This is a genomic window from Mesorhizobium sp. M1295 (assembly GCF_040318135.1).
Classification (GTDB): Bacteria; Pseudomonadota; Alphaproteobacteria; order Rhizobiales; family Rhizobiaceae; genus Mesorhizobium.
Map to the genome: position 1 here is coordinate 1 of NZ_JAMYLU010000011.1, position 115343 is coordinate 115343.

98 protein-coding genes, 1 tRNA gene and 1 other RNA gene (1 of these 100 running past the window's edge) are annotated in these 115343 nt (G+C 63.6%); 54 read left to right on the forward strand and 46 right to left on the reverse strand.

The annotated features are described in order from the left end of the window. Positions 1 to 126 precede the first annotated feature (126 nt). Positions 127 to 2406, reverse strand: a complete 2280-nt coding sequence (locus tag NKH29_RS16695) for an NADP-dependent malic enzyme (RefSeq protein WP_023717919.1) — start codon at positions 2404 to 2406, stop codon at positions 127 to 129. A 203-nt stretch (positions 2407 to 2609) separates the two neighbouring features. On the opposite strand from NKH29_RS16695, the gene mutS reads away from it, so the two are divergent. After that, entirely contained in the window at positions 2610 to 5258 is a 2649-nt protein-coding gene (gene mutS / locus NKH29_RS16700) for a DNA mismatch repair protein MutS (RefSeq protein WP_353000191.1), read from the forward strand. 223 nt (positions 5259 to 5481) lie between these two features. On the opposite strand, the gene NKH29_RS16705 is transcribed toward mutS, so the two are convergent. The 3 genes from NKH29_RS16705 to NKH29_RS16715 all read right to left on the reverse strand — a co-directional run bounded on the left by NKH29_RS16705 (position 5482) and on the right by NKH29_RS16715 (position 9371). Continuing rightward, entirely contained in the window at positions 5482 to 6327 is an 846-nt protein-coding gene (locus tag NKH29_RS16705; RefSeq protein ID WP_352483314.1) for an aldo/keto reductase, read from the reverse strand. 109 nt (positions 6328 to 6436) lie between these two features. Next, on the reverse strand, positions 6437 to 6823 hold the full coding sequence (copM, locus tag NKH29_RS16710) for a CopM family metallochaperone (RefSeq protein ID WP_023676379.1): 387 nt from the start codon (positions 6821 to 6823) through the stop codon (positions 6437 to 6439). A gap of 43 nt (positions 6824 to 6866) precedes the next feature. Beyond that, positions 6867 to 9371: a heavy metal translocating P-type ATPase gene (locus NKH29_RS16715; protein WP_352548829.1), complete on the reverse strand. Its 2505-nt coding sequence runs from the start codon at positions 9369 to 9371 to the stop codon at positions 6867 to 6869. A 227-nt stretch (positions 9372 to 9598) separates the two neighbouring features. On the opposite strand from NKH29_RS16715, the gene NKH29_RS16720 reads away from it, so the two are divergent. The 5 genes from NKH29_RS16720 to NKH29_RS16740 all read left to right on the forward strand — a co-directional run bounded on the left by NKH29_RS16720 (position 9599) and on the right by NKH29_RS16740 (position 16951). Continuing rightward, positions 9599 to 12397: a [protein-PII] uridylyltransferase gene (locus NKH29_RS16720; RefSeq protein WP_352483311.1), complete on the forward strand. Its 2799-nt coding sequence runs from the start codon at positions 9599 to 9601 to the stop codon at positions 12395 to 12397. A gap of 46 nt (positions 12398 to 12443) precedes the next feature. Beyond that, positions 12444 to 14042, forward strand: a complete 1599-nt coding sequence (murJ, locus tag NKH29_RS16725; RefSeq protein WP_352791093.1) for a murein biosynthesis integral membrane protein MurJ — start codon at positions 12444 to 12446, stop codon at positions 14040 to 14042. 293 nt (positions 14043 to 14335) lie between these two features. Next, positions 14336 to 15418 (forward strand): tryptophan--tRNA ligase, encoded by a 1083-nt coding sequence (gene trpS, locus NKH29_RS16730; RefSeq protein ID WP_352493729.1) that lies wholly within the window; start codon positions 14336 to 14338, stop codon positions 15416 to 15418. Positions 15419 to 15611: 193 nt separating this feature from the next. Then, entirely contained in the window at positions 15612 to 16103 is a 492-nt protein-coding gene (locus NKH29_RS16735; protein ID WP_023717912.1) for a universal stress protein, read from the forward strand. A gap of 278 nt (positions 16104 to 16381) precedes the next feature. Further along, positions 16382 to 16951 carry a NifU family protein gene (locus NKH29_RS16740; protein WP_023676386.1) on the forward strand — a complete coding sequence of 190 codons (570 nt, stop codon included), beginning with the start codon at positions 16382 to 16384 and terminating at the stop codon, positions 16949 to 16951. 167 nt (positions 16952 to 17118) lie between these two features. On the opposite strand, the gene NKH29_RS16745 is transcribed toward NKH29_RS16740, so the two are convergent. From NKH29_RS16745 to NKH29_RS16760, 4 genes are all read right to left on the reverse strand, one after another. After that, complete coding sequence (locus NKH29_RS16745; protein WP_352857158.1) at positions 17119 to 17736, reverse strand: L,D-transpeptidase; 618 nt, start codon at positions 17734 to 17736, stop codon at positions 17119 to 17121. A 345-nt stretch (positions 17737 to 18081) separates the two neighbouring features. After that, positions 18082 to 18207 (reverse strand): hypothetical protein, encoded by a 126-nt coding sequence (locus NKH29_RS16750; RefSeq protein ID WP_352483308.1) that lies wholly within the window; start codon positions 18205 to 18207, stop codon positions 18082 to 18084. Next, positions 18208 to 18336, reverse strand: a complete 129-nt coding sequence (locus tag NKH29_RS16755; RefSeq protein WP_352857156.1) for a hypothetical protein — start codon at positions 18334 to 18336, stop codon at positions 18208 to 18210. A 163-nt stretch (positions 18337 to 18499) separates the two neighbouring features. After that, a complete protein-coding gene (locus NKH29_RS16760) occupies positions 18500 to 18826 on the reverse strand; it encodes a GYD domain-containing protein (RefSeq protein WP_352483306.1) in 327 nt (108 codons plus the stop codon). 152 nt (positions 18827 to 18978) lie between these two features. On the opposite strand from NKH29_RS16760, the gene NKH29_RS16765 reads away from it, so the two are divergent. From NKH29_RS16765 to NKH29_RS16775, 3 genes are all read left to right on the forward strand, one after another. Further along, positions 18979 to 19278, forward strand: coding sequence for a DUF1330 domain-containing protein (locus tag NKH29_RS16765; RefSeq protein ID WP_023717905.1), 300 nt, complete (start codon positions 18979 to 18981; stop codon positions 19276 to 19278). A gap of 826 nt (positions 19279 to 20104) precedes the next feature. Then, complete coding sequence (locus NKH29_RS16770) at positions 20105 to 20605, forward strand: MmcB family DNA repair protein (protein ID WP_353000156.1); 501 nt, start codon at positions 20105 to 20107, stop codon at positions 20603 to 20605. A gap of 72 nt (positions 20606 to 20677) precedes the next feature. Further along, entirely contained in the window at positions 20678 to 20938 is a 261-nt protein-coding gene (locus NKH29_RS16775; protein ID WP_198030469.1) for a hypothetical protein, read from the forward strand. Positions 20939 to 20964: 26 nt separating this feature from the next. Here the strand turns inward: NKH29_RS16775 and NKH29_RS16780 are convergent, their stop codons facing one another. From NKH29_RS16780 to NKH29_RS16805, 6 genes are all read right to left on the reverse strand, one after another. Then, positions 20965 to 21273, reverse strand: a complete 309-nt coding sequence (locus tag NKH29_RS16780; RefSeq protein ID WP_352483304.1) for a formate dehydrogenase subunit delta — start codon at positions 21271 to 21273, stop codon at positions 20965 to 20967. Continuing rightward, positions 21263 to 22090: a formate dehydrogenase accessory sulfurtransferase FdhD gene (gene fdhD / locus NKH29_RS16785; protein WP_023717901.1), complete on the reverse strand. Its 828-nt coding sequence runs from the start codon at positions 22088 to 22090 to the stop codon at positions 21263 to 21265. The genes NKH29_RS16780 and fdhD overlap by 11 nt, the downstream gene beginning before the upstream one ends. Before the next feature lie 183 nt (positions 22091 to 22273). Beyond that, on the reverse strand, positions 22274 to 25186 hold the full coding sequence (gene fdhF / locus NKH29_RS16790; RefSeq protein ID WP_352483303.1) for a formate dehydrogenase subunit alpha: 2913 nt from the start codon (positions 25184 to 25186) through the stop codon (positions 22274 to 22276). 12 nt (positions 25187 to 25198) lie between these two features. Continuing rightward, complete coding sequence (locus NKH29_RS16795; protein ID WP_352590771.1) at positions 25199 to 26755, reverse strand: formate dehydrogenase beta subunit; 1557 nt, start codon at positions 26753 to 26755, stop codon at positions 25199 to 25201. Next, a complete protein-coding gene (locus NKH29_RS16800; RefSeq protein WP_352590774.1) occupies positions 26752 to 27231 on the reverse strand; it encodes a formate dehydrogenase subunit gamma in 480 nt (159 codons plus the stop codon). Before NKH29_RS16800 ends, NKH29_RS16795 begins: the two co-directional genes overlap by 4 nt. 133 nt (positions 27232 to 27364) lie before the next feature. Continuing rightward, complete coding sequence (locus tag NKH29_RS16805) at positions 27365 to 28264, reverse strand: LysR family transcriptional regulator (protein ID WP_023717897.1); 900 nt, start codon at positions 28262 to 28264, stop codon at positions 27365 to 27367. Between the two features lie 194 nt (positions 28265 to 28458). Here NKH29_RS16805 and NKH29_RS16810 point away from each other — a divergent pair, with 194 nt between their 5' ends. Both NKH29_RS16810 and NKH29_RS16815 read left to right on the forward strand, forming a co-directional pair. Further along, positions 28459 to 29100 carry a DUF47 domain-containing protein gene (locus NKH29_RS16810; protein ID WP_023717896.1) on the forward strand — a complete coding sequence of 214 codons (642 nt, stop codon included), beginning with the start codon at positions 28459 to 28461 and terminating at the stop codon, positions 29098 to 29100. Continuing rightward, positions 29100 to 30104 carry an inorganic phosphate transporter gene (locus NKH29_RS16815; RefSeq protein ID WP_352483300.1) on the forward strand — a complete coding sequence of 335 codons (1005 nt, stop codon included), beginning with the start codon at positions 29100 to 29102 and terminating at the stop codon, positions 30102 to 30104. Before NKH29_RS16810 ends, NKH29_RS16815 begins: the two co-directional genes overlap by 1 nt. Positions 30105 to 30144: 40 nt before the next feature. On the opposite strand, the gene NKH29_RS16820 is transcribed toward NKH29_RS16815, so the two are convergent. Continuing rightward, positions 30145 to 30522, reverse strand: a complete 378-nt coding sequence (locus tag NKH29_RS16820; protein ID WP_352483299.1) for a VOC family protein — start codon at positions 30520 to 30522, stop codon at positions 30145 to 30147. Between the two features lie 195 nt (positions 30523 to 30717). On the opposite strand from NKH29_RS16820, the gene NKH29_RS16825 reads away from it, so the two are divergent. From NKH29_RS16825 to chrA, 4 genes are all read left to right on the forward strand, one after another. Continuing rightward, positions 30718 to 31890: an Mrp/NBP35 family ATP-binding protein gene (locus NKH29_RS16825; RefSeq protein WP_352483316.1), complete on the forward strand. Its 1173-nt coding sequence runs from the start codon at positions 30718 to 30720 to the stop codon at positions 31888 to 31890. Positions 31891 to 32117: 227 nt separating this feature from the next. Further along, the gene (locus tag NKH29_RS16830; RefSeq protein ID WP_352493736.1) at positions 32118 to 33923 is read left to right on the forward strand and encodes an IlvD/Edd family dehydratase; all 1806 of its coding nucleotides are present in this window, start codon (positions 32118 to 32120) and stop codon (positions 33921 to 33923) included. A gap of 264 nt (positions 33924 to 34187) precedes the next feature. Further along, complete coding sequence (locus NKH29_RS16835; protein ID WP_353000158.1) at positions 34188 to 35027, forward strand: chromate resistance protein ChrB domain-containing protein; 840 nt, start codon at positions 34188 to 34190, stop codon at positions 35025 to 35027. Continuing rightward, complete coding sequence (chrA, locus tag NKH29_RS16840; protein ID WP_352847071.1) at positions 35024 to 36412, forward strand: chromate efflux transporter; 1389 nt, start codon at positions 35024 to 35026, stop codon at positions 36410 to 36412. The genes NKH29_RS16835 and chrA overlap by 4 nt, the downstream gene beginning before the upstream one ends. A 3-nt stretch (positions 36413 to 36415) precedes the next feature. Here the strand turns inward: chrA and NKH29_RS16845 are convergent, their stop codons facing one another. After that, positions 36416 to 38005, reverse strand: coding sequence for a trimethylamine methyltransferase family protein (locus tag NKH29_RS16845; protein ID WP_352483296.1), 1590 nt, complete (start codon positions 38003 to 38005; stop codon positions 36416 to 36418). Positions 38006 to 38199: 194 nt separating this feature from the next. Next, positions 38200 to 39693 (reverse strand): MocR-like pyridoxine biosynthesis transcription factor PdxR, encoded by a 1494-nt coding sequence (gene pdxR / locus NKH29_RS16850; protein ID WP_352467513.1) that lies wholly within the window; start codon positions 39691 to 39693, stop codon positions 38200 to 38202. 255 nt (positions 39694 to 39948) lie between these two features. Between pdxR and pgi the strand changes: the two genes are divergently transcribed. Beyond that, entirely contained in the window at positions 39949 to 41592 is a 1644-nt protein-coding gene (gene pgi / locus NKH29_RS16855; protein WP_352640528.1) for a glucose-6-phosphate isomerase, read from the forward strand. 5 nt (positions 41593 to 41597) lie between these two features. Next, a complete protein-coding gene (locus NKH29_RS16860; protein ID WP_023717885.1) occupies positions 41598 to 42320 on the forward strand; it encodes an HAD family hydrolase in 723 nt (240 codons plus the stop codon). Here the strand turns inward: NKH29_RS16860 and NKH29_RS16865 are convergent. Both NKH29_RS16865 and NKH29_RS16870 read right to left on the reverse strand, forming a co-directional pair. Beyond that, positions 42304 to 42960, reverse strand: coding sequence for a class I SAM-dependent methyltransferase (locus tag NKH29_RS16865; RefSeq protein WP_084642516.1), 657 nt, complete (start codon positions 42958 to 42960; stop codon positions 42304 to 42306). The genes NKH29_RS16860 and NKH29_RS16865 overlap by 17 nt on opposite strands. Before the next feature lie 85 nt (positions 42961 to 43045). After that, positions 43046 to 45007, reverse strand: a complete 1962-nt coding sequence (locus NKH29_RS16870; RefSeq protein ID WP_353000159.1) for a long-chain fatty acid--CoA ligase — start codon at positions 45005 to 45007, stop codon at positions 43046 to 43048. Positions 45008 to 45485: 478 nt separating this feature from the next. Between NKH29_RS16870 and NKH29_RS16875 the strand changes: the two genes are divergently transcribed. The 5 genes from NKH29_RS16875 to NKH29_RS16895 are packed head-to-tail and all read left to right on the forward strand — an operon-like array spanning position 45486 to position 50770. Beyond that, positions 45486 to 47078 (forward strand): ABC transporter substrate-binding protein, encoded by a 1593-nt coding sequence (locus tag NKH29_RS16875; protein WP_023717882.1) that lies wholly within the window; start codon positions 45486 to 45488, stop codon positions 47076 to 47078. Positions 47079 to 47136: 58 nt separating this feature from the next. Continuing rightward, entirely contained in the window at positions 47137 to 48144 is a 1008-nt protein-coding gene (locus NKH29_RS16880) for an ABC transporter permease subunit (protein WP_023676822.1), read from the forward strand. Between the two features lies 1 nt (position 48145). Continuing rightward, positions 48146 to 49063, forward strand: a complete 918-nt coding sequence (locus NKH29_RS16885) for an ABC transporter permease subunit (protein WP_023717881.1) — start codon at positions 48146 to 48148, stop codon at positions 49061 to 49063. Positions 49064 to 49067: 4 nt separating this feature from the next. Beyond that, positions 49068 to 49943 carry an ABC transporter ATP-binding protein gene (locus NKH29_RS16890; protein ID WP_352493740.1) on the forward strand — a complete coding sequence of 292 codons (876 nt, stop codon included), beginning with the start codon at positions 49068 to 49070 and terminating at the stop codon, positions 49941 to 49943. Next, positions 49940 to 50770 (forward strand): dipeptide ABC transporter ATP-binding protein, encoded by an 831-nt coding sequence (locus NKH29_RS16895; RefSeq protein WP_352483289.1) that lies wholly within the window; start codon positions 49940 to 49942, stop codon positions 50768 to 50770. The genes NKH29_RS16890 and NKH29_RS16895 overlap by 4 nt, the downstream gene beginning before the upstream one ends. Positions 50771 to 50792: 22 nt before the next feature. On the opposite strand, the gene NKH29_RS16900 is transcribed toward NKH29_RS16895, so the two are convergent. Further along, positions 50793 to 51710, reverse strand: coding sequence for a LysR family transcriptional regulator (locus tag NKH29_RS16900; RefSeq protein ID WP_353000161.1), 918 nt, complete (start codon positions 51708 to 51710; stop codon positions 50793 to 50795). A gap of 81 nt (positions 51711 to 51791) precedes the next feature. Here NKH29_RS16900 and NKH29_RS16905 point away from each other — a divergent pair, with 81 nt between their 5' ends. Next, positions 51792 to 52664 (forward strand): NAD(P)H-dependent oxidoreductase, encoded by an 873-nt coding sequence (locus NKH29_RS16905; RefSeq protein ID WP_352483288.1) that lies wholly within the window; start codon positions 51792 to 51794, stop codon positions 52662 to 52664. On the opposite strand, the gene NKH29_RS16910 is transcribed toward NKH29_RS16905, so the two are convergent. The 16 genes from NKH29_RS16910 to NKH29_RS16985 form a co-directional block, all read right to left on the reverse strand. Then, positions 52595 to 53887, reverse strand: coding sequence for a cysteine desulfurase-like protein (locus NKH29_RS16910; protein WP_352548809.1), 1293 nt, complete (start codon positions 53885 to 53887; stop codon positions 52595 to 52597). The genes NKH29_RS16905 and NKH29_RS16910 overlap by 70 nt on opposite strands. Positions 53888 to 53917: 30 nt before the next feature. Continuing rightward, positions 53918 to 54592, reverse strand: a complete 675-nt coding sequence (locus tag NKH29_RS16915; RefSeq protein WP_023717875.1) for an amino acid ABC transporter permease — start codon at positions 54590 to 54592, stop codon at positions 53918 to 53920. A gap of 107 nt (positions 54593 to 54699) precedes the next feature. Then, positions 54700 to 55491, reverse strand: coding sequence for an ABC transporter substrate-binding protein (locus tag NKH29_RS16920; RefSeq protein ID WP_023717874.1), 792 nt, complete (start codon positions 55489 to 55491; stop codon positions 54700 to 54702). A gap of 177 nt (positions 55492 to 55668) precedes the next feature. Continuing rightward, complete coding sequence (locus NKH29_RS16925) at positions 55669 to 56064, reverse strand: RidA family protein (protein ID WP_352483286.1); 396 nt, start codon at positions 56062 to 56064, stop codon at positions 55669 to 55671. A 75-nt stretch (positions 56065 to 56139) separates the two neighbouring features. Continuing rightward, positions 56140 to 57288 carry an acyl-CoA dehydrogenase family protein gene (locus tag NKH29_RS16930; protein WP_353000163.1) on the reverse strand — a complete coding sequence of 383 codons (1149 nt, stop codon included), beginning with the start codon at positions 57286 to 57288 and terminating at the stop codon, positions 56140 to 56142. 231 nt (positions 57289 to 57519) lie between these two features. Then, complete coding sequence (locus tag NKH29_RS16935; protein WP_352483284.1) at positions 57520 to 58332, reverse strand: enoyl-CoA hydratase family protein; 813 nt, start codon at positions 58330 to 58332, stop codon at positions 57520 to 57522. Next, the gene (locus NKH29_RS16940) at positions 58320 to 58799 is read right to left on the reverse strand and encodes a MarR family winged helix-turn-helix transcriptional regulator (protein WP_023717870.1); all 480 of its coding nucleotides are present in this window, start codon (positions 58797 to 58799) and stop codon (positions 58320 to 58322) included. The genes NKH29_RS16935 and NKH29_RS16940 overlap by 13 nt, the downstream gene beginning before the upstream one ends. Next, the gene (locus tag NKH29_RS16945) at positions 58793 to 59566 is read right to left on the reverse strand and encodes an SDR family NAD(P)-dependent oxidoreductase (protein WP_023717869.1); all 774 of its coding nucleotides are present in this window, start codon (positions 59564 to 59566) and stop codon (positions 58793 to 58795) included. The genes NKH29_RS16940 and NKH29_RS16945 overlap by 7 nt, the downstream gene beginning before the upstream one ends. Further along, a complete protein-coding gene (locus tag NKH29_RS16950; protein ID WP_352483282.1) occupies positions 59563 to 61857 on the reverse strand; it encodes a bifunctional salicylyl-CoA 5-hydroxylase/oxidoreductase in 2295 nt (764 codons plus the stop codon). The genes NKH29_RS16945 and NKH29_RS16950 overlap by 4 nt, the downstream gene beginning before the upstream one ends. A 141-nt stretch (positions 61858 to 61998) precedes the next feature. Further along, positions 61999 to 62598 carry a VOC family protein gene (locus tag NKH29_RS16955; protein WP_352483281.1) on the reverse strand — a complete coding sequence of 200 codons (600 nt, stop codon included), beginning with the start codon at positions 62596 to 62598 and terminating at the stop codon, positions 61999 to 62001. 80 nt (positions 62599 to 62678) lie between these two features. Further along, positions 62679 to 63509, reverse strand: coding sequence for an ATP-binding cassette domain-containing protein (locus NKH29_RS16960; RefSeq protein WP_023717868.1), 831 nt, complete (start codon positions 63507 to 63509; stop codon positions 62679 to 62681). Continuing rightward, positions 63502 to 64392 (reverse strand): ABC transporter ATP-binding protein, encoded by an 891-nt coding sequence (locus tag NKH29_RS16965; RefSeq protein WP_031193635.1) that lies wholly within the window; start codon positions 64390 to 64392, stop codon positions 63502 to 63504. The genes NKH29_RS16960 and NKH29_RS16965 overlap by 8 nt, the downstream gene beginning before the upstream one ends. Beyond that, positions 64389 to 65237 (reverse strand): ABC transporter permease, encoded by an 849-nt coding sequence (locus tag NKH29_RS16970; RefSeq protein WP_023717866.1) that lies wholly within the window; start codon positions 65235 to 65237, stop codon positions 64389 to 64391. Before NKH29_RS16970 ends, NKH29_RS16965 begins: the two co-directional genes overlap by 4 nt. Continuing rightward, positions 65230 to 66237 (reverse strand): ABC transporter permease, encoded by a 1008-nt coding sequence (locus NKH29_RS16975; protein WP_023717865.1) that lies wholly within the window; start codon positions 66235 to 66237, stop codon positions 65230 to 65232. Before NKH29_RS16975 ends, NKH29_RS16970 begins: the two co-directional genes overlap by 8 nt. A gap of 70 nt (positions 66238 to 66307) precedes the next feature. Further along, positions 66308 to 67834 (reverse strand): ABC transporter substrate-binding protein, encoded by a 1527-nt coding sequence (locus NKH29_RS16980; RefSeq protein ID WP_353000165.1) that lies wholly within the window; start codon positions 67832 to 67834, stop codon positions 66308 to 66310. A gap of 108 nt (positions 67835 to 67942) precedes the next feature. After that, the gene (locus tag NKH29_RS16985; RefSeq protein ID WP_352483279.1) at positions 67943 to 69517 is read right to left on the reverse strand and encodes a phytoene desaturase family protein; all 1575 of its coding nucleotides are present in this window, start codon (positions 69515 to 69517) and stop codon (positions 67943 to 67945) included. Between the two features lie 122 nt (positions 69518 to 69639). Here NKH29_RS16985 and NKH29_RS16990 point away from each other — a divergent pair, with 122 nt between their 5' ends. The 5 genes from NKH29_RS16990 to NKH29_RS17010 all read left to right on the forward strand — a co-directional run bounded on the left by NKH29_RS16990 (position 69640) and on the right by NKH29_RS17010 (position 76573). After that, complete coding sequence (locus NKH29_RS16990; protein ID WP_352483278.1) at positions 69640 to 70431, forward strand: cyclase family protein; 792 nt, start codon at positions 69640 to 69642, stop codon at positions 70429 to 70431. A 310-nt stretch (positions 70432 to 70741) separates the two neighbouring features. Next, entirely contained in the window at positions 70742 to 72313 is a 1572-nt protein-coding gene (locus NKH29_RS16995; protein WP_352493743.1) for a phytoene desaturase family protein, read from the forward strand. Further along, positions 72313 to 72792, forward strand: a complete 480-nt coding sequence (locus NKH29_RS17000; protein WP_352493744.1) for a MarR family winged helix-turn-helix transcriptional regulator — start codon at positions 72313 to 72315, stop codon at positions 72790 to 72792. The genes NKH29_RS16995 and NKH29_RS17000 overlap by 1 nt, the downstream gene beginning before the upstream one ends. A gap of 45 nt (positions 72793 to 72837) precedes the next feature. Further along, a complete protein-coding gene (locus NKH29_RS17005; RefSeq protein ID WP_353000167.1) occupies positions 72838 to 74991 on the forward strand; it encodes a thiamine pyrophosphate-dependent enzyme in 2154 nt (717 codons plus the stop codon). Then, on the forward strand, positions 74984 to 76573 hold the full coding sequence (locus NKH29_RS17010; protein ID WP_352483274.1) for an indolepyruvate oxidoreductase subunit beta family protein: 1590 nt from the start codon (positions 74984 to 74986) through the stop codon (positions 76571 to 76573). The genes NKH29_RS17005 and NKH29_RS17010 overlap by 8 nt, the downstream gene beginning before the upstream one ends. Positions 76574 to 76599: 26 nt before the next feature. Here the strand turns inward: NKH29_RS17010 and NKH29_RS17015 are convergent, their stop codons facing one another. After that, positions 76600 to 76770, reverse strand: coding sequence for a hypothetical protein (locus NKH29_RS17015; RefSeq protein ID WP_352483273.1), 171 nt, complete (start codon positions 76768 to 76770; stop codon positions 76600 to 76602). Between the two features lie 333 nt (positions 76771 to 77103). Here NKH29_RS17015 and NKH29_RS17020 point away from each other — a divergent pair, with 333 nt between their 5' ends. Beyond that, positions 77104 to 79788, forward strand: a complete 2685-nt coding sequence (locus NKH29_RS17020) for an ATP-binding protein (protein ID WP_353000168.1) — start codon at positions 77104 to 77106, stop codon at positions 79786 to 79788. Positions 79789 to 80087: 299 nt separating this feature from the next. Next, positions 80088 to 80714 carry a LysE family translocator gene (locus tag NKH29_RS17025; protein WP_352963368.1) on the forward strand — a complete coding sequence of 209 codons (627 nt, stop codon included), beginning with the start codon at positions 80088 to 80090 and terminating at the stop codon, positions 80712 to 80714. 35 nt (positions 80715 to 80749) lie between these two features. Here NKH29_RS17025 and NKH29_RS17030 read toward each other — a convergent pair. Next, positions 80750 to 80825: transfer RNA gene (locus tag NKH29_RS17030), tRNA-Thr, on the reverse strand. A 383-nt stretch (positions 80826 to 81208) separates the two neighbouring features. On the opposite strand from NKH29_RS17030, the gene NKH29_RS17035 reads away from it, so the two are divergent. Further along, a complete protein-coding gene (locus tag NKH29_RS17035; RefSeq protein WP_353000170.1) occupies positions 81209 to 82372 on the forward strand; it encodes a hypothetical protein in 1164 nt (387 codons plus the stop codon). A 1-nt stretch (position 82373) separates the two neighbouring features. Here the strand turns inward: NKH29_RS17035 and NKH29_RS17040 are convergent, their stop codons facing one another. Further along, positions 82374 to 83975: a cisplatin damage response ATP-dependent DNA ligase gene (locus tag NKH29_RS17040; RefSeq protein ID WP_352548794.1), complete on the reverse strand. Its 1602-nt coding sequence runs from the start codon at positions 83973 to 83975 to the stop codon at positions 82374 to 82376. Positions 83976 to 84201: 226 nt separating this feature from the next. Further along, positions 84202 to 85212 carry a ligase-associated DNA damage response exonuclease gene (locus tag NKH29_RS17045; protein WP_352857398.1) on the reverse strand — a complete coding sequence of 337 codons (1011 nt, stop codon included), beginning with the start codon at positions 85210 to 85212 and terminating at the stop codon, positions 84202 to 84204. A 108-nt stretch (positions 85213 to 85320) separates the two neighbouring features. Between NKH29_RS17045 and NKH29_RS17050 the strand changes: the two genes are divergently transcribed. Beyond that, on the forward strand, positions 85321 to 86265 hold the full coding sequence (locus NKH29_RS17050; RefSeq protein WP_353000172.1) for a class I SAM-dependent methyltransferase: 945 nt from the start codon (positions 85321 to 85323) through the stop codon (positions 86263 to 86265). Positions 86266 to 86320: 55 nt separating this feature from the next. Beyond that, positions 86321 to 86677 carry a hypothetical protein gene (locus tag NKH29_RS17055; RefSeq protein ID WP_352548791.1) on the forward strand — a complete coding sequence of 119 codons (357 nt, stop codon included), beginning with the start codon at positions 86321 to 86323 and terminating at the stop codon, positions 86675 to 86677. A 7-nt stretch (positions 86678 to 86684) separates the two neighbouring features. Here NKH29_RS17055 and NKH29_RS17060 read toward each other — a convergent pair whose 3' ends face one another. Both NKH29_RS17060 and NKH29_RS17065 read right to left on the reverse strand, forming a co-directional pair. Then, the gene (locus tag NKH29_RS17060; RefSeq protein ID WP_352548789.1) at positions 86685 to 87548 is read right to left on the reverse strand and encodes a prephenate dehydratase; all 864 of its coding nucleotides are present in this window, start codon (positions 87546 to 87548) and stop codon (positions 86685 to 86687) included. A 33-nt stretch (positions 87549 to 87581) separates the two neighbouring features. Next, a complete protein-coding gene (locus tag NKH29_RS17065; RefSeq protein ID WP_352493745.1) occupies positions 87582 to 88310 on the reverse strand; it encodes a 3-deoxy-manno-octulosonate cytidylyltransferase in 729 nt (242 codons plus the stop codon). A gap of 192 nt (positions 88311 to 88502) precedes the next feature. Between NKH29_RS17065 and NKH29_RS17070 the strand changes: the two genes are divergently transcribed. The 9 genes from NKH29_RS17070 to NKH29_RS17110 all read left to right on the forward strand — a co-directional run bounded on the left by NKH29_RS17070 (position 88503) and on the right by NKH29_RS17110 (position 99116). After that, positions 88503 to 89156 carry a c-type cytochrome gene (locus NKH29_RS17070; protein ID WP_352483264.1) on the forward strand — a complete coding sequence of 218 codons (654 nt, stop codon included), beginning with the start codon at positions 88503 to 88505 and terminating at the stop codon, positions 89154 to 89156. Positions 89157 to 89329: 173 nt separating this feature from the next. Further along, positions 89330 to 91213 (forward strand): extracellular solute-binding protein, encoded by a 1884-nt coding sequence (locus NKH29_RS17075; protein WP_353000174.1) that lies wholly within the window; start codon positions 89330 to 89332, stop codon positions 91211 to 91213. Next, positions 91213 to 93081 carry an extracellular solute-binding protein gene (locus NKH29_RS17080; RefSeq protein WP_353000175.1) on the forward strand — a complete coding sequence of 623 codons (1869 nt, stop codon included), beginning with the start codon at positions 91213 to 91215 and terminating at the stop codon, positions 93079 to 93081. The genes NKH29_RS17075 and NKH29_RS17080 overlap by 1 nt, the downstream gene beginning before the upstream one ends. 279 nt (positions 93082 to 93360) lie before the next feature. Continuing rightward, positions 93361 to 94455, forward strand: coding sequence for a microcin C ABC transporter permease YejB (locus NKH29_RS17085; RefSeq protein WP_352488119.1), 1095 nt, complete (start codon positions 93361 to 93363; stop codon positions 94453 to 94455). Further along, positions 94455 to 95594 (forward strand): ABC transporter permease, encoded by a 1140-nt coding sequence (locus NKH29_RS17090; RefSeq protein WP_352590825.1) that lies wholly within the window; start codon positions 94455 to 94457, stop codon positions 95592 to 95594. The genes NKH29_RS17085 and NKH29_RS17090 overlap by 1 nt, the downstream gene beginning before the upstream one ends. A 120-nt stretch (positions 95595 to 95714) precedes the next feature. Next, a complete protein-coding gene (locus tag NKH29_RS17095; protein WP_352548783.1) occupies positions 95715 to 95951 on the forward strand; it encodes a hypothetical protein in 237 nt (78 codons plus the stop codon). Further along, complete coding sequence (locus NKH29_RS17100) at positions 95951 to 96454, forward strand: type II toxin-antitoxin system VapC family toxin (protein ID WP_352483259.1); 504 nt, start codon at positions 95951 to 95953, stop codon at positions 96452 to 96454. The genes NKH29_RS17095 and NKH29_RS17100 overlap by 1 nt, the downstream gene beginning before the upstream one ends. Further along, entirely contained in the window at positions 96451 to 98079 is a 1629-nt protein-coding gene (locus NKH29_RS17105) for an ABC transporter ATP-binding protein (protein ID WP_352483258.1), read from the forward strand. The genes NKH29_RS17100 and NKH29_RS17105 overlap by 4 nt, the downstream gene beginning before the upstream one ends. A gap of 95 nt (positions 98080 to 98174) precedes the next feature. Beyond that, the gene (locus NKH29_RS17110) at positions 98175 to 99116 is read left to right on the forward strand and encodes a 2-hydroxyacid dehydrogenase (protein WP_353000177.1); all 942 of its coding nucleotides are present in this window, start codon (positions 98175 to 98177) and stop codon (positions 99114 to 99116) included. Positions 99117 to 99141: 25 nt separating this feature from the next. Here NKH29_RS17110 and NKH29_RS17115 read toward each other — a convergent pair whose 3' ends face one another. From NKH29_RS17115 to NKH29_RS17125, 3 genes are read right to left on the reverse strand one after another with little or no spacing between them, the layout of a single operon-like run. Further along, positions 99142 to 99444 (reverse strand): Dabb family protein, encoded by a 303-nt coding sequence (locus NKH29_RS17115; protein WP_352483257.1) that lies wholly within the window; start codon positions 99442 to 99444, stop codon positions 99142 to 99144. Positions 99445 to 99469: 25 nt separating this feature from the next. Then, the gene (nudC, locus tag NKH29_RS17120; protein WP_023717835.1) at positions 99470 to 100411 is read right to left on the reverse strand and encodes an NAD(+) diphosphatase; all 942 of its coding nucleotides are present in this window, start codon (positions 100409 to 100411) and stop codon (positions 99470 to 99472) included. A gap of 38 nt (positions 100412 to 100449) precedes the next feature. Continuing rightward, positions 100450 to 100869, reverse strand: coding sequence for an HIT family protein (locus NKH29_RS17125; protein ID WP_023717834.1), 420 nt, complete (start codon positions 100867 to 100869; stop codon positions 100450 to 100452). A 357-nt stretch (positions 100870 to 101226) separates the two neighbouring features. Between NKH29_RS17125 and ffs the strand changes: the two genes are divergently transcribed. From ffs to NKH29_RS17185, 12 genes are all read left to right on the forward strand, one after another. Then, positions 101227 to 101323, forward strand: an RNA gene (ffs, locus tag NKH29_RS17130) — signal recognition particle sRNA small type. Positions 101324 to 101427: 104 nt separating this feature from the next. Further along, positions 101428 to 103269 (forward strand): DNA polymerase III subunit gamma/tau, encoded by a 1842-nt coding sequence (locus tag NKH29_RS17135; RefSeq protein ID WP_353000179.1) that lies wholly within the window; start codon positions 101428 to 101430, stop codon positions 103267 to 103269. Positions 103270 to 103301: 32 nt separating this feature from the next. Next, on the forward strand, positions 103302 to 103625 hold the full coding sequence (locus NKH29_RS17140; protein ID WP_023719593.1) for a YbaB/EbfC family nucleoid-associated protein: 324 nt from the start codon (positions 103302 to 103304) through the stop codon (positions 103623 to 103625). Positions 103626 to 103915: 290 nt separating this feature from the next. Continuing rightward, complete coding sequence (locus tag NKH29_RS17145; protein WP_352483255.1) at positions 103916 to 104869, forward strand: cell wall hydrolase; 954 nt, start codon at positions 103916 to 103918, stop codon at positions 104867 to 104869. Positions 104870 to 105249: 380 nt separating this feature from the next. Beyond that, on the forward strand, positions 105250 to 105855 hold the full coding sequence (gene recR / locus NKH29_RS17150) for a recombination mediator RecR (protein WP_023719591.1): 606 nt from the start codon (positions 105250 to 105252) through the stop codon (positions 105853 to 105855). Between the two features lie 197 nt (positions 105856 to 106052). Next, positions 106053 to 107330 (forward strand): lytic murein transglycosylase, encoded by a 1278-nt coding sequence (locus NKH29_RS17155; protein ID WP_352483254.1) that lies wholly within the window; start codon positions 106053 to 106055, stop codon positions 107328 to 107330. A gap of 201 nt (positions 107331 to 107531) precedes the next feature. After that, positions 107532 to 109175, forward strand: a complete 1644-nt coding sequence (locus tag NKH29_RS17160; RefSeq protein WP_353000181.1) for an ABC transporter substrate-binding protein — start codon at positions 107532 to 107534, stop codon at positions 109173 to 109175. Positions 109176 to 109193: 18 nt separating this feature from the next. Continuing rightward, entirely contained in the window at positions 109194 to 110261 is a 1068-nt protein-coding gene (locus NKH29_RS17165) for an ABC transporter permease (RefSeq protein WP_023719588.1), read from the forward strand. 13 nt (positions 110262 to 110274) lie between these two features. Continuing rightward, complete coding sequence (gene nikC, locus NKH29_RS17170) at positions 110275 to 111195, forward strand: nickel transporter permease (protein WP_292653972.1); 921 nt, start codon at positions 110275 to 110277, stop codon at positions 111193 to 111195. After that, positions 111192 to 112025, forward strand: coding sequence for an ABC transporter ATP-binding protein (locus NKH29_RS17175; RefSeq protein ID WP_352716737.1), 834 nt, complete (start codon positions 111192 to 111194; stop codon positions 112023 to 112025). Before nikC ends, NKH29_RS17175 begins: the two co-directional genes overlap by 4 nt. Further along, complete coding sequence (locus tag NKH29_RS17180) at positions 112022 to 112771, forward strand: ABC transporter ATP-binding protein (protein ID WP_353000183.1); 750 nt, start codon at positions 112022 to 112024, stop codon at positions 112769 to 112771. Before NKH29_RS17175 ends, NKH29_RS17180 begins: the two co-directional genes overlap by 4 nt. 142 nt (positions 112772 to 112913) lie before the next feature. Beyond that, positions 112914 to 114191: a 4-aminobutyrate--2-oxoglutarate transaminase gene (locus NKH29_RS17185; protein ID WP_353000184.1), complete on the forward strand. Its 1278-nt coding sequence runs from the start codon at positions 112914 to 112916 to the stop codon at positions 114189 to 114191. 1 nt (position 114192) lies between these two features. Here the strand turns inward: NKH29_RS17185 and NKH29_RS17190 are convergent, their stop codons facing one another. Further along, a protein-coding gene (locus NKH29_RS17190; protein WP_353000186.1) for an NAD(P)/FAD-dependent oxidoreductase crosses the window boundary here: on the reverse strand, positions 114193 to 115343 show its 3' portion. The gene runs 103 nt beyond the window's last position; only the last 1151 of its 1254 coding nucleotides appear in the window; the start codon falls outside the window, past its right edge — the gene reads right to left on this strand; its stop codon occupies positions 114193 to 114195.

The following is a 115343-nucleotide window of genomic DNA, read 5'->3' on the forward strand; positions in this document are numbered from 1 at the left end:
CTGAACGGCCAAGCAGCGCTCTCCGACGCTCAAAAAAGCATATATGCCTCAAATCGCATATCTATGCGCCTTCTCTGCAAAGGCCCCACAAGGGGAGAAGGAAAGGGCGCTGCCGCTACGTGCCCCTCAAGCCCCAGCGCTATACGCCGCGATCGCCGCCATATTGACGATGTCCGAATCCTTCGCGTTGAGCGAGACGATCTGAACCGGCTTGTTCAGGCCGACCAGCAGCGGGCCGATGACGGTCGAGCCGCCGAGCTCCTGCAGCATCTTGGTCGAGATCGAGGCCGAGTGGAACGCCGGCATGATCAGCACATTGGCGGGGCCGGTCAGCCTGATGAACGGATACTGCGCCATGGCGCGGGCGTTGAGCGCCACGTCGGCGGCCATTTCGCCGTCATACTCGAAATCGACGCGGCGCTTGTCGAGGATGCGCACCGCTTCCTGGACGCGCTCGGAGCGCTCGCCCTGCGGATGGCCGAAGGTCGAATAGGCGAGCATAGCGAGCCTCGGCTCGTAGCCCATGCGGCGGGCGAAGCCGGCGGCCTCCTCGGCGATGTCGGCGATCTGTTCAGCGTTCGGCATGTCGTGCACGGCGGTGTCGGCGACAAGCACGGTGCGACCCCGCGCCAGCACGATCGACACGCCGATGACGCAATGGCCGGGCCTTGCGTCGATGACGCGGCGGATGTCGTCGAGCGCCGTCGAATAGTTGCGGGTAACGCCGGTGACGATGCCGTCGGCATCGCCCAGCGCCACCATGCAGGCGGCGAAATGGTTGCGGTCGTTGTTGATCAGCCGCTGGCAGTCGCGGAACAGGAAGCCTTTGCGCTGCATGCGCTCGTAGAGATAATCGGTGTAGACGGAGTTGCGCCGCGACAGCCGCGCATTGATGATCTCGATGCCTTGCTTGCCGAGGTCGATGCCGGCATTCCGGGCGTTTTCCTTGATGATGTCGTCGCGGCCGAGCAGGATGGCGGTGCCGAGCCGCTGGTTCACATAAGAGACGGCGGCGCGCATCACCTGCTCCTCCTCGCCCTCGGCAAAGACGATGCGCTTGGGCTGGCGGCGCACGCGGTCGTAGATGCGCTGCAGCGTCGAGGCGATCGGGTCGCGGCGGGCGGAAAGCTCCTGCGCGTAGCGGTCGAGATCGAGGATCGGCTTGCGCGCGACGCCGGAGTCCATCGCCGCCTTGGCGACCGCGATCGGGATCGCCGAGATCAGCCGCGGGTCGAACGGCACCGGGATGATGTAGTTGGGGCCGAATTTCGGCCGGTTGCCCTGATAGGCGGCGGCGACGTCGTCGGGCACGTCCTGGCGCGCCAGCTCCGCCAGCGCCCGGGCGGCGGCGATCTTCATGTCGTCATTGATGGTGGTCGCCCGCACATCCAGTGCGCCGCGAAAGATGTAGGGGAAGCCAAGCACGTTGTTGACCTGGTTGGGATAGTCGGACCGCCCCGTCGCCATGATGGCGTCGGTGCGGATCTCGGCGACCTCCTCCGGTGTGATCTCGGGGTCGGGATTGGCCATGGCGAAGATGATCGGGTTCTTGGCCATCGACTGCACCATCCTGGTGGTCAGCGTGCCCTTGGCCGAGAGGCCGAGGAACACGTCGGCGCCGTCCAGCGCCTCGGCCAGCGAGCGCGCGCCGGTTTTGACGGCATGCGCCGATTTCCACTGGTTCATGCCTTCGGTGCGGCCCTGGAAGACGACGCCTTTGGTGTCGCAAAGGATGATATTCTCAGGCGCAAAGCCCATCGCCTTCATCAATTCGATGCAGGCGATGCCGGCAGCACCGGCGCCATTGCAGACCATTTTCGTGGTCTTCATGTCGCGGCCGGTGATTTCCAGCGCGTTAATCAGCCCGGCGGCCGAGATGATGGCGGTGCCGTGCTGGTCGTCATGGAACACCGGTATGTCCATCAATTCGCGCAGCCGCTGCTCGATGATGAAGCATTCCGGTGCCTTGATGTCCTCGAGGTTGATGCCGCCGAAGGAGGGGCCGAGAAAGCGCACGCAGTTGATGAATTCGTCGGCATCCTCGGTGTCGACCTCGAGGTCGATGGAATCGACATCGGCGAAGCGCTTGAACAGCACCGCCTTGCCTTCCATCACCGGCTTCGAGGCCAGCGCGCCGAGATTGCCGAGGCCGAGGATAGCGGTGCCGTTGGAGATGACGGCGACCATGTTGCCGCGAACCGTGTAGTCGAAGGCGCGGCTCGGGTCCTCGGCGATGGCGAGAACCGGCACCGCGACGCCCGGCGAATAGGCGAGGCTGAGATCGCGCTGCGTCGCCATCGGTTTTGTGGCGACGATCTCCAGCTTGCCCGGACGGCCCATGGCGTGGAATTCCAGCGCCTCCTGGGCGCTGACTGAGGGCCCGTTGCTTTCGGTTTTCTTGGCCATGGTACTCTTGGTTTCCTCGCCCGTACGGCACCGCTTGAGATGGGTGCGCATGCTTTCTTTTGTGGACGGTTCGGGATTAAGGCTACACTTCGCCGCTGTAAACCGCCAAGCATGGCTTGGAAAATTTTGGAAGCAGCTTTTTGAACGACGAGACGCCCATTCGAAGCGACAACGCCACGCCGGCCTTCGCGCCGGCGACGCCGATGATGGAGCAGTACATCGAGATCAAGGCGGCGAACCCGGATTCGCTGCTGTTCTACCGCATGGGCGATTTCTACGAGCTGTTCTTCGACGATGCCGAGAAGGCAAGCCGGGCGCTCGGCATCGTGCTGACCAAGCGCGGCAAGCACCAGGGGCTCGACATCCCGATGTGCGGCGTGCCGGTGCACCCCGCCCACGATTATTTGCAGAAGCTGATCGGCCAGGGGTTCCGCGTCGCCGTCTGCGAGCAGATCGAGGATCCAGCCGAGGCCAGGAAGCGCGGCGGCAAATCGGTGGTGCGCCGCGATGTTGTGCGGCTGGTGACGCCAGGCACCATCACCGAGGACAAACTGCTGGCGCCGTCGGAATCGAGTTTTCTGATGGCGCTGGGACGGGTCAAGGGCGGCGCCGAGCATTCCTTCGCGTTGGCCTGGATCGAGATCTCGACCGGTGTCTTCCGCGTCGCTGAAACCACCGCCGACCGGCTGCTCGCCGACGTCTTCCGTGTCGATCCGCGCGAGCTGATCGTCGCCGAACCGGTGTTTTACGACCCGGAGCTGAAACCGGTGTTCGACGTGCTCGGCCGCGTCGCCTGCCCGCAGCCGCCGTCGCTGTTCGATTCGGCTTCGGCCGCCGGCCGCATCGCCCGCTTCTTCGAGGTGGCGACGCCTGACAGTTTCGGCTCGTTTTCGCGCGCCGAGCTGTCGGCGATCTCAGGCGTCATCGCGTATGTCGAGAAGACGCAGAAAGCGGAGCGGCCGCCGCTGTCGCGGCCGGAGCGCGAGGAGCAGGGATCGACACTGTTCATCGACCCGGCGACGCGCGCCAATCTGGAGCTGCTGCGCACGCTGTCCGGCAGCCGCGAGGGGTCGCTGTTCAAGGCGATCGACCGCACGGTGACCGGTGGCGGCGCAAGGCTGCTCGCTGACCGGCTGATGGCGCCGCTGACCGACCCGGCGGCAATCGCTGCAAGGCTGGATTCGGTGTCGTTCTTCCGCTCCGAGACGCGCCTCTGCCAGGCGGTGCGGGCCAGCCTGAAGAGCGTCGCCGACATGCCGCGCGCGCTGTCCAGGCTGGCGCTCAACCGCGGGGGTCCGCGCGATCTCGGCGCGCTGCGCGCCGGTTTCGAAGCGGCCGGCGCCATCGCCGGACTGTTCGGGCAAACTGCCTTGCCCGCCGAACTGGCGGCGGCGCTAGCGGCCATCAAGGCACTGCCCGGCGCGCTGGCGACGCATCTGGCACAGGCGCTCAGCGACGAGCTGCCGCTGCTCAAGCGCGACGGCGGCTTCGTCCGTTCCGGTTACCACGCCGAACTCGATGAGATGCGGGCACTGCGCGACGAGTCGCGAAAAGTGATCGCCGGGCTGGAGCGCTCGCTGATCGACGAGACCGGCATCCGCTCGCTGAAGATCAGGCACAACAATGTGCTGGGATACTACATCGAAGTCACCGCCAACCACCATGCGCTGATGACCGGCAGCGACGGCGCCAAGGCGCGCTTCATCCACCGCCAGACCATGGCCAACGCCATGCGCTTCACCACCACGGAACTCGCCGAGCTGGAGTCGAAGATCGCCAATGCCGCCGACCGGGCGCTGGCGATCGAGCTTGCCGCTTTCGAGGCGCTGACGGCGGAAGTCGTCGGCCAGGCCGACAGGATCCGCGCCGGCGCCGAAGCGCTCGCCGCGCTCGACGTTTCGGCAGCCCTTGCCTTGCTTTCCGAAAGCGAGGCCTGGTGCCGGCCGCTGGTCGATGCGAGCCTTGCCTTCGAGATTTCGGGCGGACGCCATCCGGTGGTCGAACAGGCACTGCGGCGTTCCGGCGAAGGCCCGTTCGTCGCCAATGATTGCGATCTGTCGCCGCAAGGCGATGCCAAGGCCGGCGCGATCTGGCTGCTGACCGGCCCCAATATGGGCGGCAAGTCGACCTTTCTCAGGCAAAACGCGCTGATCGCCATCCTTGCCCAGACCGGCTCCTTCGTGCCGGCGGCATCAGCCCATATCGGCGTCGTCGACCGGCTGTTTTCGCGGGTCGGCGCCTCCGACGATCTGGCGCGCGGCCGCTCGACCTTCATGGTCGAGATGGTCGAGACAGCGGCGATCCTCAACCAGGCCGGCGAACGCGCACTGGTCATCCTCGACGAGATCGGCCGCGGCACCGCCACTTTCGACGGCCTCTCGATCGCCTGGGCGGCGGTCGAATATTTGCACGAGAAGAACCGCTGCCGGGCGATCTTCGCCACGCATTTCCACGAGATGACGGCGCTCGCCGGAAAACTGCCGCGGCTCTCCAACGTCACCATGCGGGTCAAGGAATGGGAGGGCGACGTGGTCTTCCTGCACGAGGTCGGCAAGGGTGCCGCCGACCGTTCCTACGGCGTCCAGGTAGCGCGGCTTGCCGGCTTGCCGGAAGCCGTCGTCGGCCGGGCCAAAGAAGTGCTGCACCAGCTTGAAGCCGGCGAGGTCTCGGGCAAGGCCAACCGTCTGGTCGACGACCTGCCGCTGTTTTCCGTGGCGGCGAAGCGGGAAGCGTCGAAGCCGGCCAGGAGTGATGGGCTGGGTGAAGCGCTAGCGGAGATCAATCCCGACGAGATGACGCCACGCGAGGCGCTGGAAGCGCTGTACCGGCTGAAGGGGCTTGTGGGGAAGTAGTGCTCGTCCGATAGCGCTCTACGGCGCCCCCCTCTGTCCTGCCGGACATCTCCCCCTCAAGGGGGGAGATTGGCAGTTTCGCTGACAGCGCTTTTTCCTTCGACGTTCGAAGTTGGCGAAAGCCGATGCGAGATCCAATCTCCCCCTCAGTGGGGGAGATGTCCGGCAGGACAGAGGGGGGTGTGACGGAACGCTGCTTTGGCTTGCCTTCCGCCCCACCCCCTCAAATCATCGCCAGGCCCGACTTCCGCCTCGGCGGTGGGAAGGCGCGGTCAATTTCGGCGAAATCTTCGCTCGTGAGCTCGATGTCCAACGCCGCGACATTCTGCCGGACATGCTCCGGGCGGCTAGCTTTGGGAATGGCGATCACCCCGTCCTGCGCCATCACCCAGGCAAGCGCGATCTGCGCCGGCGTCGCACCGTGGCGAGCGGCGATGGCATCTAACCTGGCATTGCGCGCCAATACCCCCTGATCGACCGGCGAATAGGCCATCAGCGGCATACCGCGTTGCCGGCTCCACGGGGCGAGGTCGAACTCGACGCCGCGCTGCGACAGATTGTAGAGCACCTGATTGGTCTGGACGTTGCCGCCGGCCGGCAATCGGACCAGCTCTTCCATCTCGCCGGTATCGAAATTGCTGACGCCCCAATGGCGGATCTTGCCGGCTGCCTTCAACGCTTCGAATGCCTCGACCGTTTCCGTCAAGGGCACGCTGCCCGGCCAATGCAGCAGATAAAGATCGATGCGGTCGGTGGCGAGATGCCTCAGGCTGTTCTCGCAGGCCCGTTTCACGCCGGCGCGCGAGGCATTGGACGGCAGCACCTTGGAGACCAGGAAAACCTCGTCGCGGCGACCAGCGATGGCCTCCGCCACCACCTCCTCGGCACCGCCGCTGGCATACATTTCGGCGGTGTCGATCAGCGTCATGCCGAGATCCAGCCCGAGCTTCAGGGCATTGGCCTCGTCGGTACGGCGGCGGCCGTCTTCGCCCATCTTCCAGGTGCCCTGGCCGAGCACCGGCACGGCTTCGCCGCAGGGCAGGGTGGTCGTTCGTATCGTCGATGGCATGGCATGCTCCAGTCCGAGGCCCGGATAGCACCATAGCCGCCAAGGGAAATCCAGGTGAAGCAGAAATCCAGGTGAAGCCTCTCGCCTGGATGCCCCGACAGCGTGACGCCTACTTCACCGGATGGGCGGCGAGCCAGTCCTGCATCTGCTTGATCTCGGCTTGCTGCGCGGCGATCACCGCTTCGGCCAGCTTGCGGATTTCCGGATCCTTGCCATTGGCGAGCTCGACCTTGGCCATGTCGATGGCAGCCTGGTGATGCGGGATCATGCCGCGGGCGAAATCGACATCGGCATTGCCGGAATATTCGATCGCCATCATGTCGGTATGCATCTTGTCCATCGCCGCCTTGTAGCCCTCGGTCGAGGGGCTCTGCGCGCCCATGGCGCCCATGTCGTGCTTCATCTCCTCGGCTTGTGCAGGAACGCTTTCGAGGAAAACAGCAAGCAGCATTCCCGCCGCCATCATCAGCAGCACGATCTTCTTGGCCAAGGTCATTCATCGTCTCCTTTTTTGAACAGGGTGTATCTGGAAGTTTTACTCAGAGTTTCAATGTCCTGAGCCGCAATGCGTTGGCGATGACCGAAACCGAAGACAGGCTCATCGCCGCCGCCGCAATCATCGGCGACAACAGCGTGCCGGTGAGCGGATAAAGCACGCCGGCAGCCACCGGCACGCCAAGCACATTGTAGAGAAAAGCGAAAAACAGGTTCTGGCGGATGTTGCGGATCGTCGCGCGGGCCAGCGTCCTGGCCCTGACGATACCGTTGAGATCGCCCTTGACCAGCGTAATCCCCGCACTTTCGACCGCAACATCGGCGCCGGTGCCCATGGCGATGCCGACATCGGCGGCGGCAAGTGCCGGCGCATCGTTGACGCCATCGCCGGCCATGGCGACGCCGGCACCGCCGGCGCGCAACTCCTCGACCAGCGCGTTCTTCTGTTCGGGCAAAAGCCCGGCATGCACCGCGTCGATGCCGAGCTTGGCGGCGATGGCCTTGGCGGTGCGCTCATTGTCGCCGGTCGCCATGACGATCTTCAGCCCGCTGTCATGCAGCGCCTTGATCGCCTCGGCGGTGGTCGCCTTGATCGGGTCGGCGACGGCGACGAGGCCGGCGAGCTTGCTTGCGACAGCGACGAACATCGCGGTCTTGCCGTCGGACTGCAGCGCCTCGGCACTGGCCAGGACCGAAGCCGTATCGATGCCGAGATCGGCCATCATCGCGGCATTGCCAAGCGCCACCTTCTGTCCCGAAACCGTGCCGGAAACACCCTTGCCGGTGACAGCCTCGAAACCGCTCGCGTCGGGGACCTTCACCCCGCGTCCGCGGGCGCCGTCAACGATCGCCTCGGCCAGCGGATGCTCCGAGCCTTTTTCCAGCCCGGCGGCGAGCGCCAGCAACTCGTCTTGCGCCATGCCTTCGACGGCAACGACGTCGGTCAGTCGCGGCCGGCCTTCGGTCAGCGTTCCCGTCTTGTCGACGATCAGCGTATCGACCGAGGCAAAGCGCTCGAGCGCCGCCGCTTCCTTGATCAGCACGCCGGCATGCGCGCCGCGCCCGGTGGCGGTCATGATCGACATTGGCGTCGCAAGGCCGAGTGCACACGGACAGGCGATGATCAGAACCGAGACCGCCGAGACGATGGCAAACACCAGGCTGGGTTCCGGTCCGACGATCGCCCAGGCTACAAACGCAATGATCGCAACGAGAACAACGGCCGGGACGAAGTAGAACGAGACGCGGTCGGCCAACCCCTGGATCGGCGCGCGCGACCGCTGCGCCTTGGCGACCAGTTCGACGATGCGCGCCAGTGTCGTCTCGGCGCCGATCTTTTCGGCGCGCATGATCAGTGAGCCATTCTTGTTGAGCGTGCCGCCGGTGAGGTTGTCGCCTTCGGTCTTTTCGACCGGCAGCGGCTCGCCCGTGATCATCGATTCGTCGACGGAAGAGCGCCCTTCAAGCACAATGCCGTCGACCGGTACAGCGTCACCTGGGCGGATGCGCAGGCGGTCGCCGGCCTTGACAATATCGAGCGGCACGTCGTTTTCGGAACCGTCCGCGCCGATCAGCCGCGCCGTCTTCGGCGCCAGGTCGAGCAGCGCACGGATCGCCGAGCCGGTTTTCTCGCGGGCACGCAATTCCAGCACCTGGCCGAGGAACACCAGCGCGACGATTACCGCCGCCGCCTCGAAATAGACCGGCACGGTGCCGTCATGGCCGCGGAACTGGTGCGGAAAGAGGCCTGGAAACAGTGTGGCGACGACACTGTAGAGATAGGCGGCACCGACGCCGAGCGAAATCAGCGTCCACATATTGGGGCTGCGATTGAGGATCGAATCCCAGCCGCGGTGGAAGAACGGGAATGCCGCCCACAGCACCACGGGGCTCGCCAGCGCCAGCTCCAGCCAGACCTTCGCGCGGTCGTCGATGAAGGCCTGGAATGTCAGGCCGAGCATCGGTGCCATGGCGATGACCAGCAACGGCACGGACAGCACCGCGCTCACCCAGAAGCGCCTGGTGAAATCGACCAGTTCGGGGTTAGGCCCCTCGTCGCCGGTCGGCACGCCCATCGGCTCCAGCGCCATGCCGCAGATCGGGCAGGAGCCGGGCTTGTCGCGGATGATTTCGGGATGCATCGGGCAGGTGTATTGCGTGCCCTTGGGCATCGCCTGCGGCGCCGGCTTGTCGCCGAGATATTTTGCCGGCTCGGCCTCGAACTTCGGCTTGCAGCCGGCGGAGCAGAAATAGAAGCCTTGGCCCTCGTGGCGCAAAAAGTGCTTGGCCGTGGCGCGATCGACGCTCATGCCGCAGACGGGATCGGTTGCGGTCAGATATTTTTCAGGTTCGGCGACGAATTTCGAACGGCAGCTTTCGCTGCAGAAATGATAGCGATGGCCGTCATGCCCGGCGGTCGGCTTGCCGGCGGCCGGATCGACGGTCATGCCGCAGACCGGATCCCGGACGACGGCGTCCGCGGCAGGCGAGGCGCTCTTTGCCGAGCAGCAGCTGCCATGGCTGTGATGATCGTGGTCGGAATGCGTCATGCCGAAAGCCCCTGTATTTCGATGTTGCAGCGGAGGTAGTGCTTCCAGTAACTGGAAGGTCAAGGGCCGATTTTCGATTTTTCGCGGCCAGGCCCAAACCGAACCGGCTGCGGGCACGAGACGATCGTCCCGTCGGCGGCCGCGGAGAACGCGTCCGTCCGCCCCATACCCAGCGCCGCGAAAACGCGCTATAGACGCCGCCGAAACGGCGAGGCCGAACGGCATTTATGGCAAGAATATCCCTGAAGCTCGAGGAACTGATCGACGGCGAAGCCTTGCGCCGCGAGATGACCGAACTGACCGCGGCCACGGCAGGCGACGGTTCGGGCAAGGCCGCGCGCGGCGGCGTCCTCAAGCTGCTCAAAAGCCGGCTCGCCGACGGGCGCACTGTCGCCGAACGCATGCTGATGGACGACGGCAGCGGCACCGCCTGCGCCGCCCGGCTGTCGCATCTGATGGATGAGATCATCCGTGCGCTCTACGATTTCGCTGCCACCCATGTCTACCGCGTGAAAAACCCATCGTCGGCCGAGCGCATGGCGGTCGTTGCCGTCGGCGGCTATGGCCGCGGCACGCTGGCGCCGGGCTCCGACATCGACCTGCTGTTCCTGCTGCCCTACAAGCAGACGCCATGGGGCGAGCAGATCGTCGAATATATGCTCTACATGCTGTGGGACCTCGGGCTGAAGGTCGGCCACGCGACGCGCAACATCGACGAGTGCCTCAGGCTGTCGCGCACCGACATCACCATCCGCACCTCGATCCTGGAGGCGCGGTTCCTGTGGGGCGAGCAAAAGCTCTATGACGAGCTTCTGCAGCGCTTCGACCACGAGGTGGTGCGCACCACCGGCCCCGAATATGTCCAGGCCAAGCTTGCCGAACGCGACGAGCGTCACGCCAAGGCCGGCGAGAGCCGTTACCTGGTCGAACCTAACGTCAAGGACGGCAAGGGCGGCCTGCGCGACCTGCAGACGCTGTTCTGGATCGCCAAATATTTCTACCGGGTGCGCACCGGCGAGGAACTGGTCGACAAGGGCGTCTTTACCGACGCCGAATACAGGGAATTCCAGAAGGCCGAGGACTTCCTGTGGGCGGTGCGCTGCCACATGCATTTCCTCACCGGCAAGGCGGAGGAGCGGCTGCATTTCGACATCCAGCGCGACATCGCTGAGCGGCTCGGCTACACCACCCATCCCGGCCTGTCGGCGGTCGAGCGCTTCATGAAGCACTACTTCCTCGTCGCCAAGGATGTCGGCGACCTGACCCGCATTTTCTGCGCCGCGCTCGAGGAGGAGCAGGCCAAGCATGTGCCGGGCTTCAACCGCATCTTCCTCACCTTCTCGCGGCGCAAGCGCAAGCTCGCCGGCACGGCCGATTTCATCGTCGACAACCACCGCATCAACATTGCCGACGACGAGGTGTTCGAGCGCGATCCGGTCAACCTGCTCAGGCTGTTCTGGTTTGCCGACAAGCACGGCCTGGAATTCCACCCCGATGCGCTGAAGCTTTTGACCCGCTCTCTCGGCCTCGTCGGCAAGGCGCTCAGGCGCGACGAGGAGGCCAACCGGCTGTTCCTCGACATCTTGACCTCGGACCGCAACGCCGAGCTCAATCTGCGGCGAATGAACGAGGCCGGACTGCTTGCCAAGCTGATCCCGGACTTCGGCAAGATCGTCGCCATGATGCAGTTCTCGATGTATCACCACTACACCGTGGACGAGCATTTGATCCGCTGCATCGGCGTGCTGGCCGAGATCGAGCGCGGCGACGGCGAAAAGGTGCATCCGCTTTCCCACGCGCTGATGCCGGGGCTGAAGAAGAGCCGCGAGGCGCTCTATGTCGCCGTGCTGCTGCACGACATCGCCAAGGGCAGGCCTGAGGACCATTCGCAAGCCGGCGCCAGAATCGCGCGGCGCATCTGCCCGCATATGGGGCTCTCGCCGGCCGACACCGAAACGGTCGCCTGGCTGGTCGAGAACCACCTCGTCATGTCGATGACGGCGCAGACCCGCGATCTCAACGACCGCAAGACGATCGAGGATTTTGCCGCCATCGTGCAGTCGGTCGAACGGCTGAAGATGCTTTTGGTGCTTACCGTCTGCGATATCCGTGGCGTCGGGCCGGGGGTCTGGAACGGTTGGAAAGGCCAGCTGCTGCGTACGCTCTACTACGAGACCGAGCTTTTGTTGACCGGCGGGTTTTCGGAGGTGTCGCGCGCCAAGCGGACTGCGGCGGCGCGCGAACAACTGGCCGAGGCACTTGCCGACTGGCCGGAAAAGGCCCGCAAGCGTTATGTCGGCCAGCACTACGAGAACTATCTGCTGGCGGTCGATCTTCCCGACCAGCTGCGCCATGCCGAATTCATCCGCGAGGCCGATCACGCCGGCAAGAAGCTCGCCACCATGGTCAAGACCCACCAGTTCGAGGCGGTGACCGAGATCACGGTGCTGGCGCAGGACCATCCGCGCCTGCTCTCGGTGATTGCCGGCGCCTGTGCTGCGGCCGGCGGCAACATCGTCGACGCGCAGATATTCACCACTTCGGACGGCCGCGCGCTCGACACCATCCTGATCTCCAGGGAGTTCGACCGCGACGAGGACGAGCGTCGCCGTGCCGAGCGCGTCGGCCGGCTGATCGAGGACGTGCTGTCGGGCAAGAGCTGGCTGCCCGAAATGATCGAGAAGCGCACCAAGCCACGGCGCGGCGCCAAGGTCTTCCGCATCCCGCCACGCGCCGAGATCCGCAACACCCTGTCGAACCGGTTCTCGGTGATCGAGGTCGAAGGACTGGACAGGCCGGGCCTTCTGTCGGAGATCACCGGCATGTTGTCGGACCTGTCGCTCGACATCGCCTCGGCCCACATCACCACCTTCGGCGAAAAGGTCATCGACACGTTCTACGTCACCGATCTCACCGGCCAGAAGATCGACAGCCCGTCGCGTACGGCGACCATCCGCAACAGGCTGATCGCGGTGCTCGAGGGCACGGCGTCCGAGCGCGGCAAGACCAAAACGGCCGCCGAGTGACTGTTACCTTCCATTTGCCCCAATCCCACAGGCAGTCTTCAAGCGCATGAGCCTTGTCAAGAAATTCGCCACGGTCGCTTCCGGCACGCTGATGAGCCGAGCCCTCGGCTTTGGCCGCGAGATGCTGATGGCTGCCGCACTCGGCACCGGGCCGATCGCCGACGCCTTCAACGCCGCCTTCCAGTTTCCCAACACCTTTCGCCGGCTGTTCGCCGAAGGCGCCTTCAACGCCGCCTTCGTGCCGCTGTTCGCCAAAGAGATCGAGACGCACGGCACCGACGGCGCCAAGCGTTTTTCCGAAGAGGTGTTCGGCGTCTTGTTCACCGCGCTTCTGGCGCTAACCATCGCCATGGAATTGGCGATGCCGCTGATCGTGCGCTACCTGGTGGCGCCGGGCTTTGCCGACACGCCCGGAAAATTCGAGATGACGGTGGCACTGGCGACCGTCATGTTCCCTTACCTGATCTGCATGTCGCTCGGCGCCATGATGGCCGGCATGCTGAATTCGCTGCGCCGCTATTTCGCCGCCGCGGTGGCGCCGGTGTTCCTCAACATCATCCTCATCGCCGTGCTTGCCTATGCCTGGTACAAGGGTTCGGACGCCCGCACCGTCGGTTTCGGGCTGGCCTGGGGCGTACTGGCGGCCGGCTTGGTGCAGCTGGCGATCGTCTGGGCGGCGGTGCGCCATGCCGGCATTTCGATCGGCTTCCGCCGGCCGAAGATGACGCCCAGCGTCAAGCGGCTGCTGATCCTGGCACTGCCGGCGGCGATCACCGGCGGCATCACCCAGATCAACCAGCTGATTGGCACGGCGATCGCGTCGGCGCAGGACAGCGCGGTGTCGTCGCTGGCCTATGCCGACCGCGTTTACCAGCTGCCGCTGGGCGTTGTCGGCGTCGCCGTCGCCATCGTGCTTTTGCCGGAACTGTCGCGGGCGCTGAAGTCAGGCAATCTGGTCGAGGCGGCCAATCTGCAGAACCGCTCGGTCGAGTTCACCCTGTTCATGACCTTGCCGGCGGCGGCCGCCCTGCTGGTCATGTCCGAGCCGATCGTGCGGCTGGTCTATGAGCGCGGCGCCTTCGCCGCCAACAATTCGACGCCGACGGTCGCGGCAATCCTGGAGATCTTCGGCCTCGGTCTGCCGGCCTTCGTGCTGATCAAGGCCTTCACCCCAGGCTATTTCGCCCGCGAGGACACGCGCACGCCGATGATTTTCGCCGCCATCTCGGTGGCGGTTAACATTACGACGGCACTGACGCTGTTTCCGACGATGGGCGCGCCCGGCATTGCCGTTGCCTCCGCCGTCGCCGGCTGGGTCAATGCGGCGATGCTGCTGGCCGTGCTGATCCGGCGCGGCCACTGGGGCCGCGACTTGCCGCTCATGAAACGCATCCCGCGGCTGGTGCTGTCGGCGGCGGTGATGGCGGCGGCGCTCTATTTTGCCGAGCACTGGTTCGCCGCAAGTCTCGGCTCGGGCTCGCCGCTGGTGATCAAGGCGGTAACGCTGCTTGCGCTCGTCGCCGGCGGGGCGCTGCTTTACTTCGTCACTGCGTTTGCCACCGGGGGTGCGGATTTCGGCATGATCCGCCGCAATATCGGGCGTAAAGGCTCCCAGCCGGTCAAGGAGCAATCTCCGGATTCGTGAGGCGGAAAATTCGTCAGGTCCAATTTTGTTCTTGCTTTGTGCCTGCAGCTATGCTACTAATTTGCGTATGGTGCTGATTCGCACCGACGACCCCGCCGCAAGGCGGGTTTTTGATTCTGGTCGGCGCCATCCCCTTCAAACAGCCTTCTGTGGCGTCTTGCTCGGCCACGGTCAAAGCCCCGCGCGGCCTAGCCAACACCCCTCTTGATCGTCTCCTCGCTCTCGTCCATAAGCGCGCCGTCGCAAGACTTTCGCCGCGCGCGAAACGGCCCTCCACAAGCCAGGGATACACCATGACCGGCCTCAACCAGCCCGCCTTCAAGCCACTCGTCTTTTCCGGCGTCCAGCCAACCGGCAATCTGCATCTCGGCAATTATCTCGGCGCCATCAAGAAATTCGTCGCCCTGCAGGACACCTCCGACTGCATCTACTGCGTCGTCGACCTGCATTCGCTGACCGCGCAGCTCGTCTATGAGGATCTTCAGGACCAGACGCGTTCGATCACCGCGGCGTTTCTCGCCTCCGGCATCGATCCGACCAAGCACATCGTCTTCAACCAGTCGCGGGTGATGCAGCACGCCGAGCTTGCCTGGATCTTCAACTGCGTGGCGCGCATTGGCTGGATGAACAGGATGACGCAGTTCAAGGACAAGGCCGGCAAGGACCGCGAGAACGCCTCGCTCGGCCTGCTCGCCTACCCCTCCCTGATGGCCGCCGATATCCTCGTCTACCGCGCCACCCATGTGCCGGTCGGCGACGACCAGAAGCAGCATCTGGAGCTGACCCGCGACATTGCGCAGAAATTCAACAACGATTTTTCGGACCGTATCGCGGCGCTTGGTGTCGGCGTCGAGATGCAGGTGGGCGAAGAGACGGTGAACGGCTATTTTCCGCTGACCGAGCCGGTCATCGGCGGCCCGGCGGCGCGCATCATGTCGCTGCGCGACGGTTCGAAAAAGATGTCGAAGTCCGACCCGTCGGACCTGTCGCGCATCAACCTGACCGACGATGCCGACGCCATCTCGAAGAAGATCCGCAAGGCCAAGACGGACCCGGAGGCTTTGCCCGGCGAACTGGACGGGCTTGCCGGCCGGCCGGAAGCGGAAAACCTCGTCGGCATCTATGCCGGCCTCGCCGAAATATCGAAAGAGGCGGTGCTGAAGGAATTCGGCGGCCAGCAGTTTTCGGTGTTCAAGCCGGCGCTGGCCGATCTCGCGGTGGAAAAGCTGGCGCCGATCGCCGGCGAGATGCGCCGCATCTCCGGCGACCGCGCCTATGTCGACGCGGTGCTGCGGGATGGCGGCGAGCGTGCCGGCACATTGGCCGAAGCGACGATGAAGACCGTGCGCGACATTATCGGCCTGCTGCAAGGCTAATTTATGTCGCGCAAAAGTGTGCAGCGGTTTTGCGATAACGACATGCATAAAACAAGAACCTGAAGCGCGTCGCATGAGGCCGGTCGAACGCGACGCGCTTTAAGCTGCACCAACATCGCCACAGCCGCCGGTCGCTTGCGGGCGGGCTGTGGCGGTGGCAGATTGCGGCCGAAAACCATCGAGCAGGGTGAATATGGTCTCCAAACGCCTCAGCCGCGAAGCCGGTCATCGCCGCAAGTTCCTGGCGATCATCGACGACACGCCGGAATGCGAGCGCGCCGTCGCCTACGCCTCGAAGCGGGCGCAAAGCACGGGCGGCGTGCTGGTGCTGCTCTATGTCATCGAGCCGGATGATTTCCAGCACTGGCTGGGCGTCGAGAAGATCATGCGCGAGGAGGCGACCGCCACGGCGCGCGCCGCGCTCGACAGCTACGCCAACAAGGTGCGCCAGAAGCTCGGCATCGAGCCGGAACTGGTGGTGCGCGAAGGCAAGCCGACCGAAGAGATCCACAAGCTGATCGAGGAAGACCAGGACATCGCCATCCTGGTGCTGGCGGCAGGCGCTGGCAAGGAAGGGCCTGGGCCGCTGGTCGGCGCGGTTGCCGGCAAGGGCGCCGCCTTTCCGATTCCAGTGACTGTGGTGCCGCAGAACCTGTCGGACGAGGAGATCGACAGCCTCGCCTGAGATGTGCCGATATTCAGGTGAGGCCGGCCTACAAATGGCGGCTTCCTGCGCTTCCGGTGCTCACGTACCAAAAGTACGCTCCGCTCCGGTTCTCGGAAACCATCATTTTCGGCTCGGCCTGACCTGAATCTCAACACATCTCCAATTGTTTCAGCGAGCTAGCAAAACATTCCACCAGCCAGCCGTTCCCCGCGATGCCTTTCGCTTGAATGTCGGGCGGATAAAGCCTAATTAGAATTATTCCAAACTAGCTGCCCGAAACGGGCACGGAGATGGCCATGTTCATCCAGACCGAGTCGACGCCAAACCCGGCGACGCTGAAATTCCTGCCCGGCAAGGAAGTGCTGCAAGAAGGCACCGCCGATTTCCGTGATGCCGACAGCGCCGCGACGGCTTCGCCGCTGGCCGGCCGTCTGTTCGAGATCCCCGGCGTCACCGGCGTCTTCTTCGGCTATGATTTCATCACCGTGACCAAGGACGGTCCCGACTGGCAGCATCTGAAGCCGGCTATCCTCGGCGCCATCATGGAGCATTTCATGTCCGGCGCCCCGGTGATGGCCAAGGCCGGCCCCGCCGCCGAGACCAGCCAGACCGGCGAATTCTACGACAAGGCCGACGAGGAGCTGGTCGTCACCATCAAGGAGTTGCTCGACACGCGGGTGCGCCCGGCGGTGGCCCAGGATGGCGGCGACATTACCTTCCGCGGCTTCGAGAACGGCACCGTATTCCTGCACATGAAGGGCGCCTGCGCCGGTTGCCCGTCCTCGACGGCGACGCTGAAGCACGGCATCCAGAACCTGCTCCGGCACTTTGTGCCGGAAGTGCAGCACGTCGAACAGGTCTCCTGACGCGCCGTTCCATCGTCAACGTCGATCGACAACAAAAAACCGGGCCAAAGTGCCCGGTTTTCTGTTTGCGACGTCTGTGTGTTGCCTAGACGGTCCGCGTATAAAGCTCTTCTTGTTTGACCATGATCTTGTCCGAAAACCGGGTCCCGCTTTTCGGGATCATGGTCTTACAGCACAATGACCTTGGCGCCGACCGAGGTGCGGTCGTAGAGGTCGATAATGTCCTGGTTCATCAGCCGGATGCAGCCCGACGACATCGCCTTGCCGATCGAATTCCATTCCGGGCTGCCATGCAGGCGGTAGCCCATGTCGCCGCCCTTGTTGAACAGGTACATGGCGCGCGCGCCGAGCGGGTTCTTCAACCCCGGCTCCATGCCGCCGGCAAACTTGGCCAGCTCCGGCTGCCGCCTGATCATCTGCGACGGCGGCGTCCAGGTCGGCCATTCGCGCTTTAGTGCGATACGGGCGGTGCCGTGCCATTCGAAACCTTCACGGCCGACGCCGATGCCGTAGCGCATCGCCTCGCCGTCGCCCATGACGAAATAGAGGAACTTGTTCTGCGTATCGACGATGATGGTGCCCGGCTTTTCCCTGGTGTCGTAGTCGACGATCTGGCGGCGGTATTTGAACGGCACCTTTTCGATCGGGATGCGCGGCAGATGATAGCCGGCATCGGTCACCGCGCCGTAGTTGTTGGTGAAGATCTGCGAGCCGATGGTGCTGCAACCGGCGACAGCCGTCGACACCGCCAGGGCCGCGACGATTGCAAGTGACTTCATGCGCATGAAAAGGTCCGATGCCTGCCCAAACAACAGCGGCTCGAGTCGGCCGCTTTTTTCATCTTCATTCATGCTGGCATTTGCTTTGCTTGCCAAGCGGGCGATGCCTATATCCTTGGGCTTGCGTGCTGGTAAACCGGCGACTATGGCATTTCGGCAACAGCCCCAGCAGGATTATGCTGCAAAATCAATGGGCCAAGAACAAGAACCCCGAGACGGGTCGGTGACGCTGGCTGGCGCTCTGGCCGGCCAGCCAAGGCCATCCGTTACTACGAGGAGATCGGCCTGATCTCGCCTGAGACGCGGCCGCTGCAGGAGATAATCCTGACAAGCCTGGTTCAATAGGCCGGTTCAATAAAGAACGCCGCGAAGAACCGTCCAAGCCAGAAGCCCGAACGTGCCGATCACCACCACTGCACCAAGGACCGTGCCGATCTTTTCAGGCAGTCCATCGGGGCGACCAGGATCGTCGGCCATTCAACTATCGATCATGACGTAGGCGGCACCAAACACGGCAACGATGATTGCCCCAAGCACCGCCCAGCCTCTGATGGCCGAGCGGATTTCCTCCGGTGTCGCCGATTTGCGTCCGTCATCGTCCGTCATCTAATGCTCCTCGTAAAATACCGTGGCCGACATTGAAAGCGCAAGCTGCCGGCGCTGCCAAGAGGGTGCAGCGGACATTTTTTTGCGCAAAAGTTTAGGAGCGTGCGCCGTTCGACAGCAAGCGTTACCTAGCCTTCGACACTCCGCGAAGCACGGGCGGCCGTCACGATCCCGGTGGGCGATACCGGATCGACTTCGCCCTGCCAAGCGCTTCCATCGTCTCTTCGACACTTAGCAGCACGGTGGTCTCGTAGGAGCTGAGCGCGCCTCCCGCACCAATGGCAAGCATGACCGATGCCATGGAGACGTTGTCCGGCGCCTCCCACAGATTCCAGCCGTCGTGTTCTCCGAAGGCATACCAGAACCCGTGCAGCTTTCCGCCGACCGACTCGATGTAGGAACGGGCAGCCTCGCGTCTGTCCTCGGGATTATCCATCAAGCGCGCCCACGTTTCGGGCCTGTAGCTGAATCGCGTGAGATACATCGGCATGGTTCGTCTCCTCCCAGAGCTATCCCCACGAATGTAGTAAAGCGCCCCAATCCGGGAGAACGCGAGTCGTTTCCGAGGCGTAGTACCGCTGGCTTAGTTGCGGGACCGCTAATGGACCTGCTTCAATGCCTTTCCTAAGGGGAGTAAGGTCAATGGCAGCCTATCTTATTGCCGATGTCGACATAACCGACGCCGCCGTTTTCGAGGAATACCGCCGGGACGTGCCTGCAACCGAAGCCCGCTACGGGGGAAGGTACATCGCTCGTGGCGGAGCCACCAAAGTGCTGGAAGGCGATTGGGAGCCTCATCGCCTTGTCATCGTCGAATTTCCCGACATGGCCTCGCTCCTCGCATGGTACGACTCTCCGGAATACGGCCGCCTCAAAGCCATCCGCGAACGCTGTGCAAAGACGAGGATCATTGCTCTGGAGGGCATGATGCCGGTTAGTTAGAGGGGGTTGTCAACCAGATAATAGCCGCCCAGAAGGCGGCTATATATTTGACAAACCCGGATGACCGCTGACCAAAGCTCCGCTACAAATCAGCCGTGACGCCCGCGCCTATTAGTAGTTTCATTGGAGCCATGATCCTCAGTTTGGTTGGGGTTCTAGCCTACCGCTGGTTTGGCCCTATCGCGCTGGTTATTGTCGGAGGCATTGGTCTTCCAGCGGTGCTCGCCTGTTCCTTATACCGATTTGATTTGAAAAACCGGAAGGCGCGTGAGTGGCTTAATCCGACAGACAAGAGCTCCTAGACCAGCACTGGCCCCAGCACAAAGGCGATTATCTGGTTGGCAACCCGCCTTGGCAGCGGCGACAAAACATGATTCAAATGCGGTTGTGTTGGGGGAAAACATGATCCGCATAGCCATCGTTATAGCCATTGCCGTCAGTGCATCGGCATGCACTAGCCAGGCGAACGTTCCTTATGACACGAGTAAAAAAACCTGTAGAATCTATGTTGAGCCGGGGTCAGGCCACAAGCGTGAACTTTGTCTTCCGGACACTCCAAATAAATACTGTGTGCGTGCTTATTATATAAACACACCAGGTGGAGAAAGGGTAATGTGCGGCCCACTAACCCGCAAGGCAACCACTGCCGAGGGTCGTGCCAGACAGCTTGCAGGCAGTAAATACCCGTAGGAAAACACCCACGGTGGGCCGCTTGCGCTTCAGGGTTCTGCACCGGCGGTGTCCCGTTCTGGTTGGGTTTGTCAACCGGATAATCGCCCCAAAAAACCGGGTTCAAACCGTGAACAAAATCTGACATGGTGCGGCCATGCCTATCATCTCACCTCTACCCCTTAACCCGCTGATCGACGGTCGCCAGTCGGAGCGTGCCATGCTGGTCAGGCGTGGCGTGCAGCGGCTGCTCAAGCAGATGGGCGCGCATGTCTTGCCCGAACTGTCGCTGGCCACCGGGCGCCGCGCCGATCTCGTAGCGCTGACCCGCCAGGGCGATATCTGGATCATCGAGATCAAATCCTCGATCGAGGATTTCAGGGTCGACCGCAAATGGCCGGACTACCGGCTGCATTCCGACCGCTTCTTCTTCGCCACCCATCCCGGCGTGCCCCAGGAGATCTTTCCGGAAGAGTGCGGCTTCATTCTCTCCGACGGCTATGGTGCCGAGGTCCTGCGCGATGCGCCCGAGCACCGGATGGCGGGGGCGACGCGCAAGGCGCTGATGCTGAGGATCGCGCGCGCCGGTGCCGCGCGGTTGCTGGCGGCGGAGCTTGCCGGGGTGTCGGTGCCGGCGCTGGAGGGTGAGAGTGAGTAGGGGGTTTCCCTCTCCGTAGTCATGGAGGCTTGCGCTGCCCCGGCTGCCGCCACCTTGCATAAGAGACGATGTATGACTGCGGTGTTCCGCAAGGAACGCCAACAGCCGGCTGTAGCCTTCGTCTTCCCAGTGCAGGTCGAGATTGGAAATGAAACCCGGCACGAAGACGAGATCGAGCGATCCCTGGCCGACCACCTGATAGGCGATCCGCACGTCGCCGCTGAGCGCGTAGCGAGTTTCGATCGGCCTCACGAGGTTTGTCCGCCCGACCCGACGATTTCTTATCGCCGGATCATAGCAGAGCCGCGAGACTTGCGGCAGATGAAACCTTAGAGGGTGTGAATGTAGGCCCGCGGCGCCTACTTCTGTGACGCAGCCGTAGTCTCGGTGCTCGCTCCGCCGACGCTAAAACCTGCGCCCTCCGGCGCGCCCGGCCGCTTGATGTGTGGGGCGGCCGCGACGACAAGCTCGTTGAAGCCTTCGCCGCCGCTGTCGAGCATCTCGAACAATTGCCGGCGCATCCTCGGCTCCCAGAACTTGTTGATGTGCTCGGCGACGCCGGCAATGCCTTGCTCGCGCGGCTTGGAGTGGAAAAAGGCAGCGATCTGGTTGGCCATGCGAACCAGCTTTTCGCTGGTGCTCATGAGGTGGCCTTCGTCATGCGACATGCTTGGCAACTCCGGAAACCACGCGGTCAGGATGGGTGAAAATATCGAAATCATCGCCGCGCACCAGCGCCACCAGCGTCATGCCGGCGTCGTCTGCGGTGCGGATGGCAAGTGCCGTCGGCGCCGAGACGGCGATGATGAAGGCAGCACCGATCGCCGCGGTCTTCTGCACCATCTCGACCGAAACGCGCGACGTCACGACGACGGCCCCCGACCTGCCGTCGATACCGGCTTTGGCCAGCGCGCCGGCCAGCTTGTCCAGCGCATTGTGACGGCCGACATCCTCGCGCGCCATGACGATGCCCTTGCCGGGGAGGTAAAAACCGGCGGCGTGGACCGCGCCGGTCTCGGCGTGCAGCGGCTGCACCTTCGACAAAAGCTTGACCGAGCGGACGATGTCATCGGCCTGAAGTGTAAGTTTCGACGCACCGACCGGATCGACCGAGCGCATCGCTTCCTCGATCGATTCGATGCCGCACAGCCCGCAGCCGACCGGGCCGGCGAGCCGTCTGCGACGCGCCTCGAAACGGGTGTTGGCCTGGTCCTTCAGCCGGATCTGGATATCGATGCCGGCGCCGTGATCCTCGACCTCGATGGCTTCGATTTCGTCTGGCGAGGCAATGATGCCTTCGGTCAGCGAGAAGCCGAGCGCGAAATCCTCGAAATCGGCCGGGCTTGCCATCATCACCGCATGCGTGGTGCCGGCAAAGGAGAATGCTACCGGCGTCTCTTCCGGCACCATGCGGTTGGCGGCCGCGGTGCCGCCGGCGCGGCGCGCGAGGCGGCTGATCTGGGTGACAGCACGACGTTTGGGCATCACGCGGCACCCCCCTCTGGCCTACCGGCCATCTCCCCCTCAAGGGGGGAGATTGGCAGTTCAGACGTAAGGCACCCTTCGACGCTGGTGATTGGCGAAAGCCGAGATGACATCCAATCTCCTCCCTTGAGGGGGAGATGGCCGGTAGGCCAGAGGGGGGTGCTCCGGCACGACGCCAAAACGCTACTCCGCTGCTTGCAGCGAGGCGATGCGGCGGCTTTGCTTTGCCTGCTCGTCATAGTCGCGCTGCCATTCCGACGGGCCGTTGGATGCACCCACCTGCACCGCGGTCACCTTGTATTCCGGGCAGTTGGTCGCCCAGTCGGAGAAGTCGGTGGTGATGACGTTGGCCTGGGTGTCGGGATGGTGGAAGGTCGTATAGACGACGCCCGGCGACACCCGGTCGGTGATCAGCGCGCGCAGCGTCGTCTCGCCCGAGCGGCTGGTCAGCCGCACCCAGTCGCCATCGCGCAGGCCGCGATTTTCGGCATCATGCGGATGGATCTCCAGCCGATCCTCGCTGTGCCACACGACGTTGTCGGTGCGCCTGGTCTGCGCGCCGACATTATACTGCGACAGGATGCGGCCGGTGGTCAGCAGCAGCGGGAAGCGCGGCCCGGTCCTCTCGTCGGTCGCGACATATTCGGTGCGGATGAACTTGCCCTTGCCGCGCACGAAGCCGCCAATATGCATGATCGGCGTGCCTTCCGGCGACTTCTCGTTGCAGGGCCACTGCACCGAGCCCACCCGGTCGAGAAGGTCGAAGGAAACGCCGGAGAAGCTCGGCGTCGTCTTGGCGATCTCGTCCATGATCTCGGAGGGATGCGTGTAGTTCCAGCCGAGGCCGAGCGCCTTGGCGAGCTCCTGCGTCGTCTCCCAGTCGGCATAGCCGCATTTCGGCTCCATCACCTTGCGCACCATGTTGATGCGGCGCTCGGCATTGGTGAAGGTGCCGTCCTTCTCGAGGAAGGTCGAGCCGGGCAGGAACACATGCGCGTAGTTGGCCGTCTCGTTGAGGAAGAGGTCGTGCACGACGACACATTCCATCGCGGCGAGACCCGCGGCGACATGCTTGGTGTCGGGGTCCGACTGCAGGATGTCCTCGCCCTGTACATAGAGCCCCTTGAACGAGCCGTCGACGGCCGCGTCCAGCATATTGGGGATGCGCAGGCCGGGCTCGTCGTCGAGCTTGACGCCCCACAGGCTCTCATAGATGGCGCGCACCGCGTCGCCCGAAATGTGGCGGTAGCCGGGAAGTTCGTGCGGGAACGAACCCATGTCGCAGGAGCCCTGCACATTGTTCTGGCCGCGCAGCGGATTCACGCCGACGCCCGGCCGGCCGATATTGCCGGTCGCCATGGCGAGGTTGGCAATGGCGATGACGGTGGTCGAGCCCTGGCTGTGCTCGGTCACGCCGAGGCCGTAATAGATCGCGCCGTTGCCGCCGCGCGCATAGAGCCGCGCCGCGCCGCGTATGTCGTCGGGATCGACATTGGCGAGCTGACCGACGACCTCCGGGCTGTTTTCCGGCAGTGCCACGAACGATGCCCAGTCCTGGAACTCGTCCCAGTCGCAGCGCTCGCGGATGAACGCCTCGTCGAACAGGCCTTCGGTGACGATGACATGGGCAAGTGCGGTCAGCATGGCGACGTTGGTGCCCGGCTTCAGCGGCAGATGGAACTGCGCTTCGACATGGGCCGAGCGCACGATATCGGTGCGGCGCGGATCGAGCACGATCAGCTTGGCGCCCTGGCGCATGCGCTTTTTCATACGCGAGGCGAACACCGGATGCGCATCGGTCGGATTGGCGCCGATCAGCAGGATGACGTCCGTCTGCTCGATCGAATCGAAATCCTGCGTGCCGGCGGAGGTACCGAAGGTCTGGCCCAGGCCATAGCCGGTCGGCGAATGGCAGACGCGGGCGCAGGTATCGACATTGTTGTTGCGGAAGCCCTGCCGGACCAGCTTCTGGACGAGGTAGGTCTCCTCGTTGGTGCAGCGCGACGAGGTGATGCCGCCGATCGACGTGCGGCCGTACTGGTACTGGATGCGGCGGAATTCATTCGCCGTATGGGTGAGCGCCTCTTCCCACGACACTTCGCGCCACGGATCGCTGACCCGCTCGCGGATCATCGGCTTCAGGATACGGTCCTTGTGTGTCGCATAGCCATAGGCGAAGCGGCCCTTGACGCAGGAGTGGCCGTGGTTGGCCTTGCCTGCCTTGTAGGGCATCATGCGAATGACCTCGTCGCCCTTGACCTCGGCCTTGAATGAGCAGCCGACGCCGCAATAGGCGCAGGTGGTGACGGTCGAGCGCTCGGGCAGGCCTTTCGCAAGCACGGTTTTCTCCCTCAGCGCATCGGTCGGGCAGGCCTGCACGCAGGCCCCGCACGACACGCATTCGGAATCGACGAACGCCTCGTGCATGCCGGCCGAGACCCTGGATTCGAAGCCGCGGCCCTCGATGGTCAGCGCGAACGTGCCTTGCACCTCTTCGCAGGCGCGCACGCAGCGCGAGCAGACGATGCATTGCGCCGGATCATAGGTGAAATAGGGGTTCGATTCATCGCGGGCGATGTAGTCGATGGTCAGCGAGCCATGGCCGGGCGCCACGCCGTTTTCTTGCTCGACGTGGTTGCGGCCGTCCACGCCATAGCGGTTCTCGGTCAGGCCGACCGTCCTGACGACCTTGTCGAACTCGCTGGCGCCGGTGCCGGCCGTCTCGCCCCACGCAGCCGGATGGTCAGAGACATAGAGCTCCATCACGCCGCGACGAATGGCGTTCAGCCGGTCGCTCTGGGTATGCACGACCATGCCTTCGCCAACCGGCGTCGTGCACGAGGCCGGCGTGCCGCCGCGCCCGTCGATCTCGACGAGGCAGACCCGGCAGGAGCCGAACGAGTCCAGCATGTCGGTGGCGCAGAGTTTCGGGATTTCAACGCCCGCTTCCATCGAAGCGCGCATGATCGAGGTACCCGCCGGCACCGTCACCGGCTTGCCATCGACGGTCAGCGTCACCTGCTGTTCCGCTTCGGAGGCGGGTGTGCCGTAGTCGATTTCCTGGACCAGCGATTTGATGTCGAATGCCGCGTTCATGCCTGTCCGCTCCTATTCCGCTGCTTCGGCGACCGGCGTCGGCCGAAAGTCGTCCGGGAAATGGTTGAGTGCACTCATCACCGGATATGGGGTGAAGCCGCCGAGAGCGCAAAGCGAGCCGAACTTCATCGTGTTGCAAAGGTCGGTGACCAGCGCGATCTGCTTTTCCGGTTCGATGTTCTCAGCGAGCCGGTCCAGCACCTCGACGCCGCGCGTCGAGCCGATGCGGCAGGGCGTGCACTTGCCGCAGCTCTCGATGGCGCAGAATTCCATGGCGAAGCGCGCCTGCTTCAGCATGTCGGCGCTGTCGTCGAAAACGACGATGCCGGCGTGGCCGATCAGCCCGTCCTTGGCCGCGAACGCCTCGTAGTCGAACGGCGTGTCGAACAGGGCGCGCGGGAAATAGGCGCCGAGTGGGCCACCGACCTGCACCGCTTTGACTGGGCGACCCGTTGCCGTGCCGCCACCGATATCGTCGACGATCTCGCCCAGAGTCATGCCGAACGCCGCCTCGTAGAGACCAGCATATTTGACGTTGCCGGCGATCTGGATCGGGATGGTGCCGCGCGAACGGCCCATGCCGAAATCCTTGTAGAAGGCGGCACCCTTGTCCATGATCACCGGTACCGAGGCCAGCGAAATGACGTTGTTGATCACCGTCGGCTTGCCGAACAGGCCCTTATGCGCCGGCAGCGGCGGCTTGGCCCGCACCTGTCCGCGCTTGCCTTCGAGGCTGTCGAGCAGGGCGGTCTCCTCGCCGCAGACATAGGCGCCGGCGCCGACGCGCACTTCCATGTCGAATGAATTGGGTGACCCGAGCACATTGACGCCGAGCACGCCGGCCCTGCGGGCGATCTCGACGGCCTTCTGCATCACCGCCACCGCATGCGGATATTCCGAGCGGATATAGATGAAGCCCTTGGTCGCGCCGGTGGCGATGCCGGCGATCGCCATGCCTTCGATCAGCACGAAGGGGTCGCCTTCCATGATCATGCGGTCGGCGAACGTACCGGAATCGCCTTCATCGGCATTGCAGACGATGTATTTGCGGTCGGCCGACGTATCGAGGACCGTCTTCCATTTGATGCCGGTCGGGAAGCCGGCGCCGCCACGACCGCGCAGCCCGGACTCGGTCACCTGCTTGACGATGTCGGCCGGTGTCATCGCCACCGCATTCTGCAGGCCGTTCAGCCCGCCATGCGCCTTGTAGTGATCGAGCGACAGCGGATCGGTGACGCCGCAACGTGCAAAGGTCAGCCGCGTCTGTTTGGCCAGGAACGGGATCTTGTCCGGTGCGCCCAGCCAGCGCTTGTGATGGCCGCCGGTGAGGAAGCCGCAGTCGAACAGGCTTTTGACGTCGGATGGCTTGACCGGCCCATAGGCGACGCGGCCATTGGCCGTCGCCACTTCGACCATCGGCTCGAGGAAATAGGCGCCGCGCGAGCCGTTGCGCACGATCTTGGCCTCGATGCCGCGCTCGGCCAACTCCGCCCGAACCGCCTTGGCGACCTTTTCCGCACCCAGCGCCAGCGCGCCGGAATCGCCGGGAATATAGATGCGCGGGATCATGAGCGCACCTCGGCAACGATTTCATTGAGCTTTTCGTCGTCGAGCCGCCCGATCACCTCGCCGTCCAGCATCGCCGATGGCGAGCAAGCGCAAAGGCCAAGGCAATAGACCGGCTCCAGCGTCACCGAACCGTCGCGGGTTGTCTCGTGGAAACCGATGCCCAGCATTGATTTGAGCTTGGCGGCAATCGCATCCGAGCCCATCGACTGGCAGGCTTCCGCCTGGCAAAGCTTCAGCACATGGCGGCCGGCGGGCTGGCTGCGGTAATCGTGATAGAAGGTGACGACGCCATGCACCTCGGCCCTGGAGATGTTCAGCGCCTCGGCAATGACCGGCAGCGCGTCCCGCGGCACATAGCCGAACTCTTCCTGTATGCCGTGCAGGATCGGCAACAGCGGGCCTTCGAGGCCTTTCAGCTCGTGGATGATCGCCGCCGTGCGCGATGCGATCTCGGTACTTGCAGGCTGCATCGTCATGCAGCGCCCTCCCTGGTCGTGGCGGTCTTCCGCTAAGTGCTTAGGAAATCAGAGGAAACCCGCTAAATCAATAAAGCCGATCCGTTGCTCGATAGAAATTTTCTATCGATCTCGATCACCAGCGTTATCTAGCCTAGCGGCGGGCGCGGAAATCGTCCGCCAGCGCCATTGCCTCGTCCAACAGCGCCGAGACCAGCGGCGTGTGCGGTTCGCGCGGCGCCGCCACCAGCCCGACGGTGTGGCTGGCATCCGGCTCGACGATCGGGATAGCCCGGATCGGCTCGGAAAAGCCAAACGTTTCCGCAAGGTTAAGCGGCATGATCGACGACCATTTGCCGGTGCGGATATGTGAAAACAGCACGATCATCGAGTTGGATTCCAGTGTCGGCCGCACCTGCACGCCGGCTTCGGCCAGATGCTGGTCGATGATGCGGCGGTTCTGCATGTCCGGCGTCAGCAGGCAGAGCGGCAGCTGGGAGAGTTCCGCCCATGTCACTTTGTCGCGGTCGAAATAGGGGTTCCCGACAGCGGTGATCAGTTGGTAGCGCTCGTCGTAGAGCGGCACGCTGGTGACGCGTCCGAGCGGCTCGTTGTCGAGATAGGTGATGCCGGCGTCGATGTCGAAATTGCCGAGCAGCGACAGCACCTCGATCGAGGTCCGCGACAGCACCGAGAAGGTGACGCCGGGGTGCTTTGCCCGAAACGGCGTGGTCAATCGCGCCACCATGGCCAGCGCCGTAGGGATCGCGGCGATGCGGATGCGTCCTGACAGGCCGTGGCGTGCCGCCCGCATCTCCTCGCGCATGGTCCTGCTGTCGCCGACGATGCGGCGCGCCCACACCAGCACCTGCTTGCCTTCCGGCGTCAGCCCCTGGAAGCGCGAGCCGCGCAGCACCAGCATCACGCCGAGCTGGCCCTCCAGCTGCTTGATGCCGGCCGAAAGCGTCGGTTGGGTGACGCCGCACACCTCCGCCGCGCGGCCGAAATGTTCTTCCCTGGCGAGTGCTATGAAGAATTCCAGCTTGTCGATCATGCCGTCGGGAGCCTGTCACGGACGCTATGTCCGATCTTAGCGCGCAAGGTCGGGGAAATCGCCTTCGGCCGCAAGCCGCCTGTGCAAATCGCCCGCATCCACATCTTTCAGCCGGCTTACTGTTTCCCGCGATGGAACGCGGCGCTATGTGGATGGGACGGGGTCGTGGACTGGACACGACGGGAGACCGAAACATGCTGGGCTGGTTCCGCAAGCTTTTGCCGCGCGAAGATCGCTTCTTCGACCTGTTCGAGCGGCATTCCCGCACTGTGGTCGGCGGCGCTGAGGCACTGCAGCAGCTTTTGCAGGGCAACGACATCGACCGCTGGTGTCAGACGATCATCGATCTCGAGGACGAAGCCGATCAGATCACCGCGGAAGTTCTGCTGGCCGTGCGCCGCTCCTTCATCACGCCCTTCGATCGCGGCGACATCAAGGACCTGATCCAGTCGATGGATGATGCCATCGACATGATGCACAAGACCGTCAAGACGGTAAGGTTGTTCGAAAAGAAGGAATTCGACCCGCTGATGCAGGAAATGGGGGCCGTCATCGTCGAGGCCGCCAAGTTGGTGGCCGAGGCGATCCCACTGCTCGGCAAGGTCGGGGCGCATACGGTGCGCCTCAACGCCATCGCCGAGGAGGTCATGCGCGCCGAAGGCCGGGCCGACGACCTGCACGAACAGGGCCTGAAGGACCTGTTCAAGCGGCACGGCCGCAGCGATCCGATGGCCTATCTGATCGGCAGCGAGATCTACGGCCAGCTGGAAAAGGTGGTCGACCGCTTCGAGGACGTCGCCAACGAAATCAGCGGCATCGTCATCGAGAACGTATAGTGGAAGCCGCGATAGCCTTTCCGGTGCTGGTCGGCCTTGTCGCCGTCGCACTGTTCTTCGATTTCCTCAACGGCCTGCACGATGCCGCCAACTCCATCGCGACAATCGTCTCCACCCGCGTGCTGAGGCCGCATTATGCGGTGTTCTGGGCGGCTTTCTTCAATTTCATCGCCTTCATGTTCTTCGGTCTTCACGTGGCGGAGACGCTGGGAACCGGCATCATCGACGCCAGCATCGTCACGCCGGCAGTGATCTTCGCAGCACTTGTCGGCGCCATCGTCTGGAATATCGTCACCTGGCTCGTCGGTATCCCGTCCAGCAGCTCGCACGCGCTGATCGGCGGTTTGGTCGGCGCCGGCGTTGCCAAGGCCGGCACCGGCGCCATCGTCTGGGCCGGATTGGGCAAGACGACGGCGGCCATCGTGCTGTCGCCGGCGGCAGGCTTTCTGCTGGCGCTCGTCTTGATCCTCGCGGTCTCCTGGCTGTTCGTGCGGCAGACGCCGTTCGCCGTCGACAGCACCTTCCGCGTCATGCAGTTCTTTTCCGCCTCGCTCTATTCGCTCGGCCATGGCGGCAACGACGCGCAGAAGACCATGGGCATCATCGCCGTGCTGCTTTATTCGCAAGGCATGCTCGGCGCGAATTTTTACGTGCCGCTGTGGGTCGTCATCACCTGTCAGTCGGCGCTGGCGCTGGGCACGTTGCTCGGCGGCTGGCGCATCGTCCACACGATGGGCTCGAAGATCACCCGGCTGAACCCGATGCAGGGTTTCTGCGCCGAGACCGGCGGTGCGATCACCCTGTTCGCCGCCACCTGGCTCGGTATTCCGGTATCGACCACGCACACGATCACCGGCGCCATCATTGGCGTCGGCGCCGCCCGCCGCGTCTCAGCCGTTCGCTGGGGCATTGCCGGCAATATCGTGGTTGCCTGGATTATCACCCTGCCGGCAACCGCGGCGATTGCGGCTCTCACCTACCTCGCGGTCGGCCTGGCAAGGTGACAGCACCGCAGCACTGCGCGGCGGTGCGTGAACGCCGTATCTACCTGTCCACAAGGTTCAGGATGTTGCCGTCCGGATCCTTGAACCATGCGACCTTCATGCCCTGACCGACATGAACGTCACCCTCCAGCGTCAGGCCGGGCATGTCATAATGCTCGAAGGCCACGCCCTTCGATTTCAACGCCTCAACGATTTTGCCGAGCTCGTCGCCGACCGTCCAGGTCACTGCCGTCGCCTTGTTGGTCCCAGCGAAATTCGAACGGTACACGTTGATGCTGGTATCGCCGCTTTTATAGACGATCAGTTCGCCACCTTCATTGTGCACCTCTTTCAGGCCGAGCGTCCCTTCGTAGAAAGCCCTGGCCCTGGCCAGGTCCTTCACTGCGAGATTGGCCGTTGCGTTGCTGTTTGCGAGCATGATCGTCTCCTTCCCTTGATGTCGTGCTCATGCTGCTCCCTCAGATAGGTCGTAACGGATGGTTGGCGACCGTCGATCAGGCAAATCCGACTGCGTCGGTCCGTTTTCCGGGGCACACCAGGCCGGCTGTTGCTCCACGACTTGGTTCTCTCCGGAAACTGCACTATCTCAGGCGCGAGCTTGCATAAGGAAGATCTGATGTCCGTCACCAAGGAAATCGTCATCGAACGCCTGAAGACGGTCAACGGGCCGGATTTCACCGGCAATATCGTCGACCTCGGCATGGTTTCCGAGATTTTCATTGCCGATGCCAAGGTGTTCTTCTCGATCACCGTTCCCGCCGCCCGTGCCCAGGAGATGGAGCCGCTGCGTGCGGCCGCCGAGCGTGTCGTCAAGGCGATCCCCGGTGTCGCCGGCGCCGTGGTCGCGCTGACGGCGGAAAAGAAGGGCGGCGGCATGGAGGCGCCGGTTCCGCAAAGACCGGCTCAGAGGCCCGCTCCGCCGGCCGCACCTGCTCGTCCCGCGCCGCAGGCGCCCGCCTCGCACAGCCATGGCAAGCGCGGCGTACCAGGCATCGACGCCATCATCGCTGTTGCTTCCGGCAAGGGCGGCGTCGGCAAGTCGACCACCGCCGTCAATATCGCCCTTGGCCTGGCCGCCAACGGGTTGCGGGTCGGCGTGCTCGATGCCGATATTTATGGCCCGTCCATGCCACGTCTGCTCAACATTCATGGCCGGCCGCAGACCGTCGACGGCAAGATCCTGAAGCCGATGCAGAACTATGGCCTCAAGGTCATGTCGATGGGCTTCCTCGTCGATGAGGAGACGCCGATGATCTGGCGCGGGCCGATGGTGATGTCGGCATTGACGCAAATGCTGCGCGAGGTCGAATGGGGACCGCTCGACGTGCTCGTCGTCGACATGCCGCCCGGCACCGGCGACGCCCAGCTGACCATGGCCCAACAGGTGCCGCTGGCCGGCGCCGTCATCGTCTCGACGCCACAGGACCTGGCCCTGATCGATGCGCGCAAAGGCCTCAACATGTTCAGAAAGGTCGACGTGCCGCTTTTGGGCATCGTCGAAAACATGAGCTATTTTCTCGCCCCCGATACGGGGAAACGCTACGACATCTTCGGCCATGGCGGCGCGCGCCGTGAGGCAGAGCGCCTCGGCGTCACCTTCCTTGGCGAAGTGCCGCTCGAGATGGGCATCCGCGAAAGCTCCGATGCCGGCACGCCGGTGGTGGTCTCCAAGCCCGATAGCGCCGAGGCGAAAATCTATCGCGACATCGCCGCCAAGGTCTGGCACCGCGTCAATGAAGAGCGCGGCGCGGCCGAGGCTGCAGTGCCGAGCATCGTGTTCGAGTGATGCGGATATCCCTCCCCTTTGAGCGGAGGGTGGCCCGAAGGACCGGGCGGGGTCCGCGGCGACACGCTCCAACTTTTCCGGGATAGCGGACTGACAAACCACGATCCCGTCTAGCGCGGAGGCAGATGTGTGTCTATCGCACCAAAGTGCGGATTCGGATGGCGCGTGCCCCTTGCCTGCTCCCGCGCGTTGTCATATCGATTTGTCATACAAATACGGAGACCACGATGGCAGGCGCCCCCACCAGCAAGAAAAAATTTCGCTCGCAAGAGTGGTTCGACAATCCCGACAATCCGGGCATGACAGCACTTTATCTGGAGCGCTACCTGAATTACGGGCTGACGCGGGCCGAACTGATGTCCGGCAAGCCGCTGATCGGCATCGCCCAGACCGGCTCGGACCTGTCGCCCTGCAACCGCCATCACATCGAACTGGCCAAGCGCGTGCGCGAGGGCATCGTCTCGATGGGCGGCATTCCTTTCGAGTTTCCTTGCCACCCGATCCAGGAAACCGGCAAGCGGCCGACAGCTGCGCTCGACCGCAACCTTGCCTATCTCAGCCTGGTCGAGGTGCTCTACGGCTATCCGCTCGACGGCGTGGTGCTCACCATCGGCTGCGACAAGACGACGCCGGCCATGCTGATGGCCGCGGCTACCGTCAACATTCCGGCTATCGCGCTTTCGGTCGGCCCGATGCTCAACGGCTGGCACAAGGGCAAGCGCACCGGCTCCGGCACCATCGTCTGGGAATCGCGCCAGCGCCTGTCGGCCGGCGAGATCGGCTATGACGAGTTCATGGACATCGTCGCCTCCTCGGCGCCGTCGACCGGCTATTGCAACACGATGGGCACCGCTACCACGATGAATTCGCTGGCCGAGGCGCTCGGCATGCAATTGCCGGGCTCGGCCGCAATCCCCGCCCCCTATCGCGAACGCGGCCAGATCGCCTATGAGACTGGAAAGCGCATCGTCGACATGGTGCATGAGGATCTGAAGCCCTCCGACATCATGACCCGCAAGGCCTTCGAGAACGCCATCGTCGTCAATTCGGCGATCGGCGGGTCGACCAATGCGCCGATCCACCTCAACGCCATCGCCCGCCACCTCGGCGTGCCGCTCGACAACAACGATTGGCAGAAGGTTGGCCTCAACATTCCGCTCATCGTCAATCTGCAGCCGACCGGCGAATATCTCGGCGAGGACTATCACCATGCCGGCGGCGTGCCGGCTGTGATCGCCGAACTGATGAAGGGCGGCATGCTGCCCTATCCGGAAGCCATGACCGCTAACGGCAAGACCATCGGCGACAATTGCGGCGGCGCCGTGAACGAGAACCTCGACGTCATCCGCACGGTTGCCGAGCCGCTGAAAGCCAATGCCGGCTTCATCAACCTCAAGGGCAATCTGTTCGATTCGGCGATCATGAAGACCAGCGGCATCTCGCCTGAATTCCGCGAACGCTATCTGTCGAACCCGAAGGACCCGGAAGCGTTCGAGGGCAACGCCATGGTCTTCGACGGCCCCGAGGATTATCACGCCCGTATCGACGACCCGGCACAGGGCATCGACGAGCACACCATCCTGTTCATGCGCGGCGCCGGCCCGATCGGCTATCCCGGCGGCGCCGAAGTCGTCAACATGCAGCCGCCTGCCTATCTGATCAAAAAGGGCATCCACGCGCTGGCCTGTATCGGCGACGGGCGTCAGTCAGGCACGTCGGGCTCGCCGTCGATCCTCAACGCCTCGCCGGAAGCCGCCATCGGCGGCGGCTTGGCGCTGCTGAAGACCGGCGATCGCGTCCGCATCGACCTGCGCAAGGGTACCGCCGACATCCTCGTCAGCGACGACGAGATCACGCGGCGCCGCGCCGAGCTGCAGAACAATGGCGGCTATCATTATCCGAAGCACCAGACGCCGTGGCAGGAAATCCAGCGCGGCATGGTCGACCAGTTTTCCGAAGGCATGGTGCTGAAGCCGGCGGTGAAGTACCAGGATGTGGCTCATACAAGCGGCGTGCCGAGGGACAATCACTGACCAGGGTCCGTCGCACGAGCCGTCAGCTCGCCAGCGCGACGGTCACCTCATTTCTCCCCGTTAACAGCCCGCTAACGGGGAGAAATGCCCGCCACAGAGTTGGACGCGGTCATTTGTCAAAAGCGATTGCTCCCGCGAGAACGGGAATGCTTGACAAGCGGGCGTGACAAATCCACGATCATCGTAAGGGGTGCATCGCGACGACCCCGTGAGGCGTCAGCCCAACGTTCGCGTCCAAGCTTCTCTTTCAAGGAGGTGGACGCCATGCCGTCAACAACCGCTATCACTGTATCGCAACTGTCTCGTCTGATTGGGCTGCCGGGTGCGCCCGCAATCATCGAAGTCCGCACCGACGATGACTACAACGCCGATCCGCGCCTGTTGCCGGGCTCAACCCGGCGGGACTTCAAGGCTGTCGCCACCTGGGCTGGCGAATTCACTGGCCAGCAAGTGACGGTCGTCTGCCAACAGGGAAAAAAGCTCTCGCAAGGCGTGGCCGCATGGCTGCGGCACGAGGGCATTGCCGCCGAATCGCTCGAAGGCGGGTTTGAGGCATGGCGCGATGCCAAGGGGCTTTTGGTTCACACCGGCAAGATACCGCCCGCCGATGCCAAGGGCCGCACCGTTTGGGTGACGCGTACGCGCCCGAAGGTCGATCGCATCGCGTGCCCCTGGCTGATCCGACGCTTCATCAATCCTCACGCGGTCTTTCTCTTCGTCGAGCCGGCCGAAGTGGCGGCCGTCGCCGATCGCTTTCAGGCCGTGCCTTTCGACATCGAGAACGTGTTCTGGAGCCACCGCGGCGAACGCTGCACCTTCGATACCATGATCGAGGAGTTCGGACTAAAATCCGAAGCGCTCGATCGCCTCGCCACGATCATACGCGCTGCCGATACTGCGAGCCTCGATCTTGTCCCACAGGCGGCCGGGTTCCTGGCCGCCTCGCTTGGCCTGTCACGGATGTTTCGCGACGATCTGGAGCAGCTCGAGGCCGGCATGCTGCTTTACGATGCGTTCTTCCGCTGGTGCCGCGATGCCACCGAGGAGACGCATAACTGGCCGGCCGCCGGCACGGGCAATCTCGGCGCGGGCAAGCCTTCGTGAGCGCCGTCCTTTCGAAAAAGCCGCCGGAGATCCAAGAGCCGGTTGTGCCGAGCTTCCGGCAGGCCGTGAAAGTCTGGGCGAAAATCGGCGTGCTCAGCTTTGGCGGCCCGGCCGGGCAGATCGCACTCATGCACAAGGAATTGGTCGAGGAACGGCGCTGGATCGGCGAACAGCGTTTCCTGCATGCGTTGAACTACTGCATGCTGCTGCCTGGCCCGGAGGCCCAGCAACTTGCCATCTATATCGGCTGGTTGCTGCACAAAACGGTCGGCGGCCTTGTTGCCGGCATTCTCTTCGTCGTGCCGGGCGCGCTTGTCATGCTCGTCCTGAGCAGCCTCTATGCGCTCTATGGCGATGTACCACTCGTCGCGGCGCTGTTTTTCGGGGTCAAGGCGACCGTGCTCGCCATTGTCATCGAGGCGGTGATCCGGATCGGCAGACGCGCGCTGAAAAACCCCGTCATGGTGTCGATCGCACTCGCCGCCTTCATCGCCATCTACGCGTTGAACGTGCCGTTTCCGCTGATCGTCCTGCTTGCCGGCCTGGCAGGCTGGATCGGCAACCGTAGTGCGCCGGCATTTTTTTCCGGCGCTTCGCATGGCAAGGGCGATGTTCCCGACATCAAGGGCGCGGTCGATCTGATGTTCGAGCGCGGTGAACTGACCCACGTCAGGCCGACGCGATGGCACGCGCCGCGCATCTTGGCGATCTGGCTGCCGATCTGGCTCGGGCCTGTTCTGCTGGTCTGGGCTGTCACCGGCTCGGCCAGCGTCTGGACGCAAATCGGTGGCTTCTTCAGTGTCATGGCGGTCGTTACCTTCGGCGGCGCCTACGCGGCCCTTGCCTATGTGGCGCAGGCAGCGGTCGAGTACTTCGGCTGGCTGGCACCCGGTGAAATGGTCGACGGCCTCGGACTTGCCGAAACCACGCCGGGCCCGCTCATCCTGGTCTTGCAGTTCGTCGGCTTCGTCGCCGCCTTCCGCCAGTCGGGCTCGCTGGCGCCGCTGCTTGCCGGGTTGTTTGGCGGGCTGTTCACGCTGTGGGCGACGTTTACCCCATGTTTCCTGTGGATATTCCTTGGCGCGCCTTACATCGAAGCGCTGCGCGGCAACAAGGCGCTGTCGGCGGCGCTCGGCGCAATCACCGCCGCCGTCGTCGGCGTCATCATGAATCTCGCTCTATGGTTCGGCTTGCACGTCATCTTCGGCGAAGTGCGCAATGTCGGGCTTGGAATGGACGTGCCGGTGCTTTCATCGATAGACTGGCGCGCGGCGCTGCTTTCCTGTGCCTCGATGATCGCCATTCTGAAGCTGAAAATCGGCATGCTGCCGACGCTTGCCGGATCGGCGCTGGCCGGCGTCTTGTTGCTGGCGGCGAGCGGCTAACGCTCAGCCGCCCATTCTGCCGCGCGGCAGCTTGATCATATCGCCGAAACGGGCGCGCAATTTGTCGTCGACGGGCTTCGGCACATGGCGCGGGAAGCGTTCGGCAAGCACGCGTTTCTTCTCGATGATCGCCCGCTGCAAGATGTCGGGCCTGCCTTTCTCATTCCATTCCTTCGGCGAAAAGCGGTCGCCGACGGCCGGATAGAAATATTCGGTCTGCATCAGCCGCAGCGTCTGCTCGTTGCCGAGATAATGGCCCGGGCCCTTTAGGCAGACATCGGCGATGGTGTCGATGGACAGCGACTCGTCCGTCACCTCGATGCCGCGCACGCAGCGCAGGCAGTGGCCGAGCATGTCGTTGTCGATGATCAGGCTCTCAAGGCAAAAGCCGAGCAGCGAGGCGTGCATGCCGGCCGATTCATAAACCAGGTTGAGGCCGGCAAGACCGGCCATCACGTCGGTTATGCCCTTTTCGTAGCCTGACTGAATGTCAGGCAGTTTCGAATCCGTCATGCCGGCGGCCGAACCGCCCGGCAGGTCGTAAAATTGTGCCATCTGCGCGCAGGCCGCGGTCAGCACCGCCTGCTCGGCCGAACCGCCCGACATGGCGCCGGTCCGGAGGTCCGAGACGAACGGCCAGGTGCCGAAGATTGCCGGGTGGCCCGGCTTGATGGCGTTGACATAGATTAGGCCGACCAGCACTTCGGCGACCGCCTGCACCACGGCACCGGCAATCGCCGCCGGTGCCGTCGCACCTGCCTGGCCTGCCGACAGCAGCAGGATCGGAATGCCGCCCTCGACACAGGCTTCGAGCACGCCGCAGGCGTCCTCGGCAAACTTCATCGGCGGCACGACGAAACAGTTCGAATTGGAGACGAAAGGCCGCGCGCGAAAATTCTCTTCGCCGCCGGCGATGGCATAGAGCATGTCGAGCGCCGGCTTGACGTTCTCACGCACGGTAAACGAGGTGCCGACATGCTTCGACGTGCCCATGACACAGGCGTAGAGCGTGTTGAAATCCATATCGAGCGGGTCGGGGATGTCGCGTGGCACCATCGGCCGCTGGAAGAAATGGATGTTGTCGAGCCCCTCGACCAGACGCGCCGCATCGTAAATGTCCTGCAGCAGCGACTCGCGATACTCACGCTTTTCGACATCGACAAGATGCACCGCAGCACCAGCCGTGCCGTAATGCACACGCTTGCCCTGGATCACCATGTCGTGCTTCGGATCCTGGCCGTGCAGGGTGAAATGCCGCGCCGCTTTCTTGATCGTTTCGACCACCAGACCGCGAGGAAAGCGCAGGCGGCCGTCCTCGCCAAGCGTTGCGCCGGCCTTGGTCAGTACCTCAATGCAAGAGGGGATGGCGTTGGCGAAACCGACCGTCTCCAAAAGGGTAAGCACGGCCTCGTGGATACGTTCGCAATCATTGCCGCTGAGCGGGCTGTAGCTTCCGCCTTCGAGGCCGGCGCGCACCGGCTTGACGTCGTCGGCGAGCGGTGCCGCCCGCATGGCGCGGCGCGCCTCGCGCCCGCCGGACCGCCGCGAACGCTGGTCTGCGGACACGTCCTGCTTCTCATGGGCCATTGGCATGAAGGCACTCCAACTTTAGCTGCGGAGCGGGCGCGGCGGTTGGTCCACCATCGGCCTGCTTCGTCCCCTATGTACTCCGACTATGCCGCCGGCATTGGCACAGCCTATGTGCCAGCCGGTCCCGTCGCATATGCCAAGGAGCTAAAGAACCGGAGTCGCGCTACATGCGCCAGGCTCCGGTCGGGGAAGGGAGATCAGGCCGCTGCCGGCCTGCGTCCAGCTGCCGTCGCCAGTTCGCGGATGCCGGGTTCGATGTGCTGCAACGCGATCGAGGAAATGCCCAAGCGCATGAAACGCGATGGCTTTTCGGTGCGGTCGAAGAAGCGGTCGCCAGGCTCGATGATGACGCTGCGCGAGGCCGCGGCCTCCGCCAGCCCACGCGAGTCGGTGCCGCGCGGTCCCTCGAGCCAGAGCGACGTGCCGCCGGCCGAATCGGTCGAGCGCCACTCCGGCAGGAAGGCGGAAATCGCATGGACCAGACGCTTGCGCCTCTCGTCGAAGGCGCTCGACAGCCGCCGCACCAGCGCCTCGTGATGGCCGAGCGACAGGAACAATGCGACGGCGCGCTGGTTGTTTGCCGGCGGGTGGCGCAGCATGAAGCGGCGCAGCGCCCGAAGCTCGGAGATCAGCCCGGCCGAGGCGACGATGTAGCCGAGCCTGAGGCCGGGAGCCAGCGTCTTCGACATCGAGCCGACGTAGACGACGCGGCCGGACCGATCGAGGCTCTTCAGCGCCTGCTGCGGCGCCTCGTCCAGGAGCTGGCTGTCATATCCGTCCTCGATGATGATCTGGTTGTAGCGGTTGGCGCGCGCCAAAAGATCCTGCCGCCGCTCCGCCGACAGCGGCACCATGGTCGGGCAATGGTGGCTGGGCGTGACGAAGACGAAGCCGGAATCATTGGGAATGGCCGAGGTTACGATGCCGGAGTGGTCGACCGGAACCGGCTGGATGTCGGCGCCGGCCAGCCGGAAGATCGAACGTGCATCGGGATAGCCCGGATCCTCCATCGCCACCTTGGAGCCTTTCGTCATCAACAGCGTCGCCAGCATGTAAAGCGCGTTCTGCGCCCCCAGCGTCACGATGATCTCGTCCGGATTGGCGAAGATGCCGCGTCGCGGCAGCAGCCGTGCCTGGATCTGCTCGATCAGGAGCGGATCGTCGCGGTCGACCATGTCGGACGCCCAGTTGCGGATTTCGAGCACCGCCAGCGCCATGCGATTGCACTCGCGCCATTCGGCGGTCGGGAACAGCGCCGGGTCGAACTGGCCATAGACGAAGGGGTAGGACGATTTGATCCAGTTGTCGTGCTTGGCCGGCGGTGGCATGTCGCTCGCCGCGATCTGCCGGCGGGCCTTCCAGTCGATCTCGTTGGCTTGGTCGGGCGCCTTCTGGTGCGGTTTGGCCGGCGTCGCCAGCACTTCGGGATTGACGAAGTGGCCGCGGCGCTCGCGCGCCACCAGGAAGCCCTGGTCGACCAGCTGCTGGAAGGCCAGCACCACGGTGCCACGCGCTACGCCGAGTTTTTCGGCGAGAATCCGGCAGGACGGAAGCGGCATGGAAGCCGCGATCTGCCGGTCGAGGATGGCGGCGACGATCGCCTGACGGATCTGCGCCTGCAGGGTCTGACCGGATTCCGCCGAAATCCGGAACAGGCCGGACCATATGGCCGTGTCGTTTCTCTGTGGCATGGGAGATGTTCCTCGATGGCCAGCTTTTTTCACTTGGCTGGACCAGTCGAATGTACCGGTGGCACAAGGTGTTGCGCCAATCAATTTTTCTGATCGCTGGGATTTATGCCAGTGATCCTTTGCGCCGGCCCACGCTGCGCTGCGGCATCGCTGCGCATTGAAACGGATGGAATTCGACCCGATAGTTTGCCGCGACGACACGCGCCGGAAACATCCGGCCTGATAAGATGCATCTCAAGAGACCGGAGCGAAGCAGTGGATCAATCGTCCTTTCAAAAGCAGCTCGACTTGTTGCGCGATCATCGTGCGGCCAAATCGGGCTCGATGCGCGAGGCTTTCGCTGCCGATCCGCAGCGCTTCGAGAAATTCTCCGCCAGCGACGGCGACCTGCTGCTCGACTGGTCGAAATGCGCGGTCGATGCGCGGACGATGGAGTTGCTGGAGAACCTAGCTGAGGCCGCCGACCTCGAAGGCCGGCGCGACGCGATGTTTGCTGGCAAGAAGATCAACGTCACCGAAGGCCGCGCCGTGCTGCATACCGCGCTGCGTAACCTTACCGGCAAAGGCATCGTGCTCGACGGCCAGGACGTGAAGGCGGAAGTCCTCGGCGTACTCGACGCGATGGGCGCCTTCGCCGACGCGGTGCGTTCCGGTAAGGCGGCCGGCGCGACCGGCAAGAAGATCACCGACATCGTCAACATCGGCATCGGCGGCTCCGATCTCGGCCCGGCCATGGCGACCTTGGCGCTGGCGCCCTATCATGACGGGCCGCGCGCGCATTACGTGTCCAATATCGACGGTGCCCATATCCACGACACGTTGAAGGGTCTTTCCGCCGAAACCACCCTGTTCATCATCGCCTCCAAGACCTTCACCACGGTTGAGACGATGACCAATGCCGAGACGGCACGCAGATGGGTCGAGAAGGCGCTCGGCAAGGAAGCGGTCGGCAAGCATTTCGCCGCCGTCTCGACGGCGCTCGACCTGGTCGCCAAATTCGGCATCGCAGCCGACCGCGTCTTCGGCTTCTGGGACTGGGTCGGCGGCCGCTATTCCGTCTGGGGTGCGATCGGCCTGCCGGTGATGATCGCCATAGGCCCGAAGGATTTTCGCGCCTTTCTCGACGGCGCCCATGAGATGGACGAGCATTTCCGCACCGCGCCGCTGGCGAAGAACCTGCCGGCGCTGATGGGGCTGATCGGCTGGTGGCATCGCGTGATCTGCAAATATCCGGCTCGCGCCGTCATCCCCTACGATCAGCGTCTGTCCAGGCTGCCGGCCTATCTGCAGCAGCTCGACATGGAATCGAACGGCAAGAGCGTCACCCTGGATGGCGGCGCTGTAACGACGCCGACCGGCCCGCTGGTCTGGGGCGAGCCCGGCACCAACGGCCAGCACGCCTTCTTCCAGCTTCTGCATCAGGGCACCGATTTCATTCCGGTCGAATTCCTCGCCGCTGCCGTCGGCCACGAGCCGGAACTGAAGCATCACCACGACCTTCTGCTTGCCAATTGCCTGGCGCAGTCGGAAGCCTTCATGAAGGGCCGCACGCTGGAGGAAGCCCGCGCGCAGATGCTGGCGAAAGGCATGAAGCCCGCCGATGTCGACAGGATTGCTCCGCACCGCGTCTTCTCCGGCGACCGCCCCTCGGTGACGATCCTCTACAGGAAGCTCGACCCACATACATTCGGACGGCTGATTGCGCTTTACGAACATCGCGTCTTCGTCGAAGGCACGCTGTTCAACATCAACTCCTTCGACCAGTGGGGCGTCGAGCTCGGCAAGGAACTGGCGACCGGGCTGCTGCCCGTCGTTGAAGGCAAGGAGAATGCCGCAAAGCGGGATGCCTCGACTGCCGGACTGGTGGAATACATTCACCGCTTGCGCGGCCCGGAGTGAAAAGCTTGGCGGACATCAAGGGAATATTGTTCGACAAGGACGGCACGCTCGTGGATTTCAACGCGACATGGCTGGGCATCGCCGACTTCATGGCGATGGATGCGGCCGAAGGCGATCGCTGGAAGGCAGACAGGCTGCTTGCGGCGGCGGGCTTCGACTTCGCCACCAGGCGCTTCAAGCCGGATTCTATCTTTGCCTCCGGGACCAACATGGACGTCGTCGAACTGTGGTTTCCGCGGCTGTCCGACGAGGACCAGATGCTTGCCGTCGCCCGCTTCAATGCCATCACCTCGGCGCAAGGATCGGCGATGGCCGTGGCGCTGCCGGGTGTGGTCGAGACGCTTGGGCTGCTTCACAGAAAATCCTACCGGCTTGGCGTCGCCACCAACGACTCGACCAGCGGCGCGGAAAAGACCTTGGTCACGCTGGGCGTCGCGCAGCTTTTCGAAGCCGCCTATGGTTACGACGCGGTGGCCAATCCAAAACCGGCGCCGGATACGATCCTTGCCTTTTCGGATCTGACAGGGCTCAGGCCGGCGACGATCGCAATGGTCGGCGACAATCGTCACGATCTGGAGATGGCGCGCGCCGGCGGCTGCGGCCTGGCGATCGGCGTGCTGTCCGGCACCGGCACACGTGAATCGCTGTCACAGATCGCCGACGTCATCCTGGATTCGGTGGCTGATCTGCCCGATTTTCTTGCGGCCCGGGTCAGCGAGACGGTCTAGACTCGTAGTTATCTGGTCCGAACGAGAACACGCCGCTCGGTTTCATCGCCGCATTCCTGCCCTCGCCGACATCCGGCACCTCGTATTCGGCCAGCAGGCGAAGCCGCGAGCGCGGCAGATAGGCGCGGCCCGGATCGCCGATCAGCACGGCGATGCCGGCAGCAAGGCAGCGGTCGAGGAAGGGAACGACCCGGCCGGCAAGATCGCGGGCGTAAAACAGGTCGCCGACCACCACGATGTCCACCGGTGGCGGCGGACCGCCGGTGATGTCGTCGCCAACGATCATGATAGCGACGCCGTTCGCAGTCGCATTGAGGCTGAGCGCAACCACACCATTACGATCGATCTCGGCCGCGACGACCGCGCTGGCTCCGGCTTTCGCCGCAGCGATGCCGACGAGGCCCGAGCCGGCGCCGAGGTCGAGCACGCGACGCCCGGCCACGGTCTCCGGCCGGTCGATTATGTAGCGGGCAAGCACCGCGCCGCCGGCCCAGACATAGGCCCAGTACGGTGGCTCCGGTTCAGGTTCGTCTTCTTCGGTCCCATGTTGGTTCCATTCGAGAAGCCGCCTGAGGCCGCTTCCCGGATGGGCGGTGTAAAGCCGGATTTCGGGAAGCGCGGGCACGGGGGCGATCCGCATGTGCGCCCGGATGAACTCTGCCGGGTCTGGCCGCGAACCTATATCCACGGCGTTAGAGCCGACGATGCAATCGCTCAAGCTGCGCCTAGCCCCGCAACGCTCGTCGCAGGATCTTGCCGACCGGTGTCTTCGGCAGTTCGGTGCGGAACTCGATATATCTGGGGCGCTTGTAGCCGGTCAGGTTCTCGCGGCAATAAGCCGTCAGCATCTCGGCGGTCAGTGCCGGGTCCTTTTTGACGACGAACAGCTTTGGCACTTCACCCGAATGCTCGTCCGGCACGCCGATCGCCGCCACCTCGAGTACGCCCGGATGCTGCGCCACCACCTCCTCGAGTTCGTTCGGGTAGACGTTGAAGCCGGAAACCAGGATCATGTCCTTCTTGCGGTCGACGATCTTGGTGTAGCCGCGCTCGTCCATGAAGCCCATGTCGCCCGATTTGAAGAAGCCGTCCTCGGTCATCACCTTGGCGGTCTCGTCCGGCCGGTTCCAGTAGCCGGCCATCACCTGCGGTCCGCGGATGCAGATTTCGCCGACCTCGCCGAGCGGCAAATTGTTGCCGTCGTCGTCGCGGATGGCGATCTCGGTCGAGGGCAGCGGCAGCCCGATCGTGCCGGTGTAGACTCCGTCGCTGAATTTGTTGGCGGTCGCCCCCGGCGAGGTTTCGGAGAGTCCGTAGGCCTCGCTGATCGGGCAGCCGGTCAGCGCCTTCCAGCGCTCTGCGATGCCCTTCTGCACTGCCATGCCGCCACCCAGCGTCAGGATCAGCGGCTTGAAGTCGAGCCTGCGAAAATCCTCATTATTGAGCAGCGCATTGAACAGCGTGTTGAGGCCAGGAAAGATGTGGATCGGGTATTTCTGCAGCTCCTTGACGAAGCCGGGAATGTCGCGCGGATTGGGGATGAGCACGTTCTGCGCGCCCTGCTGCATTCCCATCATCGCGTTCACTGTGAGCGCAAAGATATGATAGAGGGGCAGCGCGCAGAGGAAGTTCATATGCGCCGGTTTCGGCTTGACCGTGTAGGCGTCTTCGACCCAGAGCGCGTTCTGCGCGACGTTCGCCAAGACATTGCTGTGCAAAAGCATCGCGCCCTTGGAGATGCCGGTCGTACCGCCCGTATATTGCAGGAAGGCGATGTCGCCGGCCACGACCTCGGCGGATTTGAAGGTCACGCCGGCGCCGGCCTTCAATGCGGCGTTGAATTTGACATGGCCGGGCAGCGACCATGCCGGCACCATCTTCTTGACGCGGCGCACGACGAAGTTGACGATCGTTCCCTTGAGCCCGCCGAGCATGTCGCCCATCGTGGCGACCACGACATGCTTGACCGCGGTCCTGGCGATCACCGCCTGCAAGGTGCAGGCGAAATTTTCGAGGATGACAATGGCTTGAGCGCCGGAATCCTTGAGCTGGTGCTCAAGCTCGCGCGGCGTGTAGAGCGGATTGATGTTCACCACGACATAGCCGGCGCGAAGCACCGCCATCATCGCCACCGGATATTGCAGCACGTTCGGCATCATCAGCGCGACACGTGCACCCTTCTGCAACCCCTTTGATTGCAGATAGGCGCCAAACGCAGCCGACTGTCGCTCGAGATCGGCATAGGTGATCGATTTGCCCATGCAGACGAAGGCCGGCCGGTTCGCAAACTGCTTGCAGGCGGCGACGAGAAAGTCACCGATCGAGCTGGAGGGCAGGGCGCCGATCTCGGCCGGCACGATCTTTGGGTAACTCTGGAGCCACGGTTTTTCAGGCAGGCCGGCGGTCAGCGAGGTGATCGCCTTCGGCAATCTTCTGGCTGAAGCTGCCGTCTGTTTGGGCGCTGGCACTGCCTTCGCCGCCGGCTTGACGGTGGGGTACTTTGCGGCAGGCGCCGCCTTGCCGGCTGCCGGCTTGGCAGTCTTTCCAGCCGTGATCTTCGTCGCCGGCTTCGCACTTGCCTTCGCGGTAGTCTTCGGCTTGGCGGCGGCCGCTTTTGGCTTGACCGCTTTCGATATTGCCTCGGCCTTTGCTTTCGCCGCGGTTGTTGTCTTTGCCGGTTTCGCCACCTGTCGCTCCCTCAATCATTCTTATTGTTCGGCACGCTTGAGTGCCACCGCCGCCCCTGACAAACAAAGGTATCCCACGCTTGCCGCAATGTCCGGAGCCTGGGGAATCCACCACGCTGTCCATCTATCTATGTATTGCCACTAGCAGCGGCCGTGCAAGCCTCGCCCACCTGGCAGTGCGGCAAGACTTGCCATCAAAGCTCTCGGCCGCGACCGGTTTTCGGACGCGCATCTCTTGAACCGAACGGCTCGATTCCCCGAATTGGCGGCATCGCCGATCAACAAAAAATTGAAGTCGCTAATAATGTCGTGATCTGCGGATTTGGCTCGTTTTTTCCACAATTCGCCGCATGCCGGATTTTTTTTCTGCTTCCCGTGGGTTAGGCAAACAAGCAGTTCCAAAGCCAGAAAAACGGTGCTTATATGCGGCCTTCGCGAGCCTGATAGAGGGGCTTGGAAGAACATCAGGGAGTGCTCAATGAAAAAGAAACTGACTTTTGCAGCCGCGTTGCTGGCTGCAAGCGTCCTCGGCGGCATGGCCAATGCAAAACAACTGGTCTATTGCTCGGAGGCATCGCCGGCCGGCTTCGACCCGTCGCCATGGAGCGGCGGCAACGACTTCGACGCTTCGTCGCGCACCATCTATTCGCGCCTGGTCGAGTTCGAGCATGGCAAGACCACCATCTCGCCCGGCCTGGCGGAGAGCTGGACGGTTTCCGACGACGGTCTCGAATACACCTTCAAGCTTCGCCCGGGTGTGAAATTCCAGACGACGGATTATTTCACGCCCACGCGCGACCTCAACGCCGACGACGTGATCTTTTCCTTCGAACGCCAGTGGAAGAAAGAAAGCCCATGGTACAGCTACCTGGAAGGCACCGGCTGGGAGTATTTCACCGGCATGGGCTTCCCCGATCTGCTGAAGGAAATCGTCAAGGTCGACGATCTGACGGTGAAGTTCGTGCTGAACAAGCCTGAAGTCGCCTTCCTGCCGGACCTCGGCATGGATTTCGCTTCGATCGTTTCCAAGGAATATGCCGACCAGCTCGACAAGGCCGGCACCAGGCAGCAGTTCACCCAGAAGCCGGTCGGCACTGGTCCGTTCCAATTTGTCGACTATCAGGTCGATGCGGTCGTACGCTATGCGGCATGGGACGGCTACTTTGGCGGCCGCCAGAAGATCGACGATCTGATCTTCGCCATCACGCCCGATCCGGCCGTGCGCGCGCAGAAGCTGAAGGCAGGCGAGTGCGATATCATGTCATACCCGGCGCCGGCCGACATTGCCGGGCTGCAGGGTGACGCGAACCTGAAAGTCGACGAGCAGGAAGGCCTGAACATCGGCTATCTCGCCTACAACACGACGCTGCCGCCCTTCGACAAAGTCGAGGTCCGCAAGGCCCTCAACATGGCGGTAAACAAGAAGGCGATCATCGACGCGGTCTATCAGGGCGCCGGCGCGCCGGCCATCAACCCGATCCCGCCGACCATGTGGTCCTATAACAAGGACATCAAGGACGATCCCTACGATCCGGAGGCGGCCAAGAAGATGCTGGCCGATGCAGGCGTCAAGGATCTGTCGATGAAGATCTGGGCTATGCCGGTCAGCCGCCCCTACAACCCGAACGCCCAGCGCGTCGCCGAGTTGATCCAGGCCGACTATGCCGCCGTCGGCGTCAAGGCGGAGATCGTCAGCTACGAATGGACGGAGTATCGCCAGCGCGGCAAAGCTAAGGATCGCGACGGCGCCTTCCAACTGGGCTGGACCGGGGACAATGGCGATCCGGACAACTTCTTTTTCCTGCTCGGTTGCGATGCCATCGGCCAGTCCAATTATGCGATCTGGTGCAACCAGGAATTCGAAGCCCTGCTGAAAAAAGGCAAGGCGACGACGGACGTCGCCGAGCGCACCAAGATCTACGAGGAAGCTCAGGTGGTGTTCAAGCGTGAGGCTCCGTGGCTGACCATCGCCCACTCCAAGGTCTTCATGCCGATGAACAAGAAGGTGTCGGGCTTCGTTATGGACCCGCTCGGCATTCATCGGTTTGACGGCGTCGACGTCACCGAATAAGTCCTGAGAAATTGAACGGCGGCGCTGGACTTCCTGCGCCGCCGTTCTATGAAGCAAGATGCTCCGTTATCTCCTCCACAAGCTCGCTTTGATCATCCCGACCGTGTTCGGCATATCGCTGGCGGCGTTCGCTTTCGTCCGGCTTCTGCCCGGCGATCCCATTCTGGCCCTGGCCGGCGAGCGCGGCGTCAGCCCCGAACGCTACGCCCAGCTCATCGAGCAGTTTGGCTACAACCGGCCTTATGTCATCCAGTACCTGGAATATATCGGCAGGGTCCTGACCGGCGATTTCGGCATATCGATTGCCACCAAGCGGCCAGTGCTCGGCGAATTCCAGGCGCTGTTTCCAGCCACGCTGGAACTGGCGACGGTGGCGTTGATCATCGCCGTCCTGCTCGGCATTCCTGCCGGTATCTTCGCGGCGGTCAAGCGCGGCTCGTGGTTCGACCAGGCGACGATGGGTGTCGCGCTGACCGGCTATTCGATGCCGATCTTCTGGTGGGGGTTGCTGCTCATCATCTTCTTCTCCGGTTATCTCGGCTGGACGCCGGTTTCCGGCCGCATCGGCCTGCAGTATTTCTTCAGGCCGACGACCGGGTTCATGCTCATCGACAGCCTGATCTCCGGCAGGAGCGGCGCTTTCAAATCCGCCGTCAGCCATTTGATCCTGCCGTCCATCGTGCTGGCGACGATCCCGCTTGCCGTCATAGCGCGCCAGACTCGCTCGGCGATGCTCGAGGTGCTGGGCGAGGACTATGTCCGCACCGCGCGCGCCAAGGGCCTGGCGCCGCGCCGTGTCATCGGGCTGCACGCTTTTCGCAACGCGCTGATTCCGGTGGTCACCACCATCGGACTGCAGGTCGGCACGTTGATGGCGGGCGCCATTCTTACCGAAACCATTTTTTCCTGGCCCGGCATCGGCAAATGGATGATCGACGCCATCGGCAAGCGCGACTATGTCGTCGTTCAGAGCGGATTGCTGATCATCGCGCTGATCGTCATGGCGGTGAACCTGATCGTCGACGTGCTCTACGCCGTCATCAATCCGCGCATCCGGGTGCAGTGAGATGACCGACGAATCCGCCGCCGAAGCCACCGCTGCCTCCATCCCGACAGGCGGCAGGCAACGCGCCTTCGCCGAGTTCTGGCACTACTTCTCGATGAACACCGGCGCGGTCATCGGCCTTGTCGTGTTTTCGGCGTTGGTGCTGGTGGCGGTCTTTGCGCCGTTCGTCGCGCCGCATTCGCCCGACGAGCAGTTTCGCGATGCGCTGCTGGCGCCCCCTGCCTGGCAGCAAGGCGGCAAATCGATGTTCCTGCTCGGCACCGATGCGGTCGGCCGCGACATGCTTTCGCGGTTGATTTTCGGGGCGCGTTTCTCGCTGTTCATCGGCCTGGTGGTGGTCGTCTTCTCGCTCACCAGCGGCATCGTGCTTGGCGTGCTCGCCGGCTATTTCCGCGGCTGGGTCGACACGCTGATCATGCGCATCATGGATATTATCCTGGCCTTCCCGTCGCTGCTTCTGGCGCTGGTGCTGGTGGCGATCCTCGGCCCCGGGCTGTTCAACGCCATGCTGGCGATCGCGCTGGTGCTGCAGCCGCATTTTGCGCGTCTCACCCGCGCCGCCGTGATGGCCGAAAAGAACCGCGAATATGTCATCTCCGCCAAGGTGGCTGGTGCCGGTCATCTTCGCTTGATGGTGAGGACGATCTTGCCGAACTGCCTGGCACCGCTGATCGTGCAGGCCACCCTGTCCTTCTCCAACGCCATTCTCGAGGCTGCGGCGCTCGGCTTCCTCGGTGTCGGTGCGCAGCCGCCGACGCCGGAATGGGGCACGATGCTCGCCTCGGCGCGCGAGTTCATCCTGCGCGCGCCTTGGGTAGTGACCTTCCCCGGCCTTGCCATTCTGATCACTGTGCTTGCCATCAATCTGATCGGCGACGGCCTGCGCGATGCCTTCGATCCCAAGCTGAAGAGGTCATAATCCAATGCCTCTTCTCGAGATCAAGAACCTGACCGTTTCCTTCGACACCGCCGCTGGACCATTCATGGCGGTACAAGGCATCGACCTGTCGGTCGAACCGCGCGAGGTGTTGGCGATCGTCGGCGAATCCGGTTCCGGAAAATCAGTGGCAATGCTGGCAGTGATGGGGCTTTTGCCCAACACGGCGACGGTGAGGGCGGACCGCATGGCCTTCGACGGCATCGACCTGCTTAAGCTCGGCCCGTCCGAGCGGCGCAAGATTGTCGGCAAGGACATCTCGATGATCTTCCAGGAGCCGGTCGCCAGCCTCAACCCGTGCTTTACCGTCGGCTTCCAGATTGAGGAGGTGCTGCGCTTTCACATGGGCATGGACCGCGCCCAGCGCCGGGCACGCGCCATCGAACTGATGAAGTTGGTCGGCATCGCCGACCCTGAGGAACGGCTGGGCTCCTTCCCGCACCAGATGTCGGGCGGCCAGTGCCAGCGCGTCATGATCGCCATCGCCATCGCCTGCAATCCCAAGCTTTTGATCGCCGACGAGCCAACCACGGCCCTCGACGTCACCATCCAGAAGCAGATCCTCGATCTGCTGGTCGGCCTGCAGGCCAAATACGGCATGGGCCTGATCATGATCACCCACAATATGGGGGTGGTTGCCGAGACCGCCGACCGTGTCATCGTCCAATACAAGGGCCGCAAGATGGAAGAGGCCGACGTGCTGTCGCTGTTCGAATCCCCCAAGAGCAATTACACGCGCGCGCTTCTGTCGGCGCTGCCGGAAAACGCCGTCGGCGACCGGTTGCCTACTGTTTCCGACATGCTGTTCGAGCCGGCCCCATCTGTAGTCGCAGCCCGATCCGCGGGAGGAACCGCCACATGAGCGTGACGGTAGTCGAAGGCAAGAACATCGTGCGCGACTATCATGTCGGCGGCGGGCTTTTCCGCCCCTCCCGTACGGTTCACGCGGTCAAGGGTGTTTCGTTCAGCGTCGACAAGGGCAAGACGCTGGCCATCGTCGGCGAGAGCGGCTGCGGCAAGTCAACGCTCGCCCGCATCATCACTCTGATCGACCCGGCGACCTCCGGCGAGCTTTTCATCGACGGCAAGAAGGTAGACATCGCGAGGGACGGCCTGTCGAAGGAAATGCGCCGCAAGGTGCAGATTGTCTTCCAGAACCCCTATGGTTCGCTCAATCCACGCCAGAAGATCGGCGACGTGCTTGGCGAACCGCTGCTCATCAACACCGACAGCACGGCCGGCGAGCGGCGCGATCTCGCCATGAAGATGCTGAAAAAGGTCGGTCTCGGCCCCGAGCACTACAATCGCTACCCGCATATGTTTTCGGGCGGCCAGCGCCAGCGCATCGCCATTGCCCGCGCGCTGATGCTCAACCCCAGCCTCCTGGTGCTGGACGAGCCGGTCTCGGCACTTGATCTTTCGGTGCAGGCGCAGGTTCTGAATCTGCTCGCCGACCTGCAGGATGAGTTTCAACTGACCTATGTTTTCATCAGCCACGACCTGTCGGTGGTGCGCTATATCGCCGACGATGTGATGGTGATGTATTTCGGCGAAGCGGTCGAATACGGCTCGCGCGACGAGGTCTTCGCCGACCCCAAGCACAGCTATACCAGGACGCTGTTCGCGGCGACGCCGCGTGCCGACGTCGCCAGCATCAAGGCAAGATTGGCGAAAAAGAAGGCCGCCTGATCCGGCGAGGTTTGCCGGCCGGCTACCGCTTCTCGATCCCCGGAATGCCGGAGATCTGCTCGGCGAGAAAGTCGACCAGCAGCCGCACCCGGGCAATGCCCGCACGCTCCGGAACGATCAGCATGCTCAGCGGGACGGGAGGCGGAAAATAGCCCGGCAGGATAATTTCCAGCCGGCCGGCCGCCAGAAGATCGTCGACAAGCCAGTGGTGGGCGGGTGCGATACCGCGTCCGGCGACAAGGGCTTTGCGCGCAGCAAGCCCATGGTCGACCCGAAATCGGCCGCCAAAGGGCAACGCAAAGCGCTCGCCGCCCGGCCCCTGCAGGGCGAGCGTGTCGCTTCCCGCGATGTTCGACATCCGAATGCCTTCATGGCCAGGCAGATCCTGCGGGACAGCCGGTCTGCCCCGGGCCGCCAGATAGGCCGGCGCCGCCACCAGCAGACGCCGGGACTGACCGAGCGCCCGCAGCTTCATCGAGCTGTCGGTGAGCGGACCGAGGCGAAGCGAGATGTCGACGCCCTCCCGCACAAGGTCGATGCGCTCGTCGGTTAGGCTGAGATCGATGCCGATGTCGGGATAACGGTCCTGAAAGGCGAAGATCAGCCGGCTGACGTGCAAGACGCCGAGCGCCGCCGTGCAGGATATCCGGATCGTGCCAGCCGATGCGCCGCGCGTGCCTCGCGCCTCATCGCCGGCCTGCCCAACGAGGCGCAGGATCTGGACGCTGTCGGCATAGTAACGGCTGCCTTCATCGGTCATCGTGACACGCCGGGTGGTCCTGCTGAGCAAGGGCACGCCGACGGCCTCCTCGAGCTCCCGCAGATGCCGCGTGACCGTCGACTGACCAACTCCGAGCTCGCGCGCCACCGCCGAGAGGCTGCCGCGCTCGGCGACGCGAACGAAGGTGCGCATGCGCTCGAGGGTGACCGATTTATCCATTATTCGGCATTATCTTATACATTTCCTACATATAGTGGATTAGCCGACGGCTGGCTACCCGTCCTTCTTCGGAGTAGACCCATGAAAGTCCTGCTTGTTTTTGCTCATCCTGAACCGAATTCGCTCAACGGCGCACTGCGTGACGTCGCCATCAGGGAGCTCGAGACCCAAGGCCACGAGGTGCGGGTGTCTGACCTCTATGCCGATGGCTGGAAATCCGAGGTGGACCGTGCCGACTTTCCGTCGTGGCCGCCCGAAGCACGCTTCCTGCCGGCCGGCGCCTCCAAAAAAGCTTTTGCGAGCGGCACTCTGACCGATGACGTCAAAGCGGAGATCGACAAGCTGCTATGGGCCGACACCCTGATCCTCCAGTTTCCCCTGTGGTGGTACGCCATGCCGGCGATCCTCAAGGGCTGGGTCGATCGGGTGTATGCCTACGGCTTCGCCTATGGCGTCGGCGAGCACAGCGATAAGAGGTGGGGTGACCGCTTTGGCGAGGGAACGCTCGCCGGCAAGCGCGCGATGCTAATCGTTACCACCGGCGGCTGGGAGGAGCATTATTCCGCCCGCGGCGTCAACGGCCCGATCGACGACCTGCTGTTCCCGATCAACCACGGGATTCTATACTATCCGGGCTACGACGTGCTTCCGCCGTTCGTGGTCTACAGGGTGGACCGTTTCGGGGAGGCCGATTTCGAGCCTGTCGCGGAGCGACTGCGCGAAAGGATGCGGACGCTCGAGACAATCCAGCCCATTCCTTATCGGCAGCAGAATGGCGGCGATTACCTGATCCCAAGCATGCAGTTGCGCCTCGGCTTGGAGAACCCGGGTGCGACCGCCTTCGCCCTTCACGAGGATCGCGCCGGCGCCGCCGGCCAGCCCGATCAGGACAGCCGGGCAATGATGGTGCGAAGCGCCTCGCCGAAGCGCCGGACTTCCTCGATCGTATTGTAATGCACCAGCGAGGCGCGGACGGCGCCGCTGTCCATGCTGAGGTTGAGCCGCTTCATCAGGCGCGGCGCATACATGTGGCCGTCGCGAATGCCGATCTGCATCTCGGCCATCTCCTCGACGATCCTCTGCGGCGACAGCGTGCCGATGTTGAAGCAGAAGGTCGGCACGCGCTCGCGGAGGCGTGCCTCTTCGGCCACGCCGTAGATCATCGCGCCGCAATCTTTGAGCACCGCCAGCATTTCGCGCGCCAGCACCTGCTCGTAATCGCGAATGGCATTCATACCGGCGACGATGTTGTCGCGGCGCGATCGGTTATTGGCTGGAGCGAAATTGCGGCCGATCGATTCGAGATAGCGCACCGCGGCATCCATGCCGGAGACGTTCTCGTAGATGAAGGTGCCGGCCTCGATCTTATAGGGCGGCTCGTCGGGAATGAAGTCCTCGCGGAAGGTCGGCAGACGCTTCAGCGTTTCGAAGCGGCCCCACAGGAAGCCCATATGCGGCGAGAAATTCTTGTAGCCGGAGCAGACCAGATAGTCGCAGTCCCATGCCTGCACATCGATCAGCCCGTGCGGGCCGTAATGCACGCAGTCGAGGAACACTTCGGCGCCTGCCGCATGCGCGATCCCAGCCACTGAAGCAACGTCGACGATCGAGCCGATCGAATGCGCCGTCACCGTGCAGGCCACGAGGCGGGTGCGCTCGGAGACCAGCGGGCGCAAATCGTCGACATGCAGATTGCCGTCCTCGCGCATCCGCCACCATTTGAACTTGGCGCCGGCGGGTGCCAGCGCCAGCCACGTCGCGATATTGGCATCGTGATCCATGTCGGTGATGACGATCTCGTCACGCTCCCCGTTTGGTCGCTCAGAAAGCATCTGGCCGATGCCGAGGCTGACCAGGCGGATGAACGAAGTGGCGTTCATGCCGAAACAGATCTCCGCCGGGTTGGTGGCGTTGATCAGCAAGGCCACGCTTTCGCGCGCGCCAGCGACGGCTTGATCGACGGTGACGCTGCGGCCGTAGCGGCCGCCGCGCTGCACATTATGCGCGACCAAATGGTTGGTGACCGCGTCGAGCACACTTTGCGGGATCTGCGCGCCGGCGGCATTGTCCATGAAGATGAAGTCGCCGGCCTGCTGCAAGGCGGGAAACATGGCGCGGATCGTCTCGACCGGGAAAGCTGCGGCATCGCCCGTTTTCGAAATCTGATGCTGGTTCAAGGTCGTCTCCTGCGAAGTGCGCTGACAGATTCAGCGGGTCTTTTCGGTTTGAAATCGGCGTTCAAGGAGGCTGACGAGACGGACCATCGGCCAGAGAAAGATGAGATAGACCAGCGCGGCGCCAATCAGCGGTGAGGGGTTGGCATAGAGCGATTGCGCGTTGGTCGCTTCCTTCAGCAGTTCGGGCAGCGCCACGGTGGAGGCGAGCGAGGTGTCCTTGAACATCGAAACGCAGTTGCTGGTCATCGGTGGAATGACGACGCGGATCGCCTGCGGCAGCACTACCTTGCGCAAGGTCAGCAAGAACGGCAGGCCGAGCGCCTGCGCCGCCTCGAACTGGCCGCGCGGAATGCTTTCTATGCCGGAGCGGAACACCTCGGCCGAATAGGCCGCCATGATGATGGCGAACGCCATCACCGCGGAAGTCCAAGACGACAGGCGTATGCCGAGAAACGGCAGCGCATAGTAGATCAGGATCAGCACGACCAGCACCGGCATCGCCCGGAAAATGTCGATGTAGCCGACAGCCAGCAGCCGAAGCGGCTTTGGCGCATAGAGCCGCACCAGGCTGATCGCGAGGCCGACGGGAATACCGATGCCGATGCTCATGATTCCGAGCAGCAGCGTGTTCAGGAAGCCGCGCAGCAGTGCCGGCAGGCTGGAGATCATGACGTCGGCGTTGAAGAAGGTGTCCAGCAGCGACATCGCAGCATTCCCGAAACGTTTGGCGTCCCGCGACGCTCGAGCCCGAGCCCGAAATCCGAAATCGTGCCGGCATCGAGCCGGCACGACATTTAAGCGCGAACTGCCGCTCAGGCCTTCGGCATAGGCATTTCCTTGACGGTCGAGGAATCGGCCGGTGCGTCGCTGCCGAACCACTTCTTGTGGATCGCGGCCAGCGTGCCATCCGTCTTCATCGCGGTCAGCGCGTCGTTCAGCTTGCCGAGCAACGGGTGGTCCTTGGTCATCATCAGGCCGTACTGCTCGCCGGTCTTGATGCGCTCTTTTACGGCGAGATCCTTCATCCTGGTGAAAGAATATTCCAGGCCCGGAATATCGCTGACCGCCGCATCGACGCGGCCGGAGCTGAGATCGAGCAGCAAATTCTGCTGCGTGTCGTAGCCCTTGACGTCACTGAACCCGTCCGCTTCCTGGTGCGCCTTGACCCAGGTTTCGCCGGTCGAGCCGGACAGCACGCCGACGATCTTGCCCTTGAGGTCGGCCTCGGCCTTGATTGGGCTGTCGGCCTTCGCGGCGATGCCCATGTCGGAATCATAGTAGGGTTGCGTGAACGACTGCGACTTCAGCCGCTCCGGCGTGATGGTGATCGACGAAATGGCGACGTCGATGCGCTTAGAGGTGGTGGCGGCGAACAGCGCCTGGAAACCGAGGTCGGCGATGTCAGTGGTCATGCCGATACGCTTTGCCGCTTCGTTGATGATGTCGACTTCGAAACCCTCGAATGTACCGCTCTCGTTCTTGTATTCAAAAGGCGGATTGGTCGGATAGGCGCCGACATTCAGCGTGCCTTCGGCATAGGCCGGGCCGCCGGCGATGCCGATGGCGGCAGCAACAAGAAGCAGGTTGCGACGGGTGAAGTTCATTTTCGTTCCCTCTGGTTGTGATCGGACGGGTTGGCCCCGCACGGTTTTGATACGCCAAGTAACCGGACTGCCGGAAAGCCCTCCCGGCACGGCAGTCGTAAGACATCGGATGCTATCCAAAGTACCGCGCTTTTCAAGGCGAAAGTTTTAAGCTTAAAAAATTGCCGCGTGTTGCCATCAGTCCGGAATAACCGCCGTGGCCTGGATCTCAACCTTGGCGCGATCCTCGACCAACGCCATCACCTGCATGGCGGCCATCGCCGGAAAATGCCGGCCGATCACCTCGCGATAGACCTCGCCGATCCCCTTGAGATTGGCCAAATATTCCGCCTTGTCGGTAAAGTACCAGGTCATCGAGGTGATATGCTGCGGCTTGGCGCCGGCCTCGGCGAGCACGGCGACAATATTGGCCAGCGTCTGCTTCACCTGGCCGACAAGATCGTCGGTCTCGAAGCGGCCCTGCCCGTTCCAGCCGACCTGCCCGCCGACGAAGACAAGCTGCCCACGCGCGGCGACGCCATTGGCGTAGCCGACGGGTTTCGCCCAGCCTTCCGGCTGCAGGATGGTGTGCATATCAAAGCCTCCCAATGCTCAAATCCGGTCGCTCAAAACTCAAAGACAATCAATTCTTCCACACAAACTCCGGTCTCAGGCCGCTCCCATCACTTGCCGTGCAATCACCACCTTCTGCACGTCCGACGCTCCCTCGTAGATGCGCAGTGCCCGGATCTCGCGATACAGTCTTTCGACGATATGGCCCCTGCGGACGCCGTCGCCGCCATGCAGCTGCACAGCCCTGTCGATCACCTCCTGCGCCTTGTCGGTGGCGAACAGCTTGGCCATCGCCGCTTCGCGGGTGACACGGGCGGTCCCCATGTCCCTGGTCCAGGCGGCGCGGTAGACCAACAAGGCGGCGGCATCGACATCCAGCGCCATCTCGGCGATGTGGCCCTGCACCATCTGCAGCTCGGCCATCGCTGCACCGAACAGCCTGCGCTCGGCCACTCTTTTGATGCTTTCGTCCAGCGCGCGCCGGGCAAAGCCGAGCGCAGCTGCCCCGACCGTCGAACGGAACACGTCGAGCACCGACATGGCGATGCGAAAACCATCACCGGGTTTGCCGATCAGCGCCGAGGCTGGAACGCGGGCATTGTCGAAAGACAGCCGGGCGAGCGGGTGCGGCGCGATCACCTCCAGCCGCTCGGCGATGGTCAGGCCCTTTGTCTCGGCCGGCACGATGAACGCCGAAAGCCCCTTGGCACCGGGCGCTTCGCCAGTACGGACAAAGACAACATAAAAGTCAGCGATACCGCCGTTGGAGATCCAGGTTTTTTCGCCGGATAGGATATAGCTATCGCCGTCACGCGTGGCCGTCATTTCCATATTGGCAACGTCCGAGCCCGAACGCGCCTCCGACAGTGCGAAAGCCGAAATCGCCTTGCCGGCCCGTGTCTTCCCCAGCCAGTGCTGCTGGTCTGGCGTGCCGAACAGGCTGAGCGCGCCGGTGCCGAGCCCTTGCATGGCGAAGGCGAAATCGGCCAGCCCGTCATGCCGGGCCAGCGTTTCGCGCGTGAGGCACAATGTGCGCACGTCGAGTGCTGCAGGGTTTTCGGTGTCGAGCGCTGTCGGTTTCAGCCAGCCATCCCGGCCGAGCTTGGCCACCAGCTCGCGGCAGGCTGCGTCGACATCGTCATGCGCGACCGGCAGGTTCTTGGCGCACCATGCCTCCAGCCGCTCTGCCAACTCGCGGTGATGGTCCTCGAAAAACGGCCAGGTGAGGAAGGAACGGTCAGGCATTTCTGCCTCCACAGTTCTCCGGCCCTGGCGCTCCACGGCGCCCCCCTCTGTCCTGCCGGACATCGCCCCCTCTAGGGGGGAGATTGGCGGCTTCGCTGCCACTGCTCTCCCGGCGATGTTGGAGATTGGCGAAAGCGGGCCTGACATCCAATCTCCCCCCTTGAGGGGGAGATGGCCGGCAGGCCAGAGGGGGGTGCTGTCTTGCCAGCGTGCCCATGGAAGCGATCATCCTCAATCCCCCTCGAACACCGGCTTCTCCTTGGCGACGAAAGCCTTGTAGGCCCGTTCGAAATCGCGGGTCTGCATGCAGATCGCCTGCGCCTGCGCTTCCGCTTCGATAGCCTGGTCGAGGCCCATCGACCACTCCTGGTTCAGCTGCGTCTTGGTCATGCCATGGGCGAAGGTTGGGCCGGAAACGATGCGCGCGGCCATGTCGAGCGCGTCGGCCTCGAGCGTTGCGGCATCGACCAGCCGATTGTAGAAGCCCCAGCGCTCGCCTTCCTCGGCGCTCATCGTGCGGCCGGTATAGAGCAGTTCGGCGGCGCGACCCTGGCCAATGATGCGCGGCAGGATCGCGCAGGCGCCCATGTCGCAGCCGGCAAGGCCGACGCGGCTGAACAGGAAAGCCGTTTTTGCCTGTGGCGTGGCGATGCGGATGTCGGAGGCCATGGCGATAATCGCGCCGGCGCCGACCGCCACGCCGTCGACCGCCGCAATAATCGGCTTGCCGCAATTCAGCATCGCCTTGACGAAATCGCCGGTCATGCGAGTGAAGGCGAGCAGCGCCTTCATGTCCAACTTGACCAGTGGGCCGATGATTTCGTGGACATCGCCGCCCGAGCAGAAATTGCCGCCATTGGGAAGGAACACCACCGCATCGACGTCGTCGGCGTAGACAAGGTCGCGAAAAGTGTCGCGCAATTCGGCATAGCTGTCGAAGGTCAGCGGGTTCTTTCGCTCCGGCCGGTCAAGCCGGATCTTTGCGATTTTGCCTTCGACCTGCCAGAGGAAATGCTTCGGCTTGCGGCCGGCTATCTTTGCCATTCCCGTCCCTCCCAATTGCTGCGGAAGGAGGTCAGCATGCCGGTCAGCCGGCGCGCCTCGTCCTCGCTCACATTGCCCAGCAATTCGCCGACCCATTTTTCATGCGCGGCGGCGATCACGCCGAAAGTCTTCGATCCCTCTTCCGTCAGCCGTACCATCGAGGTGCGGCGGTCGCCATTGCGTCGGGCTCGCATCACCAGCCCTTCCGAGACCAGCCGGTCGATGATGCCCGTGACATTGCCGTTGGACACTAGCAGGAAGCGCGACAGGTCGCTCATCAGCATGCCCTCGGGCGCCCTGTAGAGCGCGGCCATCACGTCGAAGCGTGGCAGCGTTGTGTTGAATTCTTGCCGCAAGCGTTCGCGCAGCTCGGCCTCGATGGTGCGCGAGGCGCGCAGCAAGCGTATCCACAGCCGCAGGCGGTCCTTGCCGGGTCCGGACGGGGCGGGCAGGGGACCGGCTACCATGTCTCACCTCCGGAGATCGAAATCGTTTGTCCGGTGATCGACCCGGCGGCGTCGCTACACAGATAGAGCACGGCGGCTGCAATTTCCTCTGGCTGGATGAAGCGGCCTTGCGGGTTGGTCTCGGCAAGGCTTGTCCGCGCCTGCTCGGCCGAGCGGCCGGTCGTTTCGACGATGCGCCGAACGGCGCCTTCCAGCATTTCGGTTTCGACGAAACCCGGGCACACCGCATTTACGGTCACGCCGGACTTCGCGGTCTCGACGGCGAGTGCCCGCATCAGACCGACGACGCCATGCTTGGCTGCGACATAAGCTGCAACATAGGGATAGCCTTTCAGTCCGGCGGTGGAAGCGATGAAGATGATACGGCCCGTCTTGCGCGCGGCCATGCCGGCCAGCGCCGGCTTCACCGTCAGGAACACACCGGTCAAGTTGACGTCGAGCGTGCGCTGCCAGTCTGCCAGCGAGGTCCGCTGCGCCGAGGCGCTGCCGGACATGCCGGCATTGGCAACGACGACGTCTAACGGTCCGCGTGCCGCTTCCGCGTCCTCGTAGAGCGACGCCATCGATGCCTCGTCGGTGACGTCGGCGGCAATGGCGAAGATGCGCTTGTTCTGAGCGGCGACCTCGGCAAGCGGCTCCACGCGCCGGCCACAGATGGTCACATCGATGCCTGCGCCGGCCAGCGCCAGCGCGATCGCCCGGCCGACGCCGGAGCCGCCGCCGGTGACCAGCGCATGTCGCCCTGAAATCGCTGCGGCGGAACTCATACTTTCAACCCCGCCGCCGCTTCGCGCTCGGCCAGCCGGTAGAGTTGGTCGCGGCCGGGCAGATAGGGATCCGGCCATTTGACGCCGCGATCGCCAAGCGTGACCGCCGCATGCAGCGTCCAATAGGGATCGGCAAGATGCGGCCTTGCCAGTGCGACGAGGTCGGCGCGGCCGGCCATCAGGATCGAGTTGACATGGTCCGGCTCGTAGATATTGCCGACCGCCATGGTCGCCATGCCGACTTCGTTGCGGATGCGGTCGGAAAATGGCGTCTGGAACATGCGGCCATAGACCGGTCTTGCCACGGCCGAAGTCTGGCCGGCCGACACGTCGCAGATGTCGACTCCGGCTTCATGCAGCTGCCGCGCGATCTCGACCGCATCGGCCGGCGTCACGCCCTCGATGCCGAGCCAGTCATTGGCGGAGATGCGCATCGAGATCGGCTTTTCAGCCGGCCATACGGCGCGCACCGCATGAAAGATTTCCAAGGGATAGCGCATGCGGTTTTCCAACGAGCCGCCATAGGAGTCGGTGCGCCGGTTGGTCAAGGGTGTGATGAAGGAGGACAGGAGATAACCGTGCGCGGCGTGGATTTCGAGCATGTCGAAGCCGCAGCGCGCCGCCATCTCGGCCGAAGCGACGAACTGCTCGCGCACCGTATCCATGTCGGCGCGGTTCATCGCCTTCGGCACCTGGTTCTGCGGCGACCACGGCACGGAAGATGCCGCCATGACGGGCCAATTGCCCGAGGTCAGCGGCACGTCGGTTCCCTGCCAGCCGAGCCGGGTCGATCCCTTGGCGCCGGAATGGCCGATCTGCGCACAGATTTTGGCTTCGGTTTCGGCATGAACGAACTCGACCAGCCGCTTCCAGGCGACCTCATGCTCGGGCGCATAGAAACCGGGGCAGCCTGGCGTGATGCGGCCTTCCGGGCTGACACAGGTCATCTCGATGTAGAGGAGAGCGGCGCCGCCCTTGGCCCGTTCGGCATAGTGGGCGAAATGCCAGTCGGTCGGACAGCCGTCGACCGCCTTGTACTGCGCCATCGGCGAGACGACGATACGGTTCTGCAGCGCCATGTCGCGCAGCCGGAACGGCGCAAACATCGGCGCGCGACGCAGACTGTTGCCGCCAGCACCGGCCTGACGTTGGAACCATTCCTCGGCGCCGGCCAGCCATTCGGCATCGCGCAGCCGCAAATTCTCGTGACTGATGCGCTGCGAACGCGTCAGCAGCGAATAATTGAACTGCACCGGATCGAGGCCGAGATAGCGCTCGACCTCCTCGAACCATTCGAGCGAATTGCGTGCCGCCGACTGCAGCTTCAGCACTTCGGTGCGGCGGGCGTCCTCATATTTGCTAAAGGCGGCCTCGAGGTCCGGCTCGGACTCGACATAGTCGGCCAGCGCCACCGCGCTTTCCAGCGCCAGCTTGGTGCCGGAACCGATCGAGAAATGCGCGCTCGCCGCCGCGTCGCCCATCAGCGCCAGGTTTTTGTAGGACCAGCGTTCGCACAAGACGCGCGGGAAATTGATCCAGGCCGAGCCGCGGATATGATTGGCGTTGGTCATCAGCGCGTGGCCGCCGAGATGGCGGGCAAAGATGCGCTCGCAGACGGCAATCGATTCCTGCTGAGACATCGCGCCGAAGCCGAAGCGTTGCCAGGTCTGCTCGCTGCATTCGACGATGAAGGTCGCGGTATCGCTGTCGAACTGGTAGCCATGCGCCCAGACCCAGCCATGTTCGGTTTTCTCGAAGATGAAGGTGAAGGCGTCGTCGAATTTCTGACGGGTGCCGAGCCAGACGAACTTGCATTTGCGGACATCGATATCAGGCTTGAACACGTCGACGAAGGCGCCCCGCGCTTTCGAGTTCAGCCCATCGGCGGCGACGACCAGATCGTGCGTCTCCATATATGGCTTGGGATCGGCGATGTCGGTCTCGAAGACCAGCTTGACGCCGAGTTCGCGCGCCCGCCGCTGCAGCAGCGTGAGCAGCCGCTTGCGGCCGATGCCGCAAAAGCCGTGACCGGTCGAGACCGTGCGCACGCCGTCATGGATAACGGCGATATCGTCCCAATAGGCAAAATGCTTGCGGATCCAGACGGCGCTGACCGGGTCGTTCCTGGTCAGGTTCTCCAGCGTTTCGGCCGACAGCACGACGCCCCAGCCGAACGTATCGTCGGCACGGTTGCGCTCGAACACCGTCACCTCATGCGCCGCATCCCGGAGCTTCATCGAGATGGCAAAGTAGAGGCCGGCTGGTCCGCCGCCGAGAACCGCAACTTTCATCGTGCGATCTCCTCTTCGCTTCTGTTTGTCGAGTTTACGCCTGAGGAAAATTAATTCAAGCTTGAAGTTTCAAGATTGAAACAATCCGCCCGGATAACTCGCCTTGCCGGCAGTCGGCTCCGCAGGCCAGGGACTCCCGGGCTATTTTTCCGGGTTCTTCGGACTCCACAGCACCGTTTCTGCATCCTTTTCATAGGCCATGCCATTGGGATAGCTGATCGCTTCCAACTGCAAGCCCCAAGGGGCCTGGAAGTAAAGGATGGCCTGGCCGGCGGCGGGGCCTTCGGTAACCGGCAGCGGTCCCATTCGCGTCTTGACGCCCTTGCCGTCAAGATAGGCTTTTGCGGCGGCGATGTCGTCGACATAGAAGGCGATATGGAAGCCGCCTATGTCGCTGTTGCGAGGCGTCAGGTCCTTCTGGTCCGGCGCGGTGTATTTGAACAGCTCGATGTTCGACCCGTGTCCGCAGCGGACTAGGGTGATCTCCTCGATCACCGCCTTGGGATCGACGCCCAGCAGATCCTGCATGAATGTGCCCTTGTCGTCGGCGAACGGGCCGAACGACATCGCCTTCTTGCAGCCAACCACTTCGGTGAAGAAATCGACCGCCTGCTGCATGTCGGGGACGGTGACGCCGGTGTGGTCGTGGCCACGCATGCCGGGTATGGAACTGGCGCAAGCGGTGCCGATGCTTCCCAGCACGGTGGCTGCAAGCGTCGCATATCGGATCGCATTCTTCATATCAGTCATCCTCCATAGCGGGACATTTTGCCGGGCGCACGCCCGAGGCCCGCTCTTCGGCGTGCGAATAGGATTGTGCTTCATGCCGGCGCCTTTGGGGCGGGAAGCAGCCAGGCGTCATCGATCTCGGGCAGGGGAATGGCGGCGAGGAGGTCGCGCGTGTAGGCCTGCCGCGGGTGCTCGAACAAAGTATCCGTCGCGCTGGCTTCGACGATCGCGCCTTCGCGCATGACGATCACTTGTCGGCAGAGCCTCCGGATCACCGACAGATCGTGGCTGATAAAGGCAACGGTCAGGCCCATTTCGGCGGCGAGTTTTTCCAGCAACGTCAGGATCTGCGCCTGGGTCGACACGTCGAGGCCGGAGACGATTTCGTCGGCCAGCACGAATTTCGGCGACAGCGCCAGTGCGCGGGCAATGCCGACGCGCTGGCGCTGGCCGCCCGACACTTCGTGACGGTAGCGGCCGGCAAAGCTCTGCGGCAGGCCGACGCGCTGCAGCGCCTCCGCGACGCGTGCCTTGAGATTGTCGCCAAGCCCGTTCTGCTTGAGGGGTGCTGCAATGATGCTGAAGATGGTGCGGCGCGGGTTGAGCGACGACATCGGATCCTGGAAGATCATCTGCAGATTGCGGCGCAGCGGCCGGAGCTCGGCCTCAGGCAGATGTGTGATGTCGCGGCCGTCGAACATGACGTTGCCGGCACTGGGCTCCAGCAGGCGCACCAAGGCACGGCCGAGCGTCGATTTGCCGGAGCCGGATTCGCCGACGATGCCGGTCACCGATCCCCTTGGCAGGTCGAAATCCAGGCCTTTCAGGATCTCGGCCAGCGGCGCCCGGCCGATCAGCGGTTTGCGCGTCATGTCGGGCAACGCAACCTTCAACCCGCGCACGGAAAACAGCGGCTCAACCATGCGGTCGCCTCCATGCCTGGTCGGCGGCGGCGATCTCCGCGGCCAGCCCGGCCAGCACCTTGTCGTCGACCGGCTTCAGCGAGGCGAACGGATCGGTGTAGCGCGGCGTCGCCGCCATCAGCGCCAGCGTATAAGGGTGCTGGGGTGCGGCGAACAGCGCTGCGGTATCGGCCTCTTCCACCACCTTGCCAGCATAGAGCACCGAAACTTTCTGGCTGATCTTGGCAACCACACCGAGATCGTGAGTAACAAACAGGATCGCCGTGCCGTGCTCGCGCTGTAATTGCGCGATCAGCCGCAAGATCTGTTTCTGCACGGTCACGTCGAGCGCGGTCGTCGGCTCGTCGGCGACGATCAGCCTTGGTTCGGCTGCAAACGCCGCGGCGATTAGCACGCGCTGCCGCATGCCGCCGGACAGCTCGTGCGGATAGCATTTGAGCACGCGCTCGGGGTCGCGGATCTGCACCTCGTCCAGCAATTGGCGGATGCGTGCATCGGCCTTCTCACCGCTCCAGCCGAGGATGCGCACCAGCCGGTCGGTCATTTGCGGGCCGATGCGCCGTGACGGATTGAGCGCCGTCAGCGGGTCTTGCGGGATCAGCGCCGTGCGCGCGCCGATCAGGGTGCGCCTTGCCTTGGGTGCCAGCCGGCCCAGATCCTCGCCTTCGAGCAGCATATTGCCTTCGACGATGCGCACGCTCGGTGGCAGCACGCCGAGCACGGCCTTGCCGATCATTGTCTTGCCGGCGCCGCTCTCGCCGACCAGCGCGCGGACTTCTCCGGGCTCGACGGCGAGCGACACCGAGCGCAGCACGCGCAAGCCATTAGGCAGCACCGCGCTAAGGTTGCGTATGTCCAGGCAGGGTTTCGCAGGCGCGTTCATCGCAGCACCGGATCGAAACGCGCCCTGAGGCCCTCGCCGAACTGGCTGAACGACAGCACCGTCAGGATCAGCGTGACCAGCGGGAACACCAGCACCCACCAGGCCTGATGGATCGACAGGCGGCCCTCGGCGATGATGCCGCCCCAGGTCGGGTCGTCTGTCGAGATCGACAGATTGACGAAGGACAGGATCGCCTCGACGATGACGGCAATGCCCATCTCCAGCGACAGCAGCGCCACGATCGACGGCACCACATTGGGCAGCACCTCGCGCAGCATGATGCCGATGCGGCCATAGCCGGCGATGCGGGCGTTCTCGACATAGTCCATGCGCGACTGACCCATGGTCTCGGCGCGGATCACCCGGCAGAAGCGCGTCCAGTCGATGACGGCGATGGCGATGATGACCGAGCTCAAGCCGGTGCCGAGCACGGCGACCAGAAGGATGGCAAACAGCACCGGCGGAAACGCCATCCAGACATCGACGATACGCGAGATGATGCGGTCGGCCCAGCCGCCGAAATAGCCGGCGATCAGGCCGAGCGTCGAGCCGACCAGGCAGGCGGCAAAGGCCGCCGCGAAGGCGACGATGAAGGCGATGCGCGCACCGAAGATCAGCCGTGACAACAGATCGCGACCGAGGCTGTCGGTGCCGAGCCAGTAGCCGGGCTCGGCACCGCCCAGCCAGAACGGCGGCAGGCGCTCCAGCATCAAATCCTGCGCCAGTGGGTCCTGCGGTGCGACCAGCGGCGCAAAAATTGCGGCCAACAGCGCAATCAGCAGCCAGCCGCCGGCCAGCCACAGGCGGGCGCGCGAGCCATGTCTTGAAATGCGGGCCTCATCCATGGCGCAGCCTCGGATTGAGCAACGCGTACATCATGTCGACGGCAAGGTTGATCAGCACGAACAACAGCGCGAAGACCAGCACGATGCCCTGGATCAGCGGCAGGTCGCGATTGATGACGGCATCGATCGCCATATTGCCGAGACCTTCATAGGAAAACAGCCGTTCGACGATGACCGTGCCGCCGATCAGGAAGGTAAACTGCACGCCGACCAGAGTGAGCGTCGGCAGCGCCGCGTTCTTCAACGCCTCGCGCAGGATGACCTGCGTTTCCGAAAAGCCCTTTACCCGCGCCAGCACGACATAGTCGAGGTCGAGCACTTCCTTCAGCGACTGTTTCAGCAGCTGCGAGATGATCGCGGCCAGCGGCAGCGCCAGCGCGATCGCCGGCATCAGCATGTGTGCCAGCAGGTCCCTGGTCAGGTCGAAGCGCAGTCGCACGATGCTTTCGAACAGATAGAATTGCGTGGCGAAGGGCAGGTCGAGTTGCGGCGACACTCGGCCGGAAATGTCGAACACCGGCACCAGCACGCCGAACAACAAGATCAGCACCAGACCCCACAGGAAATCGGGAATTGAGAGCGCCGCACCACTGGCAATGTCGATGCCGGCCTCGACCGCGGTGCCGCGCTCGCGCGCGCCGAGGATCGCCATCGTGCCGCCGATCGCCACCGCCATCACAAGCGCGACGGAGGCGAGCTCCAGCGTCGCCGGGAGGCGATTGAAGACCAGCCCCAGCACATCCTGCCGCAGTGAGATCGACGTGCCGAAATCGCCTCTGACTACGCCGGACAGCCAGATGAAGAATTGCTGGACGATCGTCTTGTCCAGCCCGTACAGCGCGCGCAGCCGCGCGATGTCGGCATCGGTGGCGCCGGGCGGCAGCATCATCGCGATCGGATCGCCGGGGGCGACGCGGATGACGATAAAGACGACGACGGCCACGCCGAACAGCGTGATCGCCATCGTCAGAAGACGGATCAGGAATCTTTGCAGCAGCATGGTCGCCTGTATGCCTGGCGGAAAAGGCGCGCCGTCGTTGCAGACGGCGCGCGTTAGTCCCGGGCCGATCTCAGGCCGGGCTCATCAGCGCCGGCAACAGCGCGCCCGACACATGCTGCACGACATTGACGCCCTTGGCATGCACGATCGGCTGCGCATACTGGATCAGCGGCAGCACATAGGCCTGCTCGGCGATGTATTTGTCGACGGCCTTCCAGCCGGCGATGCGCTTGGCCTCGTCCTTCTCGCCCCATAGCGGGTTGATCATGTCGATCAAGTCCTGGCTGTCCCACACCGAATGCGGGCTCGGGCCATACATGGCAAAGCCGGTCGAAGTGGTGGGGTCGCCGATGGCGTTGCCCCAATTGTAGAAGGCTGCCGGCGCCAGCTTGTCGGCGGCGCGCAGCTCGTAGTGCTTGGCGATTTCGTAGACCTCGATCGTCGCCTCGATGCCGACCTTGCGCCACATGCCGACGATCGCCTGGATCATCTCGTAATCCTTGGGCTTGAAGCCCTTGGTCGTCTGGATCGTGAACTTGACCGGCTTTTCCGGCGAATAGCCGGATGCGGCCAGCAATTCCTTGGCCTTTTCCGGATTGTGCTCGACCTTGATCGACGGATCGTAGGCGGCGTATTCCGGCGTCTCCAGCGTATCGATGGGCTGTCCGTAGCCGCGCAGCAGCCGGTCGACCAGCAGCTTCTTGTCGACCGCCATCACCGCCGCCTGGCGGATATTCTTGTCCAGCATCACGTCGATGTCGTTGAAAAAGATCATGCCGATGTCGGAAACGTTCTTGCACGAGCCGGCAAGCCCGTCCTTGGCGATCAGGCGGTCATATTCCTCATAGGGGATTTCGAGCGTAACCTGCGAGGAACCGGACTCGATCTCGGCGACGCGGCTCGCCGCATCGGTGACGAACTTGATGGTCACGGTTTCGAAGGCCGGCTTGCTGCCCCAGTAGTTCGGGTTGGCCTTGAGACGCAGGAAGGCGTTGCGCTCGAATTTGTCGACCATATAGGGCCCGGTGCCGATCGGAGCTTTCTCGAAGCCTTCGGCGCCGACCTTTTCGTAATAGGCCTTCGGCATGATGTAGCCGGTCAGGAACGACATCCATTTGAAATACACTGGGTCGAATTGCACGACATCGCCGGTGATCTTGTTGCCGTCGATCTTGAAATTGTTGACGTTCTTCCAGACGAACTGGATCGGGTTGCCGGTCTTTTCATCGCCCGCCCGCTGCAGCGACCAGACCACGTCTTCGGCCGTAAATGGCGAGCCGTCATGCCAGGTGACGCCCTCGCGCACCGTCATCGTGATCTTGCTGCGATCTTCGTTCCAGCCCCATTCGGTGAGCAGGCCGGGCGCGAAGGAAAGGTCCGGCTTCTGCGGGATGAACTGGTCGAACACCGATTGGTAAAGGCCCTGGATGGTCGGGTTGACTGCCGAAGGTCCGGTGGTCGGGTCCCAGGACGGCAGGTTGACATTGTAGGCGATGGTCAGTTCGCCGGCAGCCTTGGCGATTTGCGGCAGGCCGAGCGCCGTAGCGCCAAGCGCGGCCGCGCCATATCCGAGCAATTCTCGTCTGTTGATTGTCATGGTCGTTCCCCTGTTGCTTTTATGCGCGGTGTCGTTGTCAATCGGTGGGTTCAGGCTCCTTGGGCAACCGCGCCTTGTCCTCCTTCACCCGAGTTGAAAATTACGGCTTTACCTCCCGCCAAGTTGTTGTGCGAGCATGAAGCCCGAGCCCGCACCAGTGCCGGCGCCCGGCCATGTTGCCGCCCCGGTCAGATGCAGATTGCCGACCGGCGTGTTCCAGCCGGCGTAGCCGCGCGCCGGCCGGAACAGGAAATTCTGCGCCAGATGATGGCTGCCGCAGATCTGGTCGCCGCCGACAAGGTTGGGGTTCTCGCGTTCGAGGTCGATGGGCGAGAACACGGCGCGGCCGAGGATCTTCCGGCGAAGGCCGGGCGCATAGCGCTCGATAATGTCGAGGACGCGCTCGGCGTAGTGCTCCCTAGCCTCGTCCCAGTGAGCCGCCGCGATCGTGCCCGCCGCATCGCTCACAATCTCGGCCGGCAGCATGCGCACCTGCACCCACAGCACATGCTTGCCGTCCGGCGCACGCGAGGGATCGACCGCGGTCGGCTGACCGACGACCAGCACCGGTTCATCCGGCAGCATGCCGGACATCGCCTGCTGATAGGTTTGCGACATGGCATCAAGCGACGGCGACAGATGCACATAGGCGAACTGCCGAAGCTCGGCGCCGGCGCGCCAGTCCGGCAGATCGTCGAGCGCCAGATGGATCATCATCGTCCCCGGCGCATGGCGAAAGTTTTTCATGGCCGTGTCGAAAACGGCGTCGCCCGAACCGTCAGGCAACAGCTTCCCAGTCAGCGCCTTGGGCGCGACACTGGCGATGACGGCCCTGGTGGCGGTGTGGATCTCGCCGGAAGCGAGCCGCACGCCGGTCGCCTTGCCGGCGGACACCGTGATTTCGGCGACGTCAGCCCCAGTGACGATCTTGCCGCCGGCCGCCGTGAGCATGCCCGACAAAGCGCGGATGATGGTGTCGGCGCCGCGCTTGCCGAGCACCATGCCGAAGCACTGGTTGGCCATGGATTCGAGGTAAGGAAACACCGCGCCGCCGGCGATGTCGGGGGCGAAGTCGAGATGCATGCCCCAGGTGGCGAGCGTCGCCCTGACATGCGGCGACTGGAAAGTCTCCTCGAGCCACGCGCGGGGTGAGGAAAGCAGCAGCCGCCCGGTATCGAGCGCGCCGGCAAAACCCTTCTTGCGCCACAGGTTCCAGGCAGTGCCGGCGAGCGCTCGACCGCTCATCGGCGAGCCCAGCAGCCGGAACAGATGCTCGGCCTCGGCCGGGAATGCCGCAACCAAGCGGCGCCATGTGGCGACGTCGATTGCGGAGAAGGCGGCCATTCGTGCAGCGGTCGTTTCCAGATCGCTGCTGACACCGAACCAGCGGCCGTCGGGGAACGCACTGGCAAAACAGTCGGCCACCGGCACGAATTCCAGCCCGTGGGTTTTCAATTCATTTGCATATTTCTTGTGAAAGGCCGAGCCGGCAAAAAGGCTCAGATTCATCGCGCCGAAATCGTGCCGGAAACCCGGCAGCGTGAATTCACGCGTCTGGACGGCGCCGCCAATCGTTGCATCGCGCTCGAAAACGGCAGTTTTCCAGCCTTTGAGCGCCAGATGCGCGGCGCATGCCAGACTGTTGTGGCCTGCCCCGACAAATATGGCGTCGAACTCGCTCACATCCCACCCAACCCATTTCCTTTATGCTTAAAGATAATTGCAGATGCATATGTTTTCGTCTAGTAGGATATTAAGGGCCGCAACGAGCCTTCAGAGCCATCCAAGAAGAGGGAACACAGACCATGGATACGCAACAACTCCTCGGCGAAGTCGCCGGCCAGCTTCTTTCAGGCGCCATCCAGGTGGTCGACCTGACGGCGCCGCTCGGGCCGGACACACCGCTGATCAAGCTGCCGCCGGAACTGGCGGTAGACACGCCGAAGATCGAGATCCACGCCATCTCCGCCTATGACAGGAACGGACCTTGGTGGGCGTGGAACTGGCTCAAACTCGGCGAGCATTCAGGCACGCATTTTGATGCGCCCAATCACTGGATCACCGGTAAGGATTATCCGGACGGCGCCACCGACACCATTCCGGCGCAGAATTTTGTCGGACCCGTCAATGTCATCGACTGTTCGAAGGAAGCGGCCGCCGATCACGATTTCCTGCTCGCCGTCGATCACATCAAGGCATGGGAAGCCGAACATGGCGTTATCAACGCGGGCGAGTGGGTGGTGATGCGCACCGACTGGTATAAGCGCAACGGCTCGGAAGCCGAGTTCCTCAACGCCAATGAGACCGGTCCTCACACGCCCGGCCCGACCGCGGAAGCCATCCAGTATCTGATCGGCAAGGACATCAAGGGCTGGGGCAGCGAGACGATCGGCACCGATGCCGGCAAGGCCGGCGGCATGGAGCCGCCATTCCCGGCGCACAGCCTGATGCACAAGGCCAATCGCTACGGCCTCGCCAGCCTGTGCAACCTCGACCGGCTGCCGCCGAAAGGCGCGATCCTGATCGCCGCACCACTCAAAATCGAGCACGGCACCGGCAGCCCGATCCGCGCGTTGGCGTTGGTGCCAAGGCAATAGGGTAGCTGCGGTCTTCGGGAGAAGATCATGTGCGCAGGCAGCGTTGTAGTGACGAATTGGGAGCGGCAGCCTTGCAAAGCTGGGGCTCTACGGCGCCCCCCTCTGTCCTGCCGGACATCTCCCCCACTTGGGGGGAGATTGGCAGTTTCGGCGCCCCGCTCATTCCTGCGACGTTGGAGAGTGGCGAAGGCCGCGGTGACAGCCGATCTCCCCCAAGTGGGGGAGATGTCCGGCAGGACAGAGGGGGGCGCGAAGGAACGCCAACCCGCGCAAATGAATTCCACCTTCCGCTCACCGGGAGCACGCATCGATGAGCGCTCCTGATCACATCATCGTCGGCAGCGGCATCAACGCGCTGGTCTGCGCCGCGATGCTTGGCGGCAAGGGGGCGAAGGTGCTGGTGCTCGAGCGCAACGACCGCATCGGCGGCTGCATGCGCACAGAAGAAATCACCGCGCCCGGCTTCATCCACGACGTGATGGCGACGACCTTCGTTCTGTTCATCACCTCGCCGGCCTATGCGGCGCTGGGCAAGGATCTGGCGCGGCACGGGCTGGAGTTCTGCAACACCTCCACGCCGACCGGCGTGCTGCGTCCGGATGGCAGCCATGCCATCCTGCGCTCCGATCGCGCCGCCAATGTCGCGGCGGCCAATGCGCTTGCCGCGGGCGACGGCGACCGGCACGGCAGCGATGTCGGCGAGATCGAGCGCAATGCCGGCCTCCTGTTCGGGCTGCTCGGCGGCAGCCTGTGGTCTTACCCGACGGCAAAGCTGCTGGCGGGCGAGGCATGGCGGCGCGGCCCGCGTGGCCTTGCCGCCTTTGTCGGCGACGCGCTGGTGCCGGCGCGCGGCTGGCTGGAAAGCACCTACCAGTCGGAAACCATGCGCGCGCTGTGGGCGCCCTGGGTGCTGCATGCCGGCCTCGGGCCCGAAGATGCGTTTTCGGGACAGATCGCCAAGGTCATCGCCTTCGCGCTTGAGGCGGCCGGCGCGCCGATCGTCAAGGGCGGTGCCAGGAACCTGCTGTCCGCCTTCGAAGCCCTGATCAGGGAACGTGGCGGCGAAATCCGCACCGGCGCCGACGTTGCCTCCATCGTCCAGAGCGGAGGCCGCGCCACCGGTGTGCGGCTGGCTTCGGGCGAGACGGTCACGGCGAAGAAGAGCGTTATCTGCTCGGTCACGCCGACCCAGCTCTACGAGCGGCTGCTCGGTGACGCGGCCCCGAAAGCCGACGTCGAGGCGGCGCAAAAATACCGCTACGGCAAGGGCAATTTCCAGATCCACTATGCCTTGGACAAGCCGCCGGCATGGCGCGGCGAGGGCCTGGACAAGGTCGCGCTGCTGCATCTGACGCCGGGGCTCGACGGCGTCTCGAAGGCCTGCAACGAGGCCGTGCGCGGCATGCTGCCGGAGGTGCCGACCATTTGCGTCGGCCAGCCGCACGCGCTCGACCCGTCGCGCTGTCCAGACGGCAAGGCGATCCTGTGGCTTCAACTTCCCGAGGCGCCTCGCAATATCAAGGGTGATGCGGCCGGCAAGCTCGAGACGCCTGCGGATGGCCGCTGGACCGAGGCGCTGCGCGAAGCCTATGCCGACCGTGCCGAAGCGATCCTCGCCAGCCATATCGAAGGATTCAAGGACAGCGTCATCGCACGTCGCGCCTATTCGCCGGCCGACCTGGAAGCGATGAACATCAATCTGGTCGGCGGCGATCCCTATGGCGGCTCCTCGACTATTGACCAGTCGTTCCTGTGGCGGCCGTTCAAGACGAGCCGCAATCACGCCACCGGAGTCAAGGGACTCTACCACATCGGCGCCTCGACCCATCCCGGCGCCGGGCTGGGCGGCGGCTCCGGCTTTCTCCTGGCGGGGAGGCTGTGATGGAACAGAAAGTTGAAAAGCGCCAGCGCATCTCGACTTTGGGCCAGATCGGCCTGCAGCAATTCGCGCCCTATCTGATGAACCGCATCATGGGCCGCTACAATGCCACCTTGCGCGACAATTTCCGCAAGCAGGGCCTGACCATTCCGCAGGTGAGGACGCTGGCCGTCCTGTCGGTCACCGATGGCGTCACCGTCAACGATCTGTCGGTCTATACCGTCATCGAGCAGTCGACCTTGAGCCGCACGCTCGACACGCTGGAGGGACAAGGGTTTGTGCGGCGCGAGCAGGGGGTTACCGACAGCCGTATCCGCCATGTGTTCCTGACCGACGATGGCCGCGCCGAATTCGCGCGCGCCTGGCCGGCCATGCACGACGCTTTCGAGACGATGTTCGACGACATCGACGATGCCGAATACGCGGCGCTGATCGCGACGCTGCAAAAGATGCTGAAGAACATTCGCAAGCACGACATCTGATCTTACGCGCCGCCAGATTCCTGGCGGCAACGGAAGGAGCCCAAAATGGCCGAACGGTCTTTTGCCAAGGAAGTCGAAAAGCTCAGACTCGGCGCCGGCGAGGAGTTTTCCGGCGAGGGCATTCTGGCCATCACCAAGGCGCTGCTGCAATGCGGCGTCGGTTATGTCGGCGGCTATCAGGGCGCGCCGATCAGCCATTTGATGGACGTGCTGGCCGATGCGCAGGATATCCTCGGCGAGCTTGGCGTGCATTTCGAGGCAAGCGCCTCCGAAGCCACCGCTACCGCCATGCTGGCGGCATCGGTGCACTATCCGATCCGCGGTGCGGCGACCTTCAAGTCGACGGTCGGCACCAATGTCGCCTCCGACGCGCTGGCCAACCTGGCGTCCGGCGGCGTCACCGGCGGTGCGCTGATCATCGTCGGCGAGGATTACGGCGAAGGATCGTCGATCATGCAGGAGCGCAGCCACGCCTTCGCCATGAAAAGCCAGGTCTGGCTGCTCGACCCGCGACCGAACCTGCCGTCGATCGTCAAGGCGGTAGAGGACGGCTTCGAGCTGTCCGAGGTTTCCAACACGCCGGTCATGCTGCAGGTGCGCATCCGCTGCTGCCATGTGCACGGCCATTTCATCGCCAAGGATAACAAGCGCCCGGCGATGACGGTCGCCGATGCGCTCGAGGCGCCGCGCCGCGACACCGGCCGCATCGTGCTGCCGCCCGCGTCCTTCCTGCACGAGAAGGAAAAGGTGCAGAAACGCTGGCCGGCGGCGGTGGATTTCATCCGCGACAACAAGATCAACGAGTTCTTCGGCCCGGAGCACGGCGCGGTCGGCATCGTCATGCAGGGCGGCATGTACAATTCCGTCATCCGGGCGCTGCAGCGGCTCGGCCTCGCCGACACCTATGGCGACACCGACGTGCCGCTCTATGTGCTGAACGCCGTCTACCCGCTGGTCGATGACGAGTTCCTGTCCTTCTGCGAAGGCAAGGACGCCGTCCTCGTCGTCGAGGAAGGCCAGCCCAACTACATCGAACAGGCCTTTGCCGCGATGCTGCACAAGGCCGGGCGCGGCACCAAGCTCGTCGGCAAGGAACATCTGCCGATGGCCGGCGAATACACCGGCCAGGTGATGCTCGACGGCATCGGATCATTCCTGCGCGCCACCATCCCGCATCTGCTGCCAAGCGAGGTCCGCGCGCCGAACAAGATCGGCGACGGGCTCGACACCGCCGACCTGATCAACGTCGTCCCGGGCCGCCCGCCCGGCTTCTGCGTCGGCTGCCCGGAGCGGCCGATCTTCGCAGCGACCAAGCTGGTCGAACAGGAGTTGGGCAAGCACCACATCGCCTCCGACATTGGCTGTCATCTGTTTTCGATCATGCCGCCCTTCGAGCTCGGCGCCACCACCATGGGCTACGGATTGGGGCCGGCCTCGGCCTCGGCGTTCAATTCGCCCGATGCCAGGCGCCGCTCGATCTCCTTCGTCGGCGATGGCGGCTTCTGGCACAACGGCCTGACCTCATCGATCGGCAATGCGGTGTTCAACAAGAACGACGGCGTCATCGTCATCGTCGACAATTTCTATTCGGCCGCGACCGGAGGGCAGGACATCCTGTCGTCCCGCGCCGGCAACAAGACGAAGTCGACCAAGCATCCGATCACCGAGGCGGTGAAGGGGATGGGCGTCAAATGGCTGCGCCACATCGACCGCACCTACGACGTAACCAAGATGCAAGACGCGCTGCGCGAAGCGCTGACGACGGACGAGAAGGGCCCAAAAGTCATCGTCGCCTCGTCCGAATGCATGCTCAACCGGCAGCGCCGCGAAAAGCCTTTGGTCGACAAGGCGATCAAGGGCGGTAAGCGGATGGTCAAGCCGAAATTCGGCGTCGACGAGGATATCTGCACTGGCGACCATGCCTGCATGCGGCTTTCCGGCTGCCCGTCGCTATCGGTGAAGTCGCTGGACGACCCGCTGCGCGACGATCCGGTGGCGCATATCGACGAGAGCTGCGTCGGCTGTGGCAATTGCGGCGAGGTTGCCGACGCGGCGGTGCTCTGCCCGTCCTTTTACCGCGCCGACGTGGTGCACAATCCGAGCCGCCGGGACCGTTTCCTGGAAGCGGCGCGCCGCGCCATGATCAGCCTCTTGCAGCGGCGCCGTGAAAGCCGGCGCCTGACATTCGCCGATGCTTGACGCTGTCCCATCAGCCCGTTCCAAGGCCGGCGCGCCGGACGACGAGCGCGTCATCAAGCTTGCCGTGCTGGCGGTCGGCGGCCAGGGCGGCGGCGTGCTGGCCGACTGGATCACCGACGTCGCCGAGCGCAACGGCTATGTCGCGCAATCGACCTCGGTCGCCGGCGTCGCCCAGCGCACCGGCGCCACCATCTATTACGTCGAGATGTGCCGCGACAGCGGCCGGCTGCCGGTCTTCGCGCTGTCGCCGTCGCAGGGCGACGTCGATATATTGATCGCCGCCGAACTGATGGAGGCCGGCCGCGCCATCATCCGCGGCTTCGTCACGCCGGAGCGCACGACACTGATCGCCTCGTCGCACCGCATCGCAGCTGTCTCGGAAAAGATCGAGCCTGGCGACGGCCGCGCCTCGTCCGCCAAGGTGCATGCCACGGCGGAAGCCGCGGCCAAGCGCTTCATCGCCTTCGACATGGAGAAGATCGCCGCCGACAACGGCTCGGTGATCTCGGCGAGCCTGCTCGGCGCGCTGGCCGGCTCCGATGCCTTGCCGTTCACACGCGAGAGCTACGAGCAGGCGGTCAGTGCCGGCGGCCGCGGTGTGAAGGCCAGCCTCGCCGCCTTCGGTGCCTCCTACGATCGGGCGCGCGGCATCGCGAGTGCGCCTTCGGGCGATAAGACGGCACAGCCGGCAGCCGCTGAAACTGGCTCGGGCGCGGCGACAAAAGTCAGCGGCCCGCAAAGTCTCTTGGGAGGCTGGCAGCACCTGGCCGCCCGGGTCGATGCTTTGCCGGCTCCTGTCCGCGACATGGCGATGCGCGGTCTGAAAAAGGTTGTCGACTATCAGGACATCGACTATGGCGGCGAGTATCTCGACCGGCTAGACCGGGCCGTCGTCCTGGACAATGCCGAACATGACTACGCGCTGTCGATCGCCGCCGCCAAGCATCTGGCCAATGCGATGTGCTACGACGACATGATCCGCGTCGCCGACCTGAAGACGCGCTCGAGCCGCGACCGACGCGTACGCCGCGAGGTCGGCGTCAAGGACGGCTCGGTCCTGCAGGTGACCGAATACTTCCATCCGCGCATCGAGGAATTCTGCGGCACGCTGCCGGCCGGGCTCGGCAGCTATATCGAAAGCCGGCCGAGGCTCGCCGCCTTTCTCGACCGCCGCATCAATCGCGGCCGCCACGTCCGCACCGACAGTTTTGCCGGCTTTGCCGCATTGTGGTTCATCGGCGGCCTGCGCCGCTGGCGCCGCCGCCTGCTGCGCCACAAGGTCGAGACCGCCCATCTCGAGCGCTGGTATGCGCTGGCGCTCGGCCAAGTCGGCCAGGACTACGCGCTTGGCACGGAGATCCTCAACTGCCGCCGGCTGATCAAAGGCTACAGCGATACCCATGCCCGCGCGCAGTCGAAGTTCGACCGCGTGCTGTCGGCGCTCGACGTGGTCAAGGGCCGCCCGGACGCCGCCGACTGGATCAGACGCCTGCGCGAAGCCGCGCTGAAGGACGAGAAGGGCGACATGCTTGACGGCGCGCTGAAAACCGTGGCGTCGCTGGGTGACACCTCGCCGAGTTGAGGCGCTCGTTCAACCCCGGCTGCAACTCAGTCTGTTGCCCGTGTCGCCTTCGACGCGGCAGTCTGCAGGGCAATTCTGAGGCCAATGATCTCGGCGATCGCAGCCTCCAGCACCAGGACGATCGTTTCCTTTGCCACATCATCGAAATTTTCGGCGACATAGCTCAGGTCGCTTAGGACATCGTCTTCCTCTTCCATGATTTTCACCCCCTGTTGAACGTCAGGCCGGAACGGCCGACGATGAGATAGGCTTTGGGCTGGATCGATGGAACGCGTTTCTTTCACGCTATCATCACGGAAGTGAGGCTATCCAGCCCGCTTCGCTAGGTCTTGTCGCCGCCTTGGTTGTCTGCCTGTTTTGTAGTCTTCATGCCTATGGCAGCAGCAAACATATCGGCTCCGGGACAAAATAACGCCCGCTTCCCAGGGGTGATTTGCCAAATCGCCGCGGTCATGTGAGGTCATGTGAAATGAGCGTGTTGCACTCATTGCCTACTGTTGTACCTTCAATGTTCTGGAGGCGCGGGTTTGATGCTGCTTGAGCGAGAGGACCCACTTGGAGCTTTGTTGGCCGCGGCCGAGAGAGCTGCTGCCGGACATGGCGGGACCGTGCTGGTGCATGGCGAGGCGGGCCTAGGCAAGACCTCTCTGCTGCGCGAATTCGCGGAAAACGCCGACCGGGACTGCCGGGTGCTGTGGGGCTGGTGCGAGGCGCTCTTCACGCCGCGTCCATTGGGCCCTCTCCAGGACATGGCGCACTTGCTCGACCCGCGCGTGGCAGCGCTGCTTGAGGAGACCGCAGCCCCGGAGCGGCTTTTCCCGGCATTGCTGAACGCGCTGCAGCGCGCCAAGGGCACGACCGTGCTCATCTTCGAGGACATGCATTGGGCGGATAATGCGACGCTCGACCTCGTAAGATATCTCGGTCGCCGCGTCTCCCTGCTCCGCACCATGCTGGTGCTCAGCATGCGCAGAGAGGACTTGAACGCCGATCACCCGCTGACCCACGTGCTCGGCGATCTTCCCGCCGCCTCCGTACGCCGCGTGACGCTTAAACCGCTGTCTCCCCAGGCGGTTACGATGCTGGCCGAACAGGCCGGCCGTTCCGCCGACGGGCTTTACCGCATTACTGAGGGCAATCCCTTCTTCGTTACCGAGCTCCTGTCCAGCAGCGAGACCGAATCGGCGCGCGTGCCCGATTCCATACGCGACGCGGTGTGGTCCCGCCTGTCGCGCCTGACGCCTGGAGAGCGCGACGTGCTGGAGGTCATGAGCATCATGCCGGGCAGCGTTGAGCCGTGGCTGATCCGGGCCCTTCTCGGGGACGAGACCGAAGCGCTCGTGGATCGATGCGTCGACCGTGGATTGCTGCGGCGGGACGATCAGGGCGCGCTGACATTTCGCCACGAGCTTGCCAGGGAAGCGACGCTCGACCGGCTCTCCCTCTCTCTGCAACGCTCGCTCCATTCCAAGGTCGAAGCGGCACTCTCTGAAGTTCCGGCGTCGCAGGCAAGCGCTCTGCTTTCGCGCCGCGTCCATCACGCCGGCGGCGCCGACAATGGCGAACGCGTGCTCGAACTCGCGCCGCTCGCCGCCCGGCAGGCCGCCCGCCTGGGCGCGCACCGGGAGGCGGCCTCGCATCTGGCGACCGCACTCAGATATGTCGACCAAGCCCCGCCGGAACTGGCCGCGCAGTTGCACGAGGACTGGGCCTACGAGGCCGGCCTGGCACTGCTTGTCTATGATGCCATCATCGAGGCCCGGCATCGCGCCATCGCCATCTGGCGGCAGCTGGACCGGGTCGACAAGATAGGGCTCAATTTGCGCTGGCTGTCGCGGCTGCACTGGCGGCGCGGCGAAGGCCCGCAGGCGGAAGAGTATGCGGACCAGGCCGTGCATGAAGTGGAAAGGCTGCCGCCGGGTCCCGAAGTGGCAATGGCCTACAGCACACGCTCGCAGCTCCACATGCTGCACTATCGTTTCGACGAGGCGATCGAATGGGGCGAGCGCGCGATCAGCCTGGCCGATCGGCTGGGTGAGGTCGAGACGCGCGTTCACGCCCTCAACAATGTCGGCACCGCGCTCATGTTCGCCGACCGTCCCGGCGGCCGTGAGCGGCTGGAGGAAAGCCTTGCCCTGGCGCTCGAGCACGGGCTCCACGACCATGCGGCGCGGGCCTATACGAACTTTGCGGAATGCGCGGTGGTGGCCAAGGACTTCGAGCTGGCGGAGCGGCTGCTGGCCGAAGGCATCGCATTCTGCACCAGGCACGACCTCGATTCGGCGGCGCAATACCTGCTCGGCCGGCAGGCGCAGCTTTGCATGGAACAGGGCCGGTTTCGCGAGGCCGCAACCATCGCTCAGGGCGTCATGAATGTGGAGCGCCTGCCGATGGTGATGCACTTGCCGGCGCTCACCGTGCTTGGCACGGTCCGCGTAAGGCTGGGCGAGACCGACGGCGTCGACCTTTTGCAGCGGGCCCTTGCGGAGGGGCAGACGACCGGCGAGCCGCAGCGTATCGTCCCGGTTCGCCTGGCGCTGACGGAGGCGGCCTGGCTTGCCGAGGATATCGGCGCCGGCCACGCGCAGCTTACCGAGCTGGCGGCCATGAACCTCGACAATTTCCGCCCCAGGGACCTTGGCGAATTGTCGGTCTGGTGGCGTCGATGCGGAATGCCCGGATCGCTGCCGGCGCTATCGGCGCCCATACCGTCGCCCTGGTCCGCCGAGCTTGTCGGCGACCCGCAGGCCGCCGCGGCGGAGTGGGCGCGTTACTCGCTGCCCTACGAGGCAGCACTTGCCCTCATGCAGGTTCGTGGGGCGGATGCCGGAACGGCGCTCGCTCGCGCCGTGGCGATGCTGGACGAGATCGACGCGCCCGCGGCCGCAGCGCTGGCGCGCAAGCTCGCGCAGCGTCAGGGCCTGTCAGGCCTGCTGCCGAAGGTGCAGCGCGGACCCTATGCGGCGGCCCGTCGCCATCCACTCGGCCTGACACAGCACGAGCAGAAGGTGCTCGCCCTGATCGCCCAGGGCATCAGCAACAAGGAAGTCGCGCGACATTTGTCGCGCTCGCCCCGCACGATCGAGCATCACGTCTCCTCGCTGCTCGGCAAGCTCAACGCCGCAAACCGCATGGAAATCCTCCTGCGGCTGCGCGGCGAGCCGTGGCTCCTGACCGGCACCCATCCGTTGGAACCGCACCAGACGGGACCATGATTCCAGCCGATTCTGTCGGGATGGAACAGGCTCTGGGTAGTTCCCGCCGCGAAATTTCCGCGAAAACTGGGAAATCGACCGCCTAAAAATGGGTGGCGGTACCGATTTGCATGCCCGCCGCTCCGCGTAGGCTTCTGCTCGCAGCGTGGATGGACCTCCCAACACCACGACGCCTTCACGATCCGGGGGCGAAGGCGGGCAACGGCGGCGGTGCGGGGAACCGCCGCCGGCGTCCGGCGGCTGGGGCGCGACGGAATTCCTCGCCGCTCTGTGATCGACGCAACAAACGGGAGGCTGCAATGTCAAATTCGCTTCTACTGTCGACGGCCATGCTGCAATTCCTGGCGGCATATACGGTGATCATGATCACGCCAGGCCCGATCGGGCTCGCGACCGGCAGCCTTGCCTCCCTGCACGGCTTTGGCAGGACGATTCCGCTCGTGGCCGGGATCGGCGCCGGAACCGCCGTGCTGGCGGTCCTGGTGGCGTTTGGCGCCGTTCATCTTTCCGGGTCGCTGTCGGTGCCGGCGGTCAAGATCGCCGGTGCGGCGGTCCTTGGCTGGATGGCCCTGCGCATCGCCAGAACGGCGCCGCCGGCCGCCGGCGACGAGCCTCAGAGACGGCAGGCCGGATTGTTTGCCGGCGGGTTTCTCATCAGCATTCTCTCGCCTGAAACCGCCACTTTCTTTGCCGTCGCCTTCATGGGGCTGATGCTGCCGATCCGGAATTCGAACGAGATGCTGATGGTCGCGGCCATCGTCGCCATCATCGACATAGGCTGGTACGGATTTCTGGCCGTCGCCCTTTCGCGTCCGGTCGTGCGCGCTGCCGCGATGCGGCATCATCGGGTCATCTGCCGGGCGGCGGGGGTCGTGCTGGCAATGCTCGCGCTCGTCTCGGCGGCGTCGGCCTTTCCACTCGGCTGAGCGCTGGTTGAAGGAGGCGCGCGGGATAGGTCGTTTGGTGCCGCTTGCGTGACTCGAACACGCGACCCCATCATTACGAATGATGTGCTCTACCAACTGAGCTAAAGCGGCCCGGGAAGCCGAGCTTCCAGGATGGGCTGGGTGATAGACGCAACCAGCGTTTAATTCAAGATGGTAGCGTTGAATTCAAGATGGCAGCCGCGAATTCAAGGACGAGGCTTGGCAAATCGTATCGGTCCCGGGCCGGGCGCAAGGGCAGCAGCCGCGCCGATCCGCCATAGGCCGTGCGACGCCGTTTCGCACGGCCGCCCCGACCGCCACGTTGCCGCCGTGACCGGAAAAGCAGCGAAAAATGTTGATTCCTTTACCGAAAACCGCCGAAATGAGCTTTGCACCCCTCGGCAAGGCAGAATGCGGCCGCTCGCTTGTTGATTGATTGGTCGCCTGCGGCTAACGATCATGACAATGTGAGTGAAATTGCAGAGGGAATTTGCTTGGACGCGATCGAAAAAGCGATCCGCAATGCCTTCGAGAAAGGCAATGCCGACGACCGGGCGTTTCGCGAGCGGGTCTATCGATCGGCTTTCGCGGCACTCGACCGTGCCCTGCAGGCCAATCCAAACGTCACCGTGGAGGTCGCCATCAAGCGCCGCAAGGCGGTCCAGGCCAAGATCACCGAAATCGAATCGGAATTCCTGCCGGCGGTTCCCGACGTCGCCGCGCCGACCGACAGTTTGGAGACAGCACCGGCGGTGGAGCCTCCAGCTGAAACCGAAACCGAAGCCGAGCCCGTGCCGTCGCCCGATGTCGTCGTTGACGGTCCGGCGCAGCCGCCCGAATCCGATGCGCCTCGGTCGCGCGTCCTGCCGGTCGTCCCCGACATCATGCCCGATGCACCTGTTGCCGAAGTGCCGGTGATCGACATGGGGGCCTCGGCTCCGACCGAAGCCGACGTCGAAACCGACGATGCGGAAGTGACGCTCGACCGCGACGACCGGCGGGCGAGGCGGCGGCGCCTGCCTTTGACCGCGATCTTCCTCGGTGTGACGCTGCTCGCAGCCGCCGGCATCGGCCTTTATTTCGCCAACCAGACCGGCGTCTTCAAATCGGCAACCGAACTCGACACGGCGCCGCCGGAAGTGCCGCCAACGGTCGACGGCGACGATTTCACGCCGGATGACACCGCTTCGCCGCCAAAGCAGGGCGAGGAGGACCAGGCGCGCGACTGGATCAACGTGTTTTCGCCGGGCGACCCGACGCAGGTCAATGCGCCGTCGGACGCCAAGGCCGACGTTGTCCAGGACGAAAGCGGTTCCTTCCTGCGCATCCGCTCGGGCGCATCCGGCTCGGCCATCAGCTTCGACGTCGGGCAAGGCGTGCTGGAGAGGATCGCCGGCAAGCATGCCACATTCGACATCATCGCACGCTCCGAGGAGGGGCAGGAGACGCAGATTTCCGTCGACTGCAATTTCGGCGAACTCGGCGACTGTGGCCGCAAGCGCTATGCGGTCGGTCGCGAGCGCAATGAATATCTGTTCGACGTGCGCCTTCCCGATAAGCGTCCGGGCGCTGCCGGCACCATCGCCATCAATTCCGACTTCGACAAGCAGGGCAAGTCGGTCGACATCTACGAGATCCGCGTTTCAGTCCTTCCTTAAGTTAACTGTCGAGCAGCGCCTGCAGCGTCTCGATGCGGTCGGCTTCGGCCGCCGGCTTGTCCCAGCGCAATCGTGAAATGCGGGGGAAGCGCATGGCGACGCCCGATTTGTGCCGCGTCGAGCGGTTGAGCCCTTCGAATGCCACCTCCAGTACGAGGCCTTGTCTGCGGTCGGCACGCACTGAGCGCACCGGGCCAAAGCGCTCGATCGTGTTGTCGCGGACATATTTGTCGATCTGCCTCAGCTCTTCGTCGGTGAAGCCGAAATAGGCTTTTCCCACCGGCACCAGCTCTTCCGATCCTTCCGGCCCGGACCAGACGCCGAATGTATAATCGGAATAGAAGCTCGAGCGCTTGCCGTGGCCGCGCTGGGCATACATCAGTACGGCGTCGACCGTGTGCGGATCGCGCTTCCATTTGAACCAGGGGCCCTTCGGCCGCCCGGCCACATAAGGCGAATCCCAGCGCTTCAGCATGACGCCTTCGATGACCGGATGCAGCGGCTTGCGGCGCAATTCCTCCAGCGCCTGCCAGTTGGTGAATTCGACCAGCGGCGACAGATCGAAGCGGCTCGGATCGAGTGTCCTCACAAAGGCCTCGAGCCGGCCGCGCCGTTCGCGGAAGGGAAGTCCGCGCACATCCTCGTCGCCGATCTGCAGCGCATCGTAGCAGCGCATGAAGGCCGGGTATTGCTGCTGGATCTTGGGTGACACGCTCTTGCGGTTCAGCCGCTGCTGCAGATCCGAGAACGTGCCCGTCGCCTGCCTGGGGTCTCCGACCAAAAGCTCGCCGTCGAGGGCGCCGGAAAAATCCATCGCCTCAGCAAGATCGGGAAAGGCGCCGGAGACATCGTCACCGGTGCGCGAATAGAGCCGGCGAATGCCGCCTTCGCAAACCGCCTGGACGCGGATGCCGTCCCATTTCCATTCGGCCGCGTAGTCGGCCGGGTCGAGCTTTTCGAGGTCGCCGTCACCGACGGCATTCGACAGCATCACCGGCCTGAACAGCGCCAGCGCCGTCTTCCTGGGTTTTTCCGCTTTACCCTCCAGCCAGGCGAACAGCGCGATATAGGGCGGCGTCAGGCCGTGCCAGAGTTCCTCGATTTCGGCGATTTCGACCCTGCCGAAATCAGCGAGCGCCTGCTTGGCCAGCCGCGCCGAGACGCCGATGCGCAGGCCGCCGGTGACCAGCTTTATGATGGCAAAGCGCGCCGAAGTGCTGGCGCTGTCGAGCAGCCGGGCCAGCACCTGAGGCCCGTCCGAACGGCTCGCCGCCTGCAGCTTCGCCACCACTTCGGCCAGCGTCGGCTCGTGGTTCGCAATGTCGACCGGCGCTTGCGGCCAGACCAGCGACACGGTCTCGGCCAGGTCGCCGACATAGTCGTAGGAATAGCCGAACAGCACCGGATCCATGCGCTCGACGACCAGCGTGCGCAGCATCGCCGGCTTGACCGCGGCGATGGACAGATCGCCGGTGATGGCCGCCAGCGCCAGCCCGCGGTCAGGATCCTCGACGCTGCGGAAATAATCGGTCAAAAGCGTCAGCTTGCCGTTGCGCGACGGCGTCAGCACCAGCCGGTCGAGAAGCTCGGCGAAGCGGTTCATGGGAGGAGCGCCAAGGGGGGAAGCTTGCGATCCTTCGCGCCCCCCTCTGTCCTGCCGGACATCTCCCCCACGAGGGGGGAGATTGGATGTCGCCACTGGTTTCGCCGATCTCCAGCGTTGAGGGAACGAGCGCGGCGCCAAAGCTGCCGATCTCCCCCCTCGTGGGGGAGATGGCCGGCAGGCCAGAGGGGGGCGCGACAGAACGCCATACCGGCGATTTCCACCATCAATCGCCCTCGTCCTCATAGCCAACCAGATGCAGCGGCCTGGCGGCGATGCCTTCGAGTTCGCACCAGCGCACCAGCGCCTCCTCGCGGCCATGCGTCACCCAGATTTCCTCGGCGCCGGTCTCCTTGATCGTCGCTGTCAGCTCGTCCCAGTCGGAGTGATCGGAGATGATCAGCGGCAGCTCGACGCCGCCCTGTTTGGCGCGCTGGCGGATGCGCATCCAGCCTGAGGCGAAGCACGACATCGGATCGGGAAAACGCCGCGCCCAGCGATCGGCGAACGCGGATGGCGGGCCGACGACGATAGCGCCGGCAAAGTCGCTTTTCGCGCCGCTCTCGACGGTCGCCGGTTCCAGTGTGCCGAGATCGATGTCCTGGCTCTGGAAATACTCGCTGAGCTTGGCCAGCGCGCCATGGATGTAGATCGGCTTTTCGTAGCCGGCATCGCGCAGCAGGCGCATGACGCGCTGCGCCTTGCCAAGCGCATAGGCGCCGACCAGATGCGTGCGTTCGGGAAACTGCTCGGTCGATTTCAGCAACCGGGCGATCTCTTCGCTATCGGGCGGATGGCGGAACACCGGCAGGCCGAACGTCGCCTCGGTGATGAAGACGTCGCATTTGAGTGGCTCGAACGGCTCGCAGGTCGCGTCCTTCTGGCGCTTATAGTCGCCGGACGCGACGATGCATGTGCCCTGATGCGCGACCTTGATCTGCGCCGAGCCCAGCACATGGCCAGCCGGGTGAAAGCTGACGGTGACGCCGTCGAGCGTGATCGTCTCGCCGAGCACGGCGGCTTGCGTCGTTCCGGCAAAATCTTCGCCGTAGCGCAGCCCCATGATGTCGAGCGTCTGCTGCGTCGCCATCACCGAGCGGTGGCCGGAGCGGGCATGGTCGGAATGGCCATGTGTGATCAGCGCCCGGTTGACCGGCCGCACCGGGTCGATGAAGAAATCGCCGGGCGGGCAATACAGCCCTTCCGGCCGGGGATGAAGCAGGTCGCTGGCGCGCATGGCCCCAAGATAGGCGCTAATTCCGGCGCGGGAAGCCTGTTGTAAGTCACTGCTGACTCCAGCATAGAGCGCAGGCCGGCCGCAAAACACCGGTGGAACCTGATTCCCATGAAACCGCTCCAGACTTCGTCCGGCGATCCGACCGCCGACCGCCGCGCCGACTATGCCGAAATGCTCCATGCGTCCGGCAATCATGCGGCAGCGTCGGAATTGCTGCTCGGCGCGCTCGAACTGGCGCCGCAATGGCCGGCCGGCTGGTTCCGCCTCGGTGAGATGCAGGAGGCGGCGGGCGCGCCCGATCTCGCCGCGCAGGCCTGGACGACGGCACTGCGGCTGGACCCGGCGGACAGGCTCGGCGCGGTGCTCAAGCTGCAATTGATCGGCAAGGCAGCGGCCGCCCAGGCGCCGCCCAGCGCCTTTGTCGAGACGCTGTACGACCACTATGCCGGAAGCTTCGAGGGTGAGCTGGTCGACAGGCTAGGCTATCGTCTGCCCGAATGTCTCGACCGAGCCATCCGGGCAGCACGGCCGGGCCGGTTTTCGCTGGTGCTCGATCTCGGCTGCGGCACCGGCCTCATGGGCCAGAGACTGCGGCCGATCGCCGATCGGCTGGAGGGTTACGACATCTCGGCCGGCATGCTGAGGCAGGCGCGCGCCAAAGGCGTCTACGATCTGCTCGTCAAGACGGACCTGCAGGATTTTTGCTATTCAGGCCCGAAAGCCGATCTGGTGACGGCGGCAGATGTGTTCATCTATCTCGGCGCACTCGACAAGGTGGTGAACAAGATTGCCGGAATGCTTGCCGGCGGCGGTCTGTTTGCGTTCTCCGTCGAGACGCTCTCCGGCGGCGACCTATCTGGCAGCGGCGATTTCGCCTTGCAGCCGTCGCGCCGCTATGCGCATTCGCAAAGCTATGTAGAGCGGGTTCTGGACGCCAACGGCTTTTCGGTCCTGTCGCTGCAGGCAACGATTATCCGGCAGGATCGCCGCGAACCGGTCGAAGGGTTGGCCGTGGTGGCAAGCTTGCTTTCCGGCAGCGTAAAATCTGGCTAAGATTTCTGCCGCTGTGCATGAGAGGCGGCAGCTGCGAAAGACAAGGAGCACGTTCATGCGCTGGAACATGATGGTCTTGGCATCTTGCCTGGCGATGGCCGGCTGCGTCGGCAATTCGATGTCCGAACGGCAGGACGAAAACGTCCAGTCCTCGCTGCTATATGACAAGGTGCCTTGCGACCAATTGCTGGCGCAACGAAACGGCCTGGCGCAGCAATATCATTTGCCGGTGGACGCCAAGCCGTCCTTCTCCAACCCGGCGACGGGCTTCGGCCCGTTCACGCCGGACATGCGCTCAAAAGCCAAACGTGACGCCGACCAGGCAAGCGGCAAGATCGACGCCATGAACCGGTCGATCAGCCGCCGCGAATGCGGCAAGCCGGCCAGGCAGAACAAGCTCGGCCTGACCTGACCGGATCCTAATCCGCCACCTTCCATTGCTCGCGTGAGGCGCTGGCGGGATAGACGCCGAGGATGCGCATTTCGCGCGAGAAAAACCGCAACTCGTCGAGTGCCAGCTTCACCAGCGGATCGTCGGGATGGCCCTCTATGTCGGCGTAGAACAGCGTCGCCGTAAACGCGCCGAGCTGGTAGCTTTCCAGCTTGGTCATGTTGATGCCGTTGGTGGCGAAGCCGCCCATCGCCTTGTAGAGCGCCGCCGGCACGTTGCGGACGCGGAAGATGAAGGTCGTCATCATCTTGGCGTCGGCCGAGGGGCGTTCGGCCCATTGCTTGTTCTTTGTCAGCACGACGAAGCGGGTGACGTTGCTGTCGGTGTCCTCGACATTCTCTTCGATGATGTCGAGCCCGTAGAGGGTCGAGGCCAGCGCCGGCGCCAGCGCGGCCATGGTGCGGTCCTTCATCGCGGCGACCATCTTGGCGGCGCCCGCCGTGTCGCCGGCAACCGTCGCCTTCCAGCCGTTCTTGCGGATGTATTTGCGGCATTGGCCGAGCGCGTGGATGTGGCTGTGCACGGTCCTGATCTCGTCGCGCCTGACGCCGGGCAACACCATCAGCTGGAAGTGGATCGGCAGGAAATATTCGCCGATGATGTGCAGCTTCGATTCCGGCAAGAGGTGATGGATGTCGGCGACGCGGCCGGCAATGGTGTTCTCGATCGGGATCATCGCCAGATCGGCCTTGCCGGTCTCGACCGCGTTGAAGGCGTCCTCGAAAGTCGGGCACGGCAACGGCTCCATCGACGGGAACATGTTGCGGCAGGCGGTGTCGGAATTGGCGCCCGGCTCGCCCTGGAAGGATATTTTGTTGGTCTTTTCAGGCATGCGCAGAGTCTCGGGAATTGGGGGAAGAATTTCTTAGTTGGAAAGGAGTGCCCTGGCGCGTTCGAGATCGTCCGGCGTATCGACGCCAAGCGGCACCGACTGCACGATCTCCGCATCAATGCGCATGCCGGCCTCGAGCGCCCGCAACTGCTCCAGCCGCTCGCGGCGCTCCAGCGGCGACGGCCTCAACGCAACGAAGCGTTCGAGTGCGGCGCGGCGATAGGCATAGAGGCCGATATGATGGTAGAGCGGGCCTTCGCCCCAGGGGGCGGTGGCGCGGGTGAAATAGAGCGCCCTGAGCCGCGTCGCCGAGAGTGGCGAGCCGACCAGCTTGACGACGTTCGGATTGGTCTTTTCCTCGTCGCGGACGATCTCGACGCAGAGCGTGGCGATGTCGACCGCTGCGTTCTCGAAAGGCTTCAGCGCGGCGCCGATAACAAGGGGCTCGATGGTCGGCAGATCGCCCTGCACATTGACGATGGTCTCGACGCTGTTGCCAGGGTCGAGAATGGTCAGCGCTTCGAAGATGCGGTCGGAGCCGGTTTCGTGGTCCGCCCGTGTCATCACCGCCTCGAAACCATGCGCGCGCACCGCCTCCGCAACGCCTTGCGTATCGGTGGCGACGACGACCCGGCCGAGCCCGGCCTCGGCAGCACGGCGGGCGACGTGGACGATCATCGGAGTGCCGGCGATGTTGGCCAGCGGCTTGCCCGGCAGGCGGGTCGAGGCCATGCGGGCCGGGATCAGGATGAGGGTGGACATGAGGCGGGCAGGGGCTCGAAAAAGAGGAGGACAAAAGTGGCAAAAGGTCTCACTGGCAGCGCCCTTATAGGTGTTGCAACGCCGGAGCAAAAGACCTAGTTTCCGCGCGATTTGACCGCCTCGCAGGGTGGTTCACGATACCGACGGACGGAGTGGACGGATCGGTCCGCCGGAAAAGGGAGCCTGGGGCGTATGGATTCCAACGAAGTCAACAAGCTGCTCGCCGCTTTCCTCGGCACGGTGTTCATTGTCTTTTCCGTTGGCATCGTGTCCGACGCGCTGTTTGCCTCGCCGGCGCCGGAAAAGCCCGGCTTTGCCATCGAGGCGACCGAGCCTGCCGAAGGCGGCCCGGCCGCTCCCGCCGCGGAGGCCAAGCCGATCGCCGAGCTGCTGACCACCGCCAACGCCGAAGCGGGCGCCGCCGTCTTCAAGAAATGCCAGGCCTGTCATTCCGGCGAAAAGGGCGGCCCCAACAAGGTGGGCCCCGATCTGTGGGACATCATCGACCGTCCGGTCGCCGAGCATGAGGGCTTTGCCTATTCTGCCGGCATGAAGGAGTTCTCCAAGGGCGGCAGCGAGAAGTGGACCTACGACAACCTCAACCACTTCATCACCTCGCCGAAGAAGTTCGTGAAGGGCACCGCGATGGGTTTCGCCGGCCTGCCGAAGGATGAGGACCGCGCCAACGTCATCGCCTATCTGCGCACGCTGTCGGACAATCCGAAGCCGCTGCCGGCGCCCGGCGCCTCGGCCGAGAACGCGCCCGCCAAGCCGGCCGAAGGTGCAGCCCCTGCCAAGCCGGCAGAAGGCGCGGCGCCAGCCGCTCCGGCTGCACCCGCAAAATAACAAAACTGTAATGACATAATCCTTGAAAAAGCCGGGTTCAGCCCGGCTTTTTCGTTAGGAAAAATGCATATGCGACGACAAAGCCGCTCCGTTGCGGTTTTCAGCGCCGCCAAATGATCTAGATTGGGCCCAGACGCTATCGTGACGGCGCTATATCGCGAAGAGGAGAACGCATGACGGTTGGCCGAGCGCGGACGCTTCTGAAATCGGTGCTTATGCTGGCTGCTTTTGCCGGCGGCCTGCAGGCGGCCCTCGCGGACGAATGGCGCACGACCTCGTCGCTGATCGGCGAATCCAAATATGGCGACAACTTCCAGCACTACGATTACATCAATCCGGATGCACCCAAGGGCGGCACGCTGAATTCGGTGGCGCCCGGCACGTTTGACAGCTTCAATCCCTACATCGTCCAGGGTTCTGCCGCCGCTGGCTTCGTCCCTTTTGGCGGCGGTCTGCTCTACGACACGCTAATGGAGCAGGCGACCGACGAAGGCAGCACCAGCCATTCGCTGGTCGCTGAAGCCTATAAATATCCGGCCGATTATTCCTCGGCGACCTACCGGCTCGATCCGCGGGCGAAGTGGCATGACGGCCAGCCGATCACCGTCGACGACGTGCTCTGGTCGTTCCAGGTGCTAAAGGCCAACAGCCCGCAATACAGCCGTTATTTCGAGAACGTTACCGATGCGGTCGCAATCTCCGATCGTGAGGTCGAGTTCCATTTCAGCCAGAAGGGCAATCGCGAACTGCCCAAGATTCTCGGCGACCTCGTCGTACTGCCCAAGCACTGGTGGGATGGCACTGACGCCAACGGCAAGAAGCGCGACGTCACCCGGCCGACGCTGGAGCCGCCGCTGGGTTCGGCCGCTTACAAGATCGCCAGCTTCAAGCCAGGTTCGGAAATTGTATGGCAGCGCGTGCCTGACTATTGGGCCGCCAAGTTGCCGGTGAAGATCGGCCGAGAGAATTTCGACACGAAGCGGTACACCTACATCCTCGATGAGAATGCGGCTTGGCAGGCATTCACCAAGGGTGGGCTTGAGGACATCAACGCGGAAAACAGCTCCAGACGCTGGTCGACGGCGTATAACTTTCCCGCGATCAAGCAAGGCGACGTCATCAAGAGGGAGTTCAAGACCGAGTCGCCCGAGCCGATGCAGGGTTTCGCGCTTAATCTGCGACGTCCGCAGTTTCAGGATCGACGCATACGCGAGGCGTTGACCGACGTGCTCGATTTCGAAAGCATGAATCGTACGCTGTTCTTCGGTCTTAACACCCGCACGAGCAGCTATTTCCAGGGCACCAACCTGGCGTCCAGCGGCCTGCCGAAAGGCAAGGAGCTGGAGATTCTCGAGCAATATCGTGACAAGCTGCCGCCTGAAGTGTTCACCGAGGAATTCAAACTGCCGGTCTACGACACGCCGCAGGCGGAGCGTAAATACCTGAAGTCCGCGGTCGACCTGTTCGCCAAGGCTGGTTGGGTCATCAAGGGCGGCAAAATGGTCAATGCCCAAACGGGCCAGCAATTCAAGCTGGAGATCCTGGGACGGGACCCGACAGACGAAGTCATCGCAAATCCCTACGTCGATAATTTGCGAAAGATCGGTATTGATGCCGCACTTCGCATTGTTGACCCCAGTCAATATGTGAACCGCACCCGTAGCTTCGACTTCGACATGGTGACGGGGATCTTCCCACAGTCGGATTCGCCCGGCAACGAGCAACGCGACTTCTGGAGTTCAAAAGCCGCCGACGCACCTGGCTCACGCAATCTGATGGGCATTAAGGATCCGATTGTCGACGCGCTGGTCGACCGCGTTATCTACGCCACCGACCGCGACGATCTGGTTGCTGCCACCCATGCGCTCGACCGGGTGCTGTTGTGGAATTACTATGTCGTGCCGCAATGGCACAGGCCCGTGGTCTGGCTGGCCTACTGGAACAAGTTCGGCATGCCTGAAAAGCAGCCTGCCTATTTAGGCGTGGACACGGATTCCTGGTGGGTCGATCCGGTCAAGGAAAAGGCGCTGGCGGCAAAATACAAGAGTGGCAATTGATGGCGGCGCTGCCCCGTCGCGGCTTCCTCGCCCTTGGCGGTGCAGCCGCGGCCGCAGCGCTGCTGCCCGGGCGGGCTTTCGCCGCGATCCCAACCGGCGTGAAACTGCACGGCCTGTCGGCCTTCGGCGATCTCAAATATCCTCCTGATTTCCCGCATTTCGACTATGTGAATGTCGACGCGCCCAAGGGCGGCATCTTCAATTTCGGCCCATCGCAATGGGTGTTCAACCAGAATCCCTACACCTTCAACACGCTGAACAGCTTCGTGCCCAAGGGTGACGCCCCGCCGCGCATGGAAATGTGTTTCGATTCGCTCATGACCAGCGCACAGGACGAGCCGGATTCCATCTATGGACTGCTGGCTGAAAGCGTGACGATCTCGGCGGACCGCAACATGTTCGAGTTCGCCCTGCGCCCGCAGGCGCGCTGGCATGACGGCTCGCCGCTGACCGCAGAGGATGCCGCATATACGTTCACCCTTTTCAAGGATCAGGGCCATCCCGATCTCTCGCTGCCGCTCCGTGAGATGACCCAAGCCGTCGCCGCCGATACTGGAACGCTGAGATTGACTTTTTCGGGCAAGCAATCGGAACGCACCATCCTGGATGTCGCAACGTTCCCGATCCTCTCCAAGGCATATTTCGCGATCGCCCCGTTTGACAGCTCCCGCATGAAGGCGCCGCTCGGATCCGGCCCTTACAAGGTCGGGTTGGTGCGTCCGGGACAGACAATCGAGTTCGAGCGCGTCGTGGACTATTGGGGCCGCGGCCTGCCGGTCAATAAAGGACAGTTCCATTTCGACAAGCTGCGCATAGAGTTCTATGGCGACCGTCAGGCGGCTTTCGAGGCTTTCAAGAAGGGCGAAGTCCATTTCCGCGAAGAGGCAACGTCGCGCGTATGGGCTACCGGCTACGATTTTCCGGCGCTCACCGCGGGCAAGGTGGTTAAACGCGAGTTTCCTTCCGAAAAGCGCCCGTTAATGTACGCGACAGCCTTGAACCAGCGGCGCGAACGGTTTCGGGACATGCGCGTGCGCCGCGCCATTGCGTTGTGCTTCGATTTCGAATGGACCAACAAATCGCTGTTCTACGGCCTCTATGATCGTTCGCAATCCAATTTCGAACGATCGGAATTCAAAGCCACCGGCGTACCGTCTCCTGACGAACTGACGCTGCTGGAACCGCTTCGCGACAAGCTTGCGCCTGAAGTCTTCGGCGAAGTCTATGCTCTGCCCCCATCCGACGGCAGCGGCCGTGACCGGAAATTGCTGCGCGCATCGCAAAAGCTGATGGCTGACGCGGGATGGAAACGGTCCGGTCAATTTTTCCAGAATGCCGCCGGCGAAACTTTCAGGTTAGAAATCCTTGCTGACGACGAAGGTTTGGTGCGCATCTATGGGCCGTGGGCAGAGAATTTGAAGGCCATCGGCTTCGACGCCTCAATCCGCCTGGTCGAGTCGGCACAGCACCAAGCCAGGCAGGCGAGCTTCGATTTCGACATGATAGCGATGGCGGTGCTGTTCTCGCCGACGCCAACACGGGAGGGAATGGACGGCATCTTCCATTCACGCTCGGCCAACCTGCAGGGATCGCGCAATCTGTCCGGCACGGCAGACCCGGCGATCGACATGCTTGTCGAGGCGATAGACCGCGTCAAAAACCGTCAGGAACTGACGACAGTGCTGCGTTCGCTGGATCGGGTCTTGCGCGCGCGCATGGACTGGATTCCTAGTTGGTATTCGGCGAATCACCGCGTGGCCTTCTGGGACATGTTCGGTTTCGACGAAACGAAACCCGACTACGGCTTCGCGATGGAAGCGCTGTGGTGGTTCGACAAAGACAAGGCGGCAAAGATTGGCAAAGGCTGAATTTCTTGCGGGCGTTGGCGCCGCCCCTCACCTGCCTGCCGGCATCCTCTCCCCGTATAGCGACGGGGAGAGGGGGGCTTTCATCGAGGATTTCGCCAACCACAAACATGGCAACAAAAGCGCCGAGACTACGGCCAGCCCCTTTCTCCCCGTCACTATACGGGGAGAAATGTCCGGCAGGACAACGAGAGGCGGCGCCGGCGTCGACAATTGGCCTGAAGCGATTGCCTCGGGGGCACCCCCAGCCACAGTGGTCCTCCCTAAGGAGGGTAAAAACTGATGGGCGCCTATATACTGCGCCGCATCCTGTTGATGATCCCGACCCTGTTCGGCATCATGGCGGTGTCCTTCGCCGTCATCCAGTTCGCGCCTGGCGGGCCGGTCGAGCAGGTCATCGCCAGGCTGACCAACCAGGGCGGCAGCGATCGCCTCGGTGGCGGCGGCGGTGATGCCGGCGGCGCCAATTTCGATGTGGCCGGCGACGTCGGCTCGAAATACCGCGGCGCGCAAGGGCTCGATCCGGAATTCATCAAGAAGCTGGAGAAGCAGTTCGGCTTCGACAAGCCGCCGCTCGAGCGCTTTGGCATGATGCTGTGGAACTATCTCCGCTTCGATTTCGGCGACAGCTACTTCCGCGACATTTCGGTGCTCGACTTGATCCTGGAAAAGATGCCGGTGTCGATCTCGATCGGGCTGTGGATCACGCTTTTGTCCTATCTGATTTCGATCCCGCTCGGCATCCGCAAGGCGGTCAAGGACGGCTCCACCTTCGACGTCTGGACCAGCGGCGTCGTCATCGTCGGTTACGCCATTCCCGGCTTCCTGTTCGGCATATTGCTGATGGTGCTGTTTGCCGGCGGCTCGTTCTGGGACTGGTTTCCGCTGCGCGGCATCACCTCCGACAATTGGGACCAGCTGTCGTGGCCGGCGCGGATCGTCGACTATTTCTGGCATATGACCTTGCCGCTGACCGCGCTGGTATTGTCGGCCTTCGCCACGACGACGCTTTTGACCAAGAATTCCTTCCTCGAGGAAATCCGCAAGCAATATGTCGTCACCGCCCGCGCCAAGGGCCTGTCGGAGCGGCAGGTGCTCTACGGCCACGTCTTCCGCAACGCCATGCTGATCGTCATCGCCGGTTTTCCCGGCGCCTTCATCTCGGCCTTCTTCACCGGCTCGCTGCTGATCGAGAACATCTTTTCGCTCGACGGCCTCGGTCTGCTCGGCTTCAACTCGGTGGTGCAGCGCGATTATCCGGTGGTCTTCGCCAATCTCTACATCTTCTCGCTGCTTGGCCTGTTCGTCGGGCTGCTGTCCGATCTGATCTATACCTGGGTCGATCCGCGCATCGACTTCGAGCGGAGAGACGTCTGATGGCGCAGGCCACAGCCGAAACGGCGCCGCCTCGGATCGCGCGGCCCTTTCTGTCGCCGCTCAACCAGCGGCGCCTGCAGAACTTCAAGTCCAACCGGCGCGGCTACTGGTCGTTGTGGATATTCCTGTTCCTGTTCGTGCTGTCGCTGGTTTCCGAACTGATCGCCAACGACAGGCCAATCATCGCCTCCTACAAGGGCGAGATCCTGTTTCCGGTCCTGGTCGCCTATCCCGAGGAGAAATTCGGCGGCTTCTATGCGGTCACCGACTACCGCGACCCGGTCATCCAGGACGAGATCGACGCCAATGGCTGGATGATCTGGCCACCGGTGCGCTACTCCTACCAGACCGTCAACAATGCCATTCCCGAAGCAGCACCGACCAAGCCATCCTGGCTCTACGACAAGAAGACGCGCTGCAACCAGTATCCGAAAGGCGAAGCGGACCCCAACTGCAACGTCGGCAACTGGAACTGGCTGGGCACCGATGACCAGGCCCGCGACGTGCTGGCGCGCGTCATCTACGGATTCAGGGTCTCGGTGCTGTTTGGCCTGGTCCTGACTGCCGGCTCGGCGCTGATCGGCGTGGCGGCCGGCGCCTTGCAGGGCTATTTCGGCGGCTGGACCGACCTTCTGTTCCAGCGCTTCATCGAGATCTGGTCGGCCATCCCGGTGCTGTATCTGCTCTTGATCGTCGCCGCCATCCTGCCGCCCGGCTTCTTCATCCTGCTCGGATTGATGCTGCTGTTTTCCTGGGTGGCACTGGTCGGCGTGGTAAGGGCCGAGTTCCTGCGCGCCCGTAACTTCGAATATGTCAACGCGGCGCGCGCGCTTGGCGTGTCTAACATCACCATCATGTTTCGGCATCTGCTGCCCAATGCCATGGTGGCGACGCTGACCTTCTTGCCCTTCCTGCTTAGCGGCTCGATTTCGACGCTGACCTCGCTCGACTATCTCGGCTTCGGCCTGCCGCCCGGCTCCGCCTCGCTCGGCGAGTTGTTGAAGCAGGCACAGCGCAATCTCAACGCGCCATGGCTCGGCATTTCCGGCTTCGTCGTCATCTCGCTGATGCTGTCGCTGCTGGTCTTCGTCGGCGAGGCCACCCGCGACGCTTTCGATCCGCGCAAGACGTTCAGATGAGAGCGATGCGGGCTGGCATTCGGCATGTTATATTCCGGCCGATATCGAGCGAACCCGGACCCATGACGGTGTTGGCGTCGGTTCAGTCCGTCAAGCCGCACGTCGGGGAAGGAAAGGGTTATGAATAGGGTCATCCTTGAACAACACTACCCGGCATCGAAGCTCCCGGATGAACTGCGAAGGGGCATAGCTCCGAGCGCCTCGGTCAAAGTGACAGTGGAAGAGGAGGCCAACAGGCCTCTTGGCCGCGAACAATTGCTTGAACTCATGCGGAATGCTCAGGCCAACGCGCCGGGAACAAGCCTCGACGAGGCTGTCGCGCGTGTTCGTGCCCTCCGCGATGAGTGGGAGGATTGATGGCTGCAGTCCGGCTTTATGTCGACACCAACATTTTCATCTATGCCTTTGAAAACAACGATGCGCTTGCAAAAAAACTGCTTCAGCTCATTTCACTGAACGACGGCAGAAAGCAGCTTTTCTTGGCGACGAGTGAGATCGTGCTCGCAGAGTTGATGGTCGATCCCTTGATGAGAAAGAACAATGATCGACTGATCGAACTCTACGACAATATTTCAATCGGCAATGCCTTCATCTCAATTGGGGCGATAACTCGCGAGGTTCTCTGGCACGCAGCACAGTTGCGTTCGGAATTCCTTTCCTTGAGATTACCGGACGCGATCCATCTTTCCACAGCGATGCACTTCGGCTGCACACAATTTCTGACCGCGGACACGAGATTGAAAGAGACCTATTCTATCGCACCAAATCGTCTCGTCCCCCCTCAAATGGCAGCCAAAATTTCGATCATACGACCGGAAATTTCCGCCTTGGACAGGGTTGTCGCGGAAGTTGAGCCATGACCGCCCCTCTCCTTTCCGTACGAGACCTCAGCGTCGCCTTCACGCAAGGCGGCAACCAGTCGATCGCCGTCGACCATATTTCCTTCGACCTTGCCAAGGGCGAGACGGTGGCGCTGGTCGGCGAATCCGGCTCCGGCAAGTCGGTCACCGCGCTGTCGGTGCTGAAGCTGCTGCCCTATCCGACCGCCAGCCACCCCTCGGGAAAGATACTGTTCCTCGGCGCCGACCTGCTGGCCACGGACGAGAGAGACTTGCGCCGCGTGCGCGGCAACAAGATCACCATGATCTTCCAGGAGCCGATGACCTCGCTCAACCCGCTGCACACGATCGAGCAGCAGATCGTCGAGGTGCTGAAATTGCACCAGGGCCTGGGCGATCGCACCGCCAAGGCGCGCACGCTGGAACTTCTGCACGAGGTCGGCATCCGCGAACCGGAGAAGCGGCTCGACGCCTATCCGCACCAGCTTTCCGGCGGCCAGCGCCAGCGCGTCATGATCGCCATGGCGCTGGCCAACGAGCCTGAACTGTTGATCGCCGACGAGCCGACGACGGCGCTCGACGTCACCGTCCAGGCGCAGATCCTCGAATTGCTCGCCGGCCTGAAAAGCCGCAAGAACATGTCGATGCTGTTCATCACCCACGATCTCGGCATCGTCAGGAAGATCGCCGACCGGGTCTGCGTGATGACCAAGGGCAAGATCGTCGAGACCGGCCCGACCAAGGAGATATTCGCCAATCCGCAGCACGCCTACACCCGGCATCTGCTTGCCGCCGAGCCGAAGGGCAAGCCGCCGGCGGCCAATCAGGCCGCCAAGCCAGTGATGGTCGGCAACGACGTCAAGGTCTGGTTTCCGATCAAGAAGGGCTTCTTCCGGCGCACCGTCGACAATGTGAAGGCGGTCGACGGCATCGACGTCACCGTGCGGGCCGGTCAGACGCTTGGCGTCGTCGGCGAATCCGGCTCAGGCAAGACGACGCTCGGCCTGGCGCTGGCCAGGATGATCTCGTCGACCGGGAATATCCAGTTCAACGGACGCGGCATCGATCAGCTATCCTTCAACGAAATGCGGCCGCTGCGGCGCGAACTGCAGATCGTCTTCCAGGATCCGTTCGGCTCGCTCAGCCCGCGCATGTCGGTCGCCGAGATCATCGAGGAAGGGTTGAAGATCCACGAGCCGAAACTGTCGCCCGATGCGCGCGACGAGCGTGTCGTCGACGTGCTGCAGGAAGTCGGCCTCGATCCGGCGACGCGCAACCGCTATCCGCACGAATTCTCCGGCGGCCAGCGCCAGCGCGTCGCCATCGCGCGCGCCATGGTGCTCAACCCGCGCTTCGTCATGCTGGACGAGCCGACCTCGGCGCTCGACATGAGCGTGCAGGCGCAGGTCGTCGACCTCTTGCGCAGCCTGCAGGCCAAGCACGACCTCGCCTATCTCTTCATCAGCCACGATCTGAGGGTCATCCGCGCGCTCGCCAATGAAGTCATCGTCATGCGCAATGGCAGGATCGTCGAAGCCGGACCTTCCGAACAGATTTTTGGCAACCCGCGGACCGACTATACAAAGGCGTTGATCTCGGCCGCCTTCAAGATCGAAACGGCGCCGGTCGGCATCGTTAGCGAGTAGATTTTCGCCAGAGATCATGCACAAAATCAAAACGCTGCCGCGCCCTTGCACGTCGGGACGCGAACGCTGTTGGTAAAAAGGAAAAACAATCCGCAATGGAAAAAGGCCGCATCCTGCTTGCCCTCACCGGTATTCATCCGCTGCGCTGGCGCGAACTGCTGTCGGCGGAGCGCGAAGTGGTGCTCGAGCCGAATGGCGCCGCCGATCCGTCGATCACCTATGCGGTGGTGTGGAAACAGCGGCCGAACCTGTTGTCGTCGCTGCCCAATCTGCGCGCCATCTTCTCGATCGGCGCCGGCGTCGACCACATCTTCGCCGATCCCACCTTGCCCGACGTTCCGGTCGTCAAGGTGGTGGCCGACAACCTGACCCAGTACATGACCGAATACGTCGTCTGGCGGGTGCTCGACCACCATCGCCAGGGCATGCTCTACCGCGCCCAGCAGCAGAAGAAGATCTGGCACGAACCGCAGCAGCGGCCGGCCAGCGACATCTCGGTCGGCATTATGGGGCTCGGCACGCTCGGCCGCGCGGCGGCGTCGGTGCTGTTGTCGCTCGGCTTTCCGGTCAATGGCTGGTCGCGCAGCGATCGGCCGATGCAAGGTGTCTCGACTTATGCGGGCGAGGCCGGCCTGATCCCGTTCCTCAACGCTACCGACATCCTGGTGGTGCTTCTGCCGCTGACGCCGCAGACGCACGGCATCATCAACCACGGCGTGCTGAAGGAGCTGCGCAAGCGCAACGGCCTCGGCGGCGCGGTGCTGATCAATGCCGGGCGCGGCAGGCTGCAGAAGGACGCCGACATTCTGCGCGCACTGGACGACGGCACGCTGAAGGAAGCCAGCCTCGACGTGTTCGAGGTCGAGCCGCTGCCGAAGACCAGCCCACTATGGAACCATCCTAAAGTGTTCGTGACGCCGCATGCGGCGGCAACTTCCGATCCGGTCCACCTGGCGCCGATCATGCTGCGCCAGATGGACGCCTTCGAGCGCGGCGAAGCGCTGGAAAATGTGGTGGACCGCGACGCGGGGTATTGATTTTTTGGAGCGCCGCTTCCCCGTCTCAGCCCCAGCCGAGCGGCACGTAGTCGATCTCCATAAACGCCTCGACCTCGGGGATCCAGCGGTCGCGGACGAAGGCGACGTGGTCGGGATGATCGTTGTAGCCGGAGTAAGCCCGCTGATCGGCGAACTCCATCGAGAAGCCGAAGCGGTACTCGTTCTTGGGGCTGACCTGCCGCAACTGCTCGAAATGCGTGACGCCCTTTATCGCCGTGAGGATCCTCTTGGCATCGGCGAGGAACCTTTTTTCCTCAAGCGAGTGCGGCGGGTGTTTTAGCGTGAACACGACGGTGTGACGGATCATTTTTTGCTCCTGCGATGTCTTCGTGTCACGCGCTGTCGGCCCAGGCGCGGATCAGGTTATAGGCGATCGCCCCTTTCGGCGGCGTCACCAGGCCGCCCGGATGTTCCCTGGCCAGCATCGACAGCACCTCGTCGCGAAAGAACCAGCGGCAGTCTTCCAGCTCGTTGAGGTCGGGGTGGATGTCGTCGTTGAGCGGTTCGCCGAAGCAGCCGATCATCAGCGAATAGGGAAACGGCCAGGGCTGGCTGGCGTGGTAGACGACGCGGCCGAGCCGGATGCCGGCTTCCTCCAGCGTTTCGCGGCGCACCGCCGCCTCGATCGTCTCGCCCGGCTCGATGAAACCGGCGAGCGCCGAATACATGCCGGGCCCGAAATGCCGGCCGCGGCCGAGCAGGCATTTTTCGCGCGTCGCCGTCAGCATGATCGCCACCGGGTCGGTGCGCGGAAAGTGCTCCGTACCGCAGGCCGGGCAATGCCGCTTGTAGCCGCCGGCCCGCATCTCGGCTTCGGTGCCGCATTTGCTGCAGAAGCGATGGCTGGCATGCCAGGCGAGCAGCGCCGCCCCTTGCGCCAGCGCGCCGGCCGCCGCTTCGTCGATCAGCCCCTGCATATAGACCGAGCGATAGTCGATCGCCTTGATCGTCTCGGGAAGCTGCTCGGGCTCGACCGCGGCCGGCACCGCCAGCACCGGGCCACTTTCGGAAAAACCGAGCAGGACGCCGTTTTCGAGCGATGCCTCGAGCGGCCGGCTTTCGGCCACGCCGAACCAGGGATCGAATGCGTCTTGCGCAAGCTTCAGATAGAGCCGGCCGCCATGCATCAGCAAAAGCCGAGTCGTCGGATCGGCGAGCGCCTTTTCGACGGAATCGTCGGCGCGGTTTTCGGATTGCCGGTCGATGATGTTGCCGGCGAAGCCGACGAACTGGCTCGGCTCGCGCAAGGGCGCGTCAAACAGGCTAAAGCTCATGGGGACTCGGGAAGGTTCAAGATGGACACGGGAGAGGCTTATAGCGCTGCCTTGATCTTTTCCGCAAACTTGCGAATGTCGGAGCGCTGGTAGGGCTCGCGCAGGCCGTGCCCCCACACCGGGCCGGGCCAGCCGGGATCGCCTTCCGAGCGCGCGATAACATGCACGTGCAACTGCCGCACGATGTTGCCGAGCGCGCCGGTGTTGATCTTGGTGCAGCCGGTCACCCGCTTCAGCGCCAGCGCCACCATGTTGGTCTCGAAGGTCAGCATCGCCTGGTCGAGCGGCGTCATGTCGTGGATTTCCTCGATGCCCGGCCGCTGCGGCACCAGCAGCAGCCACGGCCAGCGGCGGTCGTTCATGACGCGCAATTCGCACAGGCCGAGCCACATCAGCTGTTCGCTGTCGGCTTCCAGCTGAGCGTCAAGCGTGAATCCTGCCTTGAGGCCCGGCAGCATCGGCGTTTCCCTCGCATTTTGACGTTTTTTGAACTTTATCGACGCTAGAGCGGCTACCGGGGGGCCGCAAGGGGCAGCAAGCAACATTGGCCGTCGTGGCGCTGATTGTGCGCGAAGAACCGAGGACCAGGGCATTGCATACGGTTGGCGCTGCCCCGCCGAGGTCGACAATTTTGACCGCAGCCACATTTTGTTCTTGCTTTGTGCCGGCAGCTATGCTACTAATGTCGCTATGGTGATTATTCGCACCAACGACCCGCCCGCCGAGGCGGGTTTTTGGTTTCAGCTTTCGCCGTCGCGCACGACCCCTATCATCCGCACTTGCATTTCATCGCCGGATTGCCGATATGGAGGCCGGGAGGTTGGTGGTGGACGGTCCACTCGCCAACCGGGTCAGGTCCGGAAGGAAGCAGCCCTAACGAGCCCGGAACGGGTCATTGTTCCAGCCTCCCGCCTCTTCGCCTTTTGCCCCGACATTGACGGCGCCAAGCCGTGCGGGCGAAACTATGCGCAGGAATCGGCCGCCTCCAGTGGCAGCCCTTGGAGCTTAACGGGCGAATGAGCGAAGCCGGAAACGACGCCGGGAAATCGGACAAGCCTGCCGCCTATCGCGTGCTGGCGCGCAAATACCGACCGTCGAATTTCTCCGAACTGATCGGCCAGGAGCCGATGGTCCGCACCTTGACCAATGCCTTTGCCACCGGCCGCATCGCCCAGGCCTGGATGCTGACCGGCGTGCGCGGCGTCGGCAAGACGACGACCGCGCGCATACTGGCGCGGGCCCTGAACTATAAAACAGCGACCGTCGACCAGCCTTCAGTCGACCTTGCCGTGCTCGGCGAGCATTGCCAGGCGATCATGGAAGGCCGCCATGTCGACGTCATCGAGATGGACGCCGCCTCGCATACCGGCATCGACGACATCAGGGACATCATCGAACGCGTGCGCTACGCCCCGGTATCGGCGCGCTACAAGGTCTACATCATCGACGAAGTGCACATGCTTTCCAACCAGGCCTTCAACGGCCTGCTGAAGACGCTGGAAGAGCCGCCGCCGCACGTCAAGTTCATCTTCGCCACCACCGAAATCCGCAAGGTGCCGATCACCGTCCTGTCGCGCTGCCAGCGTTTCGACCTCAGGCGCATCGATGCGGCAATGATCAAGGCCGACCTTGCGAGGATAGCGGGTCTGGAGGGCATCGAAGTCGAAGACGATGCACTGGCGATGATCGCCCGCGCGGCCGAAGGCTCGATGCGTGACGCGCAGTCCATCCTCGACCAGGCGATCGCCCATGGCGGCGGCGCGGTCAGCGCCGAAGCGGTCCGCGCCATGCTGGGCCTGGCCGACCGTGCCCGCATCGTCGACCTGTTCGAACATGTCATGAAGGGCGACGTCGCCGCCGCGCTTGCCGAATTCCGTGCCCAGTACGATACCGGCGCCGATCCTGCCGCGGTGCTGACCGACCTTGCCGAGTTCAACCATCTGGTCACCCGTCTGCGCTTCGTGCCGGCTGCTGTCGACGACGCCTCGCTGTCCGAGGACGAGCGCCGGCGCGGCGCCGATTTCGCCAGGACGCTGTCGGTCAAGGTGCTGTCGCGGACATGGCAGATGCTTTTGAAAGGCATTCCCGAGGTGCAGACTTCCAACCGTCCAGTCAGCGCCGCCGAGATGGTGCTGATCCGGTTGGCGCATGCCGCCGACCTGCCGACGCTGGACGAGGCGCTGAGATCGCTGGAGAGCGGCGTTTCGCTGCCCGGCTCCGCGCCGCGCGCGAATGGCGCGCCGGCAAGCCCCGGCCCCGCAAGCCCCGGCCCCGCAAGCCATGGGCCTGCAAGCGGTGGTGCCGGTGCCGTGGCGCAGACGCGGATGCCGACGGCCAATGGCGGCGCGCAGTCGATGCGCCTGGTCGAGCCCGAGCCGGTGCCGACCAATTTCGTTGCTCCGCCGGAGTCGGTGGTCGAGGCGCCGCCGGTGGCGGTGAAATCGCTGGCCGACATTGTTGCCCTTGCCGACGCCCAGCGCGACATGGCCTTCAAGGTGCTGGTCAAGCGTTGCGTGCGCCTGGTGCGCATCGAGCCCGGCCGTATCGACGTCAGCCTGACCGACGATGCGCCGAAGATGCTGCTCAACGATTTGACCGCCAAATTGCGCGCCTGGACCGGCCGCAACTGGCTGGTGTCGCTGTCGAAGGAAGAGGGCGGCCAGACCTTGGCCGAGATGGAATCGACAAAGCGCGAAAATGCCTTCCTCGATGCCAAGAGCGATCCGACGGTCGCCGCCATCCTGGCGCGCTTTCCCGGCGCCAAGATCATCGACGTGCGCATTCCCGACGCGCCGGAGGCCGATGCGGCCGAGGGCGAAGTGCCGGTCGAGCCGCCGGCAGACGACGACGAAACCTGAAACAACCGGCACCAACTGCAAAGGACCGTGCGATGAAAGATCTTCTCGGCCTGATGGGCAAGGCAAAGGAAATGCAGGCCAAGTTCCAGGCCATGCAGGATGAGATCGCCACGCTGGAAGCCACCGGACAGGCCGGCGGCGGCCTGGTCAGCGTGACGCTGACCGGCAAATTCGAGATGAAGTCGCTGAAGATCGACCCGTCGCTGTTCAAGGAGGACGAGGTCGAGATTCTCGAGGATCTGCTTCTCGCTGCCCACAACGACGCCAGGACCAAGGTCGAGCAAACCATGCAGGAAAAGACCAAGGCGCTGACCGCGGGACTGCCGATCCCGCCGGGAATGAAACTGCCCTTCTAAGGCTAATGCATGTCGCGCAAAAGTGTGCAGCGGTTTTGCGGTAACGACATGCATCGAAACAAGAACGTAAAGCGCGTCGCCTGAAGCCGGTCGAACGCGACGCGCTTTTAGTCAATCGGTATGCCGTTACAGTGGCCGAAGAGTGCAGCAGCCAGTGCTTGCTCTTCCGCCAGCTGTGTCTATTAGGCAACTCCCCACACTTAATAACGCTTTAGCCATCTTTTTGCCTGAAAGTGTCTCATTCTTGCCGCAACCAGGGGCGGGCTGGCAGCAGAATGAGGGGACGCCTGTTGATCTCTACCCGATGGAAGACGCCGTTGCGGCTCGGCGTCGTTATCTCGCCGCTGTTTTTGGCCGCTTGCAGTCAGACCGCCTCGCACGGCATGTCCAGCCTGACCGATGCCATTACGCCGGGTTTCCTGAGCTCGCGCTCCTACAATTCCACGCCGAAGGAAAAGGAGTGCCTGGAGCGGGCAATGTTCTTCGAGTCCAACCGGTCGAGCCGTGACGGCATGATTGCGGTCGGCACGGTGGTGATGAACCGGCTGCGGTCCGGCAAGCATGGCAACACCATCTGCCAGGTCGTTGGCGAGCGCGGCCAATTCGCGCCGGGCGTCATGACGCGGCCGATGAATTCGAAGGCGATGCCCGATGTCGAGGAAGCCGCCGCGGCGGTGCTCAAGGGCGAGCGCAAAGCCAAGCTGAAGAACACGATGTACTTCCACACCGCCGGCCTGCGCTTCCCCTACAAGAACATGCACTACACCATGGTCGCCGGCGGCAATGCCTTCTATGAAAAGCGCGGCCGCAACTGGCAGCCGCTGCCGGACGAACCGGTGGTCGCCGTGGCCCAGGCCAAGCCGCAAGCGCCTGCCGCTCAGGCCATACTTGTCGCCTCGGCCGAGCCGGCGCGCGACGCCAAGCCGACATTCGCCAAGGCGACCTATGTGACCGCCGCCGCATCGCAGCCGGCAAAGCAGACAAGGGCGACTGCCGGGATGGCGACCCCGGAGGGGGCAGCCCAAGAGAAGTCGACCCAAGAGAAGCCGGTGCTGGTGGCACTGCAAGAACCAATGCAGGAGCCCGATGCGGCCCGTTTCGGTGGGACCGCGAGCGCACGGCCTGTCACCTCCTTCGAGGCAGCGCCGGCAGAGCCGACAATGTCGTTCGAGGCGACGCCCGAGAACACCGACGCCATCGGCGCGATGATCGCCGGCCAGACCCGGCCGCTGGAAGAAAACTGAGACGGTCAACGTCGCCGCCGCTCATCTGGCTGCCGCCATCTTCTCCCGCATAGTGACGGGGAGAAGGACGCTGTTGCCAAGGATTTCGCCAATTTCCGGCGTCGCAAAAAAGGGTGCCGAGGGTCACGGTCGGCCCTTTCTCCCCGTCACTATACGGGGAGAAATGCCCGGCAGGGCAATGAGGGGCGGCACAAACCTAAAGCGATTGCCTCTTTGCGCATCGAACATCCCGCGCCTCAGCAGTGTTCCAAAACCCGTTGAAAAATCCTAGAGCCTGATCCATTCCGATAGATCGGAATGGGGCTCTATCGTCTTGTTTGACCATGATCTTTTCCGAAAACCGGTTTCCACTTTTCGGGATCATGGTCTAAACCGGTGCGATGTCGAAGCGAATCGCCGGTCCCGAGATCGAACGCCTGATCCAGTTGCTGGCCAAGGTGCCGGGGCTTGGCCCGCGTTCGGCACGCCGCGCCGCGCTCCACCTCATCAAGAAGAAGGAACAGCTGCTGGCGCCGCTCGCCGCCGCCATGGGCGAGGCGGTCGACAAGGTGCGCATCTGCTCGACCTGCGGCAACGTCGACACCTCAGACCCATGCATGATCTGCACCGACGCGCGTCGCGACCCCACCACGCTCATCGTCGTCGAGGACGTGGCCGACCTATGGGCGCTGGAGCGGGCGACTGCCATGAACGTGCGCTACCATGTGCTCGGCGGTACGCTGTCGCCGCTCGACGGCATAGGTCCTGATGAGCTCAACATCCGTTCGCTGGTCGATCGCGTCGCCGGCGGCGAAGTCAAGGAAGTGATCCTCGCCGTCAACGCCACGGTCGAGGGCCAAACCACCGCGCACTACCTCACCGACCAGCTTTCCGGCTTCGACATCAAGGTGACGCGGCTGGCGCATGGCGTTCCGGTCGGCGGCGAGCTCGATTATCTCGACGAAGGCACGCTGGCCGCCGCACTGCGCTCGCGGACGGCGTTTTGAGGCGAGTGGCGGGGAGAGTGCGGATGATGGCTGCTGCGCATTTTTTAAGGCGGGCACTCTGTCACACCCCCCTCTGTCCTGCCGGACATCTCCCCCGCAAGGGGGGAGATCGGCAGCGTCAATCTCGCCGCCAATCTTTCAACGTCGAAAATTGGCGGAAGCAGAGGCGACAGCCAATCTCCCCCCTTGCGGGGGAGATGTCCGGCAGGACAGAGGGGGGTGGGACGGATCGCTGCTTTCACAAAATAGCCGTCGCGTTTCTTCTCGCCGCACTTGCCGCGTTCCTCCTCGCCACCCCCGTCTCCGCGGCAAAAATCGACGACCAGTTCCGCGCCTGGCTTGGCAACGACCTCTGGCCCGAAGCCAATGCCAAAGGCATCTCCAGGAAAACCTTCGATGCCGCCTTCGACGGCGTCAAGCCGAACCTCAAGCTGCCCGACCTGGTGCTACCGGGCGAGAGGGCGACGACGCCGCGGAAGCAGCATCAGGCCGAGTTCGGTTCGCCCGGCGCCTATTTCGCCGAAAAGATAGTTCGTGCGGTGACCGCCGGCGGCCGCACCCGCGAGGCGGCCAACGCCAGCACGCTGGCCGCGATCGAGAAGCGCTACGGCGTGCCCGGCGAAGTGCTGCTGGCGATCTGGGGCCGTGAGAGCGGCTTCGGTGCGGCAAAGCTGCCCTACGACGCCTTCGAGGTGCTGGGCACCAAGGCGTTCATGTCGACGAAGAAAGAATTCTTCCGCACCGAGCTGCTGGCGGCGCTCGGGATCGTCGAGCGCGGGCTTGCCCCGGTCGGCGCGATAAAATCGTCCTGGGCCGGTGCGCTCGGCCAGCCGCAGTTCATGCCGACGTCGTTCCTGAAGCATGCCGTCGATTTCGACGGCGACGGCCGCACGGACATCTGGAATTCGACGCCCGACATACTGGCATCGATCGCCAATTATCTCGTGCATTATGGCTGGGTGAGGGGCCGCGGCTGGGGCTTCGAGGTGACGGTGCCGGACAGCGTCTCGTGCTCGCTCGAAGGTCCGGACCAGGGCAAGAAGATTTCGCAATGGGCTGATATGGGTATCAGGCGTGTGTCGGGTAAACCGTTCCCGGCGAGCGAACTGAAAGCCGAGGGCTTTCTTTTGATGCCGGCCGGCCGCAGCGGCCCGGCCTTCATCGTTACGCCCAATTTCTACGTGCTGAAGCAGTATAACACCAGCGATCTCTATGCCTTGTTTATCGGCCATGGCGCCGATCGCATCGCCCATGGCGACAGCAATTTCTCGGGCAATTGGGGCGCGGTCGGCGGGCTCTACCGCTCCGACATCGCCGCCCTGCAGCGGGCGCTGGAGGCAAAGGGTTATGATGTCGGCAGCGCCGACGGCCTGCCCGGCTTCAAGACGCGCCGCTCGATCGGCAAATGGCAGGCCAGAAACGGCCGTTCCGCTACCTGCTTTCCCGACGCCGACCTGGTTACCGCGCTGAAATAGCCGGGTTTTCGCACCGCCGGTCTGGCCCAATCGACCGTTCTGCAAATGCTCGTTGCCGCGCTCGAAACCGCCGGATATGGTGAGCCGGAACTGCACAAAAATTGCCAAGACAATGGTCCGGGGATCACCGTTCGACGCGGCAAGAAAATGCCACAACCCTGAGCCGGGAACTCAGGTCAACAAAAACAGGGAACAGTTAAAATGATGATGGAAAAGTTTGCTCTACGCTCCCGCTTCTTGCTCGCGGGCGCGGCCATGTCCGCGCTGCTTCTGGCCGCTGCGCCTGCCTTCGCGGTCACGCCCGCCGACACGCTGGTCGAAGGTTTCGCCATCGACGACATCATCTCCATGGATCCGGGCGAGGCATTCGAATTGTCGACCGCCGAAATCACCGGCAACACCTACGATCTTCTGGTGCGCCTCGACCTCAGCGACACCTCCAAGGTCAAGGGCGATCTCGCGGAAAGCTGGAGCGTCTCCGACGATGGCCTGACCTACACATTCAAGCTCAAGCCCGGCCTCAAATTCGCTTCCGGCAATCCGATCACGGCGGCGGACGTCGCCTATTCGTTCGAGCGCGCCATCAAGCTCGACAAGAGCCCGGCCTTTATTATCGGCCAGTTCGGCATCGATGGCGGCAACGTCACCGAGAAGGCCAAGGCTGTTGATGATACGACGTTCCAGTTCACCGTCGACAAGGCCTATGCGCCGAGCTTCGTGCTGAACTGCTTGTCGGCGACTGTCGCCTCGGTCGTCGACGCCAAGCTGGTCAAGGAGCATGTCGCCGCGGTCACGCCCAGCGCCGACTACAAATGGGACAATGACTTCGGCAATGCCTGGCTGAAGACCGGCTATGCCGGCTCCGGCGCCTTCAAGTTGCGCGAATGGCGGGCCAACGAGGCCGTTGTTATGGAGCGCAACGACAATTACTACGGCGGGAAGGCCAAGCTTGCCCGTGTCATCTATCGCAACATGAAGGAAAGCTCGGGCCAGCGCCTGGCGCTGGAAGCCGGCGATATCGACGTCGCCCGCAATCTCGAGCCGAACGACCTCGACGCGATTGCCAAGAATGCCGACCTCACCACCACCTCAGCCCCCAAGGGCACGGTCTTTTACATCAGCCTCAATCAGAAGAATCCGAACCTCGCCAAGCCCGAGGTTCGCCAGGCCTTCAAATATCTTGTCGATTATGATGCATTGAGCTCGACCATCCTCAAGGGCATCGGCGAGATCCATCAGACCTTCCTGCCCAAGGGCGTGCTCGGCGAGTTGGACGAGAATCCGTTCAAATTCGATGTCGCCAAGGCCAAGGAACTGCTTGCCAAGGCGGGTCTCGCCGACGGCTTCAGTGTCACCATGGACGTGCGCAGCAGACAGCCGGAGACAGGCATGGCCGAATCGATCCAGCAGACGCTGGGACAGGCCGGCATCAAGCTGGAGATCATCCCCGGCGACGGCAAGCAGACGCTGACCAAATACCGCGCCCGAAACCACGACATCTATATCGGCCAGTGGGGCCAGGACTATTTCGACCCGAATTCCAATGCGCAGACCTTTGCCAGCAACCCGGACAATTCGGATGAAGGCAAGACCAAGACGCTGGCCTGGCGCAACGCCTGGGACATTCCGGACCTGACCAAGCAAACGGAGGCCGCCCTGCTCGAGAAGGACGCGGCCAAGCGCGCCACAATGTACCAGGATCTCGAGAAGAAGATCCTCGACACCAGTCCTTTCGTCATCATCCACCAGCAGCTGGAAGTGGCCGGCCTGCGCAAGAACCTCAAGGGCTTTGCGCTCGGCCCGAGCTTCGACACCAACTTCGTCGGCCCCGTCTCGAAGGAGTGACGCCGGCGGACGCGCCGTATGAGTGTGGCTGAAAGCGAAGTGACGGCAGGGCGCGGCGGCGCCCGCGCCGTTGCCGTGGCCTCATCGATCGCCCGGTTCCTGGTCATCGCGATAACGACCTATCTCGGTCTGCTCGCGGTGACCTTCTTCATCGGCCGTGTCATCCCGATCGACCCGGTGCTGGCGGTGCTCGGCGACCGGGCGCCGGCCAATGTCGTCGAACGAACGCGCCGCGAGATGGGCCTCGACCTGCCGCTGGTCGAGCAGTTCTACATCTATGTCAAACATGCCCTGAACGGTGATTTCGGCACCTCGGTGCTGACCACCAATCCGGTGATGACCGATATCCGCCGCGCCTTTCCCGCGACGCTCGAACTGGCGACGCTGGGAACATTGATCGGTTCGGTGATCGGCGTGCCGCTTGGCGTGCTGGCCGCGGTGCGGCGCGGCAGCGTCATCGACCAGGTCGTGCGGATCATCGGCCTTGTCGGCTATTCCGTGCCGATCTTCTGGCTGGGGCTGCTGGCGCTGGTTCTGTTCTACGCCAAGCTGCAATGGGTCGCCTTTCCCGGCCGCCTCGATGTCGTCTACGAATACACCTTCACGCCGATTACCGGCTTTTACCTGCTGGATGCACTCTGGCAGCGGCAGTGGGACGTATTTGCCGATGCCTTCCGCCACATCATCCTGCCGGCCTCGCTGCTCGGTTATTTCTCGCTCGCCTATATCAGCCGCATGACGCGCTCCTTCATGCTGAACGAACTCACCCAGGAATATATCGTCGCGGCACGAGCCAAGGGCCTGTCCGAAACGCGCATCATCTGGGGTCACGCGCTGCGCAACGCCGCGGTGCCGATGGTTACGGTGATCGCTCTGTCGTATGCCGGGCTGCTCGAAGGCTCGGTGCTGACCGAGACGGTGTTTTCGTGGCCGGGCATCGGCCTCTACATCACCAACTCGCTGCAGAACGCCGACATGAATGCCGTGCTCGGCGGCACCATCATCATTGGCTCGGTCTTCATCGCCATCAATCTATTCTCCGACCTGCTCTACCGGGTGCTCGATCCCAGGACCAAGGCAGGATGAGGACGAAGGCAGGATGAGCACGGAAGCGATTCAAACCCGCCGCGACTGGCTGCTCAGCGAGCGGCCGGCGTCGCGCGTGCAGGCAAGGCTCGGCCGCGCCTACGTGGCCTGGCGGCGCTTCTCCGCCAACCGGCTGGCGTTTGCCGGCCTGCTCATCATCATCGCCCTACTGGTGGTCGCGGCCTTCGCCGATGTGCTGGCGCCCTATTCGCCGACATTCGGCGACCTTAAGGGCTCGCGGCTGCTGGCGCCGAGTGCCGCGCACTGGTTCGGCACCGACGATCTCGGCCGCGACATCTATTCGCGCATCATCTTCGGCTCGCGCTGGACACTGTACGTCGTCATTCTGGTTGCCATCATCGCCGCGCCCATCGGCTTGCTGGTCGGCACCGTCGCCGGCTATGCCGGCGGCTGGACCGATGCGATCCTGATGCGCATCACCGACATCTTTCTCGCCTTTCCGAAGCTGATCCTGGCGCTGGCCTTCGTCGCCGCGCTCGGCCCCGGCATCGAAAACGCCGTGCTCGCCATCGCCATCACCTCGTGGCCGCCCTATGCCCGCATTGCGCGCGCCGAAACGCTCACGGTGCGCAATTCCGATTACATCAAGGCGGTGCAGCTGATGGGCGCCTCGCCGTTCCGCATCGTGCTTCGCCACATAATGCCGCTCTGCATCTCCTCGCTGATCATCAGGGTGACGCTCGACATGGCCGGCATCATCCTGACCGCCGCCGGTCTCGGCTTCCTCGGTCTCGGCGCGCAGCCGCCGCTGCCGGAATGGGGCGCGATGATCGCATCGGGCCGCCGCTTCGTGCTCGACCAGTGGTGGGTGGCGGGCGCGCCGGGCTTTGCCATCCTCATCGTCAGCCTCGGCTTCAACCTGCTCGGCGACGGCCTGCGCGACGCGCTCGATCCCCGAAGCGGTGACCAATGAGCACGCTTCTCGAAGTCGACGACCTGCGCGTTACCTTCCCGACGCGCACCGGCCTGATCGAGGCGGTGCGCGGCGTTTCCTTCTCGCTCGGCCGCGAGCGGCTCGGCATCGTCGGCGAGAGCGGATCGGGCAAATCGCAGACCGGCCGCGCCATCATGGGAGTGACCCCGCCGCAGGCCGAGGTGACCGCGAAGACGCTCGCTTTCGACGGCATCGACCTGCTGGCCGCCTCGCCGCGCGAGCGCCGGGCGCTGCGCGGCAAGCGTATCGCCATGATCCTGCAGGATCCGAAATATTCGCTGGACCCGGTGATGAGCATCGGCCGCCAGATCGTCGAGACGCTGCGCACGCATGAGAAGGTCTCCAAGGCCGAAGCCCGCGAGCGCGCGCTTGCCATGCTGGAGGCTGTGCAGATCCGCGATCCGGTCCGTGTCTTCGACCTGCATCCGCATGAGGTTTCCGGCGGCATGGGCCAGCGCGCCATGATCGCCATGATGCTGATCGCCGGGCCGGAGATGATGATCGCCGACGAGCCGACCTCGGCGCTCGACGTCACCGTGCAGCTCGACGTGCTCGGCATCCTCGACCGGCTGGTCAGCGAGCGCGGCATGGGGCTGATCTTCATCTCGCACGACCTGCGCCTGGTCTCGTCCTTCTGCGATCGTGTCATCGTCATGTATGCCGGCAAGGTGGTCGAACAGCTCAAGGCCTCCGAACTCGGCCGCGCCCAGCATCCCTATACACGCGGCCTGCTCAACTGCATGCCCAAGATCGGCGCCGACCGCCACCCGTTGCCGGTGCTCGACCGCAAGCCGGAGTGGGCGGCATGACGGCAGCCCTTTCCGTCGACAGGCTGGAGGTGATGTTCGACCGCTTCCGCGCGCTGAAAGGCGTCAGCCTCGAGGTGCAATCCGGTGAATCGTTCGGCCTCGTCGGCGAATCCGGCTCCGGCAAGTCGACCCTTCTCAGGGCAATCGCCGGCCTGGCGCCGGCCGCATCAGGCACCATTACCGTCAACGGCAAAACGCTCGGCGCGCGCCGCGACAAGGCGTTTTATCGCGAGGTGCAGATGGTCTTCCAGGACCCGTACGGCTCGCTGCACCCGCGCCAGACCGTCGACCGCCTGCTGCAGGAGCCACTCGCCATTCACGGCTTCGCTGACGGTGAAAAGCGCATCCAGCGGGCGCTGGACGAGGTCGGCCTGGGAACCGGATTCCGCTTCCGCTATTCGCATCAACTGTCGGGCGGCCAGCGCCAGCGCGTCGCGATCGCCCGCGCCCTGATCCTCGAACCCTCGATCCTGCTGCTCGACGAACCCACGTCGGCGCTCGACGCTTCCGTACAGGCCGAAGTGCTCAACCTGTTGGAGGAGATCCGGCGGCGCCGCAAGCTGACCTTCCTGATGGTCAGCCACGACCTCGCCATCATCACCCATACGTGCGAGCGGCTGATGGTGATGCAGAACGGCGAGGCGGTCGAGCACCTCGCCGCCGGCGACCTTGTCGAGCGCCGCGTCACCAAGGACTACACGCGCAATCTGCTGAGGGCGAGCGAGGGGTTTGTCAGGACGGCATGAGCGACGGGCGTTCGGTTGCTGACGCCGACCGGCAGGCCCAATCGCCCGGCGGCGGTGCCAACTTGAGGAAAAACTGAAATAAGCCCAGAAGAGTCTCAACAGCCATCAAACGAGAGCGGGCGCCGGCCCGGCGAGGGGTACGATGACAAATTCAGCCATTTCCGAACGCAAGAACCAGTCGATTTCCCGCGGCGTCGGCATGACCACTCAGATCTATGCCGATCGCGCCGAAAATTCGGAGATCTGGGACGTCGAAGGCCGCCGCTATATCGATTTCTCGTCCGGCATCGCTGTCGTCAACACCGGCCACCGTCACCCTAGCGTGATCGAAGCGGTCAAGGCGCAGCTCGACCGTTTCACCCACACCTGCTACCAGGTCGTGCCTTATGAGAGCTATATCAGGCTGGCAGAACGGCTGAACGGCATGCTCCCCGGCAAGTTCGACAAGAAGACGATTTTCCTCACCACCGGCGCCGAGGCGGTCGAGAACGCGATCAAGATCGCCCGCAATGCCACCGGCCGGCCGGCGGTCATCGCCTTTTCCGGCGGCTTTCACGGCCGCACCTTCATGGGCATGGCGCTGACCGGCAAGGTCGTGCCTTACAAGGTCGGCTTCGGCGCCATGCCGGCGGATGTCTTCCATGCGCCGTTCCCGGTGGCGCTGCACGGCGTCTCGGTCGCCGATTCGCTGGCCGCGCTCGACCGGCTGTTCAAGGCCGATGTCGACCCGGCCCGCGTCGCCGCGATCATCGTCGAGCCGGTGCAGGGCGAGGGTGGCTTCTACGAGGCGCCGCGCGACTTCATGACCGCATTGCGCAAGATCTGCGACCAGCACGGCATGCTGCTGATCGCCGACGAAGTGCAGACCGGCTTTGCCCGCACCGGCAAGATGTTTGCCATGGACCACCACGAGGTGGCGGCCGACATCACCACCATGGCCAAGAGCCTGGCCGGCGGCTTCCCGCTGGCGGCCGTCACCGGGCGTGCCGAGATCATGGATGCGCCGAGCCCCGGCGGGCTCGGCGGCACCTATGGCGGCAGCCCGATCGGCGTCGCCGCGGCGCATGCCGTGCTCGACGTCATCGATGAGGAGAAGCTCTGCGACCGCGCCAACACGCTAGGCAACCGTCTGAAGCAGCGCCTGCAATCGATCCGCGACGAAGCGCCTGAGATTGTCGATATCCGAGGACCTGGCTTCATGAACGCGGTCGAGTTCAACGATGTGACGAAGGGGCTGCCGTCGTCGGAACTCGCCAATGCGGTGCGGCTGAAGGCGCTCGACAAGGGCCTGATCCTGCTGACCTGCGGCGTCTACGGCAACGTCATCCGCTTCCTCGCGCCGATCACCATCCAGGACGCCGTCATGAACGAAGCGCTCGACATCCTCGAAAGCTCGATCCGCGAAGTTCGCGCCGCCTGAGCTATCCGGCCGCTCTTGCAGGCTCTGCCTGCTGGAAGGCGGCGAGCGCCGCCTTCAGCCCGTCGGGCCCGGTCGCGACAATCTGCGGCGACGGCGAAAAGCCGGCGCCGAGCATCTTGCGGCCAAGCATATGGTCGCCGGGCCGGTTGACCGATTCGATGCCGAGCAGCCGGCTTGCGGCGTAGTGGTAGATCGAGAATTTGTTTTCGGCCACGTCGCCCAGCACGACATGGCTGTCGCCGCCCGCAATCAGGCCGACCATCTGCAGCTTCATGTCGCCGATATCGGACCAGAACCACGGCACCGCCGAGTAATTGTCGGCATGGCCGATGATGGTGCGCGCGGCGAGCCGCGCCTGGTCTGTGGCGTTCTGCACCGATTCCAGCCGCACATCGCCGCCGGTGAACCAGTGCCGGTAGGAGGCGGCGTCGCCGATGGCGAGGATTTCCGGCACCGACGTGCGCATCTGCTGGTCGACGCGGATGCCGTTGGCGATGGCAATACCGGCGGCTTCGGCCAATTCGACATTCGGCACGACGCCAATGCCGATGACGACCATCTGTGCCGGCAATCTCTCGCCGGATGAGGTGATTGCAGCCGAAACACGGCCGTTCTCGCCCTCCAGCCGTTCGATGGTGGTGCCGGTAAGGATGCGCACACCGGTCGCTTCCAGCCGCTGGCGCACATGGCTGGCGATGACCGGCGCCACGGCGCGGCCGAGCAGCCGGTCGACCGCCTCGACCACGGTGACCTTGCGGCCTGCGGCGGTGAGCGTTGCGGCAATCTCCAGGCCGATGAAGCCGCCGCCGAGGATGACGACCTCCTCGCTTTGCACGCTCAATTGGCGGATCAGGCGGGCATCGCCGAGCGAGCGCAGCGACACAACGTCGGAAAGCTCCGAACCCGGCAGCGGCAGCAGGCGCGGCCGCGCGCCGGTGGCGAGGACCAGCCGGTCGAACGGCAGCACGCCGCCGCCCGATATCTCCAGCCTGCGGCCGCCTGCATCGATGCGCTCGATCCGGATGCCTGGCCGGAAGTCGATGGCGCTGCCGGTATAAAAAGCCTCGCCGCGCAGCGGCTGCGACTTTGCTTGCTGATCCTTGATGAAGGTCTTCGACAGCGGCGGCTTGTGGTAGGGCAATTCGTTTTCGT

Excerpts from the sequence above, each read along its gene's own strand:
- NKH29_RS16695 (WP_023717919.1), bottom strand. The coding sequence starts at position 2,406 with ATGGCCAAGAAAACCGAAAGCAACGGGCCCTCAGTCAGCGCCCAGGAG.
- mutS (WP_353000191.1), top strand. The coding sequence starts at position 2,610 with ATGATGGAGCAGTACATCGAGATCAAGGCGGCGAACCCGGATTCGCTG.
- NKH29_RS16705 (WP_352483314.1), bottom strand. The coding sequence starts at position 6,327 with ATGCCATCGACGATACGAACGACCACCCTGCCCTGCGGCGAAGCCGTG.
- copM (WP_023676379.1), bottom strand. The coding sequence starts at position 6,823 with ATGACCTTGGCCAAGAAGATCGTGCTGCTGATGATGGCGGCGGGAATG.
- NKH29_RS16715 (WP_352548829.1), bottom strand. The coding sequence starts at position 9,371 with ATGACGCATTCCGACCACGATCATCACAGCCATGGCAGCTGCTGCTCG.
- NKH29_RS16720 (WP_352483311.1), top strand. The coding sequence starts at position 9,599 with ATGGCAAGAATATCCCTGAAGCTCGAGGAACTGATCGACGGCGAAGCC.
- murJ (WP_352791093.1), top strand. The coding sequence starts at position 12,444 with ATGAGCCTTGTCAAGAAATTCGCCACGGTCGCTTCCGGCACGCTGATG.
- trpS (WP_352493729.1), top strand. The coding sequence starts at position 14,336 with ATGACCGGCCTCAACCAGCCCGCCTTCAAGCCACTCGTCTTTTCCGGC.
- NKH29_RS16735 (WP_023717912.1), top strand. The coding sequence starts at position 15,612 with ATGGTCTCCAAACGCCTCAGCCGCGAAGCCGGTCATCGCCGCAAGTTC.
- NKH29_RS16740 (WP_023676386.1), top strand. The coding sequence starts at position 16,382 with ATGTTCATCCAGACCGAGTCGACGCCAAACCCGGCGACGCTGAAATTC.
- NKH29_RS16745 (WP_352857158.1), bottom strand. The coding sequence starts at position 17,736 with ATGCGCATGAAGTCACTTGCAATCGTCGCGGCCCTGGCGGTGTCGACG.
- NKH29_RS16750 (WP_352483308.1), bottom strand. The coding sequence starts at position 18,207 with ATGGCCGACGATCCTGGTCGCCCCGATGGACTGCCTGAAAAGATCGGC.
- NKH29_RS16755 (WP_352857156.1), bottom strand. The coding sequence starts at position 18,336 with ATGACGGACGATGACGGACGCAAATCGGCGACACCGGAGGAAATCCGC.
- NKH29_RS16760 (WP_352483306.1), bottom strand. The coding sequence starts at position 18,826 with ATGCCGATGTATCTCACGCGATTCAGCTACAGGCCCGAAACGTGGGCG.
- NKH29_RS16765 (WP_023717905.1), top strand. The coding sequence starts at position 18,979 with ATGGCAGCCTATCTTATTGCCGATGTCGACATAACCGACGCCGCCGTT.
- NKH29_RS16770 (WP_353000156.1), top strand. The coding sequence starts at position 20,105 with ATGCCTATCATCTCACCTCTACCCCTTAACCCGCTGATCGACGGTCGC.
- NKH29_RS16775 (WP_198030469.1), top strand. The coding sequence starts at position 20,678 with ATGACTGCGGTGTTCCGCAAGGAACGCCAACAGCCGGCTGTAGCCTTC.
- NKH29_RS16780 (WP_352483304.1), bottom strand. The coding sequence starts at position 21,273 with ATGTCGCATGACGAAGGCCACCTCATGAGCACCAGCGAAAAGCTGGTT.
- fdhD (WP_023717901.1), bottom strand. The coding sequence starts at position 22,090 with ATGCCCAAACGTCGTGCTGTCACCCAGATCAGCCGCCTCGCGCGCCGC.
- fdhF (WP_352483303.1), bottom strand. The coding sequence starts at position 25,186 with ATGAACGCGGCATTCGACATCAAATCGCTGGTCCAGGAAATCGACTAC.
- NKH29_RS16795 (WP_352590771.1), bottom strand. The coding sequence starts at position 26,755 with ATGATCCCGCGCATCTATATTCCCGGCGATTCCGGCGCGCTGGCGCTG.
- NKH29_RS16800 (WP_352590774.1), bottom strand. The coding sequence starts at position 27,231 with ATGACGATGCAGCCTGCAAGTACCGAGATCGCATCGCGCACGGCGGCG.
- NKH29_RS16805 (WP_023717897.1), bottom strand. The coding sequence starts at position 28,264 with ATGATCGACAAGCTGGAATTCTTCATAGCACTCGCCAGGGAAGAACAT.
- NKH29_RS16810 (WP_023717896.1), top strand. The coding sequence starts at position 28,459 with ATGCTGGGCTGGTTCCGCAAGCTTTTGCCGCGCGAAGATCGCTTCTTC.
- NKH29_RS16820 (WP_352483299.1), bottom strand. The coding sequence starts at position 30,522 with ATGCTCGCAAACAGCAACGCAACGGCCAATCTCGCAGTGAAGGACCTG.
- NKH29_RS16830 (WP_352493736.1), top strand. The coding sequence starts at position 32,118 with ATGGCAGGCGCCCCCACCAGCAAGAAAAAATTTCGCTCGCAAGAGTGG.
- NKH29_RS16835 (WP_353000158.1), top strand. The coding sequence starts at position 34,188 with ATGCCGTCAACAACCGCTATCACTGTATCGCAACTGTCTCGTCTGATT.
- NKH29_RS16845 (WP_352483296.1), bottom strand. The coding sequence starts at position 38,005 with ATGCCAATGGCCCATGAGAAGCAGGACGTGTCCGCAGACCAGCGTTCG.
- pdxR (WP_352467513.1), bottom strand. The coding sequence starts at position 39,693 with ATGCCACAGAGAAACGACACGGCCATATGGTCCGGCCTGTTCCGGATT.
- NKH29_RS16865 (WP_084642516.1), bottom strand. The coding sequence starts at position 42,960 with ATGCGGATCGCCCCCGTGCCCGCGCTTCCCGAAATCCGGCTTTACACC.
- NKH29_RS16875 (WP_023717882.1), top strand. The coding sequence starts at position 45,486 with ATGAAAAAGAAACTGACTTTTGCAGCCGCGTTGCTGGCTGCAAGCGTC.
- NKH29_RS16880 (WP_023676822.1), top strand. The coding sequence starts at position 47,137 with ATGCTCCGTTATCTCCTCCACAAGCTCGCTTTGATCATCCCGACCGTG.
- NKH29_RS16885 (WP_023717881.1), top strand. The coding sequence starts at position 48,146 with ATGACCGACGAATCCGCCGCCGAAGCCACCGCTGCCTCCATCCCGACA.
- NKH29_RS16890 (WP_352493740.1), top strand. The coding sequence starts at position 49,068 with ATGCCTCTTCTCGAGATCAAGAACCTGACCGTTTCCTTCGACACCGCC.
- NKH29_RS16895 (WP_352483289.1), top strand. The coding sequence starts at position 49,940 with ATGAGCGTGACGGTAGTCGAAGGCAAGAACATCGTGCGCGACTATCAT.
- NKH29_RS16900 (WP_353000161.1), bottom strand. The coding sequence starts at position 51,710 with ATGGATAAATCGGTCACCCTCGAGCGCATGCGCACCTTCGTTCGCGTC.
- NKH29_RS16905 (WP_352483288.1), top strand. The coding sequence starts at position 51,792 with ATGAAAGTCCTGCTTGTTTTTGCTCATCCTGAACCGAATTCGCTCAAC.
- NKH29_RS16915 (WP_023717875.1), bottom strand. The coding sequence starts at position 54,592 with ATGTCGCTGCTGGACACCTTCTTCAACGCCGACGTCATGATCTCCAGC.
- NKH29_RS16920 (WP_023717874.1), bottom strand. The coding sequence starts at position 55,491 with ATGAACTTCACCCGTCGCAACCTGCTTCTTGTTGCTGCCGCCATCGGC.
- NKH29_RS16925 (WP_352483286.1), bottom strand. The coding sequence starts at position 56,064 with ATGCACACCATCCTGCAGCCGGAAGGCTGGGCGAAACCCGTCGGCTAC.
- NKH29_RS16930 (WP_353000163.1), bottom strand. The coding sequence starts at position 57,288 with ATGCCTGACCGTTCCTTCCTCACCTGGCCGTTTTTCGAGGACCATCAC.
- NKH29_RS16935 (WP_352483284.1), bottom strand. The coding sequence starts at position 58,332 with ATGGCAAAGATAGCCGGCCGCAAGCCGAAGCATTTCCTCTGGCAGGTC.
- NKH29_RS16940 (WP_023717870.1), bottom strand. The coding sequence starts at position 58,799 with ATGGTAGCCGGTCCCCTGCCCGCCCCGTCCGGACCCGGCAAGGACCGC.
- NKH29_RS16945 (WP_023717869.1), bottom strand. The coding sequence starts at position 59,566 with ATGAGTTCCGCCGCAGCGATTTCAGGGCGACATGCGCTGGTCACCGGC.
- NKH29_RS16950 (WP_352483282.1), bottom strand. The coding sequence starts at position 61,857 with ATGAAAGTTGCGGTTCTCGGCGGCGGACCAGCCGGCCTCTACTTTGCC.
- NKH29_RS16955 (WP_352483281.1), bottom strand. The coding sequence starts at position 62,598 with ATGAAGAATGCGATCCGATATGCGACGCTTGCAGCCACCGTGCTGGGA.
- NKH29_RS16960 (WP_023717868.1), bottom strand. The coding sequence starts at position 63,509 with ATGGTTGAGCCGCTGTTTTCCGTGCGCGGGTTGAAGGTTGCGTTGCCC.
- NKH29_RS16965 (WP_031193635.1), bottom strand. The coding sequence starts at position 64,392 with ATGAACGCGCCTGCGAAACCCTGCCTGGACATACGCAACCTTAGCGCG.
- NKH29_RS16970 (WP_023717866.1), bottom strand. The coding sequence starts at position 65,237 with ATGGATGAGGCCCGCATTTCAAGACATGGCTCGCGCGCCCGCCTGTGG.
- NKH29_RS16975 (WP_023717865.1), bottom strand. The coding sequence starts at position 66,237 with ATGCTGCTGCAAAGATTCCTGATCCGTCTTCTGACGATGGCGATCACG.
- NKH29_RS16980 (WP_353000165.1), bottom strand. The coding sequence starts at position 67,834 with ATGACAATCAACAGACGAGAATTGCTCGGATATGGCGCGGCCGCGCTT.
- NKH29_RS16990 (WP_352483278.1), top strand. The coding sequence starts at position 69,640 with ATGGATACGCAACAACTCCTCGGCGAAGTCGCCGGCCAGCTTCTTTCA.
- NKH29_RS16995 (WP_352493743.1), top strand. The coding sequence starts at position 70,742 with ATGAGCGCTCCTGATCACATCATCGTCGGCAGCGGCATCAACGCGCTG.
- NKH29_RS17000 (WP_352493744.1), top strand. The coding sequence starts at position 72,313 with ATGGAACAGAAAGTTGAAAAGCGCCAGCGCATCTCGACTTTGGGCCAG.
- NKH29_RS17005 (WP_353000167.1), top strand. The coding sequence starts at position 72,838 with ATGGCCGAACGGTCTTTTGCCAAGGAAGTCGAAAAGCTCAGACTCGGC.
- NKH29_RS17010 (WP_352483274.1), top strand. The coding sequence starts at position 74,984 with ATGCTTGACGCTGTCCCATCAGCCCGTTCCAAGGCCGGCGCGCCGGAC.
- NKH29_RS17015 (WP_352483273.1), bottom strand. The coding sequence starts at position 76,770 with ATGGAAGAGGAAGACGATGTCCTAAGCGACCTGAGCTATGTCGCCGAA.
- NKH29_RS17020 (WP_353000168.1), top strand. The coding sequence starts at position 77,104 with ATGCTGCTTGAGCGAGAGGACCCACTTGGAGCTTTGTTGGCCGCGGCC.
- NKH29_RS17025 (WP_352963368.1), top strand. The coding sequence starts at position 80,088 with ATGTCAAATTCGCTTCTACTGTCGACGGCCATGCTGCAATTCCTGGCG.
- NKH29_RS17040 (WP_352548794.1), bottom strand. The coding sequence starts at position 83,975 with ATGAACCGCTTCGCCGAGCTTCTCGACCGGCTGGTGCTGACGCCGTCG.
- NKH29_RS17045 (WP_352857398.1), bottom strand. The coding sequence starts at position 85,212 with ATGCGCGCCAGCGACCTGCTTCATCCCCGGCCGGAAGGGCTGTATTGC.
- NKH29_RS17050 (WP_353000172.1), top strand. The coding sequence starts at position 85,321 with ATGAAACCGCTCCAGACTTCGTCCGGCGATCCGACCGCCGACCGCCGC.
- NKH29_RS17055 (WP_352548791.1), top strand. The coding sequence starts at position 86,321 with ATGCGCTGGAACATGATGGTCTTGGCATCTTGCCTGGCGATGGCCGGC.
- NKH29_RS17060 (WP_352548789.1), bottom strand. The coding sequence starts at position 87,548 with ATGCCTGAAAAGACCAACAAAATATCCTTCCAGGGCGAGCCGGGCGCC.
- NKH29_RS17065 (WP_352493745.1), bottom strand. The coding sequence starts at position 88,310 with ATGTCCACCCTCATCCTGATCCCGGCCCGCATGGCCTCGACCCGCCTG.
- NKH29_RS17070 (WP_352483264.1), top strand. The coding sequence starts at position 88,503 with ATGGATTCCAACGAAGTCAACAAGCTGCTCGCCGCTTTCCTCGGCACG.
- NKH29_RS17075 (WP_353000174.1), top strand. The coding sequence starts at position 89,330 with ATGACGGTTGGCCGAGCGCGGACGCTTCTGAAATCGGTGCTTATGCTG.
- NKH29_RS17080 (WP_353000175.1), top strand. The coding sequence starts at position 91,213 with ATGGCGGCGCTGCCCCGTCGCGGCTTCCTCGCCCTTGGCGGTGCAGCC.
- NKH29_RS17085 (WP_352488119.1), top strand. The coding sequence starts at position 93,361 with ATGGGCGCCTATATACTGCGCCGCATCCTGTTGATGATCCCGACCCTG.
- NKH29_RS17090 (WP_352590825.1), top strand. The coding sequence starts at position 94,455 with ATGGCGCAGGCCACAGCCGAAACGGCGCCGCCTCGGATCGCGCGGCCC.
- NKH29_RS17095 (WP_352548783.1), top strand. The coding sequence starts at position 95,715 with ATGAATAGGGTCATCCTTGAACAACACTACCCGGCATCGAAGCTCCCG.
- NKH29_RS17100 (WP_352483259.1), top strand. The coding sequence starts at position 95,951 with ATGGCTGCAGTCCGGCTTTATGTCGACACCAACATTTTCATCTATGCC.
- NKH29_RS17105 (WP_352483258.1), top strand. The coding sequence starts at position 96,451 with ATGACCGCCCCTCTCCTTTCCGTACGAGACCTCAGCGTCGCCTTCACG.
- NKH29_RS17110 (WP_353000177.1), top strand. The coding sequence starts at position 98,175 with ATGGAAAAAGGCCGCATCCTGCTTGCCCTCACCGGTATTCATCCGCTG.
- NKH29_RS17115 (WP_352483257.1), bottom strand. The coding sequence starts at position 99,444 with ATGATCCGTCACACCGTCGTGTTCACGCTAAAACACCCGCCGCACTCG.
- nudC (WP_023717835.1), bottom strand. The coding sequence starts at position 100,411 with ATGAGCTTTAGCCTGTTTGACGCGCCCTTGCGCGAGCCGAGCCAGTTC.
- NKH29_RS17125 (WP_023717834.1), bottom strand. The coding sequence starts at position 100,869 with ATGCTGCCGGGCCTCAAGGCAGGATTCACGCTTGACGCTCAGCTGGAA.
- NKH29_RS17135 (WP_353000179.1), top strand. The coding sequence starts at position 101,428 with ATGAGCGAAGCCGGAAACGACGCCGGGAAATCGGACAAGCCTGCCGCC.
- NKH29_RS17140 (WP_023719593.1), top strand. The coding sequence starts at position 103,302 with ATGAAAGATCTTCTCGGCCTGATGGGCAAGGCAAAGGAAATGCAGGCC.
- recR (WP_023719591.1), top strand. The coding sequence starts at position 105,250 with ATGTCGAAGCGAATCGCCGGTCCCGAGATCGAACGCCTGATCCAGTTG.
- NKH29_RS17155 (WP_352483254.1), top strand. The coding sequence starts at position 106,053 with ATGTCCGGCAGGACAGAGGGGGGTGGGACGGATCGCTGCTTTCACAAA.
- NKH29_RS17160 (WP_353000181.1), top strand. The coding sequence starts at position 107,532 with ATGATGATGGAAAAGTTTGCTCTACGCTCCCGCTTCTTGCTCGCGGGC.
- NKH29_RS17165 (WP_023719588.1), top strand. The coding sequence starts at position 109,194 with ATGAGTGTGGCTGAAAGCGAAGTGACGGCAGGGCGCGGCGGCGCCCGC.
- nikC (WP_292653972.1), top strand. The coding sequence starts at position 110,275 with ATGAGCACGGAAGCGATTCAAACCCGCCGCGACTGGCTGCTCAGCGAG.
- NKH29_RS17175 (WP_352716737.1), top strand. The coding sequence starts at position 111,192 with ATGAGCACGCTTCTCGAAGTCGACGACCTGCGCGTTACCTTCCCGACG.
- NKH29_RS17180 (WP_353000183.1), top strand. The coding sequence starts at position 112,022 with ATGACGGCAGCCCTTTCCGTCGACAGGCTGGAGGTGATGTTCGACCGC.
- NKH29_RS17185 (WP_353000184.1), top strand. The coding sequence starts at position 112,914 with ATGACAAATTCAGCCATTTCCGAACGCAAGAACCAGTCGATTTCCCGC.